110 protein-coding genes and 2 pseudogenes (1 of these 112 cut by a window edge) are annotated in these 109,723 nt (G+C 71.6%); 65 read left to right on the top strand and 47 right to left on the bottom strand.

Annotation, left to right across the window (positions count from 1 at the left end; genetic code table 11):
- Positions 1-554, bottom strand: a pseudogene (locus H8B08_RS04015) (hypothetical protein); the annotation flags it as partial.
- A gap of 222 nt (positions 555-776) precedes the next feature.
- Here H8B08_RS04015 and H8B08_RS04020 point away from each other — a divergent pair.
- Complete coding sequence (locus H8B08_RS04020; RefSeq protein ID WP_187448926.1) at positions 777-1,448, top strand: hypothetical protein; 672 nt, start codon at positions 777-779, stop codon at positions 1,446-1,448.
- A 144-nt stretch (positions 1,449-1,592) separates the two neighbouring features.
- Here H8B08_RS04020 and H8B08_RS04025 read toward each other — a convergent pair whose 3' ends face one another.
- Positions 1,593-2,906, bottom strand: coding sequence for a S8 family serine peptidase (locus tag H8B08_RS04025; protein WP_187448927.1), 1,314 nt, complete (start codon positions 2,904-2,906; stop codon positions 1,593-1,595).
- A gap of 86 nt (positions 2,907-2,992) precedes the next feature.
- Between H8B08_RS04025 and H8B08_RS04030 the strand changes: the two genes are divergently transcribed.
- From H8B08_RS04030 to H8B08_RS19045, 5 genes and pseudogenes are all read left to right on the top strand, one after another.
- Positions 2,993-3,487, top strand: coding sequence for a sigma-70 family RNA polymerase sigma factor (locus tag H8B08_RS04030; RefSeq protein ID WP_222934305.1), 495 nt, complete (start codon positions 2,993-2,995; stop codon positions 3,485-3,487).
- Entirely contained in the window at positions 3,484-4,197 is a 714-nt protein-coding gene (locus H8B08_RS04035) for an anti-sigma factor (protein ID WP_187448928.1), read from the top strand. Before H8B08_RS04030 ends, H8B08_RS04035 begins: the two co-directional genes overlap by 4 nt.
- A 114-nt stretch (positions 4,198-4,311) precedes the next feature.
- Positions 4,312-5,328: an NADP-dependent oxidoreductase gene (locus tag H8B08_RS04040; RefSeq protein WP_187448929.1), complete on the top strand. Its 1,017-nt coding sequence runs from the start codon at positions 4,312-4,314 to the stop codon at positions 5,326-5,328.
- A gap of 63 nt (positions 5,329-5,391) precedes the next feature.
- On the top strand, positions 5,392-7,785 hold the full coding sequence (locus tag H8B08_RS04045; protein ID WP_187448930.1) for a M20/M25/M40 family metallo-hydrolase: 2,394 nt from the start codon (positions 5,392-5,394) through the stop codon (positions 7,783-7,785).
- Between the two features lie 13 nt (positions 7,786-7,798).
- Positions 7,799-7,887, top strand: a pseudogene (locus H8B08_RS19045) (hypothetical protein); the annotation flags it as partial.
- A gap of 12 nt (positions 7,888-7,899) precedes the next feature.
- Here H8B08_RS19045 and H8B08_RS04050 read toward each other — a convergent pair.
- Positions 7,900-8,085: an ammonium transporter family protein gene (locus tag H8B08_RS04050; protein WP_187448931.1), complete on the bottom strand. Its 186-nt coding sequence runs from the start codon at positions 8,083-8,085 to the stop codon at positions 7,900-7,902.
- A gap of 114 nt (positions 8,086-8,199) precedes the next feature.
- On the opposite strand from H8B08_RS04050, the gene arsC reads away from it, so the two are divergent.
- A complete protein-coding gene (gene arsC / locus H8B08_RS04055; protein WP_187448932.1) occupies positions 8,200-8,607 on the top strand; it encodes an arsenate reductase (glutaredoxin) in 408 nt (135 codons plus the stop codon).
- Positions 8,608-8,611: 4 nt separating this feature from the next.
- Here the strand turns inward: arsC and H8B08_RS04060 are convergent, their stop codons facing one another.
- The 3 genes from H8B08_RS04060 to chpT all read right to left on the bottom strand — a co-directional run bounded on the left by H8B08_RS04060 (position 8,612) and on the right by chpT (position 10,577).
- Positions 8,612-9,445, bottom strand: a complete 834-nt coding sequence (locus H8B08_RS04060; RefSeq protein WP_187448933.1) for a protein-glutamate O-methyltransferase CheR — start codon at positions 9,443-9,445, stop codon at positions 8,612-8,614.
- Positions 9,445-9,810: a PleD family two-component system response regulator gene (locus tag H8B08_RS04065; RefSeq protein ID WP_187448934.1), complete on the bottom strand. Its 366-nt coding sequence runs from the start codon at positions 9,808-9,810 to the stop codon at positions 9,445-9,447. Before H8B08_RS04065 ends, H8B08_RS04060 begins: the two co-directional genes overlap by 1 nt.
- Positions 9,811-9,902: 92 nt before the next feature.
- On the bottom strand, positions 9,903-10,577 hold the full coding sequence (gene chpT, locus H8B08_RS04070; protein WP_187448935.1) for a histidine phosphotransferase ChpT: 675 nt from the start codon (positions 10,575-10,577) through the stop codon (positions 9,903-9,905).
- An 80-nt stretch (positions 10,578-10,657) separates the two neighbouring features.
- On the opposite strand from chpT, the gene cysQ reads away from it, so the two are divergent.
- The 5 genes from cysQ (at position 10,658) to H8B08_RS04095 (ending at position 15,052) form a co-directional block, all read left to right on the top strand.
- Positions 10,658-11,464 (top strand): 3'(2'),5'-bisphosphate nucleotidase CysQ, encoded by an 807-nt coding sequence (gene cysQ / locus H8B08_RS04075; protein ID WP_187448936.1) that lies wholly within the window; start codon positions 10,658-10,660, stop codon positions 11,462-11,464.
- A 54-nt stretch (positions 11,465-11,518) separates the two neighbouring features.
- Complete coding sequence (cysK, locus tag H8B08_RS04080) at positions 11,519-12,508, top strand: cysteine synthase A (protein ID WP_187448937.1); 990 nt, start codon at positions 11,519-11,521, stop codon at positions 12,506-12,508.
- A gap of 48 nt (positions 12,509-12,556) precedes the next feature.
- Positions 12,557-13,771: a DUF2336 domain-containing protein gene (locus tag H8B08_RS04085; protein ID WP_187448938.1), complete on the top strand. Its 1,215-nt coding sequence runs from the start codon at positions 12,557-12,559 to the stop codon at positions 13,769-13,771.
- Between the two features lie 199 nt (positions 13,772-13,970).
- Positions 13,971-14,390 carry a MucR family transcriptional regulator gene (locus H8B08_RS04090; protein WP_187448939.1) on the top strand — a complete coding sequence of 140 codons (420 nt, stop codon included), beginning with the start codon at positions 13,971-13,973 and terminating at the stop codon, positions 14,388-14,390.
- Positions 14,391-14,563: 173 nt separating this feature from the next.
- Positions 14,564-15,052 carry a PAS domain-containing protein gene (locus H8B08_RS04095; RefSeq protein WP_163262016.1) on the top strand — a complete coding sequence of 163 codons (489 nt, stop codon included), beginning with the start codon at positions 14,564-14,566 and terminating at the stop codon, positions 15,050-15,052.
- A 61-nt stretch (positions 15,053-15,113) separates the two neighbouring features.
- On the opposite strand, the gene H8B08_RS04100 is transcribed toward H8B08_RS04095, so the two are convergent.
- Complete coding sequence (locus tag H8B08_RS04100) at positions 15,114-15,986, bottom strand: hypothetical protein (RefSeq protein ID WP_187448940.1); 873 nt, start codon at positions 15,984-15,986, stop codon at positions 15,114-15,116.
- 81 nt (positions 15,987-16,067) lie between these two features.
- Here H8B08_RS04100 and H8B08_RS04105 point away from each other — a divergent pair, with 81 nt between their 5' ends.
- The 5 genes from H8B08_RS04105 (at position 16,068) to H8B08_RS04125 (ending at position 20,829) form a co-directional block, all read left to right on the top strand.
- Positions 16,068-16,400, top strand: a complete 333-nt coding sequence (locus tag H8B08_RS04105; RefSeq protein ID WP_187448941.1) for a DUF1491 family protein — start codon at positions 16,068-16,070, stop codon at positions 16,398-16,400.
- Positions 16,401-16,475: 75 nt separating this feature from the next.
- Entirely contained in the window at positions 16,476-16,856 is a 381-nt protein-coding gene (locus H8B08_RS04110; protein WP_187448942.1) for a hypothetical protein, read from the top strand.
- A 119-nt stretch (positions 16,857-16,975) separates the two neighbouring features.
- Positions 16,976-18,475, top strand: coding sequence for a hypothetical protein (locus tag H8B08_RS04115; RefSeq protein WP_187448943.1), 1,500 nt, complete (start codon positions 16,976-16,978; stop codon positions 18,473-18,475).
- A 73-nt stretch (positions 18,476-18,548) separates the two neighbouring features.
- Positions 18,549-20,159 (top strand): peptide chain release factor 3, encoded by a 1,611-nt coding sequence (locus tag H8B08_RS04120; RefSeq protein WP_187448944.1) that lies wholly within the window; start codon positions 18,549-18,551, stop codon positions 20,157-20,159.
- 25 nt (positions 20,160-20,184) lie between these two features.
- A complete protein-coding gene (locus H8B08_RS04125) occupies positions 20,185-20,829 on the top strand; it encodes an energy transducer TonB (protein WP_187448945.1) in 645 nt (214 codons plus the stop codon).
- A gap of 9 nt (positions 20,830-20,838) precedes the next feature.
- Here H8B08_RS04125 and H8B08_RS04130 read toward each other — a convergent pair whose 3' ends face one another.
- The 4 genes from H8B08_RS04130 to H8B08_RS04145 form a co-directional block, all read right to left on the bottom strand.
- Positions 20,839-21,411: a methylated-DNA--[protein]-cysteine S-methyltransferase gene (locus H8B08_RS04130; RefSeq protein ID WP_187448946.1), complete on the bottom strand. Its 573-nt coding sequence runs from the start codon at positions 21,409-21,411 to the stop codon at positions 20,839-20,841.
- Positions 21,412-21,438: 27 nt separating this feature from the next.
- Complete coding sequence (locus H8B08_RS04135; RefSeq protein ID WP_187448947.1) at positions 21,439-22,056, bottom strand: DUF938 domain-containing protein; 618 nt, start codon at positions 22,054-22,056, stop codon at positions 21,439-21,441.
- A 9-nt stretch (positions 22,057-22,065) separates the two neighbouring features.
- Positions 22,066-22,275: a hypothetical protein gene (locus H8B08_RS04140; protein WP_187448948.1), complete on the bottom strand. Its 210-nt coding sequence runs from the start codon at positions 22,273-22,275 to the stop codon at positions 22,066-22,068.
- A gap of 278 nt (positions 22,276-22,553) precedes the next feature.
- Positions 22,554-23,165: an SH3 domain-containing protein gene (locus tag H8B08_RS04145; protein ID WP_187448949.1), complete on the bottom strand. Its 612-nt coding sequence runs from the start codon at positions 23,163-23,165 to the stop codon at positions 22,554-22,556.
- Between the two features lie 164 nt (positions 23,166-23,329).
- Here H8B08_RS04145 and H8B08_RS04150 point away from each other — a divergent pair, with 164 nt between their 5' ends.
- On the top strand, positions 23,330-23,755 hold the full coding sequence (locus H8B08_RS04150) for an OsmC family protein (protein ID WP_187448950.1): 426 nt from the start codon (positions 23,330-23,332) through the stop codon (positions 23,753-23,755).
- Positions 23,756-23,885: 130 nt separating this feature from the next.
- Here the strand turns inward: H8B08_RS04150 and H8B08_RS04155 are convergent, their stop codons facing one another.
- Positions 23,886-24,677 (bottom strand): SWFGD domain-containing protein, encoded by a 792-nt coding sequence (locus tag H8B08_RS04155; protein ID WP_187448951.1) that lies wholly within the window; start codon positions 24,675-24,677, stop codon positions 23,886-23,888.
- A gap of 191 nt (positions 24,678-24,868) precedes the next feature.
- Between H8B08_RS04155 and H8B08_RS04160 the strand changes: the two genes are divergently transcribed.
- Positions 24,869-26,197 carry a hypothetical protein gene (locus tag H8B08_RS04160; RefSeq protein ID WP_187448952.1) on the top strand — a complete coding sequence of 443 codons (1,329 nt, stop codon included), beginning with the start codon at positions 24,869-24,871 and terminating at the stop codon, positions 26,195-26,197.
- Between the two features lie 4 nt (positions 26,198-26,201).
- Here the strand turns inward: H8B08_RS04160 and H8B08_RS04165 are convergent, their stop codons facing one another.
- The 8 genes from H8B08_RS04165 to H8B08_RS04200 all read right to left on the bottom strand — a co-directional run bounded on the left by H8B08_RS04165 (position 26,202) and on the right by H8B08_RS04200 (position 34,862).
- Positions 26,202-27,293: a DUF2336 domain-containing protein gene (locus H8B08_RS04165; RefSeq protein WP_187448953.1), complete on the bottom strand. Its 1,092-nt coding sequence runs from the start codon at positions 27,291-27,293 to the stop codon at positions 26,202-26,204.
- 11 nt (positions 27,294-27,304) lie between these two features.
- Positions 27,305-27,733, bottom strand: coding sequence for a hypothetical protein (locus H8B08_RS04170; protein ID WP_187448954.1), 429 nt, complete (start codon positions 27,731-27,733; stop codon positions 27,305-27,307).
- A gap of 61 nt (positions 27,734-27,794) precedes the next feature.
- Positions 27,795-28,562: an ABC transporter permease gene (locus H8B08_RS04175; protein WP_187448955.1), complete on the bottom strand. Its 768-nt coding sequence runs from the start codon at positions 28,560-28,562 to the stop codon at positions 27,795-27,797.
- A complete protein-coding gene (locus H8B08_RS04180) occupies positions 28,559-29,293 on the bottom strand; it encodes an ABC transporter ATP-binding protein (protein ID WP_187448956.1) in 735 nt (244 codons plus the stop codon). Before H8B08_RS04180 ends, H8B08_RS04175 begins: the two co-directional genes overlap by 4 nt.
- Before the next feature lie 79 nt (positions 29,294-29,372).
- Positions 29,373-29,747, bottom strand: a complete 375-nt coding sequence (locus tag H8B08_RS04185; RefSeq protein ID WP_187448957.1) for an endonuclease domain-containing protein — start codon at positions 29,745-29,747, stop codon at positions 29,373-29,375.
- 58 nt (positions 29,748-29,805) lie between these two features.
- The gene (locus H8B08_RS04190; protein ID WP_187448958.1) at positions 29,806-30,810 is read right to left on the bottom strand and encodes an ABC transporter substrate-binding protein; all 1,005 of its coding nucleotides are present in this window, start codon (positions 30,808-30,810) and stop codon (positions 29,806-29,808) included.
- A 138-nt stretch (positions 30,811-30,948) separates the two neighbouring features.
- Positions 30,949-32,742 carry an ABC-F family ATP-binding cassette domain-containing protein gene (locus H8B08_RS04195; RefSeq protein WP_187448959.1) on the bottom strand — a complete coding sequence of 598 codons (1,794 nt, stop codon included), beginning with the start codon at positions 32,740-32,742 and terminating at the stop codon, positions 30,949-30,951.
- Between the two features lie 200 nt (positions 32,743-32,942).
- Positions 32,943-34,862 (bottom strand): transglycosylase domain-containing protein, encoded by a 1,920-nt coding sequence (locus tag H8B08_RS04200; protein WP_187448960.1) that lies wholly within the window; start codon positions 34,860-34,862, stop codon positions 32,943-32,945.
- A 63-nt stretch (positions 34,863-34,925) separates the two neighbouring features.
- On the opposite strand from H8B08_RS04200, the gene H8B08_RS04205 reads away from it, so the two are divergent.
- Complete coding sequence (locus H8B08_RS04205) at positions 34,926-35,393, top strand: YcgN family cysteine cluster protein (RefSeq protein WP_187449181.1); 468 nt, start codon at positions 34,926-34,928, stop codon at positions 35,391-35,393.
- Positions 35,394-35,430: 37 nt separating this feature from the next.
- On the opposite strand, the gene H8B08_RS04210 is transcribed toward H8B08_RS04205, so the two are convergent.
- Positions 35,431-35,910 carry a DUF805 domain-containing protein gene (locus tag H8B08_RS04210; RefSeq protein WP_187448961.1) on the bottom strand — a complete coding sequence of 160 codons (480 nt, stop codon included), beginning with the start codon at positions 35,908-35,910 and terminating at the stop codon, positions 35,431-35,433.
- A 233-nt stretch (positions 35,911-36,143) separates the two neighbouring features.
- On the opposite strand from H8B08_RS04210, the gene H8B08_RS04215 reads away from it, so the two are divergent.
- The 18 genes from H8B08_RS04215 (at position 36,144) to H8B08_RS04300 (ending at position 55,520) form a co-directional block, all read left to right on the top strand.
- Positions 36,144-37,058 carry a J domain-containing protein gene (locus H8B08_RS04215; protein ID WP_187448962.1) on the top strand — a complete coding sequence of 305 codons (915 nt, stop codon included), beginning with the start codon at positions 36,144-36,146 and terminating at the stop codon, positions 37,056-37,058.
- 165 nt (positions 37,059-37,223) lie between these two features.
- Positions 37,224-37,589 (top strand): PepSY domain-containing protein, encoded by a 366-nt coding sequence (locus H8B08_RS04220; protein WP_187448963.1) that lies wholly within the window; start codon positions 37,224-37,226, stop codon positions 37,587-37,589.
- 8 nt (positions 37,590-37,597) lie between these two features.
- Positions 37,598-38,275: a response regulator transcription factor gene (locus H8B08_RS04225; protein WP_163262257.1), complete on the top strand. Its 678-nt coding sequence runs from the start codon at positions 37,598-37,600 to the stop codon at positions 38,273-38,275.
- Positions 38,272-39,687, top strand: coding sequence for a sensor histidine kinase (locus H8B08_RS04230; RefSeq protein ID WP_222934308.1), 1,416 nt, complete (start codon positions 38,272-38,274; stop codon positions 39,685-39,687). The genes H8B08_RS04225 and H8B08_RS04230 overlap by 4 nt, the downstream gene beginning before the upstream one ends.
- A gap of 77 nt (positions 39,688-39,764) precedes the next feature.
- Complete coding sequence (locus tag H8B08_RS04235; protein ID WP_187448964.1) at positions 39,765-41,123, top strand: hypothetical protein; 1,359 nt, start codon at positions 39,765-39,767, stop codon at positions 41,121-41,123.
- 25 nt (positions 41,124-41,148) lie between these two features.
- A complete protein-coding gene (gene ccmI, locus H8B08_RS04240; RefSeq protein WP_187448965.1) occupies positions 41,149-42,240 on the top strand; it encodes a c-type cytochrome biogenesis protein CcmI in 1,092 nt (363 codons plus the stop codon).
- 75 nt (positions 42,241-42,315) lie between these two features.
- Positions 42,316-42,798, top strand: a complete 483-nt coding sequence (ccmE, locus tag H8B08_RS04245) for a cytochrome c maturation protein CcmE (protein ID WP_187448966.1) — start codon at positions 42,316-42,318, stop codon at positions 42,796-42,798.
- Positions 42,795-44,789, top strand: a complete 1,995-nt coding sequence (locus H8B08_RS04250) for a heme lyase CcmF/NrfE family subunit (RefSeq protein ID WP_187448967.1) — start codon at positions 42,795-42,797, stop codon at positions 44,787-44,789. Before ccmE ends, H8B08_RS04250 begins: the two co-directional genes overlap by 4 nt.
- Complete coding sequence (locus H8B08_RS04255) at positions 44,786-45,292, top strand: cytochrome c-type biogenesis protein (RefSeq protein WP_187448968.1); 507 nt, start codon at positions 44,786-44,788, stop codon at positions 45,290-45,292. The genes H8B08_RS04250 and H8B08_RS04255 overlap by 4 nt, the downstream gene beginning before the upstream one ends.
- 121 nt (positions 45,293-45,413) lie before the next feature.
- A complete protein-coding gene (locus tag H8B08_RS04260) occupies positions 45,414-46,985 on the top strand; it encodes a Do family serine endopeptidase (RefSeq protein ID WP_370545394.1) in 1,572 nt (523 codons plus the stop codon).
- A gap of 49 nt (positions 46,986-47,034) precedes the next feature.
- The gene (locus tag H8B08_RS04265; protein ID WP_187448969.1) at positions 47,035-47,706 is read left to right on the top strand and encodes a response regulator transcription factor; all 672 of its coding nucleotides are present in this window, start codon (positions 47,035-47,037) and stop codon (positions 47,704-47,706) included.
- Between the two features lie 10 nt (positions 47,707-47,716).
- Positions 47,717-49,126, top strand: a complete 1,410-nt coding sequence (locus H8B08_RS04270; protein ID WP_187448970.1) for an ATP-binding protein — start codon at positions 47,717-47,719, stop codon at positions 49,124-49,126.
- Between the two features lie 73 nt (positions 49,127-49,199).
- Positions 49,200-50,429, top strand: a complete 1,230-nt coding sequence (locus H8B08_RS04275) for a glucosyl transferase (RefSeq protein WP_187448971.1) — start codon at positions 49,200-49,202, stop codon at positions 50,427-50,429.
- 10 nt (positions 50,430-50,439) lie between these two features.
- Entirely contained in the window at positions 50,440-53,382 is a 2,943-nt protein-coding gene (locus H8B08_RS04280) for a bifunctional [glutamine synthetase] adenylyltransferase/[glutamine synthetase]-adenylyl-L-tyrosine phosphorylase (protein ID WP_187448972.1), read from the top strand.
- 39 nt (positions 53,383-53,421) lie between these two features.
- Positions 53,422-53,967, top strand: a complete 546-nt coding sequence (locus H8B08_RS04285) for an EF-hand domain-containing protein (RefSeq protein ID WP_187448973.1) — start codon at positions 53,422-53,424, stop codon at positions 53,965-53,967.
- Positions 53,968-53,996: 29 nt separating this feature from the next.
- Positions 53,997-54,569 (top strand): RNA polymerase sigma factor, encoded by a 573-nt coding sequence (locus tag H8B08_RS04290; protein WP_187449184.1) that lies wholly within the window; start codon positions 53,997-53,999, stop codon positions 54,567-54,569.
- 19 nt (positions 54,570-54,588) lie between these two features.
- A complete protein-coding gene (locus H8B08_RS04295; protein WP_187449194.1) occupies positions 54,589-55,005 on the top strand; it encodes a hypothetical protein in 417 nt (138 codons plus the stop codon).
- Positions 55,002-55,520 carry a periplasmic heavy metal sensor gene (locus H8B08_RS04300; RefSeq protein ID WP_187448974.1) on the top strand — a complete coding sequence of 173 codons (519 nt, stop codon included), beginning with the start codon at positions 55,002-55,004 and terminating at the stop codon, positions 55,518-55,520. The genes H8B08_RS04295 and H8B08_RS04300 overlap by 4 nt, the downstream gene beginning before the upstream one ends.
- A 204-nt stretch (positions 55,521-55,724) precedes the next feature.
- Here the strand turns inward: H8B08_RS04300 and H8B08_RS04305 are convergent, their stop codons facing one another.
- The 6 genes from H8B08_RS04305 to H8B08_RS04330 form a co-directional block, all read right to left on the bottom strand.
- The gene (locus H8B08_RS04305; RefSeq protein ID WP_370545395.1) at positions 55,725-58,124 is read right to left on the bottom strand and encodes an ATP-binding protein; all 2,400 of its coding nucleotides are present in this window, start codon (positions 58,122-58,124) and stop codon (positions 55,725-55,727) included.
- Positions 58,125-58,273: 149 nt separating this feature from the next.
- The gene (gene pepN, locus H8B08_RS04310) at positions 58,274-60,904 is read right to left on the bottom strand and encodes an aminopeptidase N (protein WP_187448975.1); all 2,631 of its coding nucleotides are present in this window, start codon (positions 60,902-60,904) and stop codon (positions 58,274-58,276) included.
- Positions 60,905-60,990: 86 nt separating this feature from the next.
- Positions 60,991-62,124, bottom strand: coding sequence for a dipeptidase (locus H8B08_RS04315; RefSeq protein WP_187448976.1), 1,134 nt, complete (start codon positions 62,122-62,124; stop codon positions 60,991-60,993).
- Between the two features lie 81 nt (positions 62,125-62,205).
- Positions 62,206-63,000 carry a hypothetical protein gene (locus tag H8B08_RS04320; RefSeq protein ID WP_370545396.1) on the bottom strand — a complete coding sequence of 265 codons (795 nt, stop codon included), beginning with the start codon at positions 62,998-63,000 and terminating at the stop codon, positions 62,206-62,208.
- Positions 63,001-63,065: 65 nt separating this feature from the next.
- A complete protein-coding gene (locus H8B08_RS04325; protein WP_187448977.1) occupies positions 63,066-63,491 on the bottom strand; it encodes a CBS domain-containing protein in 426 nt (141 codons plus the stop codon).
- A gap of 72 nt (positions 63,492-63,563) precedes the next feature.
- Positions 63,564-64,628, bottom strand: coding sequence for a YeiH family protein (locus H8B08_RS04330; protein WP_187448978.1), 1,065 nt, complete (start codon positions 64,626-64,628; stop codon positions 63,564-63,566).
- Positions 64,629-64,732: 104 nt separating this feature from the next.
- On the opposite strand from H8B08_RS04330, the gene H8B08_RS04335 reads away from it, so the two are divergent.
- On the top strand, positions 64,733-65,608 hold the full coding sequence (locus H8B08_RS04335; protein WP_187448979.1) for a LysR substrate-binding domain-containing protein: 876 nt from the start codon (positions 64,733-64,735) through the stop codon (positions 65,606-65,608).
- On the opposite strand, the gene H8B08_RS04340 is transcribed toward H8B08_RS04335, so the two are convergent.
- The 3 genes from H8B08_RS04340 to folE form a co-directional block, all read right to left on the bottom strand.
- Positions 65,605-66,615: an RluA family pseudouridine synthase gene (locus H8B08_RS04340; RefSeq protein WP_187448980.1), complete on the bottom strand. Its 1,011-nt coding sequence runs from the start codon at positions 66,613-66,615 to the stop codon at positions 65,605-65,607. The two genes, H8B08_RS04335 and H8B08_RS04340, sit on opposite strands and share 4 nt — an antisense overlap.
- A 73-nt stretch (positions 66,616-66,688) precedes the next feature.
- Entirely contained in the window at positions 66,689-67,132 is a 444-nt protein-coding gene (locus H8B08_RS04345; protein ID WP_187448981.1) for a biopolymer transporter ExbD, read from the bottom strand.
- A 149-nt stretch (positions 67,133-67,281) separates the two neighbouring features.
- Positions 67,282-67,905, bottom strand: coding sequence for a GTP cyclohydrolase I FolE (folE, locus tag H8B08_RS04350; RefSeq protein WP_187448982.1), 624 nt, complete (start codon positions 67,903-67,905; stop codon positions 67,282-67,284).
- Positions 67,906-68,082: 177 nt separating this feature from the next.
- Between folE and cysS the strand changes: the two genes are divergently transcribed.
- From cysS to H8B08_RS04395, 9 genes are all read left to right on the top strand, one after another.
- Positions 68,083-69,468 carry a cysteine--tRNA ligase gene (gene cysS / locus H8B08_RS04355; protein ID WP_187448983.1) on the top strand — a complete coding sequence of 462 codons (1,386 nt, stop codon included), beginning with the start codon at positions 68,083-68,085 and terminating at the stop codon, positions 69,466-69,468.
- Positions 69,468-69,980, top strand: coding sequence for a DinB family protein (locus tag H8B08_RS04360; protein WP_187448984.1), 513 nt, complete (start codon positions 69,468-69,470; stop codon positions 69,978-69,980). The genes cysS and H8B08_RS04360 overlap by 1 nt, the downstream gene beginning before the upstream one ends.
- Positions 69,981-70,090: 110 nt before the next feature.
- Positions 70,091-71,938, top strand: a complete 1,848-nt coding sequence (locus tag H8B08_RS04365) for a M14 family metallopeptidase (protein ID WP_222934309.1) — start codon at positions 70,091-70,093, stop codon at positions 71,936-71,938.
- Positions 71,938-72,366 (top strand): SRPBCC domain-containing protein, encoded by a 429-nt coding sequence (locus H8B08_RS04370; protein WP_187448986.1) that lies wholly within the window; start codon positions 71,938-71,940, stop codon positions 72,364-72,366. Before H8B08_RS04365 ends, H8B08_RS04370 begins: the two co-directional genes overlap by 1 nt.
- A 65-nt stretch (positions 72,367-72,431) precedes the next feature.
- Positions 72,432-73,025, top strand: a complete 594-nt coding sequence (locus H8B08_RS04375) for a glutathione S-transferase family protein (RefSeq protein ID WP_187448987.1) — start codon at positions 72,432-72,434, stop codon at positions 73,023-73,025.
- A gap of 91 nt (positions 73,026-73,116) precedes the next feature.
- Complete coding sequence (locus H8B08_RS04380; RefSeq protein WP_187448988.1) at positions 73,117-73,566, top strand: iron-sulfur cluster assembly scaffold protein; 450 nt, start codon at positions 73,117-73,119, stop codon at positions 73,564-73,566.
- Positions 73,567-73,624: 58 nt separating this feature from the next.
- Positions 73,625-73,876, top strand: a complete 252-nt coding sequence (yidD, locus tag H8B08_RS04385; protein ID WP_163260127.1) for a membrane protein insertion efficiency factor YidD — start codon at positions 73,625-73,627, stop codon at positions 73,874-73,876.
- Complete coding sequence (gene thrS / locus H8B08_RS04390) at positions 73,873-75,795, top strand: threonine--tRNA ligase (protein WP_187448989.1); 1,923 nt, start codon at positions 73,873-73,875, stop codon at positions 75,793-75,795. Before yidD ends, thrS begins: the two co-directional genes overlap by 4 nt.
- Positions 75,796-75,981: 186 nt before the next feature.
- Complete coding sequence (locus H8B08_RS04395) at positions 75,982-76,914, top strand: glycosyltransferase family 2 protein (protein WP_187448990.1); 933 nt, start codon at positions 75,982-75,984, stop codon at positions 76,912-76,914.
- 4 nt (positions 76,915-76,918) lie between these two features.
- Here H8B08_RS04395 and H8B08_RS04400 read toward each other — a convergent pair whose 3' ends face one another.
- Both H8B08_RS04400 and H8B08_RS04405 read right to left on the bottom strand, forming a co-directional pair.
- Positions 76,919-77,836 carry a hydroxymethylglutaryl-CoA lyase gene (locus H8B08_RS04400; RefSeq protein WP_187448991.1) on the bottom strand — a complete coding sequence of 306 codons (918 nt, stop codon included), beginning with the start codon at positions 77,834-77,836 and terminating at the stop codon, positions 76,919-76,921.
- A 17-nt stretch (positions 77,837-77,853) separates the two neighbouring features.
- A complete protein-coding gene (locus tag H8B08_RS04405; protein ID WP_187448992.1) occupies positions 77,854-79,521 on the bottom strand; it encodes a glycosyltransferase family 39 protein in 1,668 nt (555 codons plus the stop codon).
- Positions 79,522-79,607: 86 nt separating this feature from the next.
- Here H8B08_RS04405 and H8B08_RS04410 point away from each other — a divergent pair, with 86 nt between their 5' ends.
- The gene (locus H8B08_RS04410) at positions 79,608-80,327 is read left to right on the top strand and encodes a glycosyltransferase family 2 protein (RefSeq protein ID WP_187448993.1); all 720 of its coding nucleotides are present in this window, start codon (positions 79,608-79,610) and stop codon (positions 80,325-80,327) included.
- Between the two features lie 65 nt (positions 80,328-80,392).
- On the opposite strand, the gene H8B08_RS04415 is transcribed toward H8B08_RS04410, so the two are convergent.
- Positions 80,393-80,953, bottom strand: coding sequence for a TIGR02281 family clan AA aspartic protease (locus H8B08_RS04415; RefSeq protein ID WP_187448994.1), 561 nt, complete (start codon positions 80,951-80,953; stop codon positions 80,393-80,395).
- Between the two features lie 90 nt (positions 80,954-81,043).
- Complete coding sequence (locus H8B08_RS04420; RefSeq protein WP_187448995.1) at positions 81,044-81,247, bottom strand: DUF1289 domain-containing protein; 204 nt, start codon at positions 81,245-81,247, stop codon at positions 81,044-81,046.
- Positions 81,248-81,746: 499 nt separating this feature from the next.
- On the opposite strand from H8B08_RS04420, the gene H8B08_RS04425 reads away from it, so the two are divergent.
- On the top strand, positions 81,747-81,887 hold the full coding sequence (locus H8B08_RS04425) for a hypothetical protein (protein ID WP_187448996.1): 141 nt from the start codon (positions 81,747-81,749) through the stop codon (positions 81,885-81,887).
- 174 nt (positions 81,888-82,061) lie between these two features.
- Positions 82,062-82,859 carry a crotonase/enoyl-CoA hydratase family protein gene (locus H8B08_RS04430; protein WP_187448997.1) on the top strand — a complete coding sequence of 266 codons (798 nt, stop codon included), beginning with the start codon at positions 82,062-82,064 and terminating at the stop codon, positions 82,857-82,859.
- A gap of 48 nt (positions 82,860-82,907) precedes the next feature.
- Here H8B08_RS04430 and H8B08_RS04435 read toward each other — a convergent pair whose 3' ends face one another.
- A complete protein-coding gene (locus H8B08_RS04435) occupies positions 82,908-84,956 on the bottom strand; it encodes a S46 family peptidase (RefSeq protein ID WP_187448998.1) in 2,049 nt (682 codons plus the stop codon).
- A 131-nt stretch (positions 84,957-85,087) separates the two neighbouring features.
- A complete protein-coding gene (locus H8B08_RS04440) occupies positions 85,088-87,157 on the bottom strand; it encodes a S46 family peptidase (RefSeq protein ID WP_370545398.1) in 2,070 nt (689 codons plus the stop codon).
- 150 nt (positions 87,158-87,307) lie between these two features.
- Here H8B08_RS04440 and H8B08_RS04445 point away from each other — a divergent pair, with 150 nt between their 5' ends.
- The 5 genes from H8B08_RS04445 to H8B08_RS04465 all read left to right on the top strand — a co-directional run bounded on the left by H8B08_RS04445 (position 87,308) and on the right by H8B08_RS04465 (position 92,190).
- Entirely contained in the window at positions 87,308-88,444 is a 1,137-nt protein-coding gene (locus tag H8B08_RS04445) for an ABC transporter permease (protein ID WP_187448999.1), read from the top strand.
- Positions 88,441-89,160 carry an ABC transporter ATP-binding protein gene (locus H8B08_RS04450; protein ID WP_187449000.1) on the top strand — a complete coding sequence of 240 codons (720 nt, stop codon included), beginning with the start codon at positions 88,441-88,443 and terminating at the stop codon, positions 89,158-89,160. Before H8B08_RS04445 ends, H8B08_RS04450 begins: the two co-directional genes overlap by 4 nt.
- A gap of 20 nt (positions 89,161-89,180) precedes the next feature.
- Positions 89,181-90,182 carry an HlyD family secretion protein gene (locus tag H8B08_RS04455; protein WP_187449001.1) on the top strand — a complete coding sequence of 334 codons (1,002 nt, stop codon included), beginning with the start codon at positions 89,181-89,183 and terminating at the stop codon, positions 90,180-90,182.
- A gap of 108 nt (positions 90,183-90,290) precedes the next feature.
- On the top strand, positions 90,291-91,172 hold the full coding sequence (locus tag H8B08_RS04460) for a mechanosensitive ion channel family protein (RefSeq protein ID WP_187449002.1): 882 nt from the start codon (positions 90,291-90,293) through the stop codon (positions 91,170-91,172).
- Position 91,173: 1 nt separating this feature from the next.
- Positions 91,174-92,190, top strand: coding sequence for a beta-eliminating lyase-related protein (locus H8B08_RS04465; RefSeq protein WP_187449003.1), 1,017 nt, complete (start codon positions 91,174-91,176; stop codon positions 92,188-92,190).
- A gap of 10 nt (positions 92,191-92,200) precedes the next feature.
- Here H8B08_RS04465 and H8B08_RS04470 read toward each other — a convergent pair whose 3' ends face one another.
- Both H8B08_RS04470 and H8B08_RS04475 read right to left on the bottom strand, forming a co-directional pair.
- A complete protein-coding gene (locus H8B08_RS04470) occupies positions 92,201-92,497 on the bottom strand; it encodes a hypothetical protein (protein WP_187449004.1) in 297 nt (98 codons plus the stop codon).
- Positions 92,494-93,465: an acetyl-CoA carboxylase carboxyltransferase subunit alpha gene (locus H8B08_RS04475; protein ID WP_163260095.1), complete on the bottom strand. Its 972-nt coding sequence runs from the start codon at positions 93,463-93,465 to the stop codon at positions 92,494-92,496. The genes H8B08_RS04470 and H8B08_RS04475 overlap by 4 nt, the downstream gene beginning before the upstream one ends.
- 215 nt (positions 93,466-93,680) lie before the next feature.
- Here H8B08_RS04475 and H8B08_RS04480 point away from each other — a divergent pair, with 215 nt between their 5' ends.
- Positions 93,681-94,811: an acyltransferase gene (locus tag H8B08_RS04480; RefSeq protein ID WP_187449005.1), complete on the top strand. Its 1,131-nt coding sequence runs from the start codon at positions 93,681-93,683 to the stop codon at positions 94,809-94,811.
- Here H8B08_RS04480 and H8B08_RS04485 read toward each other — a convergent pair.
- Both H8B08_RS04485 and H8B08_RS04490 read right to left on the bottom strand, forming a co-directional pair.
- On the bottom strand, positions 94,808-95,713 hold the full coding sequence (locus H8B08_RS04485; protein ID WP_187449006.1) for a site-specific tyrosine recombinase XerD: 906 nt from the start codon (positions 95,711-95,713) through the stop codon (positions 94,808-94,810). The two genes, H8B08_RS04480 and H8B08_RS04485, sit on opposite strands and share 4 nt — an antisense overlap.
- Positions 95,710-97,371, bottom strand: coding sequence for a hypothetical protein (locus H8B08_RS04490; RefSeq protein WP_187449007.1), 1,662 nt, complete (start codon positions 97,369-97,371; stop codon positions 95,710-95,712). Before H8B08_RS04490 ends, H8B08_RS04485 begins: the two co-directional genes overlap by 4 nt.
- On the opposite strand from H8B08_RS04490, the gene H8B08_RS04495 reads away from it, so the two are divergent.
- From H8B08_RS04495 to H8B08_RS04510, 4 genes are all read left to right on the top strand, one after another.
- Complete coding sequence (locus H8B08_RS04495) at positions 97,370-97,969, top strand: shikimate kinase (protein WP_187449008.1); 600 nt, start codon at positions 97,370-97,372, stop codon at positions 97,967-97,969. The two genes, H8B08_RS04490 and H8B08_RS04495, sit on opposite strands and share 2 nt — an antisense overlap.
- Complete coding sequence (aroB, locus tag H8B08_RS04500) at positions 97,966-99,060, top strand: 3-dehydroquinate synthase (RefSeq protein WP_187449009.1); 1,095 nt, start codon at positions 97,966-97,968, stop codon at positions 99,058-99,060. Before H8B08_RS04495 ends, aroB begins: the two co-directional genes overlap by 4 nt.
- A complete protein-coding gene (locus H8B08_RS04505) occupies positions 99,057-100,346 on the top strand; it encodes an HlyC/CorC family transporter (protein ID WP_187449010.1) in 1,290 nt (429 codons plus the stop codon). Before aroB ends, H8B08_RS04505 begins: the two co-directional genes overlap by 4 nt.
- An 80-nt stretch (positions 100,347-100,426) precedes the next feature.
- Positions 100,427-101,014, top strand: a complete 588-nt coding sequence (locus tag H8B08_RS04510) for a GNAT family N-acetyltransferase (RefSeq protein WP_187449011.1) — start codon at positions 100,427-100,429, stop codon at positions 101,012-101,014.
- On the opposite strand, the gene H8B08_RS04515 is transcribed toward H8B08_RS04510, so the two are convergent.
- Both H8B08_RS04515 and tadA read right to left on the bottom strand, forming a co-directional pair.
- Positions 101,011-101,937, bottom strand: a complete 927-nt coding sequence (locus H8B08_RS04515; RefSeq protein WP_187449012.1) for an NAD(P)/FAD-dependent oxidoreductase — start codon at positions 101,935-101,937, stop codon at positions 101,011-101,013. The genes H8B08_RS04510 and H8B08_RS04515 overlap by 4 nt on opposite strands.
- Before the next feature lie 55 nt (positions 101,938-101,992).
- Positions 101,993-102,454, bottom strand: a complete 462-nt coding sequence (gene tadA / locus H8B08_RS04520) for a tRNA adenosine(34) deaminase TadA (RefSeq protein ID WP_187449013.1) — start codon at positions 102,452-102,454, stop codon at positions 101,993-101,995.
- A gap of 12 nt (positions 102,455-102,466) precedes the next feature.
- Here tadA and H8B08_RS19510 point away from each other — a divergent pair, with 12 nt between their 5' ends.
- Positions 102,467-104,296: a pseudouridine synthase gene (locus H8B08_RS19510; protein WP_187449014.1), complete on the top strand. Its 1,830-nt coding sequence runs from the start codon at positions 102,467-102,469 to the stop codon at positions 104,294-104,296.
- Here H8B08_RS19510 and H8B08_RS04530 read toward each other — a convergent pair.
- Complete coding sequence (locus tag H8B08_RS04530; protein ID WP_187449015.1) at positions 104,293-104,961, bottom strand: CDP-alcohol phosphatidyltransferase family protein; 669 nt, start codon at positions 104,959-104,961, stop codon at positions 104,293-104,295. The two genes, H8B08_RS19510 and H8B08_RS04530, sit on opposite strands and share 4 nt — an antisense overlap.
- The gene (locus H8B08_RS04535; protein ID WP_222934311.1) at positions 104,958-105,335 is read right to left on the bottom strand and encodes a hypothetical protein; all 378 of its coding nucleotides are present in this window, start codon (positions 105,333-105,335) and stop codon (positions 104,958-104,960) included. Before H8B08_RS04535 ends, H8B08_RS04530 begins: the two co-directional genes overlap by 4 nt.
- Positions 105,336-105,390: 55 nt before the next feature.
- Here H8B08_RS04535 and H8B08_RS04540 point away from each other — a divergent pair, with 55 nt between their 5' ends.
- Positions 105,391-106,356 carry a phosphatidate cytidylyltransferase gene (locus tag H8B08_RS04540; protein ID WP_187449017.1) on the top strand — a complete coding sequence of 322 codons (966 nt, stop codon included), beginning with the start codon at positions 105,391-105,393 and terminating at the stop codon, positions 106,354-106,356.
- Positions 106,337-106,993 carry a 1-acyl-sn-glycerol-3-phosphate acyltransferase gene (locus tag H8B08_RS04545; RefSeq protein ID WP_187449018.1) on the top strand — a complete coding sequence of 219 codons (657 nt, stop codon included), beginning with the start codon at positions 106,337-106,339 and terminating at the stop codon, positions 106,991-106,993. Before H8B08_RS04540 ends, H8B08_RS04545 begins: the two co-directional genes overlap by 20 nt.
- Here H8B08_RS04545 and H8B08_RS04550 read toward each other — a convergent pair.
- Positions 106,926-107,882 (bottom strand): CPBP family intramembrane glutamic endopeptidase, encoded by a 957-nt coding sequence (locus tag H8B08_RS04550; protein WP_187449019.1) that lies wholly within the window; start codon positions 107,880-107,882, stop codon positions 106,926-106,928. The genes H8B08_RS04545 and H8B08_RS04550 overlap by 68 nt on opposite strands.
- Positions 107,883-107,943: 61 nt before the next feature.
- On the opposite strand from H8B08_RS04550, the gene rsmD reads away from it, so the two are divergent.
- Entirely contained in the window at positions 107,944-108,510 is a 567-nt protein-coding gene (gene rsmD / locus H8B08_RS04555) for a 16S rRNA (guanine(966)-N(2))-methyltransferase RsmD (RefSeq protein WP_163261424.1), read from the top strand.
- A 12-nt stretch (positions 108,511-108,522) separates the two neighbouring features.
- Here the strand turns inward: rsmD and H8B08_RS04560 are convergent, their stop codons facing one another.
- On the bottom strand, positions 108,523-109,179 hold the full coding sequence (locus tag H8B08_RS04560; RefSeq protein ID WP_187449020.1) for an HAD-IA family hydrolase: 657 nt from the start codon (positions 109,177-109,179) through the stop codon (positions 108,523-108,525).
- 148 nt (positions 109,180-109,327) lie between these two features.
- Positions 109,328-109,723, bottom strand: partial view of a DNA mismatch repair endonuclease MutL gene (mutL, locus tag H8B08_RS04565; RefSeq protein WP_187449021.1) — the 3' portion only. Its footprint extends 1,458 nt past the window's final position; 396 of the gene's 1,854 nt are visible here — the last part of the coding sequence; the start codon falls outside the window, past its right edge; its stop codon occupies positions 109,328-109,330.

Genomic DNA, 109,723 nt, shown 5'->3' on the forward strand with positions numbered 1-109,723 from the left:
GCGCTCAGCCCGCCGGAAACCGCGCCGTCGGCGGCGCCCGACGCCGCGCCCTGCAGCGCGCGACCGCTTGATCCGCTCCCGGCGGGCTGGCCCGCCTGGTCACGGACGGTCGTCAGGCCGCCGGCGACCGAACCGGTCCCGCCCAGCGCGCCGTTCGCCTGACCGTTCAGCAGGCCGACGCCGCCCGAAGCCGTCCCCGAGCCTTCGCCCGCGACCTGGCCGCCGACGTCGCGGGTCCGGGCGGCGGCGTCGCGCGCCTTGCGCTGGGCCCGCTCGGCCTTTTCCCGAGCGCGTTCGGCGGCCGCTTCGGCCCGGGCCTTGGCGCGGTCGGCGACGCTGGTCACCCCGCCCAGGTCGGCGGACCCGCCCAGCTGGCCGGCGGCCGAGCCGGCGCCGCCGAGGCCGCCGGTGACCCCGCCCAGGCCGCCCGCACCACCCAGCCCGCCGCCGAGCCCGCCGCCGGCCCCGCCGCCCAGCAGCTGGGCGTGGGCGGCCGGCGCGAAGGCCAGGGTCGCGGCGACGGCGGCGGCGGTCAGAAGAGACGTCTTGCGCATGTTTTCGCTCCTGCGTTGGACGGCGCTCGCAAGCGCCTTCGCAAGGTCCAACGACAGGCCCGTCGCGATTCATCCGCGCCGGCGAAATTTTTCTGCAGAGCTGTAAATCCGTGCCGCCTGCGCGGGCGGAATGTCCGCTTTGGGTGGTGAGCGGACATCGTTCAGGCCTACCCTGGCCGAGGCCGCAAGGCTTTGACTCCGGGGGGCGTCATGAGAAGCGCGTTGATTTCCGTCGCCGTGGCGGCGACCGCCATGGGCGCATGCGACCGGACGCCGGCGAAGGTGCTGCCCGTATCCGCCGAGCCCGCGCCCACGCCTTTCACGGTTCCCGACAGCTATTACGGCGAATGGGTCGTCGCTGACGTGAAGCTGCTCGAGGGCGAGGGAGTGATCTCGAACGATCCGAATTTCGCCCCGACCTGGCGGACGCCGCCGGACGCCCCGGCGTGGATCGGATCGAGGCTGAGCGTCACGAAGGACATGATCCGGCTGCAGCCGGCGCCGCGGGGACTCGAGCGGCGTGAGGCTGCCGACACCTGCACCCGGCCGGTCTTCAGCATCGACGATTCGGTGTTGCAGCCCAGGCCGCAAACCGACGTCGACCGCCAGTTCGGCTTGCCTCCTGACGCGCCGCCCGCGACGCAAGCCGAAGTCTACCGCCAGTTCGGCCTGCCCCCCGCGCCGGAGCGGCACGCCTACGTGATCGACTGCCACGCGGAACCGGAAGGCGACGCCGAGCTGAGCTGGGAGGAGACGGCGGGGCCCTGGCTGCTCCATCCCTACTCCGCGGACATGATGGTCATGGAGTGGGCTATCGGCACCAAGGTGCTGCTGAAGCGGACGCCCCCGGGCTCCCAGGCGCGGAACGTCGAGCCCTCAAGCCCGTCGCGCTGAGGGTTCCCGGCCCCGAGGCTGGCGTGTGTAGGATGTCCGCTTTGGGTCGAAAGCGGACATTGACCTCCTGCATCCGCCGGGATGCCGGAGCGGCTTAGATCCCTGGCGGAATCGGGGCGCTCACAGCCAGGCTGCGTCCGGTCCTCAGCGGGCGCCCGCGACCTTCGGCGGCGCGGCGCGCAGGTCTTCGGCGACCAGGCCGCGGCCGTAAAGCTTGTCTGCGCCCCGCGCCCCGAGGTCGACCGCGCTGGCGGCCAGATCGGCCACCGCCGCCTCGGCCGCCCTGCGGTCGGGCCGGGGCAGGCGTTGGGCGAGTCGGCCCGCGACCAGCGGGGCGGCGTAGGAGGTGCCGCGCACGTTCGCCAGCCCGCCGGGCCCGGCCGCGGCCATGTCCGCGCCGGGCGCTGCGAAGTCGAGGTGCTCGGCGCGGCCGGCCTCGATCAGCACCTTGCGCCGCCGGTCGACGCCGGTGACGGCGATCACGCCGGGATAGGAGGCGGGATAGGCGGCCGGGGCCGCCGGGCCGTCGTTGCCGACCGCCGCCACGATCAGGTGGCCGCGCGCCAGCAGGGCCGCGACCGCCGCCTTCACGGCCGCGTTCGGCGGGCCGACCAGGCTGACGTTGATCACCGGCGTGCGGGTCTCGGCCATCCAGGCCAGGGCGCGCGCGACGCTCTCGGCCGAGCCGCCGCGCGGGGTGTTTCCATAGACGTCGGCGGCCATCACCGTCGCCCCGGGGGCGGCGCCGCGAAAGCCGTCGGCCCGGCCGGCCAGCAGGGAGGCCACCGCCGTGCCGTGCGGCTTGGGCGTCAGCCCGCCCGCCGCGAAGGCCTTCTGTTCGATCCGCGCGCCGGCCAGGGCCGGGTGGCGGGCGTCCACGCCGGTGTCGATCAGGCCCACGCGCACGTCCGACGCGCCGGCGCCCGCCGTCGCGGCCGCCGCGGCGACCGGGGTCGTCCCGGCCTCGCCGTAGACATGATTGTAATCGTAGCTCCCCTGCGGGTCGGCTTCGCGCAGGCGTTTCACCGCGCGCCGGGCGCTCCAGCCGTCGGGCGCGCCCAGCACCACCAGCGGCAGGTCCAGCGGCGCCAGCCGCTCCTCGCGCAGCACCGTGAACCCGGCGGCCTTGGCCTGTTCCAGGGCGGCGGGCGAGGGCGACAGGGCCAGGATTTCGCCGCGCACGACCGGCGCGTTCCGTTCGTCCAGCTCGAGGTCCTGCGGATAGCGCCGCGCCAGGGCGCCCAGCCGGTCGAGCCGGCGGTCGGCCAGGGCGCGCGCGTCGGTCAGCACGCGGCCGGGATCGGGCAGGCGCTCCAGCACGTCGGGCACGACCGGCAGCCGCCCGACGGGGTCGGGCAGGCGCACCTGGCCGTCGGCGGGGCCGCTCAGCAGCAGGGCGGCCGTGGCCCCGGCGAGCACGCGCGCCAGCAGGTTTCGTCCGCCCGGTCCGTCCGCCATGCCGCCTCCCTCGCGCTTCACCGAATCTTCTGCTCCGTTATGGATGAAACGTCAGCCCCCTACCGTTTCATCCACAGAGGTGCGGATTGGACGCCTTTCAACGGGAGATGGTCGAGCTCCTGCCCCGCTTGCGCCGGTTCGCCCGCGTGCTGGCCCGCGACAGCGCCGACGCCGACGACCTGGTGCAGGTCTGCGTCGAGCGGGCGCTGGACAAGCGCGGCCTGTGGCGGCCCGGCACCCGCCTGGACAGCTGGATGTACCGGATCATGAAGAACGCCTGGATCGACGAGACCCGCAGCCGTGCGCGCCGCGGCCGCGTGCTCGCCCCGGCCGAGGCCGGCGAGAACGTCGCCGACGCCACCGTCGCCTCGCTGGAGACCCGGCTGCAGGCCGCGTCGGTGGAGGAGGCGATCGCCCGGCTGCCGGAGGACCAGCGCCTGGCCGTCGCCCTGGTGCTCATCGAGGGGCTGTCCTACCGCGAGGCGGCCGAGGCGCTGGAGGTGCCCGAGGGCACCCTGACCAGCCGGCTGGTGCGCGGGCGCGCGGCGGTGATGGCGCACATGAAGGGAGGCGCGGCGTGAATTTCTCCGACGAGACGGTCATGGCCTACGCCGACGGCGAGCTGACCGGGCCCGAGCGCGACGCCTTCGAGGCGGCGCTGGCCGAAGACGCCGGCCTGCGCGCCCGGGTCGAGGAGCACCGGGCCTTCGCCGCCCTGATCGGGGGCGCCCACGCCGGCGTGCTGGCCGAGCCCGTGCCGGAACGCCTGGTCGCGGCCGCGACGCGCGAGCCCGAGGTGGTGTCGCTGGCCGAGCGCCGGGCGTCGCGGCCGCGCTTCGACTGGCGCGCGGTGGCGGCCATGGCGGCCTGCCTGGTGGTGGGCGTGACCGCGGGCGCGCTCTGGCGGGGCCAGGGCGGCGCGCTGGTCCGCGCCAGCGACGGCGGGCTGAGCGCGTCCGGCGCGCTGGACCGTGCCTTGAACCGCCGGCTGGCCTCGGAGCCCGGCGGGGTCGTGAAGGTGGGCCTGAGCTTCCGCACGGCTGAGGGCGGCTACTGCCGCACCTTCCGCGTCGACAAAGGCGAGGGCCTGGCCGGCCTGGCCTGCCGCGAGGACGGCCGCTGGCGGGTGCGCCTCGCCACCGCCGTCGAGCCGCAGGCGGCGCAGGGCGGCTACCGCACCGCCGGCACGGACACCCCGCCCGAGGTGCTGTCCGCCGTCGAGGCGATCATCGCCGGCGCGCCGCTGGACGCGGCCGGGGAGAAGGCGGCGCGGGACGGCGGCTGGCGCTGAGCCCTACGGCTTGACGCTGGCGTACTCCCGTTCCACCACTCCGCTTAGGTTTCGATTGAAAACGGGAGACGGGTCATGTTTGGGTTCGGCCGCAAATCGTCGAAGGAACCGCCCATGACCGTCGCCCAGAACCGCCAGGTGAAGCTCGCCGCCCGTCCCGTGGGCCTGCCGCAGCGCTCGGACTTCGCCTTCGAGAGCGCGCCGGCGCCGAGCGCCGGCGAGGGCGAGGTGGTGGTGAAGGTGCTCTACCTGTCGCTGGACCCGGCCATGCGCGGCTGGATGCGCGAGGGCCGCTCCTACGTGCCGCCGGTGCAGCTGGGCGAGGTGATGCGGGCGCTGGGCGTCGGCCAGGTGGTCGAGAGCGGCGACCCGGCCTTCCAGCCGGGCGACTACGTCGTCGGCCTGACCGGCGTCCAGGAGTACGCCAAGCTGCCGGCCAAGGACTGGACGAAGGTCGACCCGCGCTTCGCGCCGCTGCCGACCTATCTGGGCGTGCTGGGCATGACCGGCATGACCGCCTACTTCGGCCTGCTGGACGTGGGCGCCCTGAAGGACGGCGACACGGTGGTGGTCTCCGGCGCCGCCGGCGCGGTCGGCCAGGTCGTCGGCCAGATCGCCAGGATCAAGGGCTGCAAGGTGATCGGCATCGCCGGCGGGGCCGACAAGTGCCGCTACGTGGTCGACGAGCTCGGGTTCGACGCGGCCATCGACTACAAGCACGAGAACGTCGCCGCCCGTCTGCGCGAGCTCGCCCCCAAGGGCATCGACGTCTATTTCGACAACGTCGGCGGCGACATCCTGGACGCCGCCCTGGCCAACCTGGCCCGCAAGGCCCGCGTGGTGATCTGCGGGGCCATCTCCCAGTACAACGCCACCGAAAGCGTCGCCGGGCCGAAGAACTACATGTCGCTGCTGGTCAACCGCGCGCGCATGGAAGGCTTCGTGGTGTTCGACTTCGCGTCCCGCTACGCCGAGGCGGCGCAGGCCATGGGCGGCTGGATGCACGAGGGCAAGCTGAAGGGCCGCGAGGACGTGGTCTCCGGCGGCGTCGAGGCCTTCCCCGAGACCCTGAACAAGCTGTTCGCTGGCGAGAACATCGGCAAGCTGGTGCTCAAGGTGGCCGAGGGCTGAGGCAAGTTGCGTCCCCCCTTCGCGTCCGTCTAGCTAGAGCCCGACGCGAGGGGGGAAGCGCGCATGAAGTCCTGGACTCTGATCGGCGTGCTGGTCGCGGGCGCGGCCCTGGCCTGGGCCAGCCTGCTGACGCCGCCGCCGCAATCCGCCGCCGCGCCGCCCACCGCCTTCTCGGCTGAACGCGCTATGCGCGACGTCGAGGCCATGGCGCGCGCGCCTCACCCGACCGGTTCCGCCGAGAACGCGCGCGTGCGCGACTACCTGGCGGGGCGCCTGCGCGAATTGGGCCTGCAGGTCCAGATCCAGAAGACCGACGCGTTCGAAGCCGCCGGCTGGGGCGGCCGCGCTTCCGGCGCGAGCGTCGAGAACGTGATCGGCGTCCTGCCCGGCCGCGACCCCTCGCTGCCCGCCGTGGCGGTGATGAGCCACTACGACAGCGTGCCCTCCTCGCCTGGCGCCGCCGACGACGCGGTCGGGGTGGCCGCCGCCCTGGAGACCGCCCGCGCGCTGGTCGCCAAGGGCCCGCGCGAGCGGGACGTGATCGTCGCGATCACCGACGGCGAGGAGATCGGGCTGCTCGGCGCTCGCGCCTTCTTCGCGGGGCACCCGCTGGCGAAGCGCATCGGCGCGGTCGTGAACATGGACGTGCGCGGCAGTTCGGGCCCCGCGGTGATGTACGAGACCGGCCGCGGAAACGGCGGCTGGATCCGGCTGTTCGGCGACGCCACCCGGCGACCGCTCGCCAACTCGCTGACCGCCTGGATCTACGAGCGGATGCCGAACGGCACCGATTTCACCATCCCGAAGCAACGCGGGATCGGCGGCCTGAACTTCGCCTTCCTGTTCTCGCCGACCGACTATCACGCCGCCTCGGCCACCCCGGCGCATCTGGATCGCGGCAGCCTCCAGCACCTGGGCGACCAGGTGTTGGCCGCCACCGCCGATCTGGCCGCCGGCCGGGATCTGCCCAAGGCGGCGCCGGACGCGGTCTATTCCGACGTGATGGGCGTGGCGCTGGTGCGCTATCCCGCCTGGGCCGGCTGGGTCGTGCTGGGCGCGGCCGGCCTGTTCGCCGGCGTCGCCCTGGCGGGCGCGGTGCGCAAGGGCTTCGTGGTGTGGAAGGACGCCGCCCGCGGGGCGGGCCTGACGGTGTTCGTGGGCGCCAGCGTCGCCCTGGTTCTGCGCGTCCTGCACGGCGGCCCGGACAGCGTCAGCGCCTGGGCCATGGAGGCGCAGCAGCCGCTCGTGCTGGCCGGATGCGCGCTGGCCGGCGTCGGCGTCGTCCTGGCCGCCCTGGCGGGCGTCCGACGCGACGCGAAGCGCTGGATCCCGGCGGTCCTGGCCGTCCTGGTCGGCGCGGCGGGCGCGGTCCGCTTCGGCGGCGTCGATCCGCTGTCGCTGGGCCTGGCGGGCGTTGCGGCGATCACGGGCCTGCTGGTGTTCGGCCGCTCGGCCGGGGCCTGGTGCCTGTGGACCGGCCTGCTGGGCATGGGTTTCGTGCTGGCGATCGCGGCCCAGATCCTGGCCCCGACCGCCGCCTTCCTGTTCGCCTGGCCGCTGCTGACCGCGTCGCTGGCGGCGGCCGGGATCATGGGCCTGGCCGGCGGCGATTTCACCAAGCCGACCGCGCTGGCGATCTCCGGCATGGCGGGGCTCGTCGCCTTCGCCTGGCTGGCCCGCTTCGCCGGCCCGCTGTTCGTGGCCATGGGCTTCGGCATGGCTGAACTGCTGGCCCTGTTCGCGGTGCTGAGCCTGCCGGCGCTCTGGCCGCTGGCGGCGGTCTGGACCCGCGGTCAGCGTCCCCTGACCCTGGCTGCGATCTACGCCGCGCTCGGCGTCGGCCTCGTAGTCTTCGCCCTGGTCCGCGACCCCGCCTCGGCGCGCACGCCGCGACCGACCCAGGCCTTCTACGTCGCCGACCTGTCCACCGGCCGGTTCGCGCGGGCCAGCGGCATGGCCGAGCTCGACGCCTGGACGACGTCGGCGCTGAACGGCGACGGCGGGACGCCGAAGCGTGCGCCGCTCGAGCCCCTGCAGGTGAAGGACGCCTGGCTGGCCGACGCGCGCCCGGTCGCGATCGCGACCCGCCCGGAGCTGGCGCTGGGCGGCGAGGGGACGCGCCGCGTGCTGAACGTGAAGCCGGCTGGCGGCCGGGAGCTGCGGCTGTCGCTGAAGTCGAGCGCGGCGGTGAAGGACGTGACCATCAACGGCGAGCCGGCCGACGGCGTGCTGAGCAAGCCCGGCGAGTGGTCGCGCCTGCGCTGGGCCGGCCCCGGCGAGGGCCTGCAGATCGCCTTCACGGCGGCGACGCCGGGAGCGCTGGAGGTGCGCTACGCCGAGGTTCAGGACGGCTGGCCTACCGACGCCAAGCCGCTGCCGAAGCGGCCGGCCGACGTGGCGGCGGTGGGGCTATCGGACGCGACCGTGCTGACGGACCAGCGCCGGTTCACGTGGTGAGAGTGGGGCCGAAATCCTCGTCCTTCGACAAGCTCAGGATGAGGATTTCTACTCTGCGCGCTCAGTCGCCCTCGTCCTGAGCTTGCCGAAGGACGAGGGCGTGCCGCGGCGTTCTCAGCCCTTCGGCGCCGGCGCGGGCGTCGGGGTCGGCTGATCGGCCGGGGCCTTCTGATCGGCCTTCATCTCGTCGCAGCAGTCCGGCTTCGCGCAGTCCTTGCAGCAGTCCATGGTCGCGGCGGCGGCGACGCCGGCGCTGGCGAGGAACAGGGCGGCGACGGCGGCCAGGGCGGTCTTGGACATGGGATCCTCCGAAGGTCCGGGCAGGTTAGGCCAGGCGTCGGCGTCGGGCAACGCGGGGGCTTTACAGGGCGCGCCGCGGCTGGTTCACCGGCCCCCGTTTCCAGGAGGCCCGCCGTGAGCGATTTCCCCGTCACCGTCTTCCACAACCCGAAGTGCGGCACGTCCCGCAACGCGCTCGCCATCGTGCGGGCGGCCGGCTACGAGCCGGAGGTGGTCGAGTACGTGAAGGCCGGCTGGACGGCCGAGCAGCTTAAGGCCCTGCTGGAGCGCATGGGCGCCGGCCCGCGCGCCGTGCTGCGCACCAAGGGCGCGCCCGAGGAGGCGCTGGCCAAGGTCGTCGAGGGCGTGTCCGACGACGCCCTGATCGCCGCCATGGTCGAGCACCCGATCCTGGTCGAGCGGCCGATCGTGGCCAGCCCAAAGGGCGTGGTGCTGGCCCGCCCGTCCGAACAGGTGGTGAGCGTGCTGGAGCGCAAGCCGGAGAGCTTCACCAAGGAGGACGGGACGGTGGTCCCGCTCTAAGCGGTCAGGCCGCCTTGCGGGCGGCCGACAGCTTGACGAAGACGCCGCGCGCGCCGGGCAGGGCGGCGAACGCCTGGCCCAGCTCGCGCGGGCTTTCCCCCGCGCCCAGCACCAGCACGCCGTCCTCGGCCAGCCGGCTGGCCAGGCGGCGCAGCACGGTGGCGCGGGTCTCGGCGTCGAAGCCGTCCAGCACGTTGCGGCACAGGATCAGGTCGAAGCGCTGCGGGCCGGTGAAGTCCTCGACCAGGTTCACCCGGCGGAAGCGCACGTCGCCGCGCAGGCGCGAAGACACCCGCCACATCTCGTCGATCTTGTTGAACCAGCGGACCAAGAGGCGGGCCGGCAGGCCGCGCTGCACTTCGAACTGGGTGTAGAGCCCGGCCTCCGCCTTCTCCAGACAGGCGCGCGACAGGTCGGTGCCGGTCACTTCCAGCGACAGCTTGGCGCCGTTCGACGCGGCCTCTTCGCCGGCGATGGCCAGCGACCAGGCCTCCTGGCCGGTGGCGCAGCCCGCGCTCCAGGCCCGAACCCGCCCGCCCGGACGGGCCTGGGCCAGGGCCGGCAGGACGTGGTCGCGCAGGCGCTCGAACACCGCCAGGTCGCGGAAGAAGAAGGTCTCGGTCGAGGCCATGGCGCCCACGGCCGCGTCCTTCAGCCGGGCGTCCGCGCCCTTGCGCAGCGCCGCCAGCAGGGCTTCGACCGTGCCGTAACCCTCGCGCCGGGCCAGCGGGGCCAGCCGGCCCTCCACCAGGTGCACCGTCTCGCGGGTCAGCACGAAGCCGGAGCCGGCCTTCAGCAGAGCCGCGAAGTGCTTCAGGTCCTCGGGATCGGCCGCCATCAGACCACGCCCGCCACGGTCAACTTGGAACTGAGGATGTCGCCGTCGAACGGCTTCATCACGTATTCGTCGGCGCCGGCGTCCAGCGCCTCGCTGATCCGCTCGGGTTCGTTCTCGGAGGTGCAGAAGACCACCTTCGGGCGCTCGCCGCCGGGCTCGGCGCGCAGGCTCTTCAGGAAGGCCAGGCCGTCCATCACCGGCATGCGCCAGTCCAGCAGCACCACGTCGGGCATGTGCGCGCGGCAGCGCGCCAGGGCCTCGGCGCCGTCGCCGGCCTCGGCCACCTCGAAGGCGAAGTCCTCAAGGATGCGGCGGGCGATCTTGCGGATGATGCGGCTGTCGTCGACGACGAGACAGGTTTTCATCCGCGCCTCCCTGGCGACGAACACCGCACGCGCGCGGCCCCTAGTGCCGCGAGAATGGTTCTGGGCCGGTTAAGGTTTGGGTAACGCCGTGATCAGACCGGCATGCGGGCGCGGATGGTCACCGCGCCCTCTTCGGCGACCTCGAAGCTGAGCGTGCCGCCGGCGTCGCGGACCACCTCCGACAGCCAGAACGGCTGGATCCACTGGCCGGCCAGGCCGTCGGTCAGCTGCTCGCCGCGCAGGCCGGTGGCCACTTCAGGCTTCATGCGCACGCGCGCGCCCTTGGCCTCGACCGCCATGACGATGTGATCGCCTTCCGTGACCGCCGTGACGCGCGCCACGCCGCCGGTCGGCAGGGCGCCGCCGCCGATCTGCGCGAGGTTGAGCAGGGCGCGGGCGGCAGGCTTCTCGAAGGTCTGTTGCTCGACCGCCCAGTCCAGCTCTGCGCGCACGTGCTCGAAGGCGCTCTTCAGCAGGTTCTCCAGCTCGCGCGCGTCGAATCGCTCGGCCGAGGTCGCCGCGCCGAACGCCACCCGGGCGAAGTTGACGATGGTCACCAGTTTGTGCGCGCTGGCCTCGATCAGGCTCATGGCGTCGTCGCGCATGTCCTGCGCCGACGGGTCCTTCAGCAAGTCCAGGCCCGAGACGATCGCGCCGGTCGGGCTGATGAAATCGTGGCAAAGTTTGGCCGCGATGTGGGACGCCAGCAGGGTCGCGCCGAGCGCGGAAGCCTCTTCAGGCACAGGGGCGAGCAGGGGGTCGTTCATGGGGCGCCTCGATTTCGGCGGATAAGTGCCGTGATTTGCGGGCTTCTTCAAACTGGCGCGGCGCCCTATACGCTCGCGCCGTGACCTACGCCACTTCGAACATCGCGGCCGACGCCGCCTCCACCGCTCCCGCCGACCTGGGCCCCGTGCTGGCCGAGATCGCCGAGGAGGCCGCCAAGATCATCATGCCGTTCTGGCGCGCCGACGTGACGGTCGAGCGCAAGGCCGACGAGAGCCCGGTGACCGAGGCCGATCGCCAGGCCGAGGCCCACATCCTGGGGCGCCTGGCCGAGCTGTTCCCCGACATCTGCGTGGTGTCGGAGGAAGCCGCCTGCGAGGCCGGCGTGCCGGCAGCCGCGAACGCCCGATTCTTCCTGGTCGACCCGCTGGACGGCACGCGCGGCTTCGTCCGCGGCGGCGAGTCCTTCACCGTCAACATCGCCCTGATCGAGGACGGCGCGCCGGTGGCCGGCGCCGTGGCCGCCCCGGCTTCGGGCCAGGTCTGGTACACCACCTCGGCGGGCGCCGTGCGCCGCCGCGTCGGCGAGACCGCCGCCCAGCCGGTGCGCGTGCGCCAGAAGCCGGAAGCGGGCCTGGCCCTGGTCAGCCACACCCTGTCCGACGACGAGGCCACCCGCCTGGCCGCCCGCCACGGCTGCGCCAACTGGCAGGGCCTGGATTCCTCGGTGAAGTTCTGCCTGATCGCCGAAGGCCGGGCCGACGTCTATCCGCGGCCGGGCCCGACCATGGAGTGGGACACCGCCGCCGCCGACGCCGTGCTGCGCGCCGCCGGCGGGCGGGTGCTGACCGAGGACGGCAAGCCGCTCACCTACGGGAAGGCCGACCGCGGATTCGAAAACCCCGGTTTCCTGGCCATCGGCGGCTGACCGCGGGCTAAGAACTCGGGTATATCGGGCCCTCTTCCTGGAGAGGGTCCCCCCATGGCCGACACCGCTGCTCCCGCTTACGACGCCAGCCGCAACAAGCGCGCCGGGCGGGGCAAGATCTTCGATTCGATCATCGACACCATCGGCGATACGCCGCTGGTTCGACTGCCGCGTCTGTCGGCTGAGTTGAAGCCGAAGGCCGAGGTGGTCGCCAAGCTCGAGTTCTTCAATCCGCTGGCCAGCGTGAAGGACCGCATCGGCGTGGCCATGATCGAAGCGCTGGAGCAGGCCGGCGAGATCAAGCCGGGCTCGGTGCTGATCGAGCCGACCAGCGGCAACACCGGCATCGCGCTGGCCTTCGTCGCCGCGGCCAAGGGCTACCGCCTGATCCTGGTCATGCCGGACTCCATGTCGCTGGAGCGGCGCAAGATGCTGGCCCTGCTGGGGGCCGAGCTGGAGCTGACCCCGGCCGAGAAGGGCATGAAGGGCGCCATCGCCCGCGCCCACGAGCTGATGGCCGGTATCCCGGGTTCGGTGATGCCCTCGCAGTTCGACAACCCGGCCAATCCGGCGATCCACCGGGTCTCCACCGCCGAGGAGATCTGGAACGACACCGACGGCAAGGTCGACATCGTCGTCTCCGGCGTCGGCACCGGCGGCACCCTGACCGGCGTCGGCCAGGTGCTGAAGAGCCGCAAGCCGTCGGTGAAGATGATCGCGGTCGAGCCCGAAGCCTCGCCGGTCCTGTCCGGCGGCCAGCCCGGCCCGCACAAGATCCAGGGCATCGGCGCGGGCTTCGTGCCGGCGATTCTCGACACCCACCTGATCGACGGGGTGGAGACGGTGTCGAACGACGACTCCTTCGCCATGGCCCGCAAGGTCGCGCGCGTGGAAGGCGTGCCGGTCGGCATTTCGTCCGGCGCGGCCCTGACCGCCGCCTTCCGGCTGGCGGCGCGCGATGAGAACGCCGGCAAGCTGATCGTGGCCGTCGTGCCCAGCTTCGCCGAACGCTACCTGACCACGGCCCTGTTCGAAGGATTATGAACGGCGCTCATCCACGGTTAACCGCGGACGGGGTCTAATCCGCCCGATATGACCGAGCCGGCGCCCGCACCGGAATCCGCCCCAGCCGCGCCGCCGTCGCGCGCGCGCAAGACGCTGCTCAAGCGTCTTGCCGACGTCGTGTGCCTGCCGGCCAGCCGGGTCAACGCCTTCGAGCGGGCGATGACCGCCGACCTGCTGGTCGAGATGCTGCGCGAGGCGGAAGCGGGCGAGCGCGCCAAGGTGGCGGGGCGCCTGGCCCCGCTGACCGAGGTGCCCAACAGCCTGACCCGGCTGCTGCTCCGCGACGAGCCGGACATTGCGCGCATACTGATCGACGACTGCGGCTCGCTCACCGACGCCGACCTGGTCGCCTGCGCGCGCGAGGCCTCCACCGAACACCGACGGATGATCGCCGCCCGCCGCGGCATCTCCGAAGTGGTCAGCGAGGTCCTGGTCGAGCCGCTCGAGCCCGAGGTGCTGGAGGCGCTGCTCAAGAACACCCAGGCGCGGCTGTCGCAGCCGGCCATGGAGGCCCTGGTCGGGGCCAGCCGCCACGCGGCCGACCTGATCCCGCACCTGCTGCGCCGGCCCGAGCTGCGGCCGTCGGGCGCCTATGTCATGTTCTGGTGGTGCGACGCCGACGGGCGCCGGACCATCCTCTCGCGCTTCGCCGTCTCGCGCGAAGTCCTGCAGGAGGCGGTGGACGACGTTTTCGCCCTCGGCGCGGAAGAGAACTGGTCCGACCCGCTGGCCCGCAAGGCGCTACAGTTCATCGAGCGGCGCCAGCGCAACCGCGCGGCCATCGAGAAGAGCCCCTACGACAGCCTGGAGGCGGCCGTCGCCGCCGCCGAGGAGGGGATCACCCGCGAGATCGCCCAGGAGATCGGCTACCTGTCGGGCCTGAAGCCGGCCACCTGCGCCAAGCTGCTGGCCGACCGCGGCGGCGAGCCCCTGGCGGTGCTGTGCAAGGCCACCGGCCTGCCCAAGAGCGCGTTGAAGAGCTTGTGGCGGTCGATGAAGCGCCCGGAGACCGAGGCCGACGGCAGCGTCACCCCCGCCCTTGAGCGCGTCCTGATCACCTACGAGATGATCGCGACCGACCGGGCCCAGACCGTGCTGCGCTACTGGAACTGGGCGTTGAGTTCGGCGCTGACCCCGGCCCTGGTGAAGGCGATCCGAGAGGGGGACGAGGACGCGGTCGACGAATACTCGGTGCCGCAACGCGCCGCCATGCTGGCGCTGGCAGAAGACTTCGGCCGCTGATCTGGTCTGACAACGGAACCTCTTAGCTCAGCAGGTTCCGCAAAGACTTCGCCTCTGCCGTTCCTGCGGCGGCGCACCTCTGAATTTCCATTTCCTATTTTTCTGTGTTGTGCACCGGTCCGAACCCCGGTAACACGCACGCACTAGAACAAGTTTCGAGCCCGCCGCGTCGGGTCTAAAGCTAACGGAACAAGCAGTCATGGACGACAAGGGCGAAATCATCGAGATGACGGCGGATATCGTTTCCGCCTACGTCGGCAACAACTCGGTTTCCGCTGCGGACCTGCCCGGCCTGATCCAGAGCGTGCACAAGGCGCTCTCGACCGTGATGGGCGGCGCTGAAGCCGCCGCCCCGGAACCCAAGGAACCGGCGGTTCCGCTCAAGAAGTCCATCACCCCGGACTACCTCGTCTGCCTCGAGGACGGCCGCAAGTTCAAGTCGCTGAAGCGTCACCTGCGGACCAAGTACAACATGAGCCCCGAGGAATACCGCGCGAAGTGGGGCCTCCCGAAGGACTATCCGATGGTCGCCCCGAACTACGCCAAGGCGCGTTCGGACCTGGCCAAGCAGATGGGCCTGGGCCAGGGCGGTCGTAAGACGGCGCGCAAGGGCCGCTGATCTCCCGTTCAGATCGTTGACGACGCCCGTCGCGGATTCCCGCGGCGGGCGTTTTCTGTTGCGCCTCGCTCCTGCGGCCCGGGGTCCCGTTAATCCTTTTCCGCTTGCCCCCGATTCGCCGGTTAAGGGATAGTGAACGGGTAGTGATTCGAAGGCGTTGGGGTGGGGCCGAGATGATCGCGCAGTTGGCGGCGCCTGCCTCGGCATTACGGGCGCACGAAGAGATATTCGCCTACTGGGCGTCTCGCCGCCGCGGCGGCCGCCTGCCCAGCCGGGCCGACATCCACCCCGATCACATCAAGCGCTACCTGCCCACCGTCAGCCTGATCGACGTCTCGCGCGAGCCGCTCGACTTCCGCCAGCGGCTGGCCGGCACCGGCCTCTACGGCGTCTACGGGCGCGAGGTCACCGGCATGAAGCTGGAAGAGGTCTACGCCCAGGAGGCGGCCGATTACTGGCGGCGCGAACTGACCTCCATCGTCGAGATGCGCCGGCCGGGCGTGGGCTCGCACACCATGGCCTGGCGCGGCGCCGGCCATCTGTCGATGCTGTGGCTGCGCCTGCCGCTGGCCTCGGACGGCTACGAGGTCGACATGATCCTGGGCTACGACGCGGTGCTGGGCCTGCAGAACCTGCCGCCGTCGGGCATCCGCGCCGCCTGAAGACTGCTTTAGCGGGCCGCTCCCCTCGCCGAAACCGGCGTCCACTTCGGCTGGAAGCGGTCTAGAGCGCGCCCATCGCCAGGAAGGCGCGGCCGGCTGCGAAGTCGCCGACTTCGAAGCGGGCGGTGCGCACGCTGTCGTCCGGCATGACGAACTCCACCGCGAACTGCTCGCGCGGGTCCAGGCCGGCCAGCGCCTGGGCGGTGTCGGCCGGGAAGCGGAAGGCCAGGGCGTCGCGGGCGCCGGCCGCCAGGGTGGTGGAGGCCGCGCCCTTGGCCTGGGCCAGTTCCACGCGGGCGATCTGGCGCGGCGGCGTCTCGCCGGCGCGCGCGTCGGGCAGCCAGGGGCGGCTGGTCCGGGCCGCGTCGCGCAGCACCAGCCGCGCGGCGTAGGGGCGGGCCCCGTCGCTGAAGCGCACGACCGCCAGCAGGGCGCGCCCGTCGCCCTGGCCGGCCAGGCCGAAGGTGGCGTCGTCGGCGCCCATGCGGGTGCTCTGCGACAGCTTCCAGGCGGTCGAGCGATAGGCGGTGCGGTCGGCGCGCCAGTCTGCCTGGGCGCCGGGGAAGCTCATGCGCGCGGTGCGCGACCAGCCGTCGAAGGCGTCGCGCACGCGGGCGGCGGCGCGGGTCAGGTCGGGCGAGGCGCACGGCGTTGCCGCCGCCTTGGCCTTCGCGCGGCTCTCGACCGAGCTCAGGGCCGCGGCGGTGGCGCCGGAGCGCAGGGCGGCGCCGCGGGCCTGAGAGGCGGCCGCGTCGAGGGCGGTCGAGATCTGCGGCGCGAACAGGTTGCAGCGGTCGTCGGCGGCGCGCATCAGAGTGCGCTCGTAATAGAGGTCGGCTGAGCCCATGGCCTGGGCGGCGGCGAGCGGGGCGAGCGCCGCCGCAAGGGCGATCGCCACCCCGATCCGGGTTTTCGCGCGTTTCGCGCTGGTCATGCCGCCGCTTTCTTCTAAAGGGTCGTGCGGGCACACTAGCGCGACGGCTTTTCCGTCCGGTTTCCTTTTAGGGTAAAGGCTTTGTTGCTTTCGACAGACATCTGGGTGGGCGCGCTGATCCGCCGGGCCCAGGCCGAAGGCGCCTTCGCCACGGTCGCGCGCAAGGGCGACGAACGTGCCGGGACGGTGCTGGTCAAGGCGGTGAACCTGCGCGAGCGCACCGCGCGCCTGTACGTCGAAGCCCTACGCGGCGACGGCGAACGGGTGTGGATCCAGCCGGTCGCCTCGGAAGAGGAGCCGGCGCTGGACGCCTATGTCGAGCGTCAGGCCCGCATCGACCCCGACTTCTGGCTGGTCGAGATCGAAGACTTACTGGGTCGTCACTTCCTCACCGAACCGGTCGAGAATCGTTAACTGCGTTCCTCAACGGGAGCGCAACGCCGTTCGATCTATGGTCGCCTTGTTCTCGGCGTACAGAAGGTTCGCTCGGTGCTTTACTTGCTCAACGACGCGGTGTTCGACATCGACCCGAAAGGTCTGGTCACCCCGCACGACGCGCGCCGCTTCGAGGCGCTCAGCCTGGCCTATGTGATCGGCCTGGGCCGCGAACTGTTCGCCGAAGACCCGCTGCTGCACCGGAACGATCCGGAGCGCGCGCGGCGCCTGGCCTGGCTGCTGGCGACCAAGCAGCCCGACGCCAACGCCGCCCTGTTCATGGCGCCTGCCGCCGGCTGCCCGCCCGAACGCGTCGGGGCCCGCTTCGCCAGCCTCTCCGAAGAGATGATCCGCGCGCTGGACGCGAAGAACCGCGAGGGCGAGCTGGACGTGAAGAGCGCCGACAAGAAGGTCTGGAAGCGCTTGGCGGCCTGACCGCCGCCCGCGGCGTCCGCGCCGCCCGTCCCAAATTCCGGATCGTCGACCGACGTATGGCGGAGCCGCGCGGCTCCGCCTATTGTCGCGCCCGGTCTCGGTACAGCTTGGGGGCGAGCGTGGGGCGGAATCTCAGGGGCTTCATCGGGGCGTGCGCCCTGGCGTTCGCGGTCCTGGCGGGATGCGGCCCGGCCCAGGCGGCCGGCTGGCTGAAGGCGGAGAGCAAGCACTTCGTCGTCTACGGCCAGCTCGACGAGCGCATGCTGCGCGACTACGCCCAGAACCTGGAAGAATTCGACGCCGTGCTGCGCCTGTTCCACGGCGTGGCCGACACCGAGGCGTCGCCGCGGAAGTTCGAGATCTACCTCGTCAACAACGCGAACTTTCGTCGGGTGTATCCGCACGCCCCGGACGGCGTGGTCGGCTTCTACATCCCCGCGCCGCGGGATCTGTACGCGGTGGCGATGCGGACGGGGAGCGACAAGGACACCAACGACTACGCGTTCCACGAGTACGTCCATCACTTCATGATGCAGAACTTCCCCTACGCCTATCCGGCGTGGATGGTGGAAGGCTGGGCCGAGTACTTCATGACGGTCGACGTCCGCCCGGACCGGATCGACATCGGCCGGTACAGCGACATGCGCGCCGGAACCCTGTTCGCCAGCTGGATGCCCCTGAAGGACCTGCTCGGAAAGTCGGTCTGGCAGATCGACGGGGAGCAGCGTGGGGCCTTCTACGCCCAGGCGTGGCTGCTGGTGCACTACATGCAGGCGACGCCGGAGCGGCACGCCCAGCTGACGGCCTATCTGCGGGCGGTCGGCCAGGGCGGCGAGGACCCGGTGGCGGCGATGACGCGCGTGACCGGCCAGACCCTTCCGGCCCTCGAACAGGCGATGCGCGACTACATCGACGGCAAGTTCTTCTACCGAACCCTCAGTCCCAAGCCGCCGATCGATGCCGAGGTCAAGATCACGGCCCTGCCGGCCTCGGCCGGCGATCTCCTGATGGAGGTGCAGCGCATGAAGCGCGGGGTCGAGAAGGAGGACCGCGCCAGGTTCGTCGCCGACGTGCGCAAGCGGGCGGCCAAGTACGAGGGCGACCGCTTCGCCCAGCTCGCCCTGGCCAATGTGGAGATCGATTACGGAGCCCGCGCGATCGGCGAGGACATCCTCCAGCGCATGCTCAAGGCGAACCCCGACGACGTGGAGGCGCTGCGGCTGATGGCTGAAAGCTGCCTGCAGGCGGGCGACGCCGATCCCGACCGGCGCGCCGAGTACTTCGCCAAGGCGCGGCCCTACCTGGCCCGCGCCAACAAGCTGGTCCCCGACCACTACCAGACCCTGTACGCCTACGCCCGATCGCGTTCGACCGATCCGGACTATCCGTCCGAGAACACGTTGAACGTCCTGCTGCTCAGCCATCAGCTCGCGCCGCAGGTCACCGAGATCAGCCTGAAGACGGCCGACGCCCTGATCCGGCGGGACCGCAAGGACGAGGCGCGCACGCTGCTCAAGATCCTCGCCAATGCGCCCCACCGCGGCGCCGACGCGGAAGCGGCCAAGGCGATGCTCGCCCGCCTCGACGCGCCGGCGAAGACCGCAGAGGCCGGCGGCTGAGGCGCGTGCGGATGCGGCCCGCGCGCAGGGCCGCGTTGCCACGCCGCCTCGCGTCGGCTAACCCGGCGGCCGCATGTCCAAGACCTCTCCCGCCGCCGAAGCCGCCCGCCGGCGCACCTTCGCCATCATCTCGCACCCCGACGCCGGCAAGACGACGCTGACCGAGCACCTGCTGCTGGCCGGCGACGCCATCCGGGCGGCCGGCGCGGTGCGCGCGCGCGGCGAGAACCGCCGCACCCGCTCCGACTGGATGAAGATCGAGCGCGAGCGCGGCATCTCCGTCTCGGCCTCGGTGATGACCTTCGAGCACGAGGGGTTGATGTTCAACCTGCTCGACACCCCGGGCCACGAGGACTTCTCGGAAGACACCTACCGGACCCTGACGGCGGCCGACGCCGCGGTCATGGTGCTGGACGCCGCCAAGGGCATCGAGCCGCAGACCCTGAAGCTGTTCGAGGTCTGCCGCCTGCGCGACATCCCGATCCTGACCTTCATCAACAAGATGGACCGTGAGGCCCAGGATCCGTTCGCCCTGCTGGACGAGATCAGCTCCAAGCTGGCCCTGGATCCCGCGCCGCTCTACTGGCCGGCCGGCTCGGGCGGCCGCTTCAAGGGCGTGCTGAACCTGCAGGACCGCAGCTTCCTGCCCTTCGCCAAGAAAACCGGCGGCGCGGCCGCCGAGGACGAGGGCCATCCCGGCGCGGTCGACTTCGACAGCGCCGACATCGAGCGCTTCCTCGACAAGGCCGAGCGTGAGGAGGTCGAGGAAGGCGGCATGCTGGTGACCGACGCCTCCAAGCCGTTCGACCCGCAAGCCTTCCTGGAAGGCCACATGACCCCGGTGTTCTTCGGCTCGGCCCTGCGCCACTTCGGCGTCGACCAGCTGCTGCACGGCCTGGGGACCTACGCCCCGCCGCCGAAGATCGTGAAGGCCGAGAAGGCCGGGGCCGAAAGCCACGTCGCCCCCGGGAGCGACGAGGTCACCGGCTTCGTGTTCAAGGTCCAGGCGAACATGGACCCCAACCACCGCGACCGCATCGCCATGGTGCGCCTGTGCTCGGGCGCCTTCCGCCGCGGCATGAAGATGAAGGTGCAGAACACCGGCCGGCAGCTGTCGGTCAACGCGCCGATCATGTTCTTCGCCTCGGACCGCGAGCTGGCCGAGGAGGCCTATGCCGGCGACGTCATCGGCATCCCCAACCACGGCGTGCTGCGCGTCGGCGACAGCCTGTCGGAGACCGGGACCCTGCGCTTCGCCGGCCTGCCCAACTTCGCTCCGGAAATCCTGCAGCGCGTGCGCGTGAAGGATCCGCTGAAGGCCAAGCACCTCAAAAAGGCGCTGGAAGGCCTGGCCGAGGAGGGCGTGACCCAGCTGTTCCGCCCGCGCATCGGGGCCGACTTCATCGTCGGCGCCGTCGGCCAGCTGCAGTTCGAGGTCATGGCCGACCGCCTGGGCAACGAATACGCGCTCGACGTGATCTTCGAGCCGAGCCCCTATGCCGAAGCCCGCTGGCTGGCCGGCGACAAGGCCGACGTCGAGGACTTCATCAACAAGCACCAGTCGGCCATCGGCTCGGACATCGACGAACAGCCGGTGTTCCTGGGCAAGTCGTCCTGGGAGATCGGCTACGTCGCCGACCGCTATCCGAAGGTCCGCTTCCAGAAGACCAAGGAACGCGGGTAAAGCTGGCTCCCTCAGGGGGGGAGCCATGACACTTTCGACAGCACTTGTGGTTCTGGCGCTGCTCGGCGCCGATCCTGCGGTGGATCCGTCCATCCCGCCGCCGGTCGTGACGCCGCCGCGGGCCGAAGCGCCGCGGATGATCACCGCCCCGCAATGGGCCAGCCTACCCGGGTATGCCGACCTGGAGCGCTTCTTCCCGCGCGACGCGCAGGTATTCGACGTCGCCGGTAAAGCTACGATCGAGTGCGTCGTCAGGGCCGACGGCGCGCTCGTGAACTGCGCGGTGCTCGACGAGAACCCGGTCGGCTGGGGCTTCGGGGCCGCGACCGTCGCCGCCGCGGACGCATTCCGGATGCGTCCGACCGTGGGAGGGCGGTCCGTGGAAGGCGCCCGGGTTCGCGTGCCGGTTCGCTGGACGCTGGACGGAAGCCTCGACAACAGCGCGGTCTGCGCCGTGTTTGAGGCGGCCCGTCCTGGTCCGGACCGCAAGGCGCGCGTGGCGGCCTTCCAAGCGGCGATCGAGGCGCAGGGGGAAGAGCCGAAGGTGGCGAAGGCGCGCGCCAAGTATGAGGCCGACAAAGCAACGAACTTGGGCAAGGCGTACCCGGAGCGTATGTCCGGCTTGCTCGCCCACTGCCAGTCGGCGGCCGCTGCTACGCGAGTTCCGTAACGCGCCGGTCTACCGCCCCCGCTTCGGTGCGATCGAGATCTCGGCGTCGAACAGGGTGGGTTGGTCGCTGGTCCTGGCGCTCTCGATGGTCAGCATGCGCGCCTTGGTCGACACGCCGCCGGGCGCTGAGAAGCCGCCGGCCTTGCCGTCGGCGCCCAGCACCCGGTGGCAGGGCACGATGATCGGGATCGGATTGGCGCCCAGCGCCCGGCCCACCGCCTGGGCCGCGCCCGGCTCGCCCAGGTCCTTCGCGATCGCGCCGTAGGTGCGCGTCTCGCCCGGCGGGATGCGTAAGGCCAGGTCGTAGACGCGCCGCTCGAACGGCGAGGCGCCTTCGAGGTCCAGTGGAACGTCGGAGAAGTCGATCGACTGGCCTTCCAGGAGGCCGACCACCTGCTCGACCGCGCGGGCGATCTGCGGCGGCGGGGCCTGCTCCTGCGCGCCCGGACAGCGCTTCAGCAGCCGCGCGCGCGTGGCCGCGTCGTCGCCCTCGGGCAGGGACACGGCCGCGACGCCGGCCTCGCTCCAGGCCAGTCCGCAGCGGCCGACCGCGGTGTCGAACAGGGTGTAGCCGTGGGTCATCGCCCCGATCCTAGCACCCGCCCCGGCTCACCGCTTGCGGAACAGGACGCTGAGGTTGTTGGCCGGCATCTCCACCCGCCGGGTGAAGGCCAGGCCGTGGCTGGCGGCCAGCGCCTTCACCTCGGCCAGGTCGCGCAGGCCCCAGGCCGGGTCACGCGACTTCAGACTCTGGTCGAAGGCCAGGTTGCTGGGCGCGGTCTCCACCTCGGCCTCCAGGTACGGGCCGTAGAGGTAGAGCAGGCCGCCCGCAGGCAGCACCCGCCCCGCGCCGGCCATCAGCCCCTCCGTCGCCGCCCAGGGCGAGATGTGGACCATGTTGATGCAGACCACCGCGTCGGCCCGGCTCACCGGCCAGGTCTGCGGCGCCACCGCGTCGAGCGGCAGGGGCGCAAGCAGGTTGGGAAGGCCGCTCGCCTCACGCCAGGCCTCGATCGAGGCGCGGGCGGTCGGGTCCGGGTCGGTCGGCTGGAAGGTCAGGTCGGGCAGGCCGGCGGCGAACCAGGCCGCGTGCTCGCCGGTCCCCTCGGCCACGTGCAGCACCAAACCCGAAGCGGGCAGGGCCGCGCGCAGCACCTCGAGGATGGGCTCGCGGTTGCGCAGGGCGGCGGGGGAGGAGAGGGCGGCGGGCGGTGACTGATTGAGCATCAGGGGCCTTCAGAAGGCTGCACCAACTAGCGCTGCGATCACAACGGATAGCAGGGTGATGATACCCGCACCGAACAACACGAGCGGCACCAGCTTCGGGACTTGGTCGATGCCGCGTCCGCTACCTGCAACCTCAAACAGCCGAAACACAGACACTTTGAGGGTGTCGGTATCGTGATCGTTTTTTGACGGGGGTGAAATCAAGACGGAGTGCTCCATTAGCGAATCACTGCGTCCTGTCAGGGGGTATGGGGGGCCGACTCATCGTGCCGCGCAAGAGGCCCCCGCGTGCCATGGCGGGGATTTATGTTCACGAGACGTTCTGACGGCGCGTCGGAACCGCGGTGAATAGCGCTTCCCATGTACACTTCGGCCCACTCGTTCACGGGCGTTCAGCTCTGTCCTGCTCGATGCAGAAACTCTCCACCCTGAAAACGAATGACGCCGCCCCGGGGGGAGCGGGGCGGCGTCGTCGTAGCGGCGGCTAGGGGGGGGGCTTAGTAGCCGCCGCCGTAACGTCCGCTCGAGGGGCGGGCGTAGCTGGAGTGGACGTAACCGACGCCCACGTTGTTGTGGCCGACCAGCACCCAGTCGCCGGCGTAGGCGAGGGCCTGGAAGTTCTGGCCGGTGTACAGGCCGCCCAGCTTGCCGGCCTTGGTCGACGGCGCCGAGCGCAGGTTCACGTTGGCGGTGGCCACGTAGTCGCCGCCGCCCTTGCTGAAGCGGGCGGGCGAGACCTGCGGGGCCAGACGGTAGCCGCCGCTGGAGTAGGTGCCCTTGGGCTCGTCCTTGTACTCGCGCTTGCCGGCGGCGGCCTCGTCGCGCTGCATCTTGCAGCCGGTCCAGGAGCCCGCGGCCGCGCCGGCCGCGGCGCCGGCCACGGCGCCGGCGGTGCGCTCGTTCTTGGCCACGTTGGAGCCGATCGCCGCGCCGGCCAGCGCGCCCAGCACCGCGCCGACTTCCTGCTTGCCGCCCTTGGCGTCGCAGTTGGTGATCGAGCCGACGCCGCCGCCGGTGCGCTCTTGCGCCGAAGCGGCCGGGACGACGCCGACGAGGGCGATCAGGGCGGCGCCGACGACGGCGGTGCGGAAGGTTGTGGACGTCGACATGTTCTTCTCCTCGGGGGCTGTCGTGTTCCGATATGGACAAGCTAGCCCGGCGAAGCTGAACGGCGCGCCGTGGCGAATTGTCAGGTTCTGTTTAGGTTCGTCACCATCGGAACCCCGGTCGCCGGACGCTGCTTTCCGTACGCTTCCACAGCGAGGAGAGGATCATGGACCGCAAGGCGCGCGCCGTTTGGCGCGGGACCGGCAAGGACGGGACCGGCGAGCTGACCAGCGCCTCGGGCGTGCTGTCGAACTCGCCCTACAGCTTCAGGACCCGCTTCGAGAACGAGCCGGGCACAAACCCTGAGGAGCTGATCGCGGCGGCGCACGCCGGCTGTTTCTCCATGGCCTTGGCGTTCCAGCTGCAGGGGGCCGGCTTCACGCCCGACGAACTCCAGACCGAGGCGGTGGTGACCCTTGAATCGGACGGCCAGGGCGGCTTTCGCATCAGCCGCTCGGCCCTGACCCTGCAGGCCAAGGTCCCCGGCATCGACAAGGCGAAGTTCGACGAGCTGGCCGGCCTGGCGGAAAAGAACTGCCCGGTGTCGCGTGTGCTGAACGCCGAGATCACCGTGAACGCGACGCTCGGGTGACCATCTCCCTCCCCTTTACGGGGAGGGTGCCCCGAAGGGCCGGGTGGGGCAGCGGGGGGCGGTCGCTTCCCCACCCTGGCCGCTGACGCGGCCGTCCCTCCCCGTGAAGGGGAGGGAGAAAGCCTTCAAGTCACCAGGGGCGATCGGGGCCGCGGAAGTGGCCCCCGCGTTCCCAGTGGCCGCGTTCCCAGTGTTCGCGGTCCTCGCGCCGGTCGCGCATCTCGTCCATGCGGCGGCGCCGTTCGGCGTCGTCGTCGCCGAACCAGCTCTTCACCTCGTCGCCGGCTCTGTTCGCGAAGTTACGGTCTTCCGGGCCGCGCCCCTGACCGCGCCAGCCTTCGCCACGGTCGTAGCCGCCGTAGTCGCGGCCGTGCCAGCCCTGGTGGCGCTCGTAGGCCCCCTGGCCCCAGCGCGCCTGCTCCTGGCCGTAAGCGCCATAGCCTTGGGCGCCGTAATAGCCCTGCGGGGTCGCGCCCGAGCCGTAGTAGCCGCCGTAGCCCGGCGCGCGCTCGTGGCCGTAGCCGGACCCCTGCCCGCCGTACTGCCCGTACGGGCCCTGTCCGTATTGCCCCTGGGCGTATGGGTGTGGAGCGTTCTGGCCCTGCGCGTGCGGGCCCTGTCCGTAGCCGCCTTGGCCGTATTGTCCGCGACCGTAGTCCCCGCGTCCGTAGTCGGCGCCGTAGGTCTGGCCGTGGCGGCCGTGCTCGGCGCCGTACCAGCCGCCGCCCTGGCCGTAGCTGCGCCCGTAATCCCGATCCTGCGCCCTGTAATCCGCGTTCCGGAAGTCTTGTCCCCGGTAATCCTGTCCTCTGTAATCTTGACCCCGGTAGTCCTGGCCCCGGTAGTCTTGCGCGCGCGTTTCATGGCGCTCGCGTTCCGCCCAGGTCCGATGGCGCTCGTCGTCTCTCCACCTGTCGGCCATTCAACTCGTCCTTCCCGCGCTGATCTTGGCTGGCCCCCGCCGCTTACCCGGGAAAACCGGAGGGGAAAGGGTCAGGTTCCGGCCTGATACGGCCTGTCCCGCTGAAACCCGGGGCGGGGCGTCGCGTTTGCTCATACCCGTCCCGAGAGGGCGCGGGCGTCCCGGGATGGGACGCTCACTGAGGACCGTCGATGTTCGATTTCGAACGCGAGCTGAAAAGAATATTGGGCGTGGCAGCGGCTTCCGACGCGGCCGACCCCAGTCTGCTGGAGCTTCTGGACGCGCGCATGCTGGCCGGTCAGGGCCGCGCCGCGGACATCGCCGCGGGCCGGGTGTCGACGCGTGATCCCTTGCCGCACCGCTTGGAGGGCGCGGCCATCTGGCGCGAGTACGCGCGCCGGACCGGCGATCCGGCCGCCCTGCGCAAGTCCGCCGCCGCCGCGGAAGCCGCCGGCAAGGCCTCGCGCAAGCTGAGCGACCAGGCCCGCGCGGCGCTGGAGCAGGGCCTCACCTGCCTGGCCGGCGCCGACCTTTTCGGCGACCAGGGCCTGGCCGACACCGCCCGCACGCTTCTGGAAGCGGCCGCGGGGCAGGGGCTCGACGCGGTGGCGGAAGCCCGGCTGGAGACCGCCTACGCCCGGCTGGCCGCGCGCGACGCGATCGGCTCGGGCGACTACGCCCGGGCGCTCGAGGCCGCCGCGCTATATGACTCCGCCGTGCACAAGCTGGAGCGTCTGGCCGCCGACCGCGGCTCGCCGGCGGTGCGGCTGGAGGCGGCCGCCGCGCGGGTGGCGCGGGCGGAGCTGCTGGCCATCTTCGGCGTGCATCGCAAGGACGCGCGCCTGCTGGAGGGCGCCGCGCGAGACGTGGCGCAGCTGGTCGAACACCTGGATCCCGACTACGAGCCGCTGACCTGGGCCCGCGCCGCCGAGCTGTGCGGCGCGTGCCTGACGGCCCTGGGCGCGCTCTGCGTGCGGGTCGACCTGATCGCCGAGGGCGTCTCGGCCCTGGTCGAGATCGGCGAGCGCTACACCCGCGACCACAGCCCTCTCGACTGGGCCCGCTTCCAGCACGCGCTGGGTCAGGCCCTGCAGGCGCTGGGCGAGGCGTCCGACAGCGACGCCGCCTTCGAACAGGCCGAGGTCTCCTACGACGAGGCGCTGGACGCCGCCATCGGCACGGCCCTGGTCATGCGGGCCACGATTGCGAGCGACCGCGCGGCGTGCGTGGCGCGGCGGGCCGAACGGCGCGGCGACCTCACCGCCCTGGCGCGGGCCGAGGCCGCCTTCCGCTCGGAGCTGGCCGGGGCCAAACCGGAGGCCGATCCCAGCGGCTGGGCGGTGATCCAGGCGAACCTGGGCCGGCTCTACGAAGCCCGCGCCGAGCTGCTGGGCGAGTTCCGCGAACGCGACGCCGCCGTCTACGCCTACGAGGCGGCGCTGGACGTGTTCTGCGAACAGGGCCTGCGGACCCTGGCCGTGATCGCCGCCGAAGGGCTGGAGCGCGTGCGCGCGGCCTGAAGGCTCAGGCCGCCAGGTCCGTCGACTGCCGGCGCACCCGCCAGAAGCGGATGGTGCGCAGGGCCGTCTCCTTGGGCAGGTCGCCGTACAGCTTGCCGTACTCCTGGGCCCGGCCCATGGCGTCGGATTCCTTGCTGAGCAGCACCACCGCGTAGGTCAGGAACAGCGCCCGGTCGAGGTCGGCCGCTTTGCAGACGATGGCCAGCGCGTCGAGCTCGCGCCGCTCGACGATGTGGCGGGCGGTGTGGAAATCGATGTCGGCGAGCTGGGCCAGAGCGACCAGGAATTGGGTCATGCCGCCCGAGCGCAGGAAGCGCGCCAGCACGCGCGGGGTCAGCTCGCCGGCGTCGCGCAGCTCGCGGATATAGGCCTCGGCCGCGTCGTAGTCGGCCGGCAGGGCGCCGTCCTTGGCCGCGACCGTGCGCCGGCCGTTGGCCAGGGCCTTTTCCAGGGCGGCCGGGTCCAGCTTGGCGTTCTCGTCCAGGATGCGCTGGCGCAGGCGCGCCTCGGCCACGAAGTAGAGCTCGTTCAGCAGGTCGGGCGCCAGGGTGCCGCGGTTGATGGCGGCCTCCTGCAGGTCGGGGTTCGCGGCGGCGCGGTCGACCACGGTCTCCGAGGCCTGGCGCGACAGCTCCGCGCCGTCGTTGCGCAGCAGCACGCCCAGCGTCTGGTCGTCGCCACGCTCGACGATCACGTCGGACACCCGCTCGGACACGTGCTCGCGGCGCGAGACCGCCTGCAGGTGACCCTGACCATGCTTGCGCACGACCTCCAGCAGGTCCTCTTCGGTCAGGGCGGTCGAGCGGGTCAGGATCGGCTCGGCGACCGCCAGGGTGTCGTTGGCGAGGCGCCGGATCAGGCCGCGCGGCGCGCGTTCGGCGTCGGCGAAGCGCAGGCCCAGGTCGGCGCGCACCTGCTCCTCCATCTCCGAGGAGAGTTGGGTCAGCACGCTGTCGAACAGCTGCATCTCCGGCTCGGTGGCCGGCTGCTGATGAGTGAAGAACAGGTCCGTGACCTCGCGCAGCAACTCGCGCCGGCGGGGGCTGGAGTCCTCCTTGGCGAGGGCGATGAGGTCGACGAGTTTGGAGCCGCTCATGCTTCGGATGCTCAGTTACTCAGGGTGTCCGGGGAGGCCGCCTCGGCGCGCAGGCGGCGCTCGTCGCGCTCGCTCAGCGGTTGGGGCGGGGGATCGGCGAGATCGACGGGCGGGCCGTCGAGGAAGAATTCGCCCGGCAACTGCGGCCGGTCGGGCGTTTCGCCGAAGGCGCGGTGCACCGAGTAGCGGCGCGGCCCGTCGGGGCGCGCCGGCGCGTCGGCGACGGTCACGGGCGTGGCGGCGCTCGGCGTCGGCTGCGGGGCCAATTGGGGCGCGGCGATCACCGGCTGGGTTGCGGGCGACGGGGGAGCGGCGGGCGCGGGCGCCTTGCCCGGCCAGTTCAGGCGCGCGGCCGGCGGTTGGCCCGGCGCTTCGGCGGCGGCGGCCGAAGCGACCATGGGGGCGACCATGGCGGCGGCGATGGCGAGCGCTTCACGCACTCCGACTGCTCCCCGAATTCTTCGTGGAGGCGAATCTAGAAGCGTTGCGCTTAACCGCCGACTAACGCCCGCGCCAACGCCGTAAGGCTTCGCGCTCCAGGCCGCCGACCGCGGCGTTGAGCAGGAAGCCGAGCGTGGCCAGGAGCGCCAGAGCGGCGAACATGTCGGCGGTGCGCAGCCGATTGCCGGCCTCCAGGATCTTCCAGGCCAGCCCCTGGGTGGTCCCCGATCCGGCCACCCATTCGGCCACGACCGCGCCGATCACCGACAGGCCGGCGGCGACCTTCACCCCCTCCAGCACGAAGGGCACGGCGGCGGGGAGGCGCAGGCGCGTCAGCCGCTGGAAAGGCGTGGCCTCGTAGAGGTCGAACAGGCGCTCCAGGTCCGGGTCGGCCGACTTCAGGCCGGTCAGCACGCCCGAGAAGATCGGGAAGAAGGCCACCACCGCCGCCAGCGCGGCCACCGCCAGGCCCGGCCGCTCCAGCCCGGCCCAGATCACCACCAGCGGGGCCAGCGCCACCACCGGCGTCACCTGCAGGCCGACCGCGATCGGACGCACGGCGCGTTCCACCATCGGGCTGAGCGCGGCGGGCAGGGCCAGGGCCGCCGCGGCGAGCGCGGCGACGCCGAGGCCCTGCAGGGCCATGACCAGAGTGTTGGCGGCGGCGTGCAGCAGTTCGGGCCAGCGCGCCGCGATGGCCGCGCCGATGGCCGAAGGCGCGGGCAGGAAGTAGCCGGGCACGGCCAGCAGGCGGCAGGCCGCCTCCCAGCCGCCGAGCAAGAGCGCGATCAGGATGAGCGGCGCGAGGACGTCGACGACGCGCTTCATGCAGCCGTCTCCGCCAGGGCCAGGGCGGCCTCGACCGCGGCCACCGCCTCCCGGAAGCCCAGAGAGGTGCGGAAGCCCTCGGGACGGGGCAGGGGCGCGTCGACCGCGATCTCGGCGGCCGTGCGGCCGGGGCCGGGCGTCATCACCACCACGCGGCCGGCCAGGTAGACCGCTTCCTCGACGTCGTGGGTGACGAAGACCACGGCCGGGCGGGTCTGGTCCCACACGCGGTGCAGGTCCTCCACCAGCCGGCGGCGGGTCAGGGCGTCGAGCGCTGCGAACGGCTCGTCGAGCAGCAGCAGCTTGGGATCGGTGACCAGGGCGCGGGCCAGCGACACGCGCATGGCCATGCCGCCGGACAGCTGCGCCGGGCTGGCGTCGCCATGACCGGACAGTCCGACCCGCTCCAGCGCCGCGTCGGCCCGCGCGCGGGCGTCGGCGACGCCGGCCAGTTCCAGCGGCAAGGCGACGTTGGCCCCCGCGCTCGCCCAGGGCGCGAGCGTCGGGGCCTGGAAGACCACGGCGGTCTCGCCGCGGCCGACCGTGCGCCGGACCTCGCCGCGCGTGGGCTGTTCCAGTCCGCCCAGCAGGCGCAGCGCCGTCGACTTGCCGCAGCCGGACGGTCCCACCACGGCGACGATCTCGCCGGGCGCCGCGCCCAGCGAGAACGGCCCCAGCGCGCGCCCGCGCCGGCCGTAGTCGACCTCGACGGACCTGAGTTCAGCGATCATCTCTCCTCCCCTGCGAAGCGGGGGAGGGGGACCACGCGAAGCGTGGTGGAGGGGGCGAACGGCTGCGCTACCGGTTGCATCACGCCCACACGCCTCGCGTGCGCGACAGAACGAGGTTCCAGATCGCGTCGGCCGCGGCGTCCGGATCCTTCAGCACCTCGACCGCTTCGAGCCGCACGACTTCGACGCCCTTCGTCCTGAGCCAAGCGTCGCGCTGGATATCGTGCCTTGGCTGGTCGCCCATGGTGTGCCCCTGGCCGTCCACCTCGATCGCGAGCTTCAGTTGCGGGCAGTAGAAGTCGAGGATGTACGGCCCGAAGGGATGCTGCCGCCGAAAGGCGGGGTGATCCTCGCCCCGATTACGCAGGCGAACCCAAAGGCGCGCTTCCGGCGTCGACAGGGTGCGCCGCAGCGATCTCGCCCGCTTCAGTGTGATCGCCTTGGGTGAGCGCATGCCTTCCTCGGTCGCGCGGGGTGGTCCCCCTCCCCCGCTTCGAAGGGGAGGAGAGGGGTCACTTCGCCGGCTTGCCCACGAACTCCAGGGTGTAGGCGCGCTTGTAGTCGAGGTCCTTGGGATAGACGCCCTGCTCGGAGGCGACCTTGAAGAACTCGGCCCAGCGCGCGTCGGTCATGGCCCCGACGCCCAGGGTCTTCGCGTCGCCGCCGTCGACCAGGGCGTAGGACTTCAGCTTGGCCCGGGCCTGGTCCAGCAGGTCCTGGGTCATCTCCGGATTGTCCTTGCGGATCAGCGCGTCGGCCTTGGACGCGTCGCCGTTCAGATAGTCGGTCCAGCCCTTGGCCGAGGCCTCGATGAAGGCGCGCACGGCCTGCGGGTGTTCTTTGATCAGCTTTTCGTTGGCCATCACCATGGTGGCGTAGGAGGGATAGCCCTCGTCGGCCAGCAGGAAGACCCTGGGCTTCAGCCCGGCCTCCTTCTCGATGGTGTAGGGCTCGCTGGTCAGATAGCCCTGCTGCACCGCGCGCTTGTCGGCCAGGAACGGCGCGGAGTTGAAGTTGTACTTGCGCACCTGGCTGTCGTTGAAGCCGTAGCGGGCCTTCAGCCACACCCAGAACGCCGTCACCGAGGCGTCGGCCAGCAGCATCGGCCGGCCCTTCAGGTCGGCGATCGACTTCAGCTTCGGGTCCGGGTGGGCGATCAGGACCTGCGGGTCCTTCTGGAAGAAGGCGGCGACCGCCTTCACCGGGGTCTTTTCCGCCGCCTGGTTCAGCACGATGAAGCTGTTCGAGCCCATGCCGAGCTCGACCGCGTTCGAGGCGAGCAGCTGGGGGACGTTCACGCCCGGGCCGCCCTGGACGATCTCGACGTCCAGTCCGCGGCGCGCGTACTCGCCCGAGGCCAGGGCCTGGTAGAAGCCGCCGTGCTCGGCCTGGGCCCGCCAGTCGGTGGCGAAGCGGATCTTCACCCGCCCCGGCGCGTCGGCCGGCTCCTGCGGCTTCGGTCCGCACGCGGTGACGGCGAGTGCGGCGGCGAGCGCCAGCAACGCGCGACGATTCATGGTTTCGGCCCCCCGAACGATGTTGCGGCGAAGGTAGGTCGGGGGGAGGGTTCTGTGAACCCTCTCGCGGGCCGCCCTCGTCCTTCGACAGGCTCAGGATGAGGGCTACAGAGCCGGCAGCAGAAATCCGGTCCCGGCTTACGCCAGCGCTTCCTTCTTCTCTTCCAGCTCCAGCCACTCCTCCTCGCTGGCGGCCAGGTTGGCCCGGGCGGCGTCCAGCGCCTTCATGGTGCGGTCGAAGCGGGCCGGATCCTTCGCGTACAGGTTCGCGTCCTCCAGCACCTTCTCGTGGGCGGCGATCTCGGCCTGCAGCTTGGGCATGAGGCCGTCCAGCTCCTCCAGCCGGCGCTGGTCCTTGTAGGACAGCTTGACCGCGCGCTTCGGCTCGGCGGCCTTGGGTGCGACGGCCGGCTTCTTGGCCTGGACGATCTCGGGCTTGTCGAAGAAGCCGGGATTCTGGCGGATGAAGTCGTTCCAGCCGCCGGGCGTCTCGCGGATCTGGCCGTGGCCGTTCAGCGCGATGGTCGAGGTCGCCAGCCGGTTGATGAAGTCGCGGTCGTGGCTGACCAGGATCAGCGTGCCCTCGTAGTCGGCCAGCAGCTCCTCCAGCAGGTTGAGCGTGTCCATGTCGAGGTCGTTGGTCGGCTCGTCCAGCACCAGCATGTTGGCCGGCTTGGCCAGGGCGCGGGCCAGCAGCAGGCGGTTGCGCTCGCCGCCCGACAGGGTCGAGACCGGCTGGCGCAGCTGGTTCTCGTTGAACAGGAAGTCCTTGGCGTAGGCGGCCACGTGCTTGGAGTGGCCGCGCACCAGCACCGAGTCGCCGCCGCCGGGCGTCAGCGCGTCCCACAGGGTGGTGTCGGCCTTCAGCTCGTCGCGGCTCTGGTCGAGGTAGACCACCTCCAGGCCGGTGCCGAGCCGCACCGTGCCGGAGTCCGGCTCGATCTCGCCCAGCAGGGTCTTCACCAGGGTCGACTTGCCCGCCCCGTTCGGGCCGACGATGGCGACGCGGTCGCCGCGCATGACCCGGGTGGTGAAGTCCTTGATCAGCTCGCGTCCGTCATAGCCCTTGGACACGCCCTTCAGCTCGGCGACCAGCTTGCCCGACGCGCCGCCGGCGTCGATGGCCAGCTCCAGCTCGCGCGGCTTGTCGCGCATCAGGGCGGCCTTCTGCTGGCGCATGGCCTCCAGGTTGCGCGCCCGGCCCTCGTTGCGGGTCCGCTGGGCGGTGATGGAGCGGTAGAAGGTGTAGGTCTCGCGCTCGATCGCCTTGGTCAGGCGGCGCAGGTTCTCGGCCTCCTCGGCCTCCATCTTCTCGGCCCAGGGTTCGAAGGCTGCGAAGCCCTCGTCCAGCGTGCGCACCTTGCGGTGGGCCAGCCAGAAGCAGCGGCGGGTGACCCGCTCCAGGAAGGCGCGGTCGTGGCTGACGATCAGCGCCGCGGCGCGGCTGGCCTGCAGTTCGGCCTCCAGCGTCTCGATGGCGAAGATGTCGAGGTGGTTGGTCGGCTCGTCCAGCAGGATCAGGTCGGGATCTTCGGCGAAGGCGCGGGCCAGGGCCGCGCGGCGGGTCTCGCCGCCGGACAGGCCGGCGGTCGGGCGGGCCGGATCCAGGCCGAAGGTCTGCAGGGCCGCGTCGGCGTCCCAGGGCTCGGCTCCGCCGGCGCAGGCGTAGTCACGCAGGGTTTCGCCCTCGATCAGCGGTTCCTGCGGCACGTAGGCGATCCGTCCGGCGGTCGACAGCGAGCGTTCGCCGGAGTCCGGCTCGATGCGCCCGGCGACGATCTTCATCAGGGTCGACTTGCCCGCGCCGTTGCGTCCGACCAGGCAGGCGCGCACGCGCGGCTCCAGGGCCATGTCGACGCCGTCGAACAGCTGGACGCGGCCGTCCTGCAGGCGGACGTCCTTGAGGGCGACGAGGGGAGCGCGGGCGTTCATTGAGCCTCCTCCCCTGCGGAGCGCAGCGGAGCGGGGGAGGGGGGCCGCGAAGCGGTGGAGGGGAGCGACAGCGCAGACATCGGGCGACGATTTAGAGGCATGACGGGGACATGTAGGGGGCGCGGCTCGCCCCCTCCACCACCCTGCGGGTGGTCCCCCTCCCCCGCTCCCGTTGGTCGCAGGGGAGGAGGGCGGACCTCCTAGCGCGTTTCGGCCGCGCGCGCGAACTCGGCGGCGAGGCCGGCGTAGAAGTCGCCGCGGCCGCCGCCGGCGGCGCGCACAGCATCGAACTCCAGCATCGGCTCGTCGCGGCTGGCCGCCTCCATGAACCGCCGCCAGATCTCGGCCGGCAGGTCGCCGCCGACCACGCCGTTCATCGGCCGGCCGTCGTCGTTGCCGACCCAGACGCCGGCCACCTGGTCGGGGGTGAAGCCGACGAACCAGGCGTCCCGATTGTTCTGGCTGGTGCCGGTCTTGCCCGCCGCCGGGCGGCCGAAGGCGGCCCGCTTGCCCGTGCCGTGGGTGACCACGCCGGTCATCATCCGCACCATCGACCCGGCCCGGGCGGCGTCGAACACCACCAGCGGCGCGGGCGCCCCGTGCCGCCACAGCACCACGCCGTCCGACCGGTCCACCTCCTCCACCAGGTAGGGCGGGGTGCGCCGGCCGCCCTGCGGGAAGGCCTGGTAGGCCCCGGTCAGGTCCCAGAGCGTGGTCTCGTAGGCGCCCAGAGCGATCGGCAGCTTGGGCCGATCCGGCAGGCCGACGATGCCGAAGCGGCGGGCCACGTCGGCCACGCGCTCCGGGCCGACCTCGGCCGTCAGCCGCGCGGCGACCGTGTTGCTGGAGACCGCCAGCGCGTCCTCCAGGCTGATCTCCGGCCCGACCGAGGCGCTTTCGGTCGGGGTCCACAGGCCGAAGGCCACCGGCGCGGTCGAGCGGATGTCGGTCGGCTGGGCGCCGGCCTCCAGCGCCGCGGCCCAGACGAACGGCTTGAAGGCCGAGCCCGGCTGGCGGCGGGCCTGGACCGCGCGGTTGAACGCGCTCGTGTCGTGGTCGCGGCCGCCGACCAGGGCGCGCACCGCGCCGCCGGGGCCGAGCGCCACCAGGGCGGCCTGGCTGACGCCGGCGTCCGGCCCTCTCGCCTGAAGCGCTTCGCGCACGGTCTGGGCGGCGACGCCCTGCAGCCGCGGATCGACGGTCAGGCGCACGACCAGGTCGCCGGCGCGGCCCTGGGCGCGCTTGCGGGCCTCGGCCGCCGCCACGTCGATCACCCAGGCCAGGTCGCCCTCGCCCTTGTGCGGCACGACGATGATCTGCTGCAGGGTGGCGACGCGGGCCTGGCCGCGGTTGATCCAGCCCTCGTCCTGCATGCGCTCCAGCACCAGCCGGCCGCGCTTGAGCGCGCCCTTCGGATTGCGGGTCGGGTTGAGCACGGAGGGCGCCTGGGGCAGGCCGGCCAGCACGGCGGCCTCGGCCAGGCTCAGCTGCTGGGCGGACTTGCCGAAATAGGTGTGGGCGGCCGCGTCGATGCCGAAGGCGTTCTCGCCCAGGAACACGCGGTTCAGATAGAGTTCGAGCAGTTCGTCCTTGCTCAGGCGCCGCTCCAGCACGAAGGCCAGGATCACCTCCTGCAGCTTGCGCTTGAAGCTGCGCTCGCTGGTCAGGAACAGGTCGCGCACCAGCTGCTGGGTCAGGGTCGAGGCGCCCTCGCGGGTCTCGCCGGCCTTGGCGTTGACCAGGGCGGCGCGCGCCACGCCCTTGAGGTCGACGCCGCTGTGGCTGCGGAAGCGGCGGTCTTCGGCCGCCAGGAAGGCCAGCGGCACGTAGGGCGGCAGCTCGGACAGCTTCACCTGGCGGCCGTACTTCGGCCCCCGCGTGGCCACCACCTGGCCGTTGCGGTCGAGGAAGGTCATGCCCGGCGCGCGGCCGTAGGCGGCGAGCTCGGCGTTCGGCGGCACCCGCGGCAGATCGCCCAGATAATGGCGCCAGGCCTGGGCCACGCCGACCAGCGCCAGCAGGGCCACGCCGGCCGCCGCGGCGATCAGGCCGCGGGCGAGCCGGTTGAGCCGCCGGTCGCGCTGATGCAGAAGGTCGGCGCGGAAGGTCGCCGACCCCATATCTTCCTCAGCGCCGTATCCAGGCCGCTCGTCCATGTCGCCTCAGTTCCAGGACCGCCTTACCTGATGACGCAAAAGCCCTTCTGGGAAACTAAGCGATTGGAACAAATGACCGCCGCGGAGTGGGAAAGCCTCTGCGACGGCTGCGGCCTGTGCTGCCTGGTGCGCTTCGAGGACGAGGAGACCGGCGAGGTCATCCCCACCCGGGTGTCCTGCAAGCTGTTCGACGCGAACCTGTGCCGCTGCAAGGACTACGAGAACCGCAAGAAGCACGTTCCGGACTGCATCAAGCTGACGCCCTGGAACGTCGAGGACCTGGAGTGGATGCCCAAGAGCTGCGCCTACCGGCGTCTGCACGAGGGCAAGACCCTGCCGCGCTGGCATCCGCTGATCACCGGCGATCCGGAGAGCGTGCACAAGGCCGGGGTCAGCATCCGCGGCCAGGTGGTCTCGGAAGAGGCGCTGGACGATCCCGAGGACGCCCTCGACTTCACCGCCTGGGACCTGTCGAAGGACCGCGGCGACGACTGACGCGGGCCGGGCGGACCCGACCCGCGTCGCAGGCGACTTAGATTTCGGCCGGGGCCGGCTCGGCCGCCGGGGTTCCCGGAGGCGGGCCGTAGCGGTTGTCGCCCGCCTGGCCGCCGCTGAGGCCGACCCACAGCAGGAAGATGAAGCTCACCAGGCACGCGCCGCCCAGGAACAGGGCCGCGCCGCCCAAGCCGGCGATCATGGTCGTGGGGTCCACGTTGTCGCCCTGGGCGGCCGCGGCGATGATCGCCATGCCGCCGGTGACGCCGGCCCCGATGATGGCGGCCGCGCCGACGCCGAAGGGAATCAGCTGCAGCCAGCCGCTCTTGCCCATGTCGTGCAGACGCTTGGTGTAGAGCACGATCCAGCACCAGATCGTCACGAAGCCCGCGATCGTCCCGATCACCGGGATGAAGTTAATCACCACGCCCACGCCGAGCAGGATCAGAAAGCCGATCCAGAATTCCTGGCGGTTGATCCGGCCGGCGCCGGAGAAAAAGAGGCTCTTCCAGTCCATTTGTTCCCCTTCGGACCCCGTGGGTCCCGTCTGTCCGTGAGATCACTCGCGCGACAATACGGAGAACATCGTTAGCTGAATCGCGGGGACGGTCGAGCCTGAGCTGCGGTGACGCTTCCGGGCGAAGACGGTTACTGTTGCATTAATGCCACGATTTCACTTGCGCGGCGTACGGGATCGCTTCATTCGTTTGGGTCGTTCGACGAGCGCCCCGGACCATGTTTGAACAGCGCGTGGCTACTGACCCCTACAAAGAACTCGGCGTCGCGCGCGGCGCCAGCCAGGACGAGTTGCGCAAGGCGTTCCGCAAGCTCGCCAAGGAATTCCACCCCGACCGCAACCCCGGCGACAAGAAGGCCGAGGAGCGGTTCAAGCGGGTGAGCGCGGCCTTCGACCTGCTGGGCGATCCGGACAAGCGCGCCCGCTTCGACCGCGGCGAGATCGACGCCGACGGGCGCGACACCTTTCGCGGCTTCCAGCCCGGCGGCGGCGGCGGAGCCGGGGGCTCGCCGTTCGGGGCGGGCGGCCGGTTCGAGGGCGTGGACCTCGAAGACATCTTCGACATGTTCGGCGGGGTCGGCGGCGTGCCGCGCGGCGGCCCGCGCTCCAGCGGCCCGGCCAAGGGCCACGACGTGCGCGCCCGGCTGGAGATCGACCTGGAGGACTCCATCATCGGGGCCACCAAGCGCATCGCCTTCTCCGACGGCCGCACCCTGGACGTGACCATTCCGCAGGGGGCCTCCGACGGCCAGGTCCTGCGCCTCAAAGGGCAGGGCGCGCCCGCGCGCGCCGGGGGCGCGCCCGGCGACGCCCTGATCGAGCTGGGCGTGAAGCCGCACCCGATCTTCCGCCGCGAGGGCGGCGACCTGCACATGGACCTGCCGGTCTCGGTCCCGGACGCGGTGCTGGGCGGCAAGGTCCAGGCCCCGACCCCGGACGGGACGGTGTCGCTGAACGTGCCCAAGGGCGCCAACTCCGGCTCCATGCTGCGCCTGAAAGGGCGTGGCGCGATCGATCCGCGCACCCGCCAGCGCGGCGATCTGTTCGCCCGGCTGATCGTGACCCTGCCGGACGCGCCGGACCCGGCCCTGGACGCCTTTGCCGAGAAGTGGCGCAAGGAGCGCCCCTACGCGCCCAAGCGGCGTTAGGCCGGGTTCCGCGCGAGCGGATTCGGTTTTGCGATCGGAACGCCCTCAAGCTTTTGATCGCGCCGAACGTCCCCATTTGGAAATCCGACGTTCCGCAAGCGGTGTATGATCGGCTAAGCACGCCGTTCAGTCGCCGTTCAGGGCCGATCAGTCAGAGAGGGGGCCATGAAGAAGTCCGTCGTCATGCTCGCGCTCGCGCTGCTCGCCCTCGGGGCGGAAGGCGCCTCCGCGCAGGTCTGGGACGTCCAGAACCGCGGCCACGGCCGCGGCGGCGGACGGCCGGAGGATTTCCGCAACGACCTGCGCGGCCAGGACGCGGCCCGCGAAGGCGTGCGCGAAGGCCGGCGCGTGCCGCTGGGCCGGGTGCTGGCCGACATCGACCGGCGCACGCCGGGGCGCATCCTCAACAGCTGGGAAGAACAAGGCCGCGACGGGCGCCCGATCTATCGGGTGCGCTGGCAGGCCGAGGACGGGCGTCGGATCGACTACATCGTCGACGCCGAAAGCGGGCGGATTCTGGGGGCGGACTGAAGGAACTCATGCGCGTATTGCTGGTCGAAGACGATCCCGACATCTCCCGCCAACTGAAGCAGGCCCTCGGCGACGCGGGCTACGCCGTCGACCACGCCGCCGACGGCGAGGAGGCTCACTACCTCGGCGAAAACGAGCCCTATGACGTCGTGGTGCTGGACCTCGGCCTGCCGAAGATCGACGGCGTGTCGGTGCTCGAGCGCTGGCGGCGCGAGGGCAAGACCACGCCGGTGCTGATCCTGACCGCGCGCGCGGCCTGGTCGGACAAGGTCGCCGGCTTCGACGCCGGGGCCGACGACTACCTGACCAAGCCGTTCCACACCGAAGAGCTGCTGGCCCGCCTGCGCGCCCTGCTGCGCCGGGCCGCCGGCCACGCCGCCCCGTCGCTGTCCTGCGGCGGCCTGCGCCTCGACCCGCGCGCCGCCCGCGCGTCGGTCAACGGCGAGCCGCTGCGCCTGACCTCGCTGGAATACCGGCTGCTGCACTATCTGATGATGCACCAGGGCCGGGTGATCAGCCGCACCGAGCTGGTCGAACACCTGTACGACCAGGACTTCGACCGCGACTCCAACACCGTCGAGGTGTTCGTCGGCCGGGTGCGCAAGAAGATCGGGTCCGACCGCATCGAGACCGTGCGCGGTCTCGGCTACCGCCTGGTGCCGCTCGAGGGCGAGGCCGCGGCTTGAGCGGCGAGGCGCAGGCCCCCGCCGAAAACGGGCGGGGGCGGCCGCGCGAAGGCTCGCTGGTCCGCCGCCTGATCGCGCTGGCGGCCGGCTGGATCCTGGTCGCCCTGATCCTGACCGGCGCGGTCCTGACCACCTTCTTCAAGCAGGCGGCGCTCAGCCGCTTCCAGGACGGGGTGGCCGAGATCGCCGAGGGCCTGCTGGCCGGCACGACCGTGTCGGCCGACGGGAAGGTCGCCGCGCCGGACCTGATCGACGCCCGGTCGCTGCGCACCTATTCGGGCACTTACTGGCAGATCGCCGAGCCGACCCCGGCCGGCATCCATCCGCTGTCGCGCTCGCGCTCGCTGTGGGACGCCGACCTGGACGGCCCGCCCAAGGGCCTGGAGCAGGCGATCGCCAGGCTGGGCAAGCCGGTGTTCTACGACGCCGTCGGCCCCGACGGTCGGCCGCTGCGGGCGGTCGCCATCGTGGCCCTGCTGCCGGAACGGACCGAGCCGCTGATCTTCATGGCCGCCCAGGACCGCACGCCGGTGGACCAGGACGCGCGCCGCTTCGCCACCCTGACCTGGATCGCTCTGCTGCTGTTGGGCGGCGGCCTGGTCGCCGCCGTGCTGCTGCAGGTGCGCGTCGGCCTGTCGCCGCTGTTCGACCTGGGCCGGGCCATCGCCCAGGTGCGCCAGGGCAAGGCCCAGCGCCTGACCGGCGTGTGGCCGCGCGAGATCTCGCCCCTGGCCGGCGAGCTGAACGCCCTGCTGGACCACAACCAGGAGGTCGTGGAGCGCCAGCGCACCCACGTCGGCAACCTCGCCCACGCCCTGAAGACCCCGATCTCGGTCATGCTGGCCGAGACCGAACGCCACCCGGGCGAGCTCGCCGAGGTGGTCTCGCGCCAGGCCGCCGCCATGCGCGGCCACGTCGATCACCACCTGCGCCGCGCCCGCGCCGCCGCCCGCGCCCAGACCGCCGGCGAGCGCACCCTGATCGAGCCGGTGATGGACGAGCTGGCCGTCACCCTGGAGCGGGTGTTCCAGGACAAGGGCGTGGTCATCGACTGGCGGGCGCCGGAAGACCTCTGGTTCCGCGGCGAGCGGCAGGACTTTTTGGAGATCGCCGGCAACATCATGGAGAACGCCGGGAAATGGTGCCGCGGCCGGGTCCGCGCCGACGCCACACCGTCCGGGCCGGGACGCCTGACCCTCACCGTCGAGGACGACGGGCCGGGCCTGCCGGCCGACCGCCGCGACCAGGCGCTGAAGCGCGGCGCCCGGCTGGACGAGAGCGCGCCGGGCTCGGGCCTGGGCCTGTCCATCGTCGACGAACTGGTCCGCGCCTATGGCGGCCGCCTGACCCTGGGTGACGCGTCCATGGGCGGCCTGAAGGTCGTGGTCGAGCTGCCCGCCGCGGAGACCTGAATAAGGTCAGCCGAATTTTAACCTTACGGGGTTATCGCGGATGGGAGGCGCCGTGCGGCGCCGCTCGGAGCGCGTTCATGCCCGGTCCCACGACGGCTCAGTTCGAGGCGATCCGCAGCCTGCTGCAGGCCGCGCCCGACCACGCGCTCGCCCATCTCGCCTCCGCCCTGGCCAGCGCGCACGCCGAACCGGTGCGCCGCGTGCGCGACATGCTCTCCGCCGAGCAGGCCGACCGGATCACCCGCAAGGCGGTGTTCGCGCCGCTGACGCCCATGTTCGAGCCGCGCCCTGACGCGCTCGCGGGGCCGGCCTTCCCCAGGCGCGTCCTGAATTCCCTGTGGCGGACCATGAAGACCTCGGACGCGGGCCTGATCGCCGCGGCCGAAGAGGCGCGCCTGGACTGGCGCAACGGCGACCCGACCCCGCCGGAGTTCGACCGCCTGTGCGCGCGCGCCGCCGCCCTGCTCGCCCAGCGGCCGCAGGACTTCTTCCCGGAGGGCGACGCCGCCCGCGTGCGCGAACTGGTGCTTTATCTGGGCCTCACGCCGATCGCGCGGCAGGCGCTGCTGCACCTGGCCGGCTGGGTCACCCGCCTCAGCGAAGAGCGGGCCGCCGTGCTGAAGCTGACCCTGAAGGACGCCGACGCGGTCTCTTCCGACGGCGTGCCGCGTCTGCTCGAGATCCTGTTCGGGCACCTCCCGGAACCCGCCTTGGTGCTGCGCCTGATCTCGGCCGCCACCGACCGGGCTAGCGACCGCTATCTGGCGGAATCGGAACTCGCCGCCTTCGGCGATCGCCTGCTGACCGAGGCCGAGGCCCGCCTGGACCGGCTGAAGACCTTCAACCCGGACACCGGCCCGGCCGGCGCGCGCCGCGCGGCCGACGACGTCGCCTTCGTCTGCGCCACCCTGGCCGAGTTCGAACAATCGGTGGACCTGTCGCGCGAGGGACCGTGGGGCAAGCGCGTGGCGGCCGCGCGGGCGACCGCGGCCTCGACCATGGAGAGCCGTCTGCGCGACGTGGAAGAGGCGGTGGCCGCCGCCCTCCCGACCCAGAGCGTGCGCGTGGCCGGCCGCATGAGCCGCGCCGCCCCGAGCGTCGCCAGCGGCCCCGATCCCCGCGCGGTCGAGCGGGCGCACGCCATGGTCGCCCTGCTGGACGCCGCGCGCACGTCGGCCGGCGTCGGCGGCTATGGCTCGCTGCGCAACAGCATCGCCGAGAAGCTCGGCGAACGGCTGGAGGGCTACGCCGACGAGGTCGTCCACCTGCTGAACCACGGCGAAGCCCCCGATGAGACCCGCGCGCGGGCCTATCTGGAGGTCGCGGCCCAGTTCATCGCCCTGGTCCGCGACGCGAAGGCCGCCCAGGTGGTGCGCCGACGCGCCGCCGCGGCCGGTGGCGGCGCCCCCCTCGCAACCGAGCGCCTTAGGGCGTAAGGAGCGCTCCGTAACCGGAGCGCTCATGTCCGTGGTCTTCTGGCTCGCCGCCGCCCTGCTGTCCGCCGCCGCCTTCGCGGCCGTGATCTGGCGCGCGTCGCGGGCCGTCGCGGCCCCGTCCGAAAGCCCGGAACTGACCGTCTATCGCCGCCACCTGAGCGAGCTCGAGGACCTGCGCGCGCGCGGCCTGCTGGACGAGGACGGCTACGGCTCGGCCCGCGCCGAGGCCGGCCGGCGCCTGCTGGCGGCCGAGGATCGCGCGGGGGAGCCGGAGCGCGCGGGCGACCCGCGCCGCGACCGCCTGATCGCGACCGGCGCGGCGCTGGCCGCCGTCGCCGGCGCGCTGGGCCTGTATCTCGCGGTCGGCTCGCCCGGCATCCCCGACCAGCCCTTCGCGGCGCGGCTGAAGGCCTGGCGCGCGTCCGACCCGGCCACCCTCGGCGCGCCGCAGATGGCGGCGGTGCTGACCGACCTGGTGAAGGAGCGACCGACCGATCCGCAGCTGTGGATCTTCCTCGGCCGCGCCCAGGCCGCCGCCGGCGACCCGCTGGACGCCGCGCGCGCGCTGGAGCAGGCCGTGCGCCTGCAGCCCGAGAAGGCCGACACCTGGGCGGCCCTGGGCGAAGCCTTCGTCCAGCTGAACGAGGGCGAGGTCGGCGCCGACGCCCGGCGCGCCTTCGACCAGGCGCTGAAGATCGATCCGGCCTCGCCGACCGCGCGCTACTTCCTGGGCCGCGCCGAGATCGACGCCGGTCGTCGCGACCAGGGCCTGGCCATGTGGCGGACGCTCGCCGCCGCCTTGCCGGCCGACGATCCGCGCCGCGCCGCCCTGACGTCGGAAATCGCGCGCGTCGAAGCCGGCCCGAGCGCCGCGGCCCAGGCTGTCGCCGCCGCCGCGCCGGAGGATCAGGCCCAGATGATCCGCGGCATGGTCGACGGCCTGGCCGCCCGGTTGGCGGCCCAGCCGGACGATCCCGACGGCTGGGCGCGCCTGATCCGCGCATACGGCGTGCTGGGCGACGCCGACGCCCAGACCAAGGCCCTGGCCGGCGCCCGCAAGCAGTTCGCCGACCGCCCGGCGGTGCTGGCCGAGATCGAGGCGGCGGCGCGGAAATGACGCGCCGTCGTTCTTTCGCCTCCGCGGGCCCGCAGACTATGTTTCCGCCGCAATACGAATAGCCCGTCGCACAGCATGGCCCTCCTGCCCAAGTCCCCCAAGGCGCGCCGACGCCTCTACGTGGTCGCCGCGATCGCCCCGGTGCTGGCCGTGGCGGTGGGCCTGTCGCTCTACGCCATGCGCGACGCGGTGGTGTTCTTCTACGGCCCCTCCCAGGCCCAGACCCAGCATGTCCCGCCCGGCCGGGTGGTGCGCCTGGGCGGCCTTGTCGAACAGGGCAGCGTGGTCCGCCACGGCGACGTCGTCACCTTCGCCGTGACCGACAAGGTCGCGACGACCAAGGTGACCTATCGCGGCGACCTGCCCGACCTGTTCCGCGAAGGGCAGGGCGTGGTGGCCCAGGGCGCCTTCGACGCGTCGGGCGCCTTCACCGCCACCCAGGTGCTGGCCAAGCACGACGAGACCTACATGCCCCGCGAAGTGGCCGACGCCCTGAAGGCCAACGGCGAGTGGCGCGGCGCGGGCGCGCCGAAGACCGCCTACGCAGGCGTCCGATGATCGCTGAACTCGGCGCCTTCGCGCTTCTCCTCGCCCTATGCCTGTCCGCGGCCCAAGCCGGCCTGTCGGCCGCCGGGCGGGGGCTGAACAGCCCGTTGCTGCGCGGCGCCGGCGAGGGCGCGGCCGCCGCCGCATTCGGCGCCGTGGCGATCGCCTTCGCGGCCCTGACCGTGGCCTTCGTCACCTCGGACTTCTCGGTCGCCAACGTCGCGGCCAACTCCCACACCGACAAGCCGCTGCTCTACAAGGTGGCCGGCGTCTGGGGCAGCCACGAGGGCTCGCTGCTGCTGTGGTGCCTGTGCCTGACCGGCTTCGGGGCGGCGGTGGCCCTGCTGGGCCGCGGCCTGCCGGCCGGCCTCAAGTCCCTGACCGTGGCCAGCCAGGGCGCGCTGGGCGTGCTGTTCCTGGCCTTCGCCGTCTTCGCCTCCAACCCGTTCCTGCGCCTGGACCCGGCCCCGCTGCAGGGCCGCTCGCTGAACCCGCTGCTGCAGGACCCGGCGCTCGCCTTCCACCCGCCCTTCCTCTACGGCGGCTATGTCGGCTTCTCGATCGTCTTCTCCTTCGCCATCGCCGCCCTGATCGAGGGCCGGGTCGACGCGGCCTGGGCGCGCTGGGTGCGGCCCTGGACGCTGGCCGCCTGGAGCCTGCTGACCGTGGGCATCGCGCTCGGCGCCTTCTGGGCCTACTACGAGCTGGGCTGGGGCGGCTGGTGGTTCTGGGATCCGGTCGAGAACGCCAGCTTCATGCCCTGGCTGGTCGGCGCGGCCCTGCTGCACTCGGCCATCGTCACCGAGAAGCGCGGAGCGCTGCCGGGCTGGACGGTGTTCCTCGCCCTGGCCGCCTTCACTTTCTCCATGCTGGGCGCCTTCCTGGTGCGTTCGGGCGTGCTGACCTCGGTGCACGCCTTCGCCGTCGACCCGGCCCGCGGCGTGCTGCTGCTGGGCATTCTGGGCGTCGCCGCCGGCGCCGGCTTCGCGCTGTTCGCCTGGCGCGCGCCCAGCTTCGCCCCGGGCGGGGTGTTCGCCCCGGTCAGCCGCGAATCCACCCTGGTGCTGAACAACGTCTTCCTGTCGGCCGCCACGGCGACCGTGCTGCTCGGCACCCTCTATCCGCTGATCGTCGAGGCGGTGCGCGGCGACGCCGTCTCGGTCGGCGCGCCCTACTTCAACCTGACCTTCGTGCCGCTGATCGCCGCCGCCCTGGTGATCCTGCCCGCCGGCCCGCTGCTGGCCTGGAAGCGCGGCGACCTGAAGGGCGTGCTGCAGCGCCTGTGGGCCGCCGCCGGCCTGGCCCTCCTGGCGTCGGTCGCCGCCTACGCCCTCTACGATCCCAAGAAGGCCTTCGCCGCGCTGGGCGTGGGGCTGGGCGTCTGGCTGATCGCCGGCGCCCTGGTCGAGGTGGCCGAGCGCGCGAAGCTGGGCCGGGTGTCCGGCGCGGAGGCCTGGCGGCGCCTGAAAGGCCTGCCGCGCGGCGCCTGGGGCATGACCCTGGCTCACGTGGGCCTGGGCGTCTTCGTGCTGGGCGCCTGCACCGAGACCGCCTGGAAGGTCGAGGCGGCCGAAACCCTGGCCCTGGGCCAGACCATGCGCGCGGGCGCCTACGAGCTGAAGCTGGAGCAGGCCAGCTCCGTCGACGGCCCGAACTATCTGGCCGAGCGCGGCGTGCTGGTGGCCACCAAGGGCGGGCGCGAAGTCTGCCGGCCCGAGCCCGAGCGGCGGTTCTATCCGGCCGGGCGGCAGACCACCTCGGAGGTGGCGCTGTGCTTCCGCGGCCTGAGCGACCTCTACGTCGTGCTGGGCGAGCGTCGGGCGACCGAGGCGGGCGAGCCGGCCTGGCTGGTGCGCGCCTACTGGAATCCGTGGGCGCGGCTGATCTTCCTCGGGCCGCTGCTGATGGCGATCGGCGGCGCGATCTCGCTGAGCGACCGGCGCCTGCGCCTGGCCGCCGTCCGCAAGGCCGCGCCCGCCGCCAAGGTCGAGGCCGCCGCATGAAGCCCCGCATCGCCGTCCTGACCCGCGCCCTGGCTACGGCCGCGGCCCTGCTGTGCCTGGCCGCCGCCTCGGACCCGTCCGAGCGCCTGCCTGATCCCGCCCAGGAGTCGCGCGCCCGCGCCCTGTTCCAGGAGATCCGCTGCGTCGTCTGCCAGAACGAGTCGATCGACGACTCTGACGCCGACCTGGCCGGCGACCTTCGCCGCATGGTCCGCGAGGAGGTCGCCGCCGGGCGAACCGACGCGCAGATCCGCACCGGCCTGGTCGACCGCTACGGCGAGTTCGTGCTGCTGAAGCCGCGCTTCTCCTGGACCAACGCCGCGCTGTGGACGGCGCCTTTTCTGGTGGTGATCCTCGGGGGCGTAGCCCTCCTGGTGGCTACCCGCCGTTCGCGCCAGGTCCAGCCGGCCGCGCTGACCCCCGAAGAAGAGGCGCGTCTGGCGCGACTTACCGACAACACCGTTCCCCCCGTCGACGAAATTACGTCGAAAGGACGCCCGTAGACTGACAGAAGGGTAACTTGAGGTTGGCGCGCAGCCGGGCCATGCCACTATATCTGTGACGAAGCGTTCACACCGGCGGGAGCCGGGGGCTTATCAGTCCGCAAAGCGAAACGGCGCGAGCATGATGCTGAAAGACAAACGGTTCATCGTAGGCGCGGTGATGGGGGTGGGGCTGGCCGGCGCCGTGGGCGTGGGCGTGGGCCTGAGCATGCCGCGCGCCGAAGCCCAGCCCTCGAAGGCCGAACTGGTTCGCACCGCCGCGGCTGGACCGGTCGTCTTCGCGCCTCCGCCGGGCGCGCCGCTGTCTTTCGCCGACATCATCGAACGCGTGTCGCCGGCCGTCGTGTCGATCGACGTGAAGACCCACGTCAGCGCCGAGTCGCTGCGCCGCATTCCGGGCTTCGAAAACTTCCCGTTCGAGGGGCCGCAGGCTCCGGGCCAGGGCGGCCAGGGCGGCCAGGGCGGCGGTCAGGGCGGTGAAGCGCCGGAACTGCCTGAGCAGTACGGCTCCGGCTCCGGGTTCCTGATCTCGCCGGACGGCTACATCGTCACCAACAACCACGTGGTCGAGAACGCCGAGGAGATCACGGTCAAGCTCCAGGACGACCGTGAGCTGAAGGCCACCGTCGTCGGCCGCGACGAAGGCACCGACCTCGCCGTCATCAAGATCGAGGGCAAGAACTACCCGTACGTCCAGTTCGAGCTGCAGGCCAAGCCGCGGGTCGGCGACTGGGTGATCGCGGTGGGCAACCCCCTCCAGCTGGGCCACACGGCCACCGCCGGCATCGTCTCGGCCTACGGCCGCGACATCGGCGAGCAGTACGTCGACTACATCCAGATCGACGCGCCCATCAACCGGGGCAACTCGGGCGGCCCGACCTTCGACATCTACGGCCGCGTCATCGGCGTGAACACGGCGATCTACTCGCCGACCGGCTATTCGGTCGGCATCGGCTTCGCCATTCCGGCCGACGTCGCCGACGCGGTCACCAAGCAGCTGATCGCCAACGGCAAGATCGAGCGCGGCTACATCGGCGTCACGATCGGCGACCTTACGAAGGACATCGCCGAGAGCCTGAACATGGCCGGCACCAAGGGCGCCTACATCACCGAGACCGTCCCGGGCGGCCCGTCCGACCGCGCGGGCCTGAAGCCGGGCGACATCGTCCTGCGTATGAACGGCCAGGCGATCACCAGCTCCACCGACCTGACCCGTCAGGTCGGCCGGGTGAAGGCCGGCGAGGTGATCCACCTCGACGTGCTGCGCGGCGGCAAGGCCCAGACCATCAACATCCGCTCGGGCACGCGTCCGTCGGAAGCCGAACTTGCGCGGCTGAACAGCAACCAGGACGAGGGCGGCCAGGCCGCGCCGGGCGCCCAGGGCGTCGTGGGAACGGCCGTGCTGGGCATGAACGTGGCGCCGCTCGACGCCGCCAACCGCAAGCGCTTCAGCATCGACAACTCGGTCAACGGCGTGGTCGTGACGGCCAACCCGGCGCCGCGTTCGGACGCGGCCAAGAAGGGCCTGAAGGCCGGCGACGTGATCGTGCTGGCCGACAACCGGCCGGTGACCAGCGTGCAGGAACTGCAGTCGATCGTCACCGCGCTGAAGAACGCCAAGCGTCCGAGCGTGCTGCTGCTGGTCAACCGCGACCGGCGCAACGTGCCGGTGCCGATTGATCTGAAAGACTGATAGTGGGGCGGGCCCCGTGTCGGGGCCCGCTCGTCGTTTCGGGGGCGAAATGCGCGTACTGATCGTCGAGGACGACACCGAGGCTGCGGGCGCGATGGTCCGCGGCCTGACCGAGGCCGGGCTGCAGTGCGCCCACGCCGCCGACGGGGCCGAGGGTTTGCTGGCCGCCCGGGCGGGCGATTACGACGTCTATGTCGTCGATCGCATGATGCCGCGGCTGGACGGCCTGGCCATGGTCGAGACCCTGCGCAAGGACGGCGACCAGACGCCGGTGCTGTTCCTCTCGGCGCTGGGCGAGATCGAAGACCGGGTGACCGGCCTGAAGGCCGGCGGCGACGACTATCTGGTCAAGCCGTACGCCTTCGCGGAGCTGGTGGCCCGGGTCGAGGCGCTGGCGCGCCGCCGCGAGACCGGCTCGGTGCAGACCGTGCTGAAGGTCGGCGACCTGGAGATGGACCTGATCGGGCGGCGGGTGACCCGCGCCGGCCAGGAGATCGACCTGCAGCCGCGCGAGTTCCAGCTGCTGGAGTTCCTGATGCGCCACGCCGGCCAGTCGGTGACCCGCACCATGCTGCTGGAGAAGGTCTGGGAGTACCACTTCGACCCCCAGACCAACGTCATCGACGTGCACATCTCGCGGCTGCGCTCGAAGATCGACAAGGGCTTCGACCGCGCCATGCTGCAGACCGTTCGCGGCGCGGGGTATCGCCTGGAGGCGTGAGGACCGGCTCGTGCGTCTGCCTTCGATCTTCCGGCGCACGCCCTTCCGGCTGACGCTCCTGTTCCTGGCGTTGTTCGCGACGACGTCCAGCGCGCTGCTGGCCTACATCTACATCGCCACGGCGGCTGAGGCCCGGCGGCGCGCGGAGCAGGACGTGCGCCGCGAGCTGGCGGTGCTGGAGTCGGTCTACAACCAGCGCGGCAAGGACGCGCTGAACGCCGCGCTGGTCGAACGAACCCTGCGCGGCGGCCCCTACCTGTTCCTGATGATGGACGGCCAGCGCCGCGCCATCACCGGCAACATCTCCGAGAGCCCGATCGAGGACGCCGAGGGGCCTGAGACCTGGGCCAGCTTCCGCATCAGTGACGCGGACGCGCGCGGGCGCGTGGTGCGCCGCTCGGCGCGCGGGGTCGAGGTGGCGCTCGCCGGCGGCGAGCGCCTGTTCGTCGGCGAGGACATCGGCGACACCGAAGCCCACCTGGCCCGCGTGACTCAGGCCCTGTGGGGCGCGGGGGCGCTGGTCGTGCTGCTGGGCCTGGGCGGCGGCCTGCTGATCAGCCGCAACGTCGAGCGCCACATGGCCGGTCTGAACCGGGTCGTTTCCGCGGTCGAGGAGGGCGACATGCATGCGCGCGCCACCCTCCGAGGCAGCAAGGACGAGTTCGACGAACTGGCCGGCGGCATCAACCACATGCTCGACCGGCTGGAGCAGTCGATGGCCGGTCTGCGCCACGCCGGCGACGCCGTGGCCCACGACCTGCGCTCGCCCCTGACCCGCATGCGCGCCAAGCTGGAGGTGGCCCTGATCGAGGTGGAGGCCGGCAAGGGCGACCCGCGCGCGGCGCTGGAGACCGCGCTGGACGAGGCGGACGGCCTCCTGAAGACCTTCAACACCGTGCTGGCCATCGCCCGCCTGCAGGCCGCCGGCCAGGCCCCCGATCCGGTGGTGTTCGACGCCGCCGAACTGGCCGCCGACATGGCCGAGCTCTACGAACCGGCCTCCGAGGACAAGGGCCTGGAATTCCAGGCGGAGGTCCACGCCAACCTGCCGGTGAGGGGCAACCGCGCCTTCGTGGCCCAGGCCCTGGCCAACGTCATCGACAACGCCATCAAGTACACGCCCGAGGGCGGCGCGGTGATGCTGCGCGCCCGGCGCCGCTCGTCGGGCGACGTGGAGTTCTCGGTCACCGACACGGGCCCCGGCGTGCCTGAGGAAGACCGCCTGCGGGTGGTGCAGCGCTTCGTGCGCTTGGAGAACAGCCGCTCCGAACCCGGCTCCGGCCTGGGTCTGTCGCTGGTCGCCGCCGTCGCCGAGGCGCACGGCGGGCGCCTGGAGCTCGACGAGGGGCCGGGCAAGGTCGGCGAGATGGGCCCCGGCCTGCGCGTCGCCCTGGTCTTCCCGCCGGCCCCGGCCGCCTGATTTCACGTCGCCGCGCAACCCGGCGCGCCCCTTCCCGGTTTATGGCGCAGCTTGAAGCGGGCCGGGGAGCGCGATGGCCGAATTGCGTTTTGAGGATGCGAACACTGCGCCTGTGATCCCGGCGGGCGGCCCGCGAGTCCTCTTCTTCGTCCACAACGTCGCCGAAAGCACGGTGCGCAAGCGCGTGCTGGCCTTCCGCCAGCACGGCGCGGAGGTGGCGACCGCGGGCTTCCGGCGTCTGACCACTGATCCCGACTTCCAGCCCGACTGGCCGCACACCGAATTCGGGGTGACCCGCGACCGGGCCTTCGTGCGCCGGGCCGCCCAGCTGGCGGGGGCGGTCGCCAGCCTGTTCTTCAAACGCGGCGAAATCGCCGAGGCCGAGGCGATCTACGCCCGCAATCTCGACATGGCCCTGCTGGCGGTCGTGGCGTCAGGCCTCTCGGGGCGGCGCGCGCCCTTCGTCTATGAGGTGCTGGACGTCCACCGCATGCTCGCCTCGGACAAACCGCTGTCCTTCATCGGCCGCGCGGTGGAGCGGCTGGTGCTGAAGCGCGCCGACCTGCTGGTGGTTAGCTCGCCGGCCTTCGTGGACCGCTACTTCACCGCCCGGCAGAAGTGGCAGGGGCGCACCGTCCTGCTCGAGAACAAGGTGCGCGACACCCCGCTGCGTCCGCCCCGACCCATCCGACGTCCGCCGCCGCCCGGCGCCCGGCCGAAGTGGACCATCGGCTGGTTCGGCGCGCTGCGCGACCAGACCAGCCTGGACCTGCTGACCCGGCTGGCCGACCGGCTGGGCGACCAGGTCGAGATCTACATCCGCGGCTATCTCGCCGGCGTCTCGCCCGAGGCGTTCGAAGCGGCCCAACGGCGGCCGAACGTCGTGTTCGGCGGGCCGTACCGCAATCCCGAGGACCTGGCGGAGATCTACGGCCGGGTCCATTTCGCCTGGGCCGTCGACCTGTTCGACGGCGGTCTGAACTCCGACTGGCTCTTGTCCAACCGCCTCTACGAGGGCGGCCTGTACGGCGTTCCGGCGCTGGCCGCGGCGGGCACGGAGGTGTCGCGCAAGGTGGCGGACCTGGGCCTGGGCTGGAGCTTCCCCGCGCCCTACGACGAGGCGGTGGCGGCCTTTCTGGCGACCCTGCACGCCGACGTCTGGGCGGCCAAGGCGCGCCACATCCTCAGCCTGCCGGAAAGCGCCTTCGTCGACCTCGGCGACACCCGCGCCCTGGTGCAGACCGTGCGGGAACTGGCCCGGCCGCGCGAAATCCGTTTCGGCGCGGCGGAGGTCCTGTCGTAGTCATGGGCGCATGCAGACCAGCCCGCTCGTCGACCGCCTTCGTCCCTGCGGCCCCGTAACCGACTCGGCCGCCGCCGAGCGCGTGCGCGAGGTCTTGGCCGACTCGGCCGACGCGGCCGGCTGGAGCGACCTGCTGGCGGACGCCTGGCCGGCCCTGGCCCCGGTGTTCGGCGCCTCGCCCTACCTGGCCAGCCTGGCCCGCCGTTCGCCCGACCGCCTGCGCACCATCCTGGAGGCCGACCCCGACGCGCGCCTGGAGGAGCTGCTGGCGGCCACCGACGCAGCGGCCGGCAGCGTCGCCACGCCGGACGAACTGAAGCACCGCCTGCGCGTGCTGAAGGGCGACGCCCACCTGCTGACAGCGCTGTCGGACCTGGGCGGGGTCTGGGACCTGGACCAGGTCACCGGCGCCATCACCCGTTTCGCCGACGCCACCGTGCGCTCCGCCCTGGACGGCATCGCCCGCGAGGCGCGCCAGCGCGGGCGCTTGCTGGGCGAGCCGTCGGCCGAGCACGGCCCGATCCCCGGCCTGTTCGGCCTCGCCATGGGCAAGCACGGCGCCTTCGAGCTGAACTACTCCAGCGACATCGACGTCTCGCTGTTCTACGACCCGGAGGTGCTGCCGGTCAGCGAAGCGGTCGAGCCGCAGGCCTTCGTCAACCGCGTGGCCCAGGCCCTGACCAACCTGCTGTCGGAGCGCACGGCCGAGGGCTACGTGTTCCGCGTCGACCTGCGCCTGCGCCCCGATCCGTCGACCACCCCGCCGGTGGTCCGCGTGCCCGCGGCCCTGGTCTACTACGAGACCGTCGGCCAGAACTGGGAGCGGGCTGCCTTCATCAAGGCCCGTCCCTGCGTCGGCGACCTGCCGGCCGCCCAGGCCTTCCTCGACGAGCTGCGCCCCTACGTCTGGCGGCGCAGCCTGGACTTCGCCGCAGTGGCCGACATCCATTCGATCAAGCGCCAGATCCACGTCTGGCGCGCCGACGAGCGGCTGGAGGCGGCCGGCGCCAACCTGAAGCTCGGGGCCGGCGGCATCCGCGAGATCGAGTTCTTCGTCCAGACCCAGCAGTTGATCCTGGGCGGGCGTGATCCTTCCCTGCGCTCCTCGCGCACGCTCGACGCGCTGGAGGCCCTGCGCCGGGCCGGCCACGTGACCACCGGGGCGACGCGCGACCTGACCCGGGCCTACGAGCGCCTGCGCGCTCTGGAGCACCGGGTGCAGATGCTCGAGGACGAGCAGACCCACACCCTGCCGGAAGACGCCGAGGCCCGCGCGCGGGTCGCGGCCCTGGCCGGGGAGGGAGACCTGGGCGCTTTCGACGCGTCGGTCGCGACCACGCTCAAGACCGTCAACCGCCGCTACGGCGAGCTGTTCGCCGAAGAGGAGCAGCTGTCCTCGCGCTTCGGCAGTCTGGTGTTCACCGGCGTGGAGGACGACCCGTCGACGCTGGAGACCCTGGCGCGGATGGGCTTCTCCAACCCCGCCCAGGTGTCCTCGACCATCCGCGCCTGGCACCACGGCACCATCCCCGCGACCCGCACCGCGCGCGGGCGCGAGCTGTTCACGCGCCTGGCCCCGCGGCTGCTGGAGGCGGCCCACGCCAGCGACGCGCCGGACGACGCCTTCAACCGGTTCGCCGCCTTCTTCTCGGGCCTCAGCGCGGGGGTGCAGACCCAGTCGCTGTTGCTGGCCCAGCCGGCCCTGTTCGGCCTGATCGTCGAGGTCATGGCCTCGGCCCCCAGGCTGGCCTCGACGCTCGCCCGCCGGCCGGCGGCGCTGGACGCCATCCTCGACCAGGCCTTCTTCGCGCCGCTGGACGAGGACAGCGGCGTCTGCCAGGCGATCGTGCGGGAGGGCTCCGAGGCGGCGAGCTTCGAGGCGGCGATGGACGCCGTCCGCCGCACCCACCGCGAGCAGGCCTTCCGCATCGGCCTGCAGGTGCTCTCCGGCACCGCCGGGGCGGAGGAGGCGGGCCGCGGCTTCGCCGACCTGGCCGACGCCTGTGTGCAGGGGCTGGCGCGCGCCGCCCTGACCGAGACCACGCGGGTCGGCGGCGCCCTGCCCGGCGGCGAGGTCGCGGTCGTGGCGCTGGGCAAGTTCGGCTCGCGCGAGATGACCGCCCAGTCGGACCTGGACCTGATGACGGTCTACGCGGCGGCGGATCCGGCGGCGGCCTCGGAGGGCAAGGGCTGGTCGGCCGACACCTTCTACGGACGCTTCACGCAGCGGCTGATCGCGGCGCTGTCGGCGCCCACCGCCGAGGGCGGGCTGTACGCCATCGACATGCAGCTGCGACCCTCCGGCGCGGCCGGGCCGGTGGCGGTCAGCCTGCCGGCGATGGAGGACTACTACGCCCGCGAGGCCGACACCTGGGAGCACCTGGCGCTGACCCGCGCCCGCGTGGCGTGGGCCAGTTCGCCGGCGTTCGGCGCGCGGGTGGCTGCGGCGATCGAGGCGGCGCTCCGGCGTCCGCGCGACCGGGCCGGCGCGGCGCGCGACGTCGCCGACATGCGCGCCCTGATGGAGCGGGAACGGCCGGCCCGCGGCTTCTGGGACCTGAAGCTGTCGCCGGGCGGCACGGTCGACGCCGAATTCCTCGCCCAGTTCCTGGAGATCGCCGGCGCGGGCGAGGGCGGCCCCCTGCGGGCCGGCACGCTGGACGCCCTGGAGGCGTTGAAGGCGGCCGGCGCGGCCGACGCCATCACGCTCGACCGCGTGGCCTCGGGCTGGCGGCTGCACCAGAACATCGACCAGCTGCTCAAGGCGGCGCTGGACGAACGCGGCGATCCGGACGTCGAGCCCGCGCCGTTCAAGCGCCGGCTGGCCCGCGCCGGGGGCGCGCGCGACTTCGACACCCTCAAACGCAAGCTGGCGATCGTGCGCCAGGAGACCCGCGGCGCTTTCGAGCGGATCCTCTCGACGGAAATGCGCGCGACCCCCGTTGAAGATTGAAACCGGCACGTAATCAGCCGGCTTCACGGGAGAGCCTCGATGACGAAAGCGATGCTTCTGGGCGCGGGCGCGGCGCTGCTGCTCGTGGGCGCGGCGGTCGCGCAGGACGCGAAGGGACCGCGCGGCCGCATGGCCGACACCGACGGCGACGGCAAGATCAGCCAGACCGAAATGGTGCAGGCCGAGCGCGCGCGCTTCGCCCGCCTGGACGCCAACCATGACGGCAAGGTCACCAAGGACGAGCTCGAGGCGCTCGAGACCCGCTTCATGGACGAGCGCTTCGCGCGTCTCGACACCGACAAGAACGGTCAGATCAGCAAGGAAGAGTTCGCGGCCGCGCACGAGCAGCGCGCCGGCCGCTGGGCCGGTCGCCGCGGCGTCGGCATGGGCGGCGACCGCATGGGCGGCATGTTGGGCCGGCTCGACACCAACGGCGACGGCGTAGTGACCCAGGCCGAGGCCGACGCCAAGGTCCAGGCCCGCTTCGCGGCCATGGACACCAACAAGGACGGCTTCGTGACGAGCGATGAGCGTCCGGGCAAGATGGGACGGCACGGCCGTGGACCGGGCGGTGGCGAACACTGATCCCGGCGCCTGTACGGAGCGGGCGAGCGCTGGAGGCGAGCGACAGGTTGGCGCGCGAGGGCACGGACCCGGACGAGGACGTCGTCAGACGCGTGGCCCGCGGCGATCAGGCCGCGGTCCAGGCTCTGGTCGCGCGCAAGCTGCCCCGCATGCTGTCGCTCGCCCGGCGCATGCTGGGCGACCCGGCCGAGGCCGAGGACGTGGCCCAGGAGGTGTTCCTGCGCGTGTGGAAGCACGCGCCCTCCTGGAAGCCCGGCAAGGCCAGGTTCGACACCTGGATGCACCGGGTGGCGCTGAACCTCTGCTACGATCGGCTGCGCTCCAAGCGGGAGCATCCGGTGGCCGAGCCGCCGGACCGGCCCGACCCGGCTCCGGGCGCGGAGCGCGGTCTGGAGGCCGCCCAGCTGGGCGCGCGGGTGGAGCGGGCCTTGCAGGCCCTGCCGGAGCGGCAGCGCGAGGCGATCGTGCTGTGTCACTACCAGGAACTGTCGAACATCGAGGCGGCGGCGCTGCTGGGAATCAGCGTCGAGGCCTTGGAGAGTCTGCTGTCGCGGGGCCGTCGGGCCCTGCGCGCGGCGCTCGCCGACATGGCGAGGTCTTGAGGTGAGGACGCCGAGTGTGATGGACGCGCAGCGTTTTGAAAGCCTGACGGCCGCCTACGGCGCCGATCCCGCGCGCTGGCCGCAGGCCGAGCGGGAGGCCGCCCTGGCCTTCCAGCGGGAGCACCGGGCCCAGGCCGAGCGCCTGTTGTTCGAGGCGCGGATGATTGACGCGGCGCTGGCGGAGGTCCCGATCCAGGTCGCGACGGCGGACCTGCGCGAGCGTGTGCTCGCCTCCGTGCCGCGCGCGAAAACGAAACCCGAGCGGCGCCGCCACTTCATGCCGGCGTGGCTGCCGGGCGCGGGCCTGGCCGCCGCCTGCGCGGTGGGCGTGCTGGCGGGCTCGATGGCGGTGGAGCGTGTGGCCGCGCCGGTGCAGGCCGACCAACTGGTCGCCGAGGCCGCGCCCACCATGGATGAGTTGGAGGTCGCGGGATGACGTCCCGAGGTTTGAAGATCGCGTTCGGCGTCTCCCTGGCGCTCAACCTGTTCCTGGTCGGGGTCGGGCTGGGCGGCGGGGCCATCGCCTGGAAGCACTGGAAGGACCGGCCGGGCGCCGGCCCGCCGCTGTTCGAGGCCGCCCGCGTCCTGCCGGAAGGCGAGCAGAAGGCGCTGCGCCAGTCGATGCGCGCGGTGGCGATGAAGGCGCGGCCGGACTTCGAGCAGGCGCGCACGGCCCGCCGCGAGGCGGTCCGCATCGCCTCCGCCCCGACCTTCGACCGGACCGCCGTCGCGGCCCAGCTGGACCGCTCGCGCGAGGCCGAGATCCGCGGCCGGATGGTGATGGAGCAGGGCGTGCTCGACGTCATGGCCGGGCTCAGCCCGAAGGACCGGGCCGCCATCGCACCGGCCCTGCTGCGCAAGGCCGGTCCGGGCGGCCGCCGCCATGGCCCGCCGCCGAACGCTCCGGCGGCGCCGGCGCCGGTCGCGCCGCCGGCGCCGGTGGCGCGGTAGAGGCCTATCCGATCTCCCCCCCGAGCGGAGCGCAGGGGGGAGCAGGCGGCGATAGCCGCCGTGCGGCTCCAGCCAGACTCGACGCTAGCCGCCGCCCCGTACGACCCACCGGAGACCGGATTCACGCTTTCGCGCACGGAACACGTGCGCTCCGCTGGAGCCCCCCACGCCGCCTTCGGCGGCGGCTCCCCCCAGAGGAGATCTTTAAGCCGCGTGGACCTCGGCCTGCGGGCGGTTGACCGGCAGGATGACATGGGCGGTGGTGCCGCGGCCGGGCTCGCTCTCAAGTTCGAGGCGACCCTGGTGCAGCTCGACCAGCGACTTGGTCAGGGCCAGGCCCAGGCCCGAGCCCTGCTGGGTCTTGGCGTGCTGGCTCTCGACCTGCTCGAACGGCCGCGCCAGGCGCTGCAGGTCTTCCTTCGAAATCCCGATACCGGTGTCGGTCACGCTGACGCGCACGCCGCCGCCGGCCGACCGGGCGGCCAGGGTCACCGAGCCGCCGCGCGGGGTGAACTTCACGGCGTTGGACAGCAGGTTCAGCAGCACCTGCTTGAAGGCGCGGTAGTCGGCCTCGACGTCGGGCAGGGTGGCCGGCAGGTCCAGGCGCAGCTGCAGGCCGGCGGTTTCGGCGCGGTTGCGCACCAGACGCATGGCGTCCTCGGCCACCTCCTCGATCGACACCGGCTCGAAGCGCAGGGTCATCTTGCCGGCCTCGATCTTGGCCATGTCGAGAATGTCGTTGATCAGGGCCAGCAGGTGCTGGCCGGAGTTGTGGATGTCCTGGGCGTACTCGCGGTAGCGGCGGTCGCCCAGCGGCCCGTACATCTCGCCGACCATGATTTCCGAGAAGCCGTTGATGGCGTTCAGCGGCGTGCGCAACTCGTGGCTCATATTGGCCAGGAACTCGCTCTTGGCGCGGTTGGCGCCCTCGGCCTTGGTCTTGGCGGCTTCGTACTTGCGGGCCAGCACGGCCAGCTCGGCCTGGCTCTGCTCCAGCCGTTCGACGATCTGGTGCAGCTCTTCCTCGTTGCGCCGGCGCGCGTCCTCCTGGCGCTTCACGGCGGTGATGTCGGCGGCGGTGATCACCGCGCCGCCGTCGGCGGTGGTGCGCTCGGAGATCTGCAGCCAGCGGCCGTCGTGCAGCTCGGCCTCGCGCACGCCCGGCCGGCCGTCCGGGGCGGCGGCCTCCTGGCGCACGGCCAGCTGGGCGATCTGCATGATGGCGTCGCGCGGCGCGCCCGGCTTCAGCACCCGTTGCTCGAAGCCGAACCAGTCGCGGAAGGTCTGGTTGCTCATCACCAGGCGACCCTGGCGGTTCCACAGCACGAAGGCTTCCGAGGCGCTCTCCACGGCGTCGCGCAGGCGGGCTTCGGCGGCGCGGGCGCGCGACTGGGCAGAGCGCTCCTCGGTGACGTCCAGGGCGACGCCGACGATGCGCGAATAGCCGTCCTCGTCGCGCTCGCCCACCGCCTGGCCGCGGGCCTCGATCCAGGTCGAGCGGCCGTCGACGCCCGGCGCGCGGAAGGTGACGTCGAAGGCGCCGTAGGCGGCGGCGCTCTTCAGGGCGTGCAGCACGCGCGGACGATGGTCCGGCGCGACCTTGTCCAGCAGGGCGTCGCCCTTCACGACGCCGCCGGTCCGCCAGCCGAGGATCACCGCCAGCACTTCGGAGACGTAGACCTCGTCGGCGCGCAGGTCCCATTCCCACACGCCGCAGCGGGCGGCCTCGACGGCGGTGCGGTAGCGCCGCTCGGTGTCGGCGAAGGCGCGCCGGTCGGCCCCGGCGCGGCGGGCCACGGCCCAGACCAGCAGGGTCAGGGCGCCGCCGATGGCCAGCAGGGCCAGAGGCAGCACGCGGGCGAACGGGCCGGCGCCGGCGCGGGCGGGCTCGGCCGCCACCGCCAGGAAGCCGCCCTCGGCGGTCTGGGCCCCGGCGGCGCGCAGGTCGCCGCCCTGGGGCCGCTTCGCCTCGGCCTCGCCGCCGTTGAAGGTGGCCCGCGCGTCGGCGATCGACAGGGACAGGGTCTCGTCGAGGCTGCGGCCGGTCAGTTCGGCGTCGGAGCTGGCCAGCACGCGTCCGTCCGGCGCGGCCAGCACCACCAGGTCGGGCGCGGCGCCGCCGGCCACGGCGGAAGCGGTCGGCGTGGCCGCCAGCAGCCAGGCTTCGCCGCCGGCCCGCACGGCGGTCCAGGCCCGCCCGCCGGCGGCCCCGGTCCAGGTCGCGGCCTGCGAGGTGCGCGCCGAGGTGGCGGCGTCGGACCAGCCGGCCGTCTTGCCGGTGGTGGCCAGGACGTCGCCCTCGATGGAGACGATGGCCACGCCCTCGGCCGAGCCGCTCGCCGCGCGCATGGCCAGTTCGGCGGCGTCCAACGGCGCGCCCGGGCTTGCGGTCAGGCGTTCGCCGCCGGCGCGCAGGGCGGCGCGGGCGGCGGCGATGTCGGCGCTCAGCCGGGCGGCGGCCAGCTCGGCGCGCGTGTTCAGCTCGGTGCGGTCGGCCGGGCGGGTGTCGCGCGGCACGCCGTAGAGTTCGCGGGCGTAGAAGACGGTGGCGGCGGTCAGGCCCAGCGCGGCGCACAGCACGGTGACGCGAACCCAAAGGGGCACTGCCGCGCCGTGGCGCGTCGCCAGGTCGTCGCCCGACCTGCGGTACTCCTGTGAGCGGCCGCGGCCAACCACCGGCAGCTCCCCCCCGATTCCCACTCCGAACAGGAGGTTAAACCGGAGGTTTCACACCTGTCGACAGGCGAACCGCCTCAGGTCTCCAACGCCTTGGAGGCGAGTTCCCGAACATTGGGCGAAAGCCCGGGGTGGGCGAGGATGCGGGCCAGCTCGCCGCGCATCAAAGCGCCCAGTTCCGGGCGGTAGCGGCGCCAGCCCCCGAGCGGCTCGACCAGGCGCGCGGCGGTCATCGGATTGAAGGCGTCGACCGCCAGGATCTGGTCGGCCAGGAAGCGGTAGCCGGCCCCCGACGGATCGTGGAATCGGTAGGGATTGCCGCTGGCGAAGGTCTGCACCAGGGCCCGCAAACGATTGGGATTCTTCGCGTCGAAGGCCGGGTGGGAGGCCAGCTTCTGCACCCGCGCGATGGCGTCCGGCGCCGAGGTGCGGGCCTGGACGGCGAACCATTTGTCGACGACCAGCGGCTCGTCCTTCCAGCGCTCGTAGAAGTCGTTCAGCACCGTTTCGCAGGCCAGCCCGCCGATCTGCACCAGGGCGTTCATCGCGCCCATGGCGTCGGTCATGTTGGTGGAGGCGTCGTAGTGCGCCCGCGCCCGCTCGATGTCCTCGGGCAGGCCGACCGAGGCCAGGAGGTCCAGCAGACCGTTGCGCAGCGAGCGCCGGCCGGCGCCGGCCGCGTCCGGCGAGAACGGCCCGGGATCGGTCAGACCGTCGTGCAGACGCTCCAGCTCGGCGCGCAGTTGCGTGGCGATGGTCGCCCGAAGGGTCTCGCGCGCGTCGTGCAGGGCGGCCGGATCGGCCGGCGACATGCATAGCGAAAGATCCTGCTCGATGGGCGGCGACAGCAAGAGCGCCTTGAAGGCTTCGTTCGAGGACTGGTCGGCCAGGGCGCGGCCGACCGCGGCGGCGTAGCGGGCCTCGCCCTCCAGGTCGGCGCGACCTTCGGCGCGGGCCAGGATCAGGTCGCGGGCCAGGTTCTGGCCGGCCTCCCAGCGCGCGAACAGGTCGGGATCGGAGGCGAGACGCACGAAGCGGTGCTCGTCGGGCGCATCGGTCGAGAGCACGATCGGGGCGGAGAAGCCGCGCCCGGGCGACACCACGGGCGGCCGTTCCACGCCGGTCAGGCGCACGGTCTGGTCGGCCGACTCCAGCACCAGGACGTAATCCTGGACGGGGGCGTCGGCGCCCGGCGGCATGAAGCTCTGGGGGCGGCCCTCCTCGTCCAGCAGGCCGATCTTGATCGGCACCGGCAGGCAGTCCTTGTCCGGCTGGCCCGGGGTCGGCGGCGTAGTCTGGGTCAGGCGCAGGTCGACCGCCTTCGCCTCGGGATCGTAGTCGACCTCCAGGTGGACCTCCGGCGTGCCGGCCTGGGCGTACCAGCGGAAGAACTTCGACAGGTCCCGCCCGGTCGTCTCGGCGAAGGCCCCGACGAAGTCCTCGACCGTCACCGCGTGACCGTCGAACTTCTCGAAGTAATGATCCATGCCGCGTCGGAAGTCCTCCGGCCCCAGCAGGGTGCGCAGCATGCGGATGATCTCCGAGCCCTTCTCGTAGACCGTCGCGGTGTAGAAGTTGTCGATCTTGAAGTAGGTGGTCGGCCGCGCCGGATGGGCCAGCGGGCCCTGGTCCTCGGGGAACTGGCGCGCGCGCAGCGCCTTGACGTCCTTGATCCGCTGCACCGCCGCGCCGCGCATGTCGGCCGAGAAGCCCTGGTCGCGGAAGACGGTCAGGCCCTCCTTCACGCACAGCTGGAACCAGTCGCGGCAGGTGATGCGGTTGCCGGTCCAGTTGTGGAAGTACTCGTGGGCGACGACGCTCTCGATGCGCTCGTAGTCGACGTCGGTGGCGGTCGACGGGTCGGCCAGCAGCAGCGAGGAGTTGAAGATGTTCAGCCCCTTGTTCTCCATCGCCCCGAAATTGAAGTCGCGCACGGCGACGATCATGAACAGGTCGAGGTCGTACTCGCGGCCGTAGGTCTCCTCGTCCCACTTCATCGACCGCTTCAGCGCGTCCATGGCGTAGGTCGCGCGCTCGGCCTGGCCGGGATCGACATAGACCCGCAGGTCGATGTTGCGCCCGCTCATGGTGGTGAAGCTGTCGCTCAGCACGTCCAGCTGACCGGCGACCAGGGCGAACAGGTAGCAGGGCTTGGGGAAGGGATCGCGCCAGACGGCGTAGTGGCGCCCGCCGTCCATCTCGCCCCGCTCGACCAAGTTGCCGTTGGAGAGCAGGTGCGGATAGGCGGCCGTCTCGGCCTCGATGCGGACCGTGTAGCGGGTCAGCACGTCCGGCCGGTCCAGGAACCAGGTGATCTTGCGGAAGCCCTCGGCCTCGCACTGGGTGCAGAAGCGGCCGCCGGAGATGTAGAGCCCCTCCAGCGCCGTGTTGCCCTGCGGGTCGATCTCGACCTCGGTCTCCAGGACGAAGTCGTCGGGCACGTCGTGGAGGGTCAGCCCCTCGTCGGTGATGGTGAAGCCGGCGTCGCTCAGCGGCTCGCCGTCGATCGCGAAGGAGATCGGCTTCAGCCGTTCGCCGTTCAGGAACACGGTCCCGCCCGGCTGGCCTTCCTGGCGGCGCAGATGCAGGCGCGCGAGCACGCGCGTGGCCGTCGGATGCAGCCGGAACGTCAGCTCGACCTCGTCCGCCGCATAGGCCGTCGGACGATAGTCGGCGAGGCGGACGGGTTGCGGCGTGTCGGTGCGCATCGAGGGCTCCTGGTGGAACCTCTCTCTATGGCTGGAGACGCCGCTTCGTTCCAGCTTGGCGGAACGACGGTCTCGCCGGGCGGCTCCTAGCCGCCCCAGCAGTCCCGGAAGACCCGCGCGAAGTTGCCGCCCATGATCTTGGCCACCGCCCTCTCCCTGACGCCGCGCTTGAGCAGCTCGGCGGCGACGACCTTCATGCGGTCGGGGCGGTTCATGCCCTCGACGTAGGGCGGACGGCCTTCCTCGGGGGCGGCGACGCCGCGCTTCCTGCGGTCCTCGTTCTGCTCATCCCAGCGCTTCATGCTCTCGGGCGAGGTGTCCCAGCCGGTCAGGACGGCGTCGCTGCCGACCCCGACATGGTCCTCGCCGGCGACCTTCAGCACGTGCATCAGGTGGGCCATGTAGTCGTCGACGGTCGGCTGGCTGGGGCGCAGCGGGGTGATGAACGAGAGGTCGTAGATCCCGACCACCCCGCCCTTGTCGGCGACCGCCCGGATCGCCCGGTCGGACTTGTTGCGCGGGTGCGGGTGGACGGCCGCCGCGCCCGTGTGGGTCAGCAGGGGCGGGCGCTTGTATACGGCGACGGCGTCCAGGGCCGTGCGCTCGTCGCTGTGGCTGAGGTCGAGGGCCACGTGGTTGGCTTCCATGGACGCGATCGCCTGGCGGCCGAGCTCCGTCAGGCCCGTGGCCTCCGCCGCCGGCGTCATCACCCCGCCGCCGAAGGGCGAGGCGGTGTTGTAGCTGAGCTGCATCACCTTCACGCCCAGCGCCGCGAACTCGCCGATCCGCTCGGGCTGACCGTCGAGCATCTCGGTGGTCTCGAACGACCAGATCAGTCCGACCGGCCCCTCGCCGCGCAGGGCCTCGATCTCCGTCACGGTCCGCACGTTGCGATACACGGTGGGGTTCATCTCGGCGCACTTCTGGTAGGCGGCCAGGATCGTCTTGGTGTCGTCGTAGCCCGTGCCCGGGCCGACCACGGTGACCTTGGCCGCCGTCAGGGCCGAGCTCAGCACCTTGTCGGCCAATTCCTTGGGCAGCGGCGCGGAGTCGTCGATCGGCGCGGCCAGGTTGCCGTCGATGATCAGGCCGGTGCGGAACAGCCGCTCGACGACCGCCGCCGGGTCCTCGCCGGCCAGGGCGCGCCCGCCCAGCGCCGTCGCCGCGCTCAGTCCGAGCGCCGCGCCCAGGAGGCCGCGCCGATTCATCGTCTCGATCATGGAAGTCCCCCGCCTTGTCCGGCGATGTCGCGGCGCGGGGGCGGGGGTGTCAAATGAACGATCGGTAGGGCGAGGCCGACCTCAGCCGGTGAAGCGCATAAGCCGGGCGCGCAAGCGGTCGGCGGCTTCGCTTTCCTTCGGCTTGTCCGGCTCGAGCACGGTGGGCTCTGCCTTGGGCCGGGCCGGCTCGGCGTCGATGATCGGGGCCTGGGCCTTGGCGTCCGGGGCGAGGTTGCGCATCGGCCGGGCCGAGCCGGCCGTCGGAACGGGGCCGGGCGCCTCTACGGGGGCGGCGGCCGCCGCTGCGGCCGCTGCGGTCGCGGCAGGTCCCTCGCGGCGGGGCGGAGCGTTGTGGTCTTTGACCATGCGCAGGATCGCGTCGGCCGCGCGGGCCAGGCGCACCATCTCCGGCGGCGCGTCGTGCGGGGCGTCGGCGACCGCCTCGGCCAACTCCTCGGCCAGCCGCATCAGCTTGGGCGAGGCGCCGATCAGCCGGGCCTGGAACTCGATCTTGTGCGGGTCGCGGTCGTATTCCGCGCCCGGCACGCGCCAGCCGCCCCAGTCGTTCGGGTCGGTGACCACCACCGGATAGCTGCCCGGATAGGGGTGGTGGCCGCACTCTTCCGGCTGCTGCCACTTGTTCTTGGCGCGCAGCATCCGCCACTCGCCGGCCTTGGCGGCGGAAGGCGCGTCGTCGCCGCGCTCGGCCTCCAGCTCGTCGGCCAGGAACTCGCGCCCGAAGCCGACGTCGTAGGAGATGCGCACGGGCTCGTCGAAGCCCTTGGCCCAGACCGGCTGGACCTTCTCGACGACCGCCCAGGCGCCGACGCACTCGACCCAGACTTTCTGACCCTTTTGGAACTGCGCCTTCGCCATTGCCGCGGACCTGAAGAAATTCAGGACCCATCCTGCAGGCCAAGGGTTAGCGGAGGGCTAAGGGTTTACGCGTGCCCTGCGGCCGGCTTGGAGATCGCCTCCAGGGCCTCGCCGGCGTAGCGTTCCTTCACCTTGGCGGCCATGTCGCCGATCGAGACCACGCCGCACAGGTCGCGCGCGTCGTTGACGATCGGCAGGCGGCGGATCTGTTCGCCGCTCATCTTGTTGAGCACGGTTTCGAGGTCGTCGTTTTCATTCAGGAAGCTGACGTCGCGGGTCATAACCTCGCCGACCGGGGTGGACGGCGGCAGGGCGCCGGCGACGGCGCGGATGGCCAGGTCGCGGTCGGTGACGGCGCCGATCAGCCGCTTGCCGTCGACCACCGGCATGAAGCCGAAGTCGCCGCGGGCCATGCGCTGGGCGACGCTCTGGATCGGCTCCTCGGGCCGCGCCACCTCCACGTCGCGGGTCATCAAGTCACGGACTTTCATGGGAAATCTCCTGGGGTGAGCGGGGTGGCCCCGAACAAACCCCTAGAGCGGAGCCGGGTTCCGGCCCTCCCGTCAGGCCAGATGCAGCAGCTTGACCAGGACCAAGCCCGCCAGGGCCAGGCCGATCACCGAGCCGGTGGCCGCCGCCGCTACGCGCGGGCCGGCCTTGGCCACCGTGCGGACGTCGACGCCGAGGCCGAGCGCGGCCATGGAGACCACGGTCAGCAGCTTGGCGGTCGAGGCCATGGGCGTGGCCAGGGCGTGCGGGATCGCGCCCAGCGAGTTGAGGACGGCCAGCAGCAGGAAGGCAACGACGAACCACGGCACCAGCTTGTGCAGGGGCGGGCGGGCCAGGGTCTCGCCGGCCGCGGCCGCGCGGCGGTTCTGCAGCAGCGAGAAGCCGACCACGACCGGGCCCAGCATCAGCACGCGGGCGAGCTTGACCAGGGTGCCGACCTGCAGGGCGAGGGGCCCGACCGGGGCGGTGGCGGCCAGCACCTGCGGCACGGCGTAGACCGTCAGGCCGGCGATGGTCCCGTACTGCAGCTGGCTGAGGTGAAGGGCCGGGACCAGCAGGGGCAGGGCCAGCACCACGATCACGCCCAGCACGGCGGTGAAGGCGATGGCCGAGCCGACTTCCTCGGGCTCGGCCTTGATCACCGGCGCGACGGCGGCGATGGCCGAGTTGCCGCAAATGGCGTTGCCGGTCGCCACCAGCGCGGCGGTGCGGCGCGGCAGGCCCAGCGTGCGGCCGAGGCCGTAGCCGCCGACGAGCGCGATCACAACGACGGCCGCGATGCCGGCCAGCAGGCCCGGGCCGGCGGCCAGCAGGGCCGCGGCGCTGAGGCCGGCGCCCAGCAGGGCCACGGCGATCTCCAGCAGGGTCTTGGCGCTGAAGCCGACGCCGGCGCTCCAGGCCGCGCCGGGCTTCCAGGCTGTGCGCACGGCCGTTCCGATCAGGATGGCCAGCACCAGGCCCTCGATCCAGGCGCGCCCGAACAGGCGCTCCTCCAGAGCTTGCACGCCCATGGCCGCCAGGGTGACGGCCAGGCACAGGGCGACGCCGGGGGCCAGGCGCCGGGCCTGTTCGCTCAGGCGGCGGAGGGAAGGCGCGGACGGAAGGGCGAGGGTGGTCATGGGGACTCGGGCCGGCGACGGCTGCGAACCTGCGCCGAACGCCGATGATCGGACAAACGAGTTGTCGCGCTTGATCTGATCGGAAATTATGATTGATTGTCCGGATGACCCTGGAACAGCTCCGCGTGTTCGTCGCCGTCGCCGAGCGTCTGCACATGACCCGCGCGGCCGAAGCCCTGAACCTGACCCAGTCGGCGGCCAGCGCGGCGGTGGCCGCGCTGGAGGCGCGTCACGGGGTGCGGCTTTTCGACCGGGTGGGCCGGGGCCTCGTGCTGTCGCCGGAGGGCCGGGCTTTCCTGCCGGAGGCGCAGGCGGTGCTGGCGCGGGCGGCGGCGGCGGCCCAGGTGCTCGACGACCTGGCCGGGCTGCGGCGCGGCGCGGTGGCGATCTACGCCAGCCAGACCATCGCCAGCTACTGGCTGCCGCCGCGGCTGGTGCGGTTCCGGCAGGCGCACCCGGCGGTGGAGGTGCGGCTCTCGGTCGGCAACACCGCCCAGGTCGCCGCGGCGGTGGCGGCCGGCGAGGTCGACCTCGGCTTCGTCGAAGGCCCGGTGGAGGACGCCACGTTGGAGCGCACCCGCGTGGGCGCCGACCGACTCGCCGTGGTGGTGGGCGTCGACCACCCGTGGGCGGCCGGCGCGGCGATCGCGCCCGCCGAGCTGGCGAAGGGGCCCTGGGTGCTGCGCGAGCCGGGCTCGGGCACGCGCTCCGAGTTCGAGCAGGCCCTGCGCCGGCGCGGGCTGGATCCGGCCGGGATCGAGGTCGCGGCCGAACTGCCGTCGAACGAGGCGGTGCTGGCGGCGGTGCGGGCCGGCGGCCTGGCGGCGGCGGTCTCGGAGTTGGCGGCCGAACCCATGCTGGGCGCGGGCGTGCTCAGGCGCGCCGCGTTCGAGTTTCCGGAGCGGGCGTTCGAACTGCTGCGCCACCCGCAGCGCCACCGCAGCCGCGCGGCCGAGGCGCTGATCGGGACGCTGGGTTAGATCTCCGCCAGCCGCCGCTCCAGCTCGGCCATGTCGGCCGGCGGCGGGGTTTCGAAGCGCAGGGCCTCGCCGGTCACGGGGTGCACGAAGCCCAGCACGGCGGCGTGCAGGGCCTGGCGGCCGAGGCCGCTGGCCTCCAGCGCTTCCTGCACCGGCTTGGCCGGCTTGCCGGAGCCGTAGACCGGGTCGCCGAGGCAGGGCGCGCCCTTGTGGGCCATGTGCACGCGAATCTGGTGGGTGCGGCCGGTCTGCAGCCGGCAGGCGACGCGCGCGGCCAGCGGCTTGTCGGCCGGGCCGAAGGCGCGCTCGACCTTGTAGAAGGTCACCGCCTCGCGGCCGCCGGACTTCAGCACCGCCATCTTCTTGCGGTCGCCGGGCGAGCGGCCGATTCGGGTCTCGACCGTGCCGCGCGCCGGAGCGGGGGCGCCGCGGGTGAGCGCCACGTAGACCCGTTCGATGTCGTGGCGCGCGAACAGGGCCGAGAGCCCGGCGTGGGCGGCGTCGGTCTTGGCCGCGACCATGACCCCGGAGGTGTCCTTGTCGAGCCGGTGGACGATGCCCGGGCGCGCCACCCCGCCGACGCCGGAGAGCGAGCCGGCGCAGTGGTGGAGCAGGGCGTTGACCAGGGTGCCGCGCTCGCAGCCGGGGGCCGGGTGCACGGCCATGCCGGCCGCCTTGTCCAGCACGATCAGGTGGGCGTCCTCGTAGAGCACCGTGATCGGAATCGCTTCCGCCTCGGGCTCCGCCGGCGCGGGGGCCGGCACGGCGATGCGGTAGATCCCGGGTTTCGCCTTGGCCGAACCCGAGGTGACCGGCGCGCCGTCCAGGGTGACCGCGCCCTCGTCGATCAGGGCCTGCAGGCGCGCGCGTGACAGATCGGCGACCGCCTCGGCCAGGGCCTTGTCCAGCCGCACGCCGGCCTGGTCGGGGCCGAGCACGGCCTCGATCTCGCGCTCGGGGGCGAGGTCGTCGGCCTCCAGGTCGGGCTCGAAGTCGTCGGGCTTCATCGGGCGGGGCGCTCAAAAGCGAAAGGCCCGGACTTGCGATCCGGGCCTTCCAAACTCTGCCGATCCGAAAGGATCAGGAGATGTCTTCGTTGATCAGGCCGACCTTGAAGAAGCCGTTGTCCTGCAGGTCGTTCAGCACTTCCATGAACTGGCCGTACTCGACGTCGGCCTGGGCGCGCACGAACACCTGCTCTTCGGTCGGGTTGTCGCCGCCCAGGCGGCCGGCGAGGTCGCCCGCCAGGGTCTCGAGCGAGGTCTTTTGGTTCATCTCTTCACCGCGGCCGATGAAGAGGTCGCCGTTCTCCTGGATGGAGATGAACACCGGCGGCTCCACCTTGCCCACCGGCGGCGAGGCCGGCGGCATGTCCAGCTTGATCGACACGGTGGCCAGCGGCGCGGCCACCATGAAGATGATCAGCAGCACCAGCATGACGTCGACGAGCGGCGTGACGTTCAGGTCGGCGTTCGTGGCCACCGTGTATTTGGAATCACCACCGCCGGACAGCTTCGCGCCCATTCGCGTACTTCTCCCCATTGAGCGCGCCTTCGGGGCGCAGCTCTGATCTTAAATTCGGCCGGACATTCGCTCCGACGTCAACCGATGTAAAGCCTCGTGACGTTCGGAGGTTGCGCTTTCATGCCGCAGGCGAATGAAGCGAGGCTTAATCAGCCCCGTTGGGTCATCCGCAAGAAGCGTTCCTGCGCACTCTTGTCCGACTTGAACACCCCAGTGAACCGCGTGGTTATGGTCGAAACATGGCGGTGGTGGACGCCGCGGGTGGTCATGCACTGGTGCTCGGCGTCGATCAGCACCGCCACGCCGGCCGGGTTCAGGCTCTCGGTGATGGCGTCGGCGATCTGGGCGGTGAGGGTCTCCTGGGTCTGCAGGCGCTTGGAGAAGATCTCCACCACGCGCGCGATCTTGGAGATGCCCACGACCTTGTCGGTCGGCAGGTAGGCCACGTAGGCCTTGCCGAGGAACGGGGCCATGTGGTGCTCGCAGTGGCTCTCCACCTCGATGTCGCGCAGCATGACCATGTCGTCGTAGCCCTGCACGTCCTCGAAGGTGCGGGCCAGTTCCTTGGCCGGATCGGCGTCGTAGCCCTCGAACCACTCCTGGAAGGCGTCGACCACGCGCTTGGGCGTGTCGAGCAGGCCTTCGCGGGCCGGATCGTCGCCGGTCCAGGCGATCAGGGTGCGAACCGCCTGCATGGCTTCTTCGCGGGTCGGCTTTTTCGGGGCGAGGTCGACGGCCTTCAGAGCGGCGCGGTCCTGGGCGAAAGCGTCCATACTTTTTCTCTCCGGGCCGGCTTAGTGGCGCCGGGACGATGGTCCCGGAATGACGCGTGCCGCCCTTTGCATCGCGGGAATGGATGACGGGGGGACCTTCGAGGTTCCCGTCCCGGTTTTCCCGGAGGCCGCGAAGCTATATGGGACGCATCCCCGATCCGGCAACACGGCCCGACCATGAAGCTCGCCCTCTACGACACCCTGTCGCGCGAAAAGCGCGATTTCGAGCCGCAGGACCCGAAGCGGGTGACGCTCTACGTCTGCGGGCCGACGGTCTACGACTGCGCCCACATCGGCAACGCCCGCCCGGCGGTGGTGTTCGACGTGCTGAACCGCGTGCTGAGGAAGCTCTACGGGGCCGAGCACGTGGTCTACGCGCGCAACGTCACGGACGTGGACGACAAGATCAACGCCAAGGCGGCGGCCGAAGGCGTGCCGATCGGGGAGATCACCGCCCGCTACGAGAAGATCTATCTCGAGGACATGGGCCGGCTGAACGTGATCGCGCCGACGCTCGCCCCGCACGCCACCGACCACATCGGCGCCATCGTCGAGCAGATCGGCGCCCTGGTGGCGCGCGGCCACGCCTATGCGGCCGAAGGCCACGTGCTGTTCGACGTCGGCAGCTACGGCGACTACGGCGCCCTGTCGGGCCGCTCGGTCGAGGACATGATCGCCGGCGCCCGCGTCGAGGTCGCGCCCTACAAGAAGCACCCCGCCGACTTCGTGCTGTGGAAGCCCTCCAAGCCCGGCGAGCCGGTGTGGGAGAGCCCGTGGGGCGCGGGCCGGCCGGGCTGGCACATCGAATGCTCGGCCATGATCGAGGCCAACCTCGGCATGCCGATCGACATCCACGGCGGCGGGCACGACCTGATCTTCCCGCACCACGAGAACGAGATCGCCCAGGGCCGCTGCGCCCACGGCGCCCAGACCTATGCGCGCTACTGGGTGCACAACGGCTTCCTGACCATGGACGCCGAGAAGATGTCCAAGAGCCTGGGCAACGTCCTTTTGGTCCACGACCTGGTGAAGAGCGTGCCGGGCGAGGTGGTGCGCTGGGCCCTGCTGGCCGCCCACTACCGCGCGCCGCTGGACTGGACCGACGACCTGCTGACCCAGTCGCGCAAGAATCTCGACCGCCTGTACGGCGCACTGCGCCGCGCCCAGGGCGTGGAGGTCGAGCCGGTCGAGCCGCCGGCCGCCTTCATGGAGGCGCTGCTGGACGACATGAACACCCCGCGCGCGGTGGCCGAGCTGTTCGCGCTGGGCAAGGCGCTGGAGACCGCCGAATCGGGCGGCGCGCGCCGCAAGGCGAAGGCCGAGCTGCTGGCCGCCGCCGAGCTGCTGGGCGTGCTGACCGGCGACCCGGACGCCTGGTTCGAGGCGGGCGTGGACGACGACTTCCGCGCAAAGGTCGACGCGCTGATCCAGGCCCGCGGCGAGGCCCGCGCCACCAAGAACTGGCCCGAGGCCGACCGCATCCGCGGCGAGCTGACCGCGCTGAACGTCGAGGTGATGGACGGCCCGACGGGCGCCACCTGGCGGATGAAGGAGCCGGGGTGATGACCCTCGACCGCTATCGCATGTTCGCGGCCTACAACGCCTGGGCCAACGGACGGATCTACGACGCCTGCGCGAGCCTGCCGGAGGCGGCGTACAAGGCCGACCGCAATGCGTTCTTCGGCTCGCTGCACGGGACGCTGACCCACGTGCTGGTCGCCGACCGGATATGGATGCGGCGGCTGACCGGGGAGGGGCCGAGCTACGACCGCCTGGACGTCGAGTTGGCCGACGACCTCGCGACCCTGCAGGCCATGCGCCTGATCGAGGACGCGCGGATCAGGGCCTATGTCGACGCGATCGACCCGGCCGCGCTCGACGAGCCCTACGGCTACGCGAACATGAGCGGGGTGGCGCTGGAGCAGACGCTTTCGAGCGCGCTGGACCACGTCTTCAACCACCAGACCCACCACCGCGGCCAGGCCCACGGCCTGCTGTCGCTGGCCGGCGTCGAGCCGCCGGCGCTGGACCTGGTCTACTTCCAGCGCGAGGCGGGGATCACGCGGACGGTGTGAGGCGCGGGCCCGCCCTCGTTGTTCGGCTGAGGGCTACTGAACCGCCGCGCTCGGCGATAAACAGCTCGGATTCCGGCGTTCGCCGGCGTGAGCGAATACGGGGGATGTCCATGAACAAGCTGGCCGTGTCCGTGGCGGCGATCGCCGTCGCGCTGGGCGCCTTCGGCGTCGCGCAGGCGCAGACCAAGGCGCCCTGGGAAACCGACATCCTGCCGCCCGCCCTGGCCTGGCACGGCAAGAGCGAGAAGCTGATCGCCAAGCCGAACGACCCGTGGATCACGCCGTCGGAGACGACCGGGATCACCGCAACCCCGACCTACGCCGAAACCCGCGCCTTCATCGAGAAGCTGGACGCCGCCTCGCCGCTGCTGACCCTGTCGACCTTCGGCAAGTCGGCCCAGGGCCGCGAGCTGATGGTGGTCTACGCCACCAAGGACCCGGTGGTGGGCGGCCGCCCCCAGTTCGATCCGAAGAAGCCGGTGCTGCTGGTCCAGGCCGGCATCCACGCCGGCGAAATCGACGGCAAGGACGCGGGCCTGATGCTGCTGCGCGACATCGCCTTCAAGGGCAAGGACGGCCTGCTCGACAAGGTGAACCTCGTGTTCGTGCCGATCTTCAACGTCGACGGCCACGAGCGGACCTCGCCCTACAGCCGCCCCAACCAGCGCGGGCCGGTCAGCCAGGGCTGGCGCACCACCGCCCAGAACCTCAACCTGAACCGCGACTACGCCAAGGCCGACGCGCCGGAGATGCAGGCCATGATCGGCCTGATCCGGGCGGTTAACCCCGACCTCTACATCGACCTGCACGTCACCGACGGCGTCGACTACCAGTACGACGTCACCTTCGGCTACGAGGCCGAGGACGGTCGCACGGGCCGTTCGCCGGCCGGCGGCGCCTGGCTGGACCAGGTCTATCGCCCGGCGGTGGAGAAGGCGCTCAAAAGCCAGGGCCACATCCCCGGCAAGCTGGTGTTCGGCGTCGACGATCGCAATCCGGACACGGGCCTGGCCAGCGTGGCTTCGCCGCCGCGCTTCTCGACCGGCTATGGCGACGCCATCCGCGTGCCGACCGTGCTGGTCGAGAACCACTCGCTGAAGCCCTACAAGCAGCGCGTGCTGGGCATGTACGTGCTGATGGAGCAGTCGCTGAAGTCGCTGGCCGCCGACGGCGCGGCGCTGAAGACGGCCGAAGCCCAGGACGACGCGCGCCGCCCGACCCAGGTCATGGCCAACGCTCAGCCCGGGAAGGCGCCGACCGGCCAGCGCGATTTCGCGCGGATCGCCTTCGAGAAGTACCGCTCGGAAGCCTCCGGCGGCGACGAGGTGCGCTGGCTGGGAAAGCCGGCGGAAACCAAGCCGCTGCCGCTGTTCACCGACGCCCCGACGTTGGCGCTCGACGTACCGGCCGCCTACTGGGTGCCGGCCACCAAGCCGGAGGTGATCGAGCGCCTGAAGGTGCACGGGATCAAGATGGAGACCCTGACCGCGCCGCGCACGGTCCAGGTCGACATGACCCGCTTCGGCTCGGCCAAGCCGGCCGCGCGGGTCAACGAGGGCCACGTGCCGATCGAAGCCGAAGGCTTCAAGCACGAGCGCCGGACCGAGACCTATCCGGCCGGCTCGGTGCGGGTGCCGACCGACCAGCCGCTGGGCGAGCTGGCCGTGCTGCTGTTGGAGCCGCAGAGCGAAGACTCCTTCTTCGCCTGGGGCTTCTTCCCCGAGCTGCTGCAGCGGACCGAATACATCGAGGGCTACGCCATCGCGCCGCTGGCCGAGCGCATGCTGGCCGCCGACCCGAAGCTGAAGGCCGAATTCGAGGCCAAGCTGAAGGCCGAGCCGGACTTCGCCAAGGACCCGGACGCGCGTCTCGCTTGGTTCTACGCGCGCACGCCTTATTACGACGACCGCTACCTGCTCTATCCGGTGGGCCGGGAGATTTCTGGAGAGCCGCGCTGATGGCGTTTCGCGTCGAGTACCGCATCGGAATCAAGGCCACCTCCGACGCCATCTGGGAGGTGCTGTCCGACCTGGAGAGCTGGGGGACGTGGAACCCGGTCCACCCCAAGGCCTCCGGCAAGATCGGCATCGGCCAGCCGCTGTCGGTGCGCGAGACCATCGCGGGCCTGCCGGAGCGCGACTTCAACGCGACGGTGGTGGAGTGGGTGCCCCGCCAGCAGCTGATCTGGGCGGAGAAGCGCGGGTTCATGTCGCGCTCGGTCCGCTATTTCGAGATCGAGGAGTTGGAGCCCGGCAGCTGCATCTTCGCCATCGGCGAGATCTTCGAGGGCGCCCTCGGCGAGGTGGAAGGCAAACGCACGAAGCGCGTCCGCAAGGCCGCCTTCGAGCAGCTCGCTGAGGCGCTGCGGGCCAAGGTCGACGGCTGACGCGTCGGCCTTGCGCGCAGCTTGAGAACCATGTTCTCTGTCTGTTCGCAATCTCCGGAGCCGCCATGCTGACCCTGTTCCACGCGCCGCGTTCGCGTTCGACCCGCTTCCTGTGGCTGCTGGAGGAGCTGGGCGCGCCCTACGAGGTGCGGAAGGTCGACATCCGGCGCACGGGCGGGCCGCTGGCCGGGACGGGGGCGCGCGATCCGGCCAACCCGCACCCGCACGGCCAGGTGCCGGCCCTGCTGGACGACGGCGCCCTGGTCACGGAATCGGCGGCCATCGCGCTGTACCTGACCGACAAGTTCCCCGATGCGAAGCTGGGCTTCACGGTGGGCGAGCCGCAGCGCGGCCCCTACCTCAGCTGGCTGGCCTACTACGCGGGCGTGCTGGAGCCGGTGATCACCGCCCATTTCAAGGGCTCGGCCGACCCCGCCGACAAGGCGGCCTACGAAGCCATGGAAGAGCGTCTTCGCACCACGCTCGAGGGTTCGCCCTGGCTGCTGGGCGAGCGGTTCACCGCCGCCGACATCCTGTTCGTCTCCCTGCTGCAGTTCGCCCGCCAGGCCCTGCCGGCGCACGCGGTCTATGACGACTGGCTGGCCCGCGCGAACGCCCGCCCGGCGCTGGCCCGGGCGCTGGCCAAGGACGACGCGTGAGCGAGATCAGCTGATCCCCAAGGTTCGCTTCGCTCAGCTGCGGCCGGGATGACGGTAGATTTGAGAACGTGACGGCCCCATATTCCGCCCGATGCTGGACGAGCTCTACTCCGCCAAGATCCTGAACCTGGCCGCGCACCTGCCGCGGGCCGGGCGTCTGGCCGCGCCCGACGCCTCGGCCGAGCGGATCGCCAAGCTGTGCGGCAGCCGGGTGGTGGTCGACGTGGTGGTCGAGGACGGCCGGGTCATGGACCTGGCCCAGGACGTCCAGTGCTGCGCGCTGGGCCAGGCCGCCGCCTCGGTGCTGGGGGCCCAGGCCGTGGGCGCCACGGTCGCCGAGCTGGAAGCCGCCCGCGACCAGCTGCGCGCCATGCTGAAGTCCGACGGCCCCGCGCCGACCGGTCGTTTTTCCGACCTCGCCGTGCTGGAGCCGGTGAAGGCCTATCCCGCCCGCCACGCCTCGACCCTGCTGCCGTTCGAGGCCGCGGTCGCCGCCGCGCGGCAGGCCATCGAGCGAACTAGCTGCGCCGGCGCGGCTTGATCGGCCCTTTTCGCAAGTGCGATAAGCGCGCCGAACCGTCGTTCGCGGTCGCCCCGGCATGACACTCTATGAACGCGCCGTCCGCTTGAGCCTCCGGGCCTACAAGCTGACGCTTTCGCCCCTGATCGGGCGGCAGTGCCGCTTCCTTCCGACCTGTTCGGAATATGCGGCCGAAGCCCTGATCGCACACGGGTTCTGGCGCGGCTCCTACCTCGCCGCCCACCGCGTGTGCCGATGCAATCCCTGGGGCGGGTCTGGCTACGACCCCGTCCCGCCGCCGCAGAGCGGCAAACTGAAGTGTGAGACATGATCGACCTGGTGTTTCCCGACGGCGCCGTCCGCCAGTACCCGCAGGGTTCAACGGGCAAGGACGTGGCGCAGTCGATTTCGCCTTCGCTGGCCAAGAAGGCGGTGATGGTGAAGCTGGACGGCGAGCTGCGCGACCTGAACCGGCCGCTCGCCAGCGGCAAGCTCGAGATCGTCACGCGGGACAGCCCCGAGGCGCTGGAGACCATCCGCCACGACGTCGCCCACGTGCTGGCCGAGGCCGTGCAGGAGCTGTTCCCCGGCACGCAGGTCACCATCGGCCCGTCGATCGAGGACGGGTTCTATTACGACTTCGCCCGCGAGGAGCCGTTCTCCATCGACGACTTCGAGAAGATCGAAGCCAAGATGCGCGAGATCGTCGACCGCGACGAACCGATCCTGCGCGAGGTCTGGAACCGCGACGACGCGATCAAGTACTTCGAGTCGATCGGCGAGACGTACAAGGCCGAGATCGTCCGCGACCTGCCGCCCAGCGAGGAGATCACGGTCTACTCGCAGGGCCGCTGGAAGGACCTGTGCCGCGGGCCGCACCTGCCGTCGACCAAGCACGTCGGCAAGGCCTTCAAGCTGACCAAGCTGGCCGGCGCCTATTGGCGCGGCGACCACCGCAACGCCCAGCTGCAGCGCATGTACGGCACGGCCTGGGCCAACGAGGCCGACCTCGAGGCCTACCTCAAGCGCGTCGAGGAGGCCGAGAAGCGCGACCACCGCAAGCTCGGCCGGGCCATGAGCCTCTTCCATATGCAGGAAGAGGGCCGCGGCATGGTGTTCTGGCACCCCAAGGGCTGGGTCCTGTGGCGCGTGCTCGAGGCCTATATGCGCCGCCGCCTCGACGCGGCCGGCTATGTCGAGGTGAAGACCCCGCAGGTGCTGGACCGCAAGTTCTGGGAGGCCTCGGGTCACTGGGACAAGTACCGCCCCAACATGTTCGTCTGCGAGACGGTCGAGGGCGAGACCCTGTCGCTCAAGCCGATGAACTGCCCGGGCCACGTGCAGATCTTCGACCAGGGCCAGAAGTCGTATCGCGACCTGCCGCTGCGCATGGCCGAGTTCGGCGCCTGCCACCGCTACGAGCCGTCGGGGGCGCTGCACGGCCTGATGCGCGTGCGCGGCTTCACCCAGGACGACGCGCACATCTTCTGCCGCGAGGACCAGATCGTCGAAGAGACGGCCGCGTTCATCAAGCTGGCGAAGAGCATCCACGCCGACCTCGGCATGGAGACGGCCTACATCAACCTGGCCACCCGCCCCGAAGTCCGCGCCGGTTCGGACGCGTTCTGGGACAAGGCCGAGGCGCAGATGGCCGAGGCCGCCCGCGCGGCCGGCGTCGAACCCGTGATCGCCGAGGGCGATGGCGCCTTCTACGCGCCGAAGCTGGACTTCATCGTCAAGGACGCCATCGGCCGCGAATGGACCTGCGGCACCATCCAGCTGGACTACGTCCTGCCGGAGCGGCTGGGCGCCGAGTACGTGGCCGAAGACGGCTCCAAGCAGCGGCCGGTGATGCTGCATCGGGCGATCCTGGGCTCGTTCGAGCGCTTCATCGGCATCCTGATCGAGAACTACGGTGGGGCTTTCCCCCTGTGGCTCGCGCCTACGCAGGTCGTCGTGGCGACGATCACCTCCGACGCCGACGCCTTCGCCGAGGAGGCCGCCAGCGCCCTGCGCGCCGCCGGCCTGCGGGTGGAGACCGACCTGCGCAACGAGAAGATCAACTACAAGGTCCGCGAGCACTCGCTGGGCAAGACCCCGGTCATCGCCGTGGTCGGCCGCAAGGAAGCCGAGAACCGCACGGTCGCCCTGCGTCGCCTGGGCTCCCAGGACCAGACCTTGATCAGCCTGGACGAGGCGGTGGCGCAGCTGGTCGCCGAGGCCACGCCGCCGGACCTGCGCAGGGCCTGATCGGCCAGACGACCCGGACTTCAGCGCCCGCGGCCTCCCGGCCGCGGGCGCTTTCGTTCGTGCCCCGGAACGTCCGCGCCGCTCGGGGTGTTTTCGAGCGCAGCCGGACGCCGGGCGACGCTCGGCGTCCGGCTCGAAAAGGGGACAACCCGCCTATTCCCGGATTTGCGCAGCGCGGAGCCGGCCATGGACACCCGTGTCCGAACCAACCACACCGTGGTCGCCTTCGCGCCGGCGCGCGCGCCTGTCGCCGACGTGGCGGTCGTCATGGTGGTCTATCGCACCGGACCGGTCCTGTTCGACGCCGTGGACCGGGTGCTGAAGACGACGCGGGCCGGCGAGCTGGTCCTGGTCGACAACGGCTCCAGTCCCGAGGACGCCGCCCGCCTGGTCGAGATCGCCACGCGCGAGCCGCGGGTTCGGCTGCTGCAGGGCCACGGCAATGTCGGCTTCGCGCGCGGGGCCAATCTGGGCGCGTCCAGCGCCACCGCGCGCTGGCTGGTGTTCCTCAATCCCGACGCCCTGCTGGAGGACGGCTGCCTGGACGCCCTGGTCGCTGCGGCCGCCAACCGGCCCGGCCCCTGCGTGGTCGGCGCGCGCGTTCTCAATCCTGATCGCAGCGAACAGCGCGGCGCGCGGCGGGGGGAGGTGACGCCGGTCACGACCTTGCTCACCCTCTCGCGCCTGACCGCCGTGTTCGGCTTCCTGCGCGGGTTCGAGATCCACCACGAAGACCAGCCGGAGCCCGACGGCCCGGCCGAGGTGCCGACCATATCGGGCGCCTGCTTCTGCATGTGCCGCGACGACTTCCACGCGCTGGGCGGGTTCGACGGCCGCTACTTCCTGCACGTGGAGGACGTGGACCTGTGCTGGCGCGCCCGCCAGGCCGGCGGGTCGGTCTGGTTCCAGCCCAGGGCCGAGGTCGTCCACCTGGGCCACACCAGCCTGGCCGAGCCGGTGTTCGTGGAGTTCCACAAGGGCAGGGGCCTGGCCCGCTACTTCCGCAAGCGCGCCGACAATCCCGCCCGCCTGGCCCTGGCCTGGGCGCTGGGGCCGCTGATCGTGATGGCCGCGGTGCTGCGCCCCGCGCTTCGGAAGGTCACCGGAAAGGCGGGCTAGGGCCTCAGGCGGCGGGGCGGAACGGCCCGGCCTTCGACAGCTTCGACGGCGGCGCCTTGCCCAGCTTTCCGCCGACCCAGCGGGCCGTCTCGATCAGGGCGTCGAGGTCGTAGCCGGTTTCGAAGCCGGCGCGATGCAGGGCGAAGACCAGGTCCTCGGTCGCCACGTTGCCGGTGGCGTTGGGCGCGAACGGGCAGCCGCCGATGCCGCCGCAGGAGGCGTCCAGCACGTCCACCCCGGCCTCGACGCCGGCATAGGCGTTGGCCACGCCGGTGTTGCGGGTGTCGTGGAAGTGCAGGCGCAGGGTCGCGTCGCCGGCCGCGGCGCGCACGGCCTCGATGCGCCGGCGCACGGTCCAGGGATCGCCCACGCCGATGGTGTCGGCCAGACCGATCTCGCGCACGCCCAGCGCGGCGATGTCGCGGACGATCGCCGCCACCTGGCCGTCGGACACTTCGCCGTCGAACGGGCAGCCCCAGACCACCGACAGGGTGGCCGACAGCTTCGGCCCCGCGCCGGCGCCGGACAGGTTGTGGGTGCGCTCGACGATCTGGCCCAGCATGTCGACCTGCTGGGCGACGCTCAGGCCCTGGTTCTTCAGGCCGAAGCCGTCGGTGGCCGACATGGCCACATTGACCTCGTCGCAGTCGGCCGCGACCGCGCGGTCGAAGCCCTTCAGGTTCAGGGCCAGGCCGATGCGCGAACGGCCGGCGTCCTTCGGCAGGCCGGCCATCACCGTCTCGGCCTCGGCCATCTGCGGGACCAGTTTGGGATGGACGAAGGAGACCGCCTCGATGCGCCGCGCGCCGGCGTCCTCCAGCTTGCGGACGAACTCGATCCGGTCCTCGGGCGCGAGGACGACGGCCTCGTTCTGCAGGCCGTCGCGGGGCCCGACTTCGACGATCTCGATACGGCGGCTCATGGAACTCTACAGGCGCTTCAGGGGCGGGCGACGTCGGCCTGATATAGGGTCAGGCGCACGCGTTTGCCGTTGGAATAGTTGCGGCCCTCGACCACGTCCACCGAACGCACCTTGAGCTTCCGCTGGGCGAGGGCTTGCTGGAAGCTGTTCTCCTCGCGCCCTTCGATCAGCACTGGACGGCCCTGGGCCACGGCGGGAATCGCGTCCGCGCCCGTGGCCAGCAGTTCGGTGCGGGTGCCCAGCAGGAACACCAGGCTGGGCTCGGCGTAGCCGGCGACGGCCACCGGGCCGGGCACGACGCCCTCGCGCGGATCGAGGTCGGCCTTGCGCAGCGCCTTCTCGATGCGCGGCGAGACCTGCAGGGGCTGCAGGCTGCTGGCCACGCCCACCAGGGCGGCGTGGGCGAGCACGCCGAAGGCGCAGGCGACCACCATGGCCGTGCGGGCCGCCCGGTTCAGCAGGAGATAGGCGCCGACGAAGGCGCCGATCATGGCGAATTCGACGGTGAGCGAGACCCAGAAGGTGTCCGACTTGTCGCCGAACTGGGTCAGCCCGCCGACCGCGACGGCGCTGACGCCCAGCACCGCCAGGCAGGCCAGCACCACCCCGGTCCAGCGGGCGCGGGGGCCGATCGGCTGGGTCAGGGCCGCCGCCGCCAGCCAGGCGATCGCGCCGTAGGTCGGCAGGGGATAGTGGGGGAGCTTGGTGGGGACGAGCTCGAACACCACGAAGGCGGGCAGGAACCAAGCGATGGCGAAGCGCACGGCCGGCTCGGCGCGGCGCGTCCAGGCGGTCACGGCGGCGGCGGCCAGCAGCAGGGTGCCCGGATAGAACAGCAGGGGCAGCAGCAGAGTGTGCAAGCCCGGCGGCACGCCGTGACCCTCCTGGCCGCCGGCGACCTTCGCGGCCATGTCGCCGCCGATCGAGGTGCCCCAGAAGGCGCCGTCCGTGGCGACGGTGATCGCCACCGCCCACGGGCCGACGACGGCCAGCACGATCGCCAGGCCCCAGCCCCAGCCGAGGCCTTTCAGCCAGCGCCACTTCCGGTCCCAGAGGCCGAGCGTGATCATGGCCAGGCCCGCGACCATCGGGCCGATCGGGCCCTTGACCAGGATGGCCACGGCCATCGCCGTCCAGAACAGCAGCTTGGTCTTGCGCCCGGCCGAGATCCCCTCGCCGCGCGAGGCGAGGTAAAGCCGCGCCAACGCGGCCATGGCCAGGGTCACGGTTCCGCACAGGACCGCGTCGGTCTTGGCGATGAAGGCCTCGGTCGAGAGCAGGAAGCTCGCGCCCAGCATCACGCCGGCCAGCACGCCGGCGCGCGCGCCCCAGATCGCCGTCGCGCCCCAGGCGCAGGCGGCCGCGGCCAGCATGGCCCCCAGCAGAGAGGGAATGCGGTAGGCCCAGATGTCGCGCGCTTCCGGGCTGGAGAGGGCCGACACGGCGGCGGCCTGCAGCCAGTGGATGCCGACCGGCTTCTTGTGCCGCGGCTGGTCCTGGAACTGGATGTTCACGAAGTCGTCGGTTTCGAGCATCTGCGCCGTCGCCTGGGCGAAGCGCGACTCGTCGCGGTCCAGCGGCGGCATGGCGAACACGCCGGGCAGGCCCGCGATCAGGGCGACCAGGGCGGCCAGCAGCGGGCCTCGCCAGCCCGCGATCCAACGATCAATGTCGAAGCGCGTCATAGGCGCGCTATTAGCACGCAATTCGACGTGCGCCCTCCCGTAAAGCCGCGAAGCGCGGTAAGAGGCGCGGGAACTCAGAGGCCCGAATGACGCCCGAAATCTCTATCGTCGTCCCGGTTTACAACGAAGAAGGCGCCGCGGCTTCGCTGGCGCGCGAGATCGCCGCCGCGTTCGACGGCCGCGACTACGAGATGATTTTCGTCAACGACGCGAGCCGCGATTCGACCCTGGCCGAACTCGAGGCGCTGAAGGCCGAACTGCCGCGCCTGCGGGTGCTGACCCACAAGTCCAACGCCGGCCAGAGCCGCGCCGTGCGCACCGGCGTGCTGGCCGCGCGCGGCCCGATCGTGGTCACCATGGACGGCGACGGCCAGAACCCGCCGGCCGACGCGCCCAAGCTGGCCGACGCGCTGAGGGCCGCGCCGGGCGAGGTCGCCCTGGTCGGCGGCCGGCGCGCCAAGCGCCAGGACAGCGCCGCCAAGCGCTACGCCTCACGCTGGGCCAACGGCATCCGCAAGAAGCTGCTGAACGACCAGGCTGACGACACCGGCTGCGGCCTGAAGGCCTTCCGCCGCGAGTCGTTCCTGCTGCTGCCCTACTTCGATCACATGCACCGCTACCTGCCGGCGCTGATGATCCGCGAAGGCTACCAGGTGCGCTTCGAGGACGTCGGCCACCGCCCGCGCACCACGGGCGCGTCGAAGTACACCAACCTGGGCCGGCTGTGGGCGGCCTTCTCGGATCTGGCCGGGGTGATGTGGCTGCGTTCGCGGGCCCGCAATCCGGGCGGCGCGGTCGAGGTCTGATCCGCTCCAGGTGATTGGAGCGCGACGGCCGCCGAAACCGGCCTCCACTTTCGGCTGTCGCGCTCTTACGAGCGCAGGATCATCGAGTCCGGGGTGGCTTCCAGCCGCGACAGGCGGCCCAGATAGCTCATGCCTAAAAGCGAGGTCTCCAGGCCCTTCTCCATGACCAGGGCCTGGACCTTCTCCACGCGCGCGCCGGCGACCGACACGTAGTCGAGCTCGACCAGGGCGGCGCGGATCTCGCCGGCCGCGGTCTTAACCGGATGGCTGAAGTCCAGCCGTGAGGCGTCGATGCCCAGGCGCTTGGCGTCGGCGGCGGTCAGGGCGACGGTGGTCGCGCCGGTGTCGACCAGGAAGCGGACGTGCCGGCCCTCCACGGTCGCCTCGGCCCAGAAGTGGCCGTCCTTGGCTTTGGTGATGGCCGCGGCGGCGGAGCTCGGGGCGGCGGTCTCGATCATCGGCTCGGCCGAAGCCGTCGCCTGTTCCTCGACGGAGACCAGCGGTGCGGCGAAGGGAATGCTCACCCGCGGCAGGTCGTAGACCGAGTCCAGGGCCACCACGGCTCCCCCGGCGCCCAGGGCGGACACGACGGCGGCGGCGGCGATGACGGCGGCGTTCTTGAGCATGCGGACTCTCGTGACGCCGCTTCTCGGCGCCAGGACACCCTAGCCGCCTGGGGTTTGCATCCGGTGAATCAGAGGTTGTCGAGTCGTGAATCAAAGCCCCAGCTTGCGGGGGTCGATCCGGCTCCGCCGGGCGGGCAGTTCGGCCATGATCTCGGCCCGGCGCTCGGCGGTCAGCTTCGCCCAGCCGGCGATCTCCGGAAGGGTGCGGAAGCAGCCCAGGCAAAGGCCGCTCTCGCCGTCGACGGCGCAGACCTTCACACACGGGGTGACGATAGGGGCGGGGACGGGGTTCATGTCCGTAAGTGATCGAAGCTAATGTATGATCGCCCTAAGTTTTCCGGGCGGCGCGGGCAAGCCTTGCAGGGAATTAACTTGTCCCGGCGGGGCCGTCGCGCGAAGTTGTTCTCAACGGCGTCGGTGGTTGTATCGAGCATCCCGACGTACGTGTTCTTGCTGGTTTCCTCAAAGCCCCGGCCCGCGCCGGGGCTATTTTTTTTGCGCGTCGCGCGGCGAGGCGCGGGGACCTGCGGTGACCTGAATTCACGCTTTCGCGCTGAAATGCGCGCTTTGGCGCCGGACGAGGTTCTCTGTAACAAGTTGTTTCGTCGCGGAAATCTCGACAATCCCCACGCAAAAAATTGATGTTTTTTGATCCGAACCCGGATTAATTCTTGTCAATTTCGCGCGCGGCGCCAGAGTGAGTGTCGACGCGCCAGACGACTGGGAGGGTGAAAGTCCCTGGGAGCCGCGACGTGTCTCTTACTGGCTTGACCGGCTGGCTTAGGAGACGCCGATGAAAGACAAAGACAAGAACATGCAGCACGCGATGTTCTCGTTCGCCTTGCTGGGAGGGCTGCTGGTCGGCTCCAAGGGCAAGGACAGGCTTGGTGGCAGGCCTCTGGACTTCAGTCCGCTCCCGCGTAAGCCGCGCTAGACCGTCTTCGACGTGCTTGCAGCGGACCGCCCCGGCCCCCGGGCCTGATCCGATCCGCTTGGATCGGATCAGGCCCGGAAGTCTCGGAGTGAGCGCATTTTCTTCGCCGAACCGTCGGCCACTTCGGCGAAAAATGCGCTAAGGCCGGGCTTTCGTATGTGCGGAGCGCGCGCCGTGGGCCTGATCCAGATCGAACGCCGGGGGCCGATCGCCCTCCTGACCCTCAACCGCCCCGACAAGCTCAACGCCATTCCCGAACTGGACGACGGCGAGGCCTTCGCCGCCGCCTGCGAACAGCTGAACGTCGACCGCGAGGTGCGCTGCGCGGTGATCACCGGCGCCGGCCGGGCCTTTTCGGCCGGCGGCGACGTGAAGGCCATGCAGGCCAAGACCGACCTGTTCGAGGGCGACGGCATGGCGCTGCGCGACCGCTATCGCCGCATCGTCCACCGGATCGTGCGCTCGGTGTACGCCCTGGACGTGCCGCTGATCGCCGCCGTCAACGGGCCGGCGGTGGGCCTGGGCTGCGGGTTGGCGGGCCTCGCCGACATCCGCATCGCTTCGGACCAGGCGCGCTTCGGCGTGCCGTTCCTGAAGCTCGGCATCCTGCCCGGCGACGGCGACGCCTGGATGCTGCCGCGGCTGGTCGGCTATCCGCGCGCGGCCGAGCTGCTGTTCACCGGCGACCTGATCGACGCCGACACCGCCGAGCGCTGGGGCCTGGTCAACCGGGTGGTCCCGCATGAGCGGCTGATGGAGGAGGCGATGGCCATGGCCGAGAAGATCGCCGCCCAGGCCCCGCACGCGCTTCGCCTGACCAAGGCCCTGCTGCGCCAGGGCCGCGAGGGCTCGTTCGAGGCCCTGCTGGAGACCACCGCCGCGGCCCAGGCGCTCGCTCACCTGACCGCCGACCACCACGAGGGCGTCAGCGCCCACGTCGAGCGCCGCAAGCCGGAGTTCCGGGGGGAGTAGAGCGCTTCTCCTCCCCCGCAGCTCCGCTGCAGGGGAGGAGAGTTGGACTCACTTCGCGTTCAGCTCTTTCACCAACGCGTCGCGGCCATAGACCTTGAGCAGGGCTTCCTGGATGCCCGACGCCGCCACGTGGACCGAGCGGTTCAGCACCGGGTCGTAGCCGTAGGCGCCGCCCAGCGAGTGGATGTTGCCGTCGAACACGGCCCCGATCACCTCGCCCTTTGCGTTCAGGGTCGGCGAGCCGGAGGCGCCGCCGATGATGTCGCCGCTGCCGGAGAAGTTGAACACGACCCTCTTGTCGATCTTCGACTCCGCCGCCAGCCAGCTCGGCGGCAGGTCGTACGGGGCCTGGCCGGTGTTCCGAGCGTAGAGGCCGCCGATTTCGGTGAAGGGCGCGATCGGCTGACCTCGCTCGGTCCAGCCCTTCACCGAGCCGTAGGTCAGGCGCAGCGAGAAGGTGGCGTCCGGATAGATGGCGTCGCCGTAGGCGGCGAAGCGGGCCTTGGCGACGTCGGCCGCGGCCTTGGCGGTCGGGCCGGTCACCCGGCTCTCCCAGGCGGCGCGCGCCTCGCGGGCGGCCGGGTCAAGGCTCAGCACGTACTGGATCAGCGGGTCGTCCGACGCGCGAACCGCCTCGATCCCGCCGTCCCACAGCGCCTTGCGCACGGCCGGGTCGGCCAGCTTGCTGCCGGCCACCAGGCGCGCGGCCTTGGCCTCCGGGCTCTCGCGGCCCAGCAGCAGCTTGGTGACCTGGTCGTCGGCGGTCAGGTGCTCGCGCGCCTTCGACAGCCAGAACGACAGGTACAGCTCCTCAAGCCCGGCCTGCACCGGCGTCTCGGCCTGCAGGTTGCGGCCCATGCGGGCCAGGGCGGCGTCGTCATAGCCGCCCAGCCGCTCGGCCGCCGGCCTGGTCCGCTCGGTCGCGCCGCGGACGATGGTCTGGGCGTAGCCGTAGAGCTTGGAGGCGTCGCCGGCGTTCGCTTCCAGGAAGTAGTAGGGCAGGTAGAGGTCGCGGTAGGCCGCCTGCGCCGCCTCGATGTCCGCCCACGGCTTCTGGTTGGCGGTCTTGGCGCGCAGGTCTTGCTCCTCGCGCTGCTTGGTCCCGAAGAACGCCTTGTCGGACAGGGCTTTCAGCTTACCCCAGTTCACCTTGTATCCGTTCTCCAGGAAGGTGATCGGGTCCTGGGCGACGCGCGCGTTCTCGGCCGACTGCTGCGAGAAGCCGATCAGCCGGCCGCGCTTCTCGGCGGTGTTGACCAGCGAGAAGGGAAGGGTGAAGTCGCGCAGCGTCTCCAGCTGGCTCACGGTCAGCAGGCGCTGGGTCGAGCCCGGGTTGCCGGCCACGAAGATCGGCTCGCCGGCCTTCGGCGCGGCCGGGTTCCACTTCAGGTGGTTGGGGGTCGAGACCGGCTTGCCGTCGGCGTAGAGGCGCAGGAAGCCGATATCGAGGTTGAAGCGCGGGAAGTTGAAGTTGTCCGGATCGCCGCCGAAGAAGCCGGTCTTGAACTCCGGCGCGAACACCAGGCGCACGTCCTCGTAGCGGCGGTACTTGTAGAGCTTGTACTGGCCGCCGCCGTAGAAGCTGATGACCTGGCAGCGCACGCCGGCCTGGCCGTCGCAGTTCTCCTTCTCGATCGCCGAGGTGGCGGTCGACAGCGCCTGCACCAGGTCGGCCCCGCTCTTGCCCTCGCCGGCCGCCTTCACCTTCGCGGTCACGTCGGTGATGCCCTCCAGGATCTCGGCGGTCATTCCCGCGCAGCGCTTCTCTTCCTCGCGGGTGGCGGTCAGGAAGCCGGCCTTCAGGTAGTCCTGCTGGGCGGTGGACAGGTCCTGCGCGCAGTGGGTGACGCAGTGGTAGTTGGTCAGCATCAGGCCGTCGGAGGAGACCACCGAGGCCGAGCAGCCCGGGATGCGGGCGGCCGCGCCGCGCACCCGGTCCAGCCAGGCCTGGTCGACGGTCACGCCGTAGGTCTGTTTCACCTTGGCCGACGGGAAGTTGTCGAGCGTCCACATGCCTTCGTCGGCGTGGGCGGCGCTGGCGGCGCACGCCACCGCGGCGGCGGCGGCGGACGCGAGAAGTTGCTTGGTCAGACGCATGGACGGAGCTCCCCCTGGGGCGGCCTTTGCGGCCGGGCTTTGCCCTGCGTCTAAGGCAAAAACGCGGGCGCCCGAAGAGCGCCCGCGTTACCGTTACGTAATGTTGGCTCCCCGCGGTCGCGGGCGGGGCCTCACTTGGCGTTCAGCTCCTTCACCAGGTGGTCCTGGCCGTAGAGCTTCAGCAGGGCCTGCTGCACCATGGCGGCCGAGACCGCGACGGTGCGATTGGTCGTGCCGTCATAGCCGTAGGCGCCGCCCAGCGAGGGCAGGTTGCCGTCGAACACCGCCCCGATCACTTCGCCCTTGGCGTCGATCAGCGGCGAGCCGGAATTGCCGCCGATGATGTCGTTGGTGGTGGCCACGGTGAAGATCGTGGCCGGGTCCAGCTGCGCCTTGCGCTCGGCGAACTTGGCCGACAGATCGAACGGCGCCGCGCCGGTGGCGCGCTCGTAGAGGCCCGCCACGTTGGTGGTCGGCGCGACCTCGCGATCGCCGTCCTTCCAGCCCGCGATCCGGCCGTAGGACAGGCGCAGAGAGCCGGTGGCGTCCGGATAGACCCTGTCGCCGTAGACCTTGAAGCGGGCCAGGGCCAGGCGCTCGGCGGCGCGGTCGGTCGGGCCCTCCACCCGCTCCTCCCAGGCCGCTCGGGCCGCGCGCGCGTCGGCGTCGGTCTTCAGCACGAACTGGATCAGCGGGTCGTCGGACGCCGTGATCGCGTCCAGACCGCCCGCCCACAGGGCGGCGCGCACGGCCGGGTCGCCCAGCTTGGTGGCGGCCACCATGCGCGCGGCCATCGCCTCGGGCGACTCCTTGCCCAGCATGGTCTGGACCGACGGGGCGTCGGTGCCCAGCGCCTCGCGGGTCTTGTTCAGCCAGAAGGCCAGATAGAGCGTCTCCAGCTCCGGCTCGATCCGGCGCGGGTCCAGGGTGCGCTTCTCCGCCAGGGGCAGGCGCGCCTCGGTGTAGTCGAGCAAGCGCTCGCCGTTGGGCTTGGTCTTCTCCTGGGCGGCGCGCACCAGGGTGCGGGCGTAGCCGTACAAGGCCGAGCCCTGGCCGGCCTGGGTCTCCAGCTGCTCGTAGCGGGGCAGCAGGACGGCGACGTCGTCCTGCAGGGCGGCGATCTCGCCCCACGGGTCGCCGGTGGCTGCCAAGGCCGGATCGGCCGCGACCTGGGCGCGGAACTTCGCCTCTTCGGTCCGCTTGGCGTCCATGAAGCTGGTCGTGGCCAGCGCCTGGTGCATGCCGTAGGCGCGCTTCAGGTTGTTCTCCACGCCGCGCAGGGCGTCGCGGGTCTGGCGGCGGTGGTCGTCGCTCTCCTCGGCGTAGCGGATCAGCCGGCCGCGCAGCTCCGACAGGCGCTTGATGGTGGCCGGCAGCATCCAGTCGCGTTCGGCGTCGAGCTGGGCGACGGTCTTCAGGCGCGAGGTCGAGCCCGGGTTGCCGGCCACGAAGGTCGGCTCGCCCGGCTTCGGCGCGCGCGGGTTCCACTTCAGGTGGTTAGGCGTCTTGGCCGGCTTGCCGTCCTCGTAGACGCGCAGGAAGGCGGCATCGAGCGCGTAGCGCGGGAAGTTGAAGTTGTCCGGGTCGCCGCCGAACACAACGGCCTGGGCCTCGGGCGCGTAGACCAGGCGCACGTCGGCGTACTTGCGGTACTTGTAGAGCTTGTACTGGCCGCCGCGGTGGAGCGAGATCACCTGGCAGCGCAGCTTCGCGTCGGTCCCGCAGCCTTCCTTCTCGATCAGGCCGATCTCGGCGTCGCGCGCCTTCACGAAGGCCTGGCCGGTCTTGCCGGCGGCGGCGCCGCTCACCCGTGGCGTGACGTCGACGATCTCCAGCAGGATCTCGGCGGTCTGGCCCGCGCAGACCCGCTCGTCCTCGCGGCCGGTGGTGAAGAAGCCCTCGCGCACCACGTCGCGTTCCGGCGTGGAGAAGGTCTGGGCGCAGGACCGCACGCAGTGCTGGTTGGTCAGTACCAGTCCCTCGGACGAGACCAGCGAGGCGGAGCAGCCGCTGATCCGCACGGCGCCCAGGCGGACCTTGTCCAGCCAGGCCTGGTCCACGTGCGTGTCCAGCTCGGCGTTGATCTGGGCGACCGGGGCGGCGTCGAAGGTCCACATGCCTTCTTCGGCCGAGGCGCCGGACGCGACGGCCGACAGGGCGAAGGCCGCGCCCGCGGCCAGCCAGGATTTCAGGGTTCGCACGAAAGTCCCTCCCGACAGGGTGTTTGCGCCGGCTTAGCGCGGCTTCGGGCCGGTCCGCCAGTAGGCACTGGCGCGCAACTCGTTACCCGGATTTAACTTTGCCGTGGCTCCGCTTAAGGTCACAAGTCGCGCCATGGGGGGTGGTCGCGGATGTCGCTCGCGCTATCGACGCTGATTTATGAATGGCGCCGCTACACTGCGGCGATCGTCGCGCTGTCCATGGCCGGCGTGCTGGTGCTCGCCCAGGTCGGCCTGTTCATGGGCATCAACAAGGCGTTCACGGCCACGATCGACCGGTCGCCGGCCCACATCATGATCCTCGGGCCGAAGTCCGAGAGCATGCTGCAGGGCACCGGCGTGCCGCGCCGGATCAAGCCGCAGATCTATCTGAACCCCGAAGTGGTTGCGGTCTCCGACCTCGACGGCGACGGCGCGCGCTGGAACAACCTGCCGACCGACGGCTCCAAGCAGAAGCGCGAGTTCGTCAACATCATCACCGTCGACCCGATCCCCGGCGCGGTCACCCTGCCGACCGATTTCCCGGAGGCCGCCCGCGAGGCCATCACCGAGCCGCGCTCGGTGGTCGTCGACCGCTCGGCCCTGACCCGTCTGGGCGTCAAGCTCGGCGATCAGGCGCTGATGAACGGCAAGAAGGTGCGGGTGGTGTACGTGGTCGAAACCTACCCCAACCTGGCCCAGCCGATGGTGTTCGTTTCGCGCGACACCCTGCAGATGCTGGGGCTGAACCGGAAGGGCCCCGACGGCGCGGCCCTGGTCGTGAAGGTCGCCGACCCGGCGCGGGCTGAGATCGTGCGCGACCAGCTGAACGCCGTCTCCAAGGGGCAGTACCGGGCCTGGACCCGCGAGGAACTGTCGAAGGCCAACGAGCAGGCGCTGCTGAAGGACCAGTTCATCGGCCTGTTCCTGGTCGCTTCGGTGATCCTCGGCCTGTTCATCGGCGTCATCATCACCTTCATGACCCTGCGCGGGGCGGTGTTCGCCAACATCAAGGAGTTCGCCAGCCTCAGGGCGCTCGGGGTCTCGATGGGGTCGCTGCGCTGGATCGTCATCGAGCTGTCGTTCTGGGTCGGCGTGTTCGGCCTGGGCTCGACCTGGGTGGTGATGTGGGGGGTGACCGCGCTCGGCGCGGCCAACGGCCTGCCCATGGCCTATCCGCTGTGGTCGGTGATCCTGGCGGTGATGATGCTGATGACCATCGCCGTCCTGTCGGGCGTGTTCTCGCTCGGCATTCTCAAGAAAGCCCAGCCCGCGGACCTGCTGCGATGAGCAAGAAAGCGATCGAGGCCAAGGGCCTGAGCAAGCGGTTCAAGACCGGCCGCTCCTATGTCGAGGTGCTGAAGGCGATCGACTTCGACGCCGACCACGGCGACGTGACCATGGTCATGGGGCCGTCGGGCTCCGGCAAGTCGACCCTGGTGGCCGCCCTGTCGGGCCTGCTGCGGCCCGACACCGGCGACGTCACCGCGCTGGACACCAAGATCTGGAAGCTCAGCTCGGGGCGCATGGACAAGTTCCGCCTCGACCACTGCGGCTTCATCTTCCAGGGCTTCAACCTGTTCCCGGCTCAGACCGCCCTGCAGCAGGTCTCGACCGTGTTGCGCTTCAAGGGCCAGGACGCGGCGGCGGCCAAGGCGCGGGCCAAGGTGGCCCTGGACGAAGTGGGCCTGGGCCACCGCATCAATCAGCGGCCGGCCGAGCTGTCCGGCGGCGAGAAGCAGCGCGTCGCCATCGCCCGCGCGCTGGCCAAGGAACCCAAGCTGATCTTCGCCGACGAGCCGACCTCCGCCCTCGACAGCGAGAACGGCCAGGTGGTGATCCGCCTGCTGCACCGCGCGGCCAAGGAGCACGGCGCGGCGGTGATCTGCGTGACCCACGACCCGCGTCTGCAAAGCTTCGCGGACCGCATCATCCACATCGAAGACGGCCGTATTCTGGACGACGTCCGCCAAACGCCGAGCGCCCCCACCGGGGCCGGGCACTGACCATTCGGGGCTAGAGAGCAATGTTCGGCATCTTCCGCAGCAAGGCCTTCTGGGTCGTCGTGTTCCTGCTGGTGGTCGGCGGCGGCGGCTTCTTCATGATGAGCAAGAAGGCCGAAGCCGAGAAGCAGAAGGCGGCCGCGGCCGCCGCGGCCCCGAAGGTCGTCACCCCCTATGCGGCCATCGCAAACGGTAAGGCCGACGTGGAGGGCGGCATCATCCAGGTGGCCGCCCGCCGCGCCGGCATCGTCGAGGAGGTGCTGGTCCAGGAAGGCGAGGCGGTGACCAAGGGCCAGGTGCTGGCCCGCCAGGAGAGCAACGATCCGCGCCTTGCGGTCGAGCGCGCCCGCGCCGAGGTCGGCCAGGCCCAGGCGCAGATCGCCGCCACCGAGGTGCAGCTGGTCGCCGCGCGCCGCGAGTACGACCGGATGCGCCGCCTGTCCGACACCAACTACATCGCCGCCCAGAAGCTGGACGAGGCGCGTGACGCGGTGCGCACCGCCGAGGCCACCCTGCAGGCCCAGCGCGCGGCCGTCGCCACCGCTCAGGCCCGGCAGAACGAAGCCCAGTACGACCTGGAGCTGACCGTGGTCCGCGCGCCGGCCGACGGCGTCATCGTGCGCCGCTACGCCAACCCCGGCGCCGGCGCCTCGACGCTGAACGTCTCCAACATGTTCGACCTGGAGCCGAAGGCGGCCCGCATCGTGCGCGCGGAAATCACCGAGAGCGCCATCCCGTCGGTCACCATCGGCCAGGAGGTCGAGATCGTCCCCGAGTCGGACGAGACCAAGGTCTACGTCGGCCAGGTCCTGCGCCGCGCCGCGGTGTTCGGGGCCCGCAAGCTGCAGTCGGACGACCCGTCCGAGCGCACCGACGACCGCGTCGTCGAGGTCGTGGTGTCGGCCGACGGCGCGCCCTTCCTGATCGGCCAGCGCGTGCTGGTGAAGTTCATGAAGCCGGGCGAGAAGGCCGGCGTGAAGCGCGCCGCGCCGAAGCCGGCCGCCGGGCCGCAGGCCAAGGGCTGATCTGAGGCTCCCGCTCCCTTGATCGAGGGAGCGGGAGACACCCGCTAAACGGTCGCTGCGACCGGTCGAAGGGTTCACAACCGCGGCTGAGGCGCTAAGACCTGCGCCATGGCCGTTTCCTCCGAACTCGTGTCTGCGGCGAGCGCGACCCTGGGCGTGGACGCCCGTCTGTTGCCGAAGCTGGCGGACGCCGCCGGCGACCTGGCGCTGAACCTGGTCACCGCCGCGCTGATTCTCGTCGTCACCTGGTTCGTGGCGCGCTGGGCCGTGGCCCTGACCCGCCGGGCCTTGCAGCGCATCCGCGCCACCCGCAACGACCGCACCCTGCAGGGCTTCGCCGTGCAGGTCGTGCGCGTGGCGGTCTACATCGTGGGCCTGGTTGCGGTGCTGAACCGCCTGGGCGTGCAGACCACCTCCATCGTCGCCGTGCTGGGCGCCGCATCCCTGGCCATCGGCCTGGCCATGCAGGGCGCCCTGTCGAACGTGGCGGCCGGCGTGCTGCTCTTGCTCCTGCGGCCTTACAAGGTCGGCGACGCCATCGAGGTGGCGGGCCGCACCGGCACGGTGCGGCGGCTGGACCTGTTCACCACCGAGCTGGCCACCAGCGACAACATCAAGATCGTCGCGCCCAATTCCAAGGTGCTGGGCGACGTCATCGTCAACTTCAGCGCTCACCCAAGCCGCCGAATCGAGCTCAGTTTCGACGTCGAGTACGAAGCGGACATCCAGCAGGTCTACGACCTCATGCGCCAGACCGCCGCCGCCAACGCCAAGGTTCTGGCCGACCCCGCCCCGTGGGCGGGGGTGACGGCGCTGAAGGAGTCCGCGGTGGTGGTCACCCTGCACGCCTGGGTCGCCAACCCGGACTGGTTCGAGACCAAGGCCGCCCTGATCCGCGCGGTGAAGGAGGCCTTCGAGCGCGAGGGCTTGTCCATCCCGTACCCGCACCAAGTTCAAGTCGAGAAACACCCCGCCGGAAAGGCCGCCTGACGTGCGTTACGATTTCGCCTCGGACAACACCGCCGGCATGGCGCCGGAAGCCCTCGACGCGCTGGTGCGCGCCAACGCCGGGTTCCAGCGGGCCTACGGCGCCGACGACCACACCGCGCGCGCGGCCGACCTGATCCGTCAGAAGCTCGACGCCGACGCCGAGGTGCGGTTCGTGTTCTCCGGCACGGCGGCCAATTCCATCGCCCTGTCCATGCTGGCCCAGCCGTTCGAGGCGGTGCTGGCCCATCAGGCCGCCCACGTCTGCACGGACGAGACCGGCGCGCCCGGCTTCTTCGGCCACGGGGTCGGTCTGATCGGCCTGCCGGGCTTCTCGGGCAAGATTGACCTCAAGGCGCTGAAGTCCGCGCTGGACGAGCCGATCGTCGGCCACCGCCAGCCGCCGGCGGCCCTGTCCCTGACCCAGGCCACCGAGTACGGCGCGGTCTACACCGTCGACGAGCTGCGCCGGCTGATCGAGCCGGTGAAGGCCAAGGGCTACGGCGTGCACATGGACGGGGCGCGCTTGGCCAATGCGGCGGCGGCCGGCTTCGACCTGACCGAGATCGCCCGCCTGGGCGTCGACGTGCTGGTGCTGGGCGGGGCCAAGGCCGGCGGCCTGTGCACCGAGGCCCTGGTCATGTTCGATAAGTCGCTGGCCCGGCGCGTGGACAACCGGCTGAAGCAGGCCGGGCAGGTGTCCTCCAAGACCCGTTTCCTGGCCGCGCCGCTGCTGGGCCTGCTGGAGAGCGGCGCCTGGGAGGGCCACGCCGCCCACGCCAACCTGATGGCCGAGCGCCTGGCCGAGGCGATCGTGAAGCGCACCCGCTTCGTGGTGGCCCATCCGGTCGAGGCCAACACCGTGTTCGTGCGCATGCCCGAGGACGCCCACCAGCGCCTGCTGGCCGAGGGCTGGGCCTGCTACCGCTTCGACGACGGTTCGGTGCGGTTCGTCTGTTCGTGGGCGACCACGGAAGAGGCGATCGAGGAGCTGGCCTTCGCCATGACGCGGGGCCAGTAAGCCCCAGCCGTCACCAAGCCGGCTTGCGCGCCTTGAAGCGCATGCCGCAGCGCGGGCAGGCCCGGTCCGGCGGCGCGAAGTGCCAGCGGATGCGGAAGCGGCCGGGCAGGCCGCTGGGCCGATAGAACACCGGCAGGGCGCATTTCGGGCAGCGGCAGGCCACCCAGATCACGAGGGTGAGGGCGGGCAGGGCCCAGATCGGGACGTGCACCGCCCCGACCTGGCCTGCGATCAAGAGGCCCAGCCAGAAGCCGGCCAGCAGCCACCAGGCCGCCGTGATCAGTCGTGCGATGAATTCGCCGTTCAAGCCAATCCAGCACGCCCGATCGCATAGAACCGATCGGCGCGCTGCTTCCTGAGTTCGTCGGCGGACAGCGGCGCGAGCATGCGCAGTTCCTGCTCGAGCACGTCCCCGACATTGCGGATAGCGGTTTCGGGATCGGAATGCGCGCCGCCGGTCGGCTCTTCGACGATACGGTCGACGATGCCGAGACCGATCAGGTCCTGGGCGGTGATCTTCATGGCGGCTGCCGCGTCCCTGGCGCGCGAGCCATCCCTCCACAGGATGGACGCCGCGCCCTCAGGGGAAATCACCGAGTAGATGGAATGTTCCAGGATCAGGACACGATTTGCGGCGGCCAGCGCGATGGCGCCGCCCGAACCGCCTTCGCCGGTGACCGTGGCGACCATCGGCGTGCCCAGCGTCAGGCCGCGTTCGGTCGACCGGGCGATGGCCTCGGCCTGGCCGCGCTCCTCGGCGCCGATGCCGGGATAGGCCCCGGCGGTGTCGACGAAGGTGACCACCGGCAGGCCGAACTGCTCGGCCATGTCCATCAGGCGCACCGCCTTGCGGTAGCCCTCGGGGCGGGCCATGCCGAAGTTGTGCTTCAGGCGGGTGGTGGTGTCCCAGCCCTTTTCGTGGCCCATGACCACGACCGGCTGGCCGCGGAACTTGCCCAGGCCGCCGACGATCGCCTGGTCGTCGCCGAACGAGCGGTCGCCGCGCAGCTCGACGAACTCGTCGATCAGGCCGGCCAGGTAGTCGCGCAGGTGCGGACGCTCCGGATGGCGCGCCACCTGAGTCTTCTGCCAGGGGTCGAGCTTGGAATAGGCGTCCTTGCGCAGGTCCACGACCCGGGCGCGCAGGGCGGCGATTTCCGCGTCGAAGGCGCCGGCGCCGGCGGTCTCCGACAGACGGGACAGTTCTTCGATCTTGGCTTCGAGGTCGGCGATCGGCCGCTCGAATTCGAGATAGTGGCGCACGGGCGCGATCATTCAGGAGCCTGACGCAGCGTCAAAAACAAGCGCCGGAACCTAGGCCCAAGCGCCGCGGCTCACAAGCGGTCCGGTACCGAGGCCAGAAGCTTTGGGCGCCGCGCTCGGTTTCCTGGGGCCGTTCGCGGGCGCCATGAAAATTGACAGCGCTGTCATCATGACGTCCGATAGCTGGGCCGCAGCCACGGAAGATGGTGCGGCGCGGGGGGCGAGCGATGACTTCGAAAACGGCCGACGGCTACCTGCCGTCGTTGACGGCCCTGCGCGGCGTCGCCGCCGTCTGGGTGATGCTGTTCCACATCGACGTCAGCCTCTTCTATCGGGATCTGGGCCCGCTGGTCCCGCACGCCTGGACCGGCCTGATCACCAGCGGCTACCTCTGGGTCGACTTCTTTTTCATCCTCAGCGGCTTCGTCATCGCCCACGTCTACGGGGACGACTTCGCCGGCGGCGTGCGGCTGCGGTCGGCGTTCGGGTATCTGAAGGCCCGCTTCTTTCGCATCTACCCGCTGCACCTGTTCACCCTGCTGCTGCTGATCGCCTTCGCGCGGTGGGTGGCGGCGTCTCAGCCGTCGCTCGTCGACGGCAGCGTCGAGAGCTTCTTCGCCGACAAGGCGCTGCCCAGCAATTTCCTGCTGACCAACGCCATGAACCAGCACGTCTACCTGTCCTGGAACATCGTCTCCTGGTCGATCGGCGCGGAGTGGTGGACCTACTTCATCGGCGTCGGGCTGCTGGCGGCGACGGGTCGGACCTGGCGCGGCGCGCTGCTTCTGATCGGCGGGTATGTTCTGCTGGTCGGACTGGTCCTGCTGCGGCCCGCCGGCAACCTGGACATCACCTTCGATTACGGCTTCTTCCGGTGCCTGTTCGGCTTCACGATGGGGGTCGGGTTACACGCGCTGTATCGGCGCGGCTGGGCGCGCGCCTGGTTGGCGAGCGACGCCGCCGTGGCCGCCGTCCTCCCGCTGCTGGCGATGAAGTTCCACTGGGGATGGCACGACCTGGTCGCGCCGCCGCTGTTCGCGATGCTGGTGCTCGCGGGCGCCTACAACCAGGCCGGCTTCGCGCGCCTGATGGCGGCGCGGCTACCCCAGTACCTGGGGCGGATCTCCTACTCGATCTACCTGATGCACGGGGTCTGGTTCATGGTGTTCTGGACCTTCCTGCCGCGCCTGAAGGCCGCCTTCCACCTGGAGCGGCTGCCGCCGGCCTGGAGCGTGGCCTATGCGGTCCTGTTCGTGGCGCTCAGCATCGGGTCCGCCGCCTTGACCTACCGGCTTGTCGAAGTGCCCGGCCGGCGGCTGTTCCGGACGCGCCGGACGTTCGCCGTCGCCTCCGCCTAGTCCTTCGCCAGCGGGTGGGCGCTCTCGACCACCGCGCGCAGCCGGTCGGTGGCCACATGGGTGTAGATCTGGGTGGTGGCGATGTCGGCGTGGCCGAGCAGGGTCTGCACGATCCGCAGGTCCGCGCCGCCCTCCAGCAGGTGGGTGGCGAAGGCATGGCGCAGCACGTGCGGGCTGACCCGGGCCGGGTCGACGCCGGCGTCCAGCGCGGCGGCGTCCAGCAGCTGGGCGAACCGCCGCGCGCTTAGCCGGCCGCCGGCGCCGCGCGAACAGAACAGCCAGGGATTGGCCTTGTCGCCCTTGGGCAGGAAGCTAGGGCGGACCTGCAGATAGGCCCTCACGGCCGTGCGCGCCGCGTCGTTCAGCGGGGCCAGCCGCTCCTTGCCGCCCTTGCCCTTGACCACGAGGTAGGCCGGGTCGCGCGCCAGCGCGTCCAGCCGCAGGCCCATCAGCTCGGAGACGCGCAGCCCCGAGGCGTAGAGCAGCTCGATCATGCAGGCCAGGCGCGCGCCCTGCGCCCCGTCGCGCGCGCCGGCCGCGGCGATCAGGCCGTCGACCTCCTCGCGGGTCAGGACCTTCGGCAGGGGGCGGCCCTGCTTGGGCGCCTCCAGCCGGCGGGACGGGTCGTCCTCTCGCCAGCCTTCGCCCAGGCAGAAACGGTAGAACTGGCGCACGGCCGAACGCCGGCGCGCGGCCGTGGCGGCCGACAGGCCGCGAAGGTCCAGGTCTCGATACCAGGCCTCCACGTCCTCCGTCCCCGCCTTCTCCAGCCCGCCGCGGTCGGCCAGGAATCCCTCCGCGTCGGTCAGGTCCCGCTCGTAGGCGGCCAGGGTGTGCGGCGAGGCGTTGCGCTCGACCGCCATCATTTCGAGGAAGGCCTCGACCTTGGGAGAGACGCTCATCGACCTTGCGCGGCGACCAGGCCTTCCAGAGCGATGCGGGTGGCGTCCTCCTTCAGGCCCGCGTCGGCCAGCGCGCGAACCACGGCGGCCCGGTCGGGGACGGACAGGGCGTTCGGCTGCTGGCGCGCGATCGACAGGGCGTAGAGCGCGGTCTCGCCCGGCAGCTTGGCCCGGGCGGCGTCGGCGAGCGCGGCCAGGCGCGCCGGCGAGGTCTTGCCGGCCGGTGGATCGAAGGCGGCGAACTGGGTCCGGGCCGCAGGCGTCATCGGCGCGCCGACGGCGGCCAGCAGCAGGGCGGCGGACTGCGGCCGGGCGCGGTCCTTGGCCTCGCCGACGCCGCCGCGCTCGACCACCCGGTCCAGGGTCGGGCCGCCTTGTCCGCCGGCGGCGATCAGGGCGTCCAGCAGGGCCAGGCCCAGGGGATCGGCGCCAGGCGCCGCGCCCTGCTCGATGTTGCTGCGGATGGCCGTGGCGGTCGTCGCGTCGCCGGCCGCGGCGGCGGCCGAGGCGAAGGTCACCGGGTCTTCGAGCGCGACCTTGGCCTCGACCAGCTCGGCGATGCGCGGGCGGACGAGCCGGGCCACGGCCTGGAACTCGGCGGCGCTCTTGGTGCGGCCCAGCAGGATGCGCACGGCGCTCTGGCGGGTGGCCGGGTCCGGGGTGAGGGCGGCCAGGGTGGCCAGCGCCGCCTCGCCTTCGCCGCCGGGAGTCTGGGCCAGGGCGGGGAGGTCGCTGGACGGCGGCGGCGGGGCGGCGGCGTCGGTCGCGGCCGGCGCGCCGACCGCGGCGGCCGGGGTGTAGACGGCGCGGGCCTCGATCGGAGAGACCACGCCGGCGCGCAGGCCGCGGAACACCGCCTCGCGGCGGGCGGCGTCGGCGGCGGAGGTGTCCTGGGCGACCGCGGCCAGCACGGCCGGCGGCGCCGACGCGAGGGCCGGCGTCAGGTCCAGCTGCAGCCGCCGCGACAGGGCGTATTCCAGCGGGTCGTTCAGCGACGCCTTGGCCGAGACGTCGGCCGCGGCCAGCGCCGAGGCCAGTTTTTCGAAGGCCGCGTCCTTGCCGCCCTGCTGGCGCCAGAGGTCGAGCGTCAGCTGGGCCGAGAGCGGGTCGCCGGAGATCAGGTGACAGAAGGTGCGCAGCTTCAGCCACCAGATACCGTCGCGGTTCTGCTGCAGGCGCTGCCCGGTCTCGCAGGCGCGTTCGTCGCGGCCGAGCAGCAGGGCCGCCTCGGCCTGGGCCCGCGACAGGCCTTCGTCGGCCTCCACCTGCGGGGTGCGGTCCAGAATGCGGGTCGCGGCCACCGGATCGCCCAGCGCAATCAGAGCGCGCACGCGCAGCGCGGCCAGGCTGGCGTCCGCACCCGCCCCTTCGGGCGCGGCCGCGCCGGTGGCCAGCACCCGCCGGCCGAGCTCGGCGAGGGCGGGGTTGAGCGGCTTCTGGCCGAGGTCGGTCAGCACGTTGCGGGCGAGGTCGGCGGAGGCGCCGCGCCAGAGATCGGCGCCGAGGCCGGTGTCGTCGCCCGGCGGCGACCACAGGTCCAGCGCGGCCAGGCTCTGGCTCTGCACCTGCGCGGCCGCGGGCAGGGCCAGGCTCAGCAGCGCGGCAGCCGAAACGCTGGATAGAATCTGTCGCGTTCGTGTAAAGGCGAACAGGTTCATGAACGATCCTCTCGACGCGCCGCGTGCCACACCCCAGCCCGGATCGCCGCCTCCCGCGGTAGATCCCGAGCTTTGCCGCCGCACCATAGCGCTGGTCGGGCTGATGGGCGTGGGAAAAACAACCGTCGGGCGTCGTCTGGCCAAGGTTTTGAGCCTGCCTTTCCGCGACGCCGACGTCGAAATCGAGAAGGCCGCCGGCCGCAGCGTCTCCGACATCTTCGCCGACCTGGGCGAACCTGAGTTCCGCGCCGGCGAGCACCGGGTGATCGCCCGCCTGCTGAACGGCCCGCCGCAGGTGCTGGCGACCGGCGGCGGCGCCTTCGTGCACGAGAAGACCCGCGCCCTGCTGCGCGAGAAGGCGATCACCGTCTGGTTGAAGACGGACCTGGAGATCCTGGCCCGCCGCGTGACGCGCAAGGACACCCGCCCGCTGCTGCGCGGCAAGGACCCGCTGGCGGTGCTCAAGGCCCAGGCGGAGGTGCGCTATCCCCTGTACGCCGAGGCGGACCTGATCGTGGACACCGGCGACGGCTCGCACGGCCGGGCGGTCGATGCGGTCCTGTCGGCCCTGAAACAGCATCTGCGGGGGGCGGCGTGAGGACGATCGGAGTGTCGGGGGAGGGCTTCCGGCCCTATGAGGTCCTGGTCGGCGCCGGCCTGATCGCCAGCGCAGGCCAGCTGATCCGCCCGTTAGCCCGCGGGGGTCGAGCGGCGGTGGTGGCTGATGAGACGGTGGCCGGCCTCTACGGCTCAGCCATCGTGCAGGCGCTGGCCGACGCCGGCCTGCGGGTGAGCCTCGTGACCGTGCCGCCGGGGGAGGGCTCCAAGTCCTTCGCCGAGCTGGAGCGCCTGTGCGACCGGCTGCTGGGGCTGGGCCTGGACCGCAAGGACCTGATCGTGGCCGTGGGCGGCGGAGTGATCGGCGACCTGGCCGGCTTTGCGGCGGCGATCTACATGCGAGGGATCGACGTCGTGCAGATCCCGACCTCGCTGCTGGCCCAGGTCGACTCCTCGGTCGGCGGCAAGACCGCCATCGACACCCCGCGCGGCAAGAACCTGATCGGCGCTTTCTGGCAGCCCCGGCTGGTGCTGGCCGATCTGGACGTGCTGGCCACCCTGCCGGAACGGGAGCTGAAGGCCGGCTGGGCCGAGGTGGTGAAGTACGGCCTGCTGGGCGACGCGGACTTCTTCGCCCGGCTGGAGGCCGACGGCATCGGCGGCGACCTGGCCCACGCGGTCGCCCGCTCGGTCGAGATGAAGGCCGAGATCGTGGCCGAGGACCCGCGCGAGACCGGCCGGCGCGCCCTGCTGAACCTGGGGCACACCTTCGCCCACGCGCTTGAAGCGGAGGCCGGCTTCGACGGCTCGCTGCTGCACGGCGAGGCGGTGGCGATCGGCATGGCCCAGGCCTTCCGCCTGTCGGCGCGGCTGGGCCTCTGCCCCGAGGCCGACGCGCGCCGGGCCGAGGCCGCCCTGGCCGCCGCCGGCCTGCCGACCACGATGGCCGAGGTCAAAGGCGCGCCGTTCGCGGCCGAGCGCCTGATCGATCACATGGCCCGCGACAAGAAGGCGGAGGCCGGCCAGCTGGTGCTGGTGCTGGCGCGCGGGATAGGCGACGCCTTCGTGGCCCGCGGCGTCGATCGCGCGGCCGTGCGCGACTTCCTGATCGCCGAGGGCGCGCGGCCATGATCGCCGGGACCTTCGTGGTGCTGGCGGTGACGCTGGTGGTGCTGCTCAGCGTCTCCGGCCTGATCTCGGCGGCCGAGACCTCGATGACCGCCTCCAGCCGCGGGCGCATGCACCAGCTGGAGCGCGAGGGCGACCGGCGGGCGCGGCGGGTCAACCGGCTGAACGACGACCAGGAGCGGATGATCGGCGCGATCCTGCTCTCCAACAACGTGGTCAACATCCTGGCCTCGGCCCTGACCACGGCGGTGCTGTCGCGGGTCTTCCCGGGCGCGCTGGGCGTGGTCCTGGCCACCGTGGTGATGACCGTGCTGATCGTGGTGTTCTCGGAGATCCTGCCGAAGACGCTGGCGCTGACCCGCGCCGACGACGTGGCCCGCACCCTGTCGGGGCCGACCGTGTGGATCGTGAAGGTCTTCGGGCCGCTGGCCTGGGGCGCGCAGTGGATCGTGCGCCACACGCTGCGGCCCTTCGGCGTGAACCTGTCGATGGAGACCGACGTGCTGGCCGCCCACGAGGAGATCCGCGGCGCGGTCGAGTACCACCATTCGGAAGGCAAGGTGGAGGCGAGCGACCGGGACATGTTCCGCGGCGTGCTCGACCTGGGCGAGCGGACCGTCGAGCAGATCATGGTCCACCGCAAGAACATCGCCACCCTGGACGCCGGCCTGCCGGCCGCCGAGCTGGTCGAGGAAGCGCTGGACATCGGCCACACCCGCATCCCGCTGTGGCGCGACAATCCGGAGAACATCGTCGGCGTGCTGCACGCGCGCGACCTGATGGCGGCGGTGACGCGCGCCGGGGGCGACCTGTCGGGCCTGGACGTGCCGGCCATCGCCCGCGAGCCGTGGTTCGTGCCCGAGACCACCAATCTGAAGGACCAGCTGAACCTGTTCCTGAAGAAGCGCAGCCACTTCGCCCTGGTCGTCGACGAGTACGGCGGCCTGCAGGGCCTGGTGACCCTGGAGGACATCCTCGAGGAGATCGTCGGCGAGATCGAGGACGAGCACGACTTCGCCGTCCAGGGCGTGCGCAAACAGGACGACGGTTCGGTGCACGTCGACGGCGTGGTGCCGATCCGCGACCTGAACCGCGCCATGGACTGGGACCTGCCCGAGGACGAGGCGGTGACGGTGGCCGGCCTGGTCATCCACGAGGCCCAGACCATCCCCGAGCCCGGCCAGACCTTCATCTTCCACCGCCACCGGTTCCAGGTCCTGCGCCGCCAGCGCAACCAGATCACCGCGCTCCGCGTGTCGGCCCCGCTGGAAGGCGACGAGCAGGCCTGAGCCGGCAACAATCCGGCGCCGAAGTTCATTCGCGCCGGCGACTGCGGAACGGCAAAGGTGGCGCCTCTCCGGGGGTGACCATGCATCTGACCGCCCGGCCGCTGACCGGCCGTTTCGTTCGTCTCGAACCCTATTCCGAAGACCTGAAGGCCGAGGTGCGCGCGGCGCTCGACCAGGACCCTGAGGCCTGGTCGATCATGTCGGTCACCGCCTATGGCGAAGGCTTCGAGGCCTGGTGGTCGGACGCCATGGCCGGCCTGGCGTCGGGCAAGCGCATCCCCTTCGCCGTGCGCCGGCTGTCGGACGACAAGATCGTGGGCACCACCAGCTTCCACGACCCCCGTGCGGGGCATCGCGGGGTGGAGATCGGCTACACCTTCTACGCGCCGGAGGCGCGTTCCGGTCCGGTCAATCCTGAGTGCAAGCTGCTGCTGCTGCGCGAAGCCTTCGACGCCGGCGCGCTTCGGGTCGAGTTCTTCGTCGACAGCCGCAACGCCCGCAGCCAGGCGGCGGTGAGCAAGCTGGGCGCGGTGCGCGAGGGCGTTCTGCGCGCCCACAAGGTCACCTACACCGGTTATGTCCGCGACACCGTGGTGTTCTCGATCACCGCGCCCGAGTGGCCGGCCGTGCGACAGCGGCTCCAGACGCGGGTGGATCTGGCGGCCTAGGCCCAGGGCGCGACCAGGCCTTCGGCCTCGCGCAGGCGGTTGTGGATGGCGGTGGAGGCGATGACCGCGTCGGCCATGGCCACCACGATCTGGTTCAGTCCTTTCACGAGGTCGCCGGCGGCGTAGAGGCCCGACACTGACGTCTGCTGGTGGGCGTCGACCTCGAGGCAGCCTTCGCGGTTGGTGCGCGCCCCGACCTTTTCGGCCAGCAGGCTCTGTGGCGTCGCGCCCAGGGCCGAATAGACGGTGTCGAACACGTGCCGGTGGCCGGCGGAGCTGAAGGCGACGATGCGGTCGCCCTCCAGTTCGACCGCGTCGATCGGCGTGTCGATCACGGTGATCCTGCGCTCGGCCAGGCAGGCGCGGTGTTCCGGTTTCAGGTTCGCCGGCGCGCCGACGTGCAGCAGGGTCAGCTTGTCGGTGTAGGTCTTCAGGAACAGGGCCTCGCGCGCGCCCTTCTCTCCGGCCCCGATGACGCCCACGCGGCTGTCGACGGCCTCGAAGGCGTCGCAGATCGGGCAGATGCGGATCAGGCCCCGCTGCACCGCCCCGAACACGTCGGGCAGGTCGGGCTCGGCGTCCTTCACCCCGGTGGCCAGCAGCACGGTGCGCGCGTGCAGGGTCGCGCCGTCGAGGCCGACCGCGAAGCCGCCCTCCACGATCTCCAGCGTCTCGACCCGCGCCTCGCGCAGCTCCGCCCCGTGGCGGCGCGCCTGCGCGGCGATGCCGGCCAGCAGGTCGGGACCCTCGATGCCGTCGGGATAGCCCGGCAGGTTGCGGGTGCGCGGGATCCAGGCCGCGCGGGAAGAGCCGTCGTGGACCAGTACGAAGCGCCGGCGAAAGCGGGCCAGGTACACCGCCGCGCTCAGGCCCGCCGGCCCGGCGCCGATCACCACGCAGTCCAGCCAGTCTCGGTCGGCCACGACAGACTCCGTCCCTGCTCCGGGAGCAAACGAAGTCGGGCGAGGGCGGTTCGCTCTAGAACGCAGCCTCAGCCTTGGCGGGCTTGCGCCGGGCCCGGAAGAAATCGCGCAGCAGGGTCGCGCTCTCCGCTCCCAGCACGCCGGCCTCGACCTCGGGGCGCCAGTGGCAGGTCTTCTGCTCGAAGAAGCGCGGGCCGTGCGCCACGGCGCCGCCCTTCGGGTCCTCGGCCCCGTAGACGACGCGGCCGATGCGCGCATGGCTGATGGCGCCCGCGCACATGGCGCAGGGCTCCAGCGTGACGACGAGGGTCAGGCCGGTCAGCCGGTAGTTTCCAAGCCTTTGCGCGGCCTCGCGCATGACCAGGATCTCGGCGTGGGCGGTCGGGTCGGACCGTGAAATGGGGGCGTTGCCGGCCCGGGCCAGCACCTCGCCGGTGGCCGGATCGACCAGCACGGCGCCGATCGGCGCCTCGCCTTTGTCGGCGGCGGCTTGCGCTTCTTCCAGCGCTATGCGCATCAGAGCCCGATCATGGTCCGTCATACCCGCGAAAGCGGCGCGAAGTCCCGCGCCGGTCAAGAAAAATCCGCCAAGCCGGCCGCGCCGAAGTCCGAGCGCGTCGCCAAGGCCCTCGCTCGCGCCGGCATCGCCTCGCGCCGCGAGGTCGAGCGCCTCATCAGCCTGGGCAAGGTGGCCGTGAACGGCCGCATCCTGGAAAGCCCCGCGGTGCTGGTCACCCGCGAAGACGTGCTGACCGTCGACGGCAAGGTGGTCAACGAGCCCGAGCCGACCCGCCTGTGGCGCTATCACAAGCCCGTCGGCCTGGTGACCACCCACAAGGACCCGGAAGGCCGCCCGACCGTGTTCGAGCACCTGCCCGAGGGCCTGCCGCGCGTGCTGTCCGTCGGTCGCCTGGACCTGAATTCCGAGGGCCTGCTGCTCCTGACCAACGACGGCGAGCTGGCCCGCGCCCTGGAGATGCCCTCGACCGGCTGGCCGCGCCGCTATCGCGTGCGCGCGCTGGGCAGCATCACCCAGCAGAAGTTGGACAAACTGCAGGACGGCATCAGCGTCGACGGCGTCCACTACGGCTCGATCGAAGCCAAGCTGGACAAGGTCAAGGAAGGCGAGCGCGGGGCCAACGTCTGGATCACCGTGACCCTGACCGAGGGCAAGAACCGCGAAATCCGTAAGGTGTTCGAGGCGCTGGGCCTGAAGGTCAATCGCCTGATCCGCCTGGCCTACGGTCCGTTCCAGCTGGGCACGCTGGAAGACGGGGCGGCCGAGGAAGTCGGTCCCCGCGTGATCCGCGAGCAGCTGGCCGATTTCATCGCGCCGGAAAACCTGCCGACCGGCGACCGCACCACCGGCCCGCTGGCCGCGCCCGGCCGTCGCCCGGCCGGCGGCAAGGCCGCCGCGCGCCTGGCCACCGGCAACGCCCTGGCCGACCCGACCCGCAAGCCCTCGCGCGTGCGCGCCCAGGCCGCTCGCGACGAGGCGGCCGGCGAGCACGCGCCCGAGATCGAGTGGGGCCCGAAGCGCCCGGCCCGTCGCGACGGCGAAGGCGGCGGCTTCCGCAGCCGCGAGGGCGGCGACCGCCCGGGCTTCAAGCCCCGCGCCGGCGGCCCGCGTCGCGAAGGTCCCGGCGGCTTCCGCCCGCGCGCCGAAGGCGACCGCCCGCGCGGCCCGCGTCGCGACCGCGAGGAAGGCGGCTTCCGCGAAGGCGGCGAACGCGATTTCAAGCCGTGGGACGAGGCGGCCCGCCAGCGCCGCGAGCGCGAGGAGGGCGGGGCCGAGCGTCCGCGTCCGCCGCGCCGCGACCGCGAGGAGGGCGGCTTCCGCCCGCGCGCCGAGGGCGACCGCCCGCGTGGGCCGCGTCGTGAAGGCGAAGGCGGCGGCTATGGTTCGCGCGCCGAGGGCGACCGCCCGCGCGGCCCGCGTCGCGAAGGCGAGGGCGGCGGCTACGGCTCGCGCGCCGGCGGCGAGCGTGGCGGCTTCAAGCCGCGCGCTGAGGGCGACCGCCCGCGTGGCCCCCGTCGTGAGGGTGAGGGCGGCGGCTTCAAGCCGCGTGCGGAAGGCGATCGTCCGCGCGGTCCGCGTCGCGAAGGCGAGGGCGGCGGCTTCAAGCCGCGTGCGGAAGGTGACCGTCCGCGCGGTCCGCGTCGTGACGGCGAAGGCGGCGGCTACAAGCCTCGCGCCGAAGGCGACCGCCCGCGCGGTCCGCGTCGTGAAGGCGAGGGCGGCGGCTACAAGCCCCGCGCGGAAGGCGACCGCCCGCGCACTCCGCGTCCGGGCGGCAAGCCGTTCGCCGGCAAGCCTGGGGGCAAGCCCGGCGGCGGTCCGCGCAAGCCGCGCGGCTAGGCGTCTTCGCTGAGCGCCGTCGCCAGACGGGCGGTGCGGTTCCAGACGGTGAGGGCGGTGAGCGCGGCCATGAGGCCGAGCCCGCCCAGCATCGTCTGGCCGTGCCAGCCCCAGGCGCTCTCGAACAGCGACACCAGGGCCATCACGCTGAGCAGGCCCATGCGCTGGGGCTTGGCCAGCGGGCCGGAGAAGTCGGCCGGCTTGTCCAGCGCGCGGCCCAGTTCGCGCACATAGGCGGTCAGCACCGCCAGCACGGCGCACAGCCAGCCCAAGGCCGGACCGAGCTGGGGCGCGGAGTCGCTGGCGGCGTAGCCGGCGCCGATCAGGAACAGGGCGTCCGACAGCCGGTCGGGCAGCTCGTTCCACACCGGGCCCAGCGGCCCGCCCTTGCCGTGCTCGACCGCCACCAGGCCGTCCAGCACGTTGCACAGCAGGCGCATCTGGATCGAGACCACGGCCAACAGCAGCAGCACGCCGCGCCCCAACCCGAAGCTGACCCCCGACAGGGCCAGCGCCGCGCAGCCCATCACCGCGAAGGCCACGCTGAGCGCCGAGATCACGTCCGGCGACACCCCTTGGCGCGCCAGCAGGGCGGCCAGGGCCTGGGCCCAGCGCCGGGCGCGGAACTTGACCGGGCGGCGGTTGGAGAGGTCGGGATCGGTCACCGGGGCTCCTTGGCGGGCAGCGTCGCCGTGTAGACGAACGCATACAGCGTCGAGGCGGTCCACGGCAGGGCCACGGTCCTGAGGAGCTCCGGCGTGCCGGCCAGCGCGTGGACGGCGCTCAGCACCCCGGCGATCAGGGTGCAGCTGATCAGGGGCGGCGCGATCCGGGCCGCCGGTCCCGGCAGACGCGCGTAGAGCGCCTCCAGCCCGCGCTTGAGCAACAACATCAAAACCGCGGACAGCGCGCCCTGGACCAGGAAGGCCGGGAGCATGGCGCGGGGGCCGTGGGCGCTGTTGGCGAAGGCGGCCCAGCCCCCCATCGCCACGAAAGCCACAGCCACGTGCAGCGGCGTGGACCGTGCGGTCTGGGACATGGACGAGCTTTGCGCCATGCTTTCCTCGAATCAGTCGGGCTTTTCGAGACTAGCCATGCCGGCGCCGTCGGTCGAAATCGGTCTGCACCTGCCCTCCGCCCTCGCCTGGGGGCTGGGCGGCGTCGTCGGCGCGCTCGTGCTCGGCACGCTCGCCGCCTTGCTGGCGCCGCGGTTCAAGCCCGGCAAGGACTTCAGCGAGCTGCGCCTGCGGGTCTGGTCCTGGTGGGTGATGGTCGCCCTGGTGGCCGCCGCCCTGGTCGCCGGCTGGCCGGCGCTCACCTTGCTGTTCGCCTTCGTGTCGTTCGTGGCGCTCAGGGAATTCCTGTCGCTGGCCCCGATCCGGTCGGAAGACCGGCTGGTGGTGCTGTTCGCCTATCTGAGCGTGCCGGTGGCCTACGGCCTGGTCGCCGCCGACCTCTACGGCATCTACCTGGTCGCCATTCCGGTCTGGTTCTTCCTGATCACGCCCTTCCTGATGGCGCTGGCCGGCCAGACGCGCGGCTATCTGCCGACCGTCTCGGTGTTCAACTGGGGCGTGGTGACCTGCGTGTACAATCTCGGCGTCATCCCGATGTTGATGCGCACGCCTGACGCCGAGGCCCCGGCCGGGGCGGCCGGCATGGTGTTCCTGCTGCTGTTCGCCACCGAGGCCAACGACGTGCTGCAGTACGTCTGCGGCAAGCTGTTCGGCCGTCACAAGATCCTGCCCAAGGTCAGCCCCAACAAGACCTGGGAAGGCTTCCTGGGCGGCTGGGCGCTGACCGCCCTGCTGATCGCCTTCCTGGCCCCGCTGTTCACGCCGCTGGCGCTGGGACCTTCGGTGCTGCTGGCGGTGTTGCTGCCGCTGGCCGGATTCGCCGGCGACGTGACCATGTCGGCGGTGAAGCGGGACCTGGGCGTGAAGGACACCTCGCACTTCATCCCCGGCCACGGGGGCGTGCTGGACCGGGTCGACAGCCTGACCTTCACAGCGCCGCTCTATTTCCACGTGCTGGCCTACTATGCCCTCGCCAAGTACTGACCCGTCGCCGTTCCGGGTGCTGTTCCTGCGCCTGCTGGCCCGGCCGGTCGCGCGCTTCCTGACCGGGGCGGACGTGATCGGGCGCGAGAAGCTGCCCTTGGCCGGGCCGGCCATCGTGGCGGCCAACCACAACAGCCACATGGACACCTTCCTGCTGCTGTCGGTGTTTCCGCCGGAGGTGTTGGCCAAGGTGCGTCCGGTGGCGGCGGCCGACTACTTCCTGGCCGGCCCCGCCCTGTCGTGGTTCGCGCGGCGGATGATCGGCATCACGCCGATTTCGCGGTCGGCGGCCCGGGGCGAGGACGTGCTGGCCCCGGCCAAGGCGGCGCTGGCGCGGGGCGAGATCATCGTGGTGTTTCCCGAGGGCACGCGCGGCGCGCCCGAGGAACTGGCCCCGCTGAAGAGCGGCGTGGCGCGCCTGGCCGAGGCGTTCCCGGAGGCGCCGGTGGTGCCGGTATGGATCCAGGGAGCCGGGCGCGTGCTGCCCAAGGGCGCGATCGTCCCGGTGCCGATGAACTGCTCGGTTCAGGTCGGCGAGGCCCTGCGCTGGGGCGGCGACAAGCCGGGCTTCATGTCGGCGCTTCGTGATCGGCTGGCGGAGCTGCAGGCGTCGGCGCCGCCGCTGCGCTGGCGCTGACCCGCCGGGCCAGGAGCTCGATCACCGCGACGGCGACCAGGGTGGTGGTGACGTCGGCGACGAGGAAGACCGGCGGGTAGCCCTGGCCGGGCTGGGCGGCCTCCGAGAAGGGCTGGAAGAACCAGGCCAGGGCCAGGTTGTTGGCCCAGTGGGCGCCGACGGCGAACTCCAGTCCGCCCAGCCGCAGGGTCGCCCAGGCGAACAGGAAGCCGGACAGCCCCCGCGCGATGAAGGCGGCCGGGTCCGGGTCGACGTGCACGGCGGCGAAGATCAGGCCGTTGATCGCGCTCAGCACCAGGATGCGGCGGCTGAAGGCGCCGCTGATCTGCAGCAGCACGCCCCGGCAGAAGGCTTCCTCGGCCGCCGCCGCGATCAGCAGCAGCGGCGCGGCGGCGGCGGCGTAGGCCAGGCGCGAGGCCAGAGGCCAGCCGACGTCCAGCACCGGCGGGGACAGGCGCTCGCCGGTCAGCACGCTTTCGACCCAGACCGAGCCGAGCACCAGCGCGCCCAGGGTGACGAAGCCCGCCAGCGCGAGCGTCAGCTTCGGGCGGCGTACGGCGAGGAAGCTCGACATCGGGCGCTGGAAGCAGGCCGACGCGGCCAGCACGAAGGAGCCTGCGGTCATGGTCAGCACCAGGGCGAGCACGCCCATGAACGGCACTTCCAGCCACAGGCGGTTCACGCCTTCGGGCACCGGCTCCATGTCGGAGAAGATGGCCAGGAACTGCGGGGAGACGACGCCGAGGATGACGCCCAAAGCCGCGGTGCCGGCGAAGCTCAGCGCGCAGCCCAGGAAGAACCAGGCCACGATCCACTTCGGTTTGCGCTCCCGCGCCCCCACGGGCGCGAGGAAGGCGGGGACGGGCGCGCGCTCGGCGATGTCGGGCATCGGGAGGCCGGAGCTCCTTCGGCTTGCTAAGGCGCGGTCGGCCGTGCGACCCGAATGGGCAATGCGAATCGTGTCCGGAAAGTTTCGAGGCAAGGGGCTCTCCACGCCCCCGGGGCAGGGTACGCGGCCGACGTCGGACCGCGCCCGCCAGGCCGTGTTCAACATCCTGGAGCATGCGGAGTGGTCGCCCGGCCTGCACGAGCGGCGGGTGATCGACCTGTTCGCCGGCTCCGGCGCGCTGGGGCTGGAGGCCATGTCGCGCGGCGCGGCCTTCTGCCTGTTCGTGGAGACCGACGAGGCGGCGCGCGGGGCCATCCGCGACAACGTCGAGGCTATGGGCCTGTTCGGCGTCACCCGGGTGCACCGGCGCGACGCCACCGACCTCGGCGTACGCCCTGGCTCGGCCGGGCCGGCGTTCGACCTGGCCTTCCTGGATCCGCCCTACCGCAAGGGCCTGGGCGAGCGCGCACTGGCCAAGCTGGCGGAAGGCGGCTGGCTGGAGCCCGGCGCGATCGTCATGCTGGAGCGGGCGTCGGACGAGGCCGATCCGGAGCTGCCCGGCTACGAGCGGCTGGACGCGCGCGACTACGGCGCCGCGCGGGTGTTCTTCCTGCGTTACGCCGGCTGAACCAGCCCAGACTCAGCCTTGGGCGCGGCGGCCTTCCCCGGCCGGCAGCAGCAGCTGGGCCAGGTCGTCCAGGGTCGGGAAGTAGTGAGTCGGCTTGCCGGCCTGCAGGGCGTCGGGATGGGTGTAGCCCCAGCCCACCGCGCCGAAGGCGGCGCGCACCTTGCGGGCGGCGTCCAGGTCGCGCAGCTCGTCGCCGACGCACAGGGTCTGGGCCGGCGTGGCGCCCAGGCGCTTCATGGTCTTGCGGAATTTCGACGCCTTGCCGAACACCGACGCGCCGCAGTCGAAGTGCTCGATGCGGGTGCAGGCGCTCTCGCCCAGGATCAGGCGGGCGTTGGCTTCGGAATTCGAGGTCACCAGCGCGACGCGCAGGCCAGCGTCGGACAGCTGGTCCAGCAGGTCGGCGACGCCGGGGAATGGACGGATCTGCTCTGCGTCGGCGGCCATCAGCTCGTGCAGGCGCATGGCCGCGCGCGGCAGCTTCCACGGCGCGACGCGCTGGCGCTTGATGATCTGGCGCGCCGACATGTGGCGCAGCTCTTCCAGCTCATGGTCGGCGATCGTGCGCAGACCGCACTCCTCCGCCACCTGGTTCATCACCGAGAGGAACCACGGGAAAGAGTCGGCCAAGGTGCCGTCGAAATCAAAAATGACGAGCTTGTAGGTCACGCCCCGCCCCTAGAGCCTTCCCGCTTCGAATGGACCTGTTCGCCGCGGATCAGAAGGCCCGAAATCCTAAGTTCAGAGCGCGATCAGCGCCGAAATCCGCATTCAGTTTCGGCTGTCACGCTCCAGACTGCGCCGTTCTGTATCCGGCTCAGCGCCGTCCGAACAGTCGTTCGATGTCCCCGAGCTTCAGTTCAACATAAGTCGGACGTCCGTGATTGCACTGCCCGGAGTGCGGCGTAGCCTCCATCTGCCGCAGCAGGGCGTTCATTTCCGCGGCGCTGAGCCGCCGGCCGGACCGCACCGAGCCGTGGCAGGCCATGGTGCCGCAGACCTCCTCGATGCGCTCTTTCAACGCGAGCGCCTGGCCGTTTTCGGCCAGGTCGTCGGCGATGTCGCGGATCAGGCCCTGGACGTCGGTGTCGCCCAGCAGGGCCGGCGTCTCGCGCACCAGCAGCGCGCCGGGGCCGAACGGCTCGATCACCAGGCCGAAGGCGGCCAGTTCGTCGGCGACGCGGGCCACGCGCTCGGCCTCGGCCGGGTCCAG

This window comes from Caulobacter sp. 17J80-11 (assembly GCF_014349105.1).
Lineage (GTDB): Bacteria > Pseudomonadota > Alphaproteobacteria > Caulobacterales > Caulobacteraceae > 17J80-11.

Bases quoted from the DNA above. Each gene is read 5' to 3' on its own strand.
- H8B08_RS04370 (WP_187448986.1), top strand. From the start codon at position 71,938: ATGGCGTTTCGCGTCGAGTACCGCATCGGAATCAAGGCCACCTCCGAC.
- H8B08_RS04125 (WP_187448945.1), top strand. From the start codon at position 20,185: ATGACACTTTCGACAGCACTTGTGGTTCTGGCGCTGCTCGGCGCCGAT.
- H8B08_RS04415 (WP_187448994.1), bottom strand. From the start codon at position 80,953: ATGCTCAAGAACGCCGCCGTCATCGCCGCCGCCGCCGTCGTGTCCGCC.
- H8B08_RS04475 (WP_163260095.1), bottom strand. From the start codon at position 93,465: ATGATCGCGCCCGTGCGCCACTATCTCGAATTCGAGCGGCCGATCGCC.
- ccmE (WP_187448966.1), top strand. From the start codon at position 42,316: ATGGCCCTCCTGCCCAAGTCCCCCAAGGCGCGCCGACGCCTCTACGTG.
- H8B08_RS04120 (WP_187448944.1), top strand. From the start codon at position 18,549: ATGTCCAAGACCTCTCCCGCCGCCGAAGCCGCCCGCCGGCGCACCTTC.
- cysS (WP_187448983.1), top strand. From the start codon at position 68,083: ATGAAGCTCGCCCTCTACGACACCCTGTCGCGCGAAAAGCGCGATTTC.
- H8B08_RS04155 (WP_187448951.1), bottom strand. From the start codon at position 24,677: ATGGCCGACAGGTGGAGAGACGACGAGCGCCATCGGACCTGGGCGGAA.
- H8B08_RS04360 (WP_187448984.1), top strand. From the start codon at position 69,468: ATGACCCTCGACCGCTATCGCATGTTCGCGGCCTACAACGCCTGGGCC.
- cysK (WP_187448937.1), top strand. From the start codon at position 11,519: ATGGCCGACACCGCTGCTCCCGCTTACGACGCCAGCCGCAACAAGCGC.
- H8B08_RS04340 (WP_187448980.1), bottom strand. From the start codon at position 66,615: ATGAAGCCCGACGACTTCGAGCCCGACCTGGAGGCCGACGACCTCGCC.
- H8B08_RS04150 (WP_187448950.1), top strand. From the start codon at position 23,330: ATGGACCGCAAGGCGCGCGCCGTTTGGCGCGGGACCGGCAAGGACGGG.
- H8B08_RS04085 (WP_187448938.1), top strand. From the start codon at position 12,557: ATGACCGAGCCGGCGCCCGCACCGGAATCCGCCCCAGCCGCGCCGCCG.
- H8B08_RS04510 (WP_187449011.1), top strand. From the start codon at position 100,427: ATGCATCTGACCGCCCGGCCGCTGACCGGCCGTTTCGTTCGTCTCGAA.
- H8B08_RS04040 (WP_187448929.1), top strand. From the start codon at position 4,312: ATGACCGTCGCCCAGAACCGCCAGGTGAAGCTCGCCGCCCGTCCCGTG.
- H8B08_RS04235 (WP_187448964.1), top strand. From the start codon at position 39,765: ATGCCCGGTCCCACGACGGCTCAGTTCGAGGCGATCCGCAGCCTGCTG.
- H8B08_RS04335 (WP_187448979.1), top strand. From the start codon at position 64,733: ATGACCCTGGAACAGCTCCGCGTGTTCGTCGCCGTCGCCGAGCGTCTG.
- H8B08_RS04280 (WP_187448972.1), top strand. From the start codon at position 50,440: ATGCAGACCAGCCCGCTCGTCGACCGCCTTCGTCCCTGCGGCCCCGTA.
- H8B08_RS04050 (WP_187448931.1), bottom strand. From the start codon at position 8,085: ATGTCCAAGACCGCCCTGGCCGCCGTCGCCGCCCTGTTCCTCGCCAGC.
- H8B08_RS04190 (WP_187448958.1), bottom strand. From the start codon at position 30,810: ATGAATCGTCGCGCGTTGCTGGCGCTCGCCGCCGCACTCGCCGTCACC.
- H8B08_RS04260 (WP_370545394.1), top strand. From the start codon at position 45,414: ATGATGCTGAAAGACAAACGGTTCATCGTAGGCGCGGTGATGGGGGTG.
- H8B08_RS04315 (WP_187448976.1), bottom strand. From the start codon at position 62,124: ATGATCGAGACGATGAATCGGCGCGGCCTCCTGGGCGCGGCGCTCGGA.
- H8B08_RS04200 (WP_187448960.1), bottom strand. From the start codon at position 34,862: ATGGGGTCGGCGACCTTCCGCGCCGACCTTCTGCATCAGCGCGACCGG.
- rsmD (WP_163261424.1), top strand. From the start codon at position 107,944: ATGCGAATCGTGTCCGGAAAGTTTCGAGGCAAGGGGCTCTCCACGCCC.
- H8B08_RS04195 (WP_187448959.1), bottom strand. From the start codon at position 32,742: ATGAACGCCCGCGCTCCCCTCGTCGCCCTCAAGGACGTCCGCCTGCAG.
- yidD (WP_163260127.1), top strand. From the start codon at position 73,625: ATGACACTCTATGAACGCGCCGTCCGCTTGAGCCTCCGGGCCTACAAG.
- H8B08_RS04255 (WP_187448968.1), top strand. From the start codon at position 44,786: ATGAAGCCCCGCATCGCCGTCCTGACCCGCGCCCTGGCTACGGCCGCG.
- H8B08_RS04160 (WP_187448952.1), top strand. From the start codon at position 24,869: ATGTTCGATTTCGAACGCGAGCTGAAAAGAATATTGGGCGTGGCAGCG.
- H8B08_RS04145 (WP_187448949.1), bottom strand. From the start codon at position 23,165: ATGTCGACGTCCACAACCTTCCGCACCGCCGTCGTCGGCGCCGCCCTG.
- H8B08_RS04495 (WP_187449008.1), top strand. From the start codon at position 97,370: ATGAACGATCCTCTCGACGCGCCGCGTGCCACACCCCAGCCCGGATCG.
- H8B08_RS04220 (WP_187448963.1), top strand. From the start codon at position 37,224: ATGAAGAAGTCCGTCGTCATGCTCGCGCTCGCGCTGCTCGCCCTCGGG.
- H8B08_RS04395 (WP_187448990.1), top strand. From the start codon at position 75,982: ATGGACACCCGTGTCCGAACCAACCACACCGTGGTCGCCTTCGCGCCG.
- H8B08_RS04450 (WP_187449000.1), top strand. From the start codon at position 88,441: ATGAGCAAGAAAGCGATCGAGGCCAAGGGCCTGAGCAAGCGGTTCAAG.
- H8B08_RS04420 (WP_187448995.1), bottom strand. From the start codon at position 81,247: ATGAACCCCGTCCCCGCCCCTATCGTCACCCCGTGTGTGAAGGTCTGC.
- tadA (WP_187449013.1), bottom strand. From the start codon at position 102,454: ATGCGCATAGCGCTGGAAGAAGCGCAAGCCGCCGCCGACAAAGGCGAG.
- H8B08_RS04550 (WP_187449019.1), bottom strand. From the start codon at position 107,882: ATGCCCGACATCGCCGAGCGCGCGCCCGTCCCCGCCTTCCTCGCGCCC.
- H8B08_RS04135 (WP_187448947.1), bottom strand. From the start codon at position 22,056: ATGCTCAATCAGTCACCGCCCGCCGCCCTCTCCTCCCCCGCCGCCCTG.
- H8B08_RS04165 (WP_187448953.1), bottom strand. From the start codon at position 27,293: ATGAGCGGCTCCAAACTCGTCGACCTCATCGCCCTCGCCAAGGAGGAC.
- H8B08_RS04435 (WP_187448998.1), bottom strand. From the start codon at position 84,956: ATGCGTCTGACCAAGCAACTTCTCGCGTCCGCCGCCGCCGCCGCGGTG.
- H8B08_RS04140 (WP_187448948.1), bottom strand. From the start codon at position 22,275: ATGGAGCACTCCGTCTTGATTTCACCCCCGTCAAAAAACGATCACGAT.
- thrS (WP_187448989.1), top strand. From the start codon at position 73,873: ATGATCGACCTGGTGTTTCCCGACGGCGCCGTCCGCCAGTACCCGCAG.
- pepN (WP_187448975.1), bottom strand. From the start codon at position 60,904: ATGCGCACCGACACGCCGCAACCCGTCCGCCTCGCCGACTATCGTCCG.
- H8B08_RS04285 (WP_187448973.1), top strand. From the start codon at position 53,422: ATGACGAAAGCGATGCTTCTGGGCGCGGGCGCGGCGCTGCTGCTCGTG.
- H8B08_RS04325 (WP_187448977.1), bottom strand. From the start codon at position 63,491: ATGAAAGTCCGTGACTTGATGACCCGCGACGTGGAGGTGGCGCGGCCC.
- H8B08_RS04455 (WP_187449001.1), top strand. From the start codon at position 89,181: ATGTTCGGCATCTTCCGCAGCAAGGCCTTCTGGGTCGTCGTGTTCCTG.
- H8B08_RS04345 (WP_187448981.1), bottom strand. From the start codon at position 67,132: ATGGGCGCGAAGCTGTCCGGCGGTGGTGATTCCAAATACACGGTGGCC.
- H8B08_RS04400 (WP_187448991.1), bottom strand. From the start codon at position 77,836: ATGAGCCGCCGTATCGAGATCGTCGAAGTCGGGCCCCGCGACGGCCTG.
- H8B08_RS04460 (WP_187449002.1), top strand. From the start codon at position 90,291: ATGGCCGTTTCCTCCGAACTCGTGTCTGCGGCGAGCGCGACCCTGGGC.
- H8B08_RS04095 (WP_163262016.1), top strand. From the start codon at position 14,564: ATGATCGCGCAGTTGGCGGCGCCTGCCTCGGCATTACGGGCGCACGAA.
- H8B08_RS04100 (WP_187448940.1), bottom strand. From the start codon at position 15,986: ATGACCAGCGCGAAACGCGCGAAAACCCGGATCGGGGTGGCGATCGCC.
- H8B08_RS04060 (WP_187448933.1), bottom strand. From the start codon at position 9,445: ATGGCGGCCGATCCCGAGGACCTGAAGCACTTCGCGGCTCTGCTGAAG.
- H8B08_RS04425 (WP_187448996.1), top strand. From the start codon at position 81,747: ATGAAAGACAAAGACAAGAACATGCAGCACGCGATGTTCTCGTTCGCC.
- H8B08_RS04410 (WP_187448993.1), top strand. From the start codon at position 79,608: ATGACGCCCGAAATCTCTATCGTCGTCCCGGTTTACAACGAAGAAGGC.
- H8B08_RS04330 (WP_187448978.1), bottom strand. From the start codon at position 64,628: ATGACCACCCTCGCCCTTCCGTCCGCGCCTTCCCTCCGCCGCCTGAGC.
- H8B08_RS04045 (WP_187448930.1), top strand. From the start codon at position 5,392: ATGAAGTCCTGGACTCTGATCGGCGTGCTGGTCGCGGGCGCGGCCCTG.
- H8B08_RS04295 (WP_187449194.1), top strand. From the start codon at position 54,589: ATGGACGCGCAGCGTTTTGAAAGCCTGACGGCCGCCTACGGCGCCGAT.
- H8B08_RS04540 (WP_187449017.1), top strand. From the start codon at position 105,391: ATGCCGGCGCCGTCGGTCGAAATCGGTCTGCACCTGCCCTCCGCCCTC.
- folE (WP_187448982.1), bottom strand. From the start codon at position 67,905: ATGGACGCTTTCGCCCAGGACCGCGCCGCTCTGAAGGCCGTCGACCTC.
- H8B08_RS04225 (WP_163262257.1), top strand. From the start codon at position 37,598: ATGCGCGTATTGCTGGTCGAAGACGATCCCGACATCTCCCGCCAACTG.
- ccmI (WP_187448965.1), top strand. From the start codon at position 41,149: ATGTCCGTGGTCTTCTGGCTCGCCGCCGCCCTGCTGTCCGCCGCCGCC.
- H8B08_RS04250 (WP_187448967.1), top strand. From the start codon at position 42,795: ATGATCGCTGAACTCGGCGCCTTCGCGCTTCTCCTCGCCCTATGCCTG.
- H8B08_RS04480 (WP_187449005.1), top strand. From the start codon at position 93,681: ATGACTTCGAAAACGGCCGACGGCTACCTGCCGTCGTTGACGGCCCTG.
- H8B08_RS04210 (WP_187448961.1), bottom strand. From the start codon at position 35,910: ATGGACTGGAAGAGCCTCTTTTTCTCCGGCGCCGGCCGGATCAACCGC.
- H8B08_RS04545 (WP_187449018.1), top strand. From the start codon at position 106,337: ATGCCCTCGCCAAGTACTGACCCGTCGCCGTTCCGGGTGCTGTTCCTG.
- H8B08_RS04090 (WP_187448939.1), top strand. From the start codon at position 13,971: ATGGACGACAAGGGCGAAATCATCGAGATGACGGCGGATATCGTTTCC.
- H8B08_RS04365 (WP_222934309.1), top strand. From the start codon at position 70,091: ATGAACAAGCTGGCCGTGTCCGTGGCGGCGATCGCCGTCGCGCTGGGC.
- H8B08_RS04265 (WP_187448969.1), top strand. From the start codon at position 47,035: ATGCGCGTACTGATCGTCGAGGACGACACCGAGGCTGCGGGCGCGATG.
- H8B08_RS19510 (WP_187449014.1), top strand. From the start codon at position 102,467: ATGGTCCGTCATACCCGCGAAAGCGGCGCGAAGTCCCGCGCCGGTCAA.
- H8B08_RS04535 (WP_222934311.1), bottom strand. From the start codon at position 105,335: ATGTCCCAGACCGCACGGTCCACGCCGCTGCACGTGGCTGTGGCTTTC.
- H8B08_RS04375 (WP_187448987.1), top strand. From the start codon at position 72,432: ATGCTGACCCTGTTCCACGCGCCGCGTTCGCGTTCGACCCGCTTCCTG.
- H8B08_RS04380 (WP_187448988.1), top strand. From the start codon at position 73,117: ATGCTGGACGAGCTCTACTCCGCCAAGATCCTGAACCTGGCCGCGCAC.
- H8B08_RS04130 (WP_187448946.1), bottom strand. From the start codon at position 21,411: ATGACCCACGGCTACACCCTGTTCGACACCGCGGTCGGCCGCTGCGGA.
- H8B08_RS04275 (WP_187448971.1), top strand. From the start codon at position 49,200: ATGGCCGAATTGCGTTTTGAGGATGCGAACACTGCGCCTGTGATCCCG.
- H8B08_RS04505 (WP_187449010.1), top strand. From the start codon at position 99,057: ATGATCGCCGGGACCTTCGTGGTGCTGGCGGTGACGCTGGTGGTGCTG.
- chpT (WP_187448935.1), bottom strand. From the start codon at position 10,577: ATGAACGACCCCCTGCTCGCCCCTGTGCCTGAAGAGGCTTCCGCGCTC.
- H8B08_RS04185 (WP_187448957.1), bottom strand. From the start codon at position 29,747: ATGCGCTCACCCAAGGCGATCACACTGAAGCGGGCGAGATCGCTGCGG.
- H8B08_RS04300 (WP_187448974.1), top strand. From the start codon at position 55,002: ATGACGTCCCGAGGTTTGAAGATCGCGTTCGGCGTCTCCCTGGCGCTC.
- H8B08_RS04065 (WP_187448934.1), bottom strand. From the start codon at position 9,810: ATGAAAACCTGTCTCGTCGTCGACGACAGCCGCATCATCCGCAAGATC.
- H8B08_RS04490 (WP_187449007.1), bottom strand. From the start codon at position 97,371: ATGAACCTGTTCGCCTTTACACGAACGCGACAGATTCTATCCAGCGTT.
- H8B08_RS04175 (WP_187448955.1), bottom strand. From the start codon at position 28,562: ATGAAGCGCGTCGTCGACGTCCTCGCGCCGCTCATCCTGATCGCGCTC.
- H8B08_RS04445 (WP_187448999.1), top strand. From the start codon at position 87,308: ATGTCGCTCGCGCTATCGACGCTGATTTATGAATGGCGCCGCTACACT.
- H8B08_RS04180 (WP_187448956.1), bottom strand. From the start codon at position 29,293: ATGATCGCTGAACTCAGGTCCGTCGAGGTCGACTACGGCCGGCGCGGG.
- H8B08_RS04320 (WP_370545396.1), bottom strand. From the start codon at position 63,000: ATGGCGAAGGCGCAGTTCCAAAAGGGTCAGAAAGTCTGGGTCGAGTGC.
- H8B08_RS04025 (WP_187448927.1), bottom strand. From the start codon at position 2,906: ATGGCGGACGGACCGGGCGGACGAAACCTGCTGGCGCGCGTGCTCGCC.
- H8B08_RS04405 (WP_187448992.1), bottom strand. From the start codon at position 79,521: ATGACGCGCTTCGACATTGATCGTTGGATCGCGGGCTGGCGAGGCCCG.
- H8B08_RS04485 (WP_187449006.1), bottom strand. From the start codon at position 95,713: ATGAGCGTCTCTCCCAAGGTCGAGGCCTTCCTCGAAATGATGGCGGTC.